The organism is Cryomorphaceae bacterium 1068 (assembly GCA_027214385.1).
Classification (GTDB): domain Bacteria; phylum Bacteroidota; class Bacteroidia; order Flavobacteriales_D; family Cryomorphaceae; genus JAKVAV01.
Genome location: JAPVXR010000001.1, coordinates 115,343 through 230,685, shown reverse-complemented (window position 1 = coordinate 230,685; position 115,343 = coordinate 115,343). Strand labels below are relative to the sequence as shown.

General features: G+C 43.2%; 104 protein-coding genes (2 of these 104 running past the window's edge). 39 read left to right on the top strand and 65 right to left on the bottom strand.

The window, feature by feature from the left end:
* Positions 1-23 carry the 5' end (the start) of a Nif3-like dinuclear metal center hexameric protein gene (locus O3Q51_00935; protein ID MCZ4407355.1) on the bottom strand. Its footprint begins 1,075 nt before the window's first position, so only the first 23 of its 1,098 coding nucleotides appear in the window; it begins with the start codon at positions 21-23; its stop codon lies beyond the left edge, outside the window.
* Positions 24-55: 32 nt separating this feature from the next.
* Between O3Q51_00935 and lpxK the strand changes: the two genes are divergently transcribed.
* From lpxK to O3Q51_00910, 5 genes are read left to right on the top strand one after another with little or no spacing between them, the layout of a single operon-like run.
* On the top strand, positions 56-1,081 hold the full coding sequence (gene lpxK / locus O3Q51_00930; GenBank protein ID MCZ4407354.1) for a tetraacyldisaccharide 4'-kinase: 1,026 nt from the start codon (positions 56-58) through the stop codon (positions 1,079-1,081).
* The gene (locus tag O3Q51_00925) at positions 1,078-1,896 is read left to right on the top strand and encodes a purine-nucleoside phosphorylase (protein MCZ4407353.1); all 819 of its coding nucleotides are present in this window, start codon (positions 1,078-1,080) and stop codon (positions 1,894-1,896) included. Before lpxK ends, O3Q51_00925 begins: the two co-directional genes overlap by 4 nt.
* On the top strand, positions 1,893-3,359 hold the full coding sequence (gene gatB / locus O3Q51_00920) for an Asp-tRNA(Asn)/Glu-tRNA(Gln) amidotransferase subunit GatB (protein ID MCZ4407352.1): 1,467 nt from the start codon (positions 1,893-1,895) through the stop codon (positions 3,357-3,359). Before O3Q51_00925 ends, gatB begins: the two co-directional genes overlap by 4 nt.
* Positions 3,356-4,486, top strand: coding sequence for a TlpA disulfide reductase family protein (locus tag O3Q51_00915; protein ID MCZ4407351.1), 1,131 nt, complete (start codon positions 3,356-3,358; stop codon positions 4,484-4,486). Before gatB ends, O3Q51_00915 begins: the two co-directional genes overlap by 4 nt.
* A gap of 3 nt (positions 4,487-4,489) precedes the next feature.
* On the top strand, positions 4,490-5,257 hold the full coding sequence (locus O3Q51_00910) for a UDP-2,3-diacylglucosamine diphosphatase (GenBank protein ID MCZ4407350.1): 768 nt from the start codon (positions 4,490-4,492) through the stop codon (positions 5,255-5,257).
* On the opposite strand, the gene gap is transcribed toward O3Q51_00910, so the two are convergent.
* The 5 genes from gap to ytxJ form a co-directional block, all read right to left on the bottom strand.
* Positions 5,232-6,236, bottom strand: a complete 1,005-nt coding sequence (gap, locus tag O3Q51_00905; GenBank protein ID MCZ4407349.1) for a type I glyceraldehyde-3-phosphate dehydrogenase — start codon at positions 6,234-6,236, stop codon at positions 5,232-5,234. The genes O3Q51_00910 and gap overlap by 26 nt on opposite strands.
* A 63-nt stretch (positions 6,237-6,299) precedes the next feature.
* Positions 6,300-9,317 (bottom strand): T9SS type A sorting domain-containing protein, encoded by a 3,018-nt coding sequence (locus O3Q51_00900; GenBank protein ID MCZ4407348.1) that lies wholly within the window; start codon positions 9,315-9,317, stop codon positions 6,300-6,302.
* A 109-nt stretch (positions 9,318-9,426) separates the two neighbouring features.
* Positions 9,427-10,296: a lipoyl synthase gene (gene lipA, locus O3Q51_00895; protein MCZ4407347.1), complete on the bottom strand. Its 870-nt coding sequence runs from the start codon at positions 10,294-10,296 to the stop codon at positions 9,427-9,429.
* A complete protein-coding gene (locus O3Q51_00890; GenBank protein ID MCZ4407346.1) occupies positions 10,296-11,072 on the bottom strand; it encodes a hypothetical protein in 777 nt (258 codons plus the stop codon). The genes lipA and O3Q51_00890 overlap by 1 nt, the downstream gene beginning before the upstream one ends.
* A 140-nt stretch (positions 11,073-11,212) precedes the next feature.
* Entirely contained in the window at positions 11,213-11,557 is a 345-nt protein-coding gene (ytxJ, locus tag O3Q51_00885; protein MCZ4407345.1) for a bacillithiol system redox-active protein YtxJ, read from the bottom strand.
* Between the two features lie 234 nt (positions 11,558-11,791).
* Between ytxJ and O3Q51_00880 the strand changes: the two genes are divergently transcribed.
* The 8 genes from O3Q51_00880 (at position 11,792) to O3Q51_00845 (ending at position 29,127) form a co-directional block, all read left to right on the top strand.
* Positions 11,792-13,501 (top strand): BamA/TamA family outer membrane protein, encoded by a 1,710-nt coding sequence (locus O3Q51_00880; GenBank protein MCZ4407344.1) that lies wholly within the window; start codon positions 11,792-11,794, stop codon positions 13,499-13,501.
* Positions 13,502-14,116 carry a L,D-transpeptidase gene (locus tag O3Q51_00875; GenBank protein MCZ4407343.1) on the top strand — a complete coding sequence of 205 codons (615 nt, stop codon included), beginning with the start codon at positions 13,502-13,504 and terminating at the stop codon, positions 14,114-14,116.
* A gap of 15 nt (positions 14,117-14,131) precedes the next feature.
* Positions 14,132-15,472, top strand: a complete 1,341-nt coding sequence (gene rmuC / locus O3Q51_00870) for a DNA recombination protein RmuC (GenBank protein MCZ4407342.1) — start codon at positions 14,132-14,134, stop codon at positions 15,470-15,472.
* A complete protein-coding gene (locus O3Q51_00865; GenBank protein ID MCZ4407341.1) occupies positions 15,456-16,727 on the top strand; it encodes a GWxTD domain-containing protein in 1,272 nt (423 codons plus the stop codon). The genes rmuC and O3Q51_00865 overlap by 17 nt, the downstream gene beginning before the upstream one ends.
* A gap of 6 nt (positions 16,728-16,733) precedes the next feature.
* Positions 16,734-17,477, top strand: coding sequence for a 23S rRNA (guanosine(2251)-2'-O)-methyltransferase RlmB (gene rlmB, locus O3Q51_00860; protein ID MCZ4407340.1), 744 nt, complete (start codon positions 16,734-16,736; stop codon positions 17,475-17,477).
* A 488-nt stretch (positions 17,478-17,965) separates the two neighbouring features.
* A complete protein-coding gene (locus O3Q51_00855; GenBank protein MCZ4407339.1) occupies positions 17,966-26,224 on the top strand; it encodes a choice-of-anchor L domain-containing protein in 8,259 nt (2,752 codons plus the stop codon).
* Between the two features lie 11 nt (positions 26,225-26,235).
* The gene (locus tag O3Q51_00850) at positions 26,236-27,165 is read left to right on the top strand and encodes a type IX secretion system membrane protein PorP/SprF (protein MCZ4407338.1); all 930 of its coding nucleotides are present in this window, start codon (positions 26,236-26,238) and stop codon (positions 27,163-27,165) included.
* Positions 27,166-27,168: 3 nt separating this feature from the next.
* Complete coding sequence (locus O3Q51_00845; protein MCZ4407337.1) at positions 27,169-29,127, top strand: OmpA family protein; 1,959 nt, start codon at positions 27,169-27,171, stop codon at positions 29,125-29,127.
* A gap of 62 nt (positions 29,128-29,189) precedes the next feature.
* Here the strand turns inward: O3Q51_00845 and O3Q51_00840 are convergent, their stop codons facing one another.
* From O3Q51_00840 to rpsL, 35 genes are all read right to left on the bottom strand, one after another.
* A complete protein-coding gene (locus tag O3Q51_00840) occupies positions 29,190-30,737 on the bottom strand; it encodes a hypothetical protein (GenBank protein MCZ4407336.1) in 1,548 nt (515 codons plus the stop codon).
* Between the two features lie 164 nt (positions 30,738-30,901).
* Positions 30,902-32,188 carry a phosphopyruvate hydratase gene (eno, locus tag O3Q51_00835; protein ID MCZ4407335.1) on the bottom strand — a complete coding sequence of 429 codons (1,287 nt, stop codon included), beginning with the start codon at positions 32,186-32,188 and terminating at the stop codon, positions 30,902-30,904.
* A gap of 10 nt (positions 32,189-32,198) precedes the next feature.
* Entirely contained in the window at positions 32,199-33,320 is a 1,122-nt protein-coding gene (gene carA / locus O3Q51_00830) for a glutamine-hydrolyzing carbamoyl-phosphate synthase small subunit (protein MCZ4407334.1), read from the bottom strand.
* Between the two features lie 75 nt (positions 33,321-33,395).
* On the bottom strand, positions 33,396-34,007 hold the full coding sequence (gene rplQ / locus O3Q51_00825) for a 50S ribosomal protein L17 (GenBank protein ID MCZ4407333.1): 612 nt from the start codon (positions 34,005-34,007) through the stop codon (positions 33,396-33,398).
* 49 nt (positions 34,008-34,056) lie between these two features.
* A complete protein-coding gene (locus O3Q51_00820; protein MCZ4407332.1) occupies positions 34,057-35,049 on the bottom strand; it encodes a DNA-directed RNA polymerase subunit alpha in 993 nt (330 codons plus the stop codon).
* Between the two features lie 25 nt (positions 35,050-35,074).
* Positions 35,075-35,683, bottom strand: a complete 609-nt coding sequence (gene rpsD, locus O3Q51_00815) for a 30S ribosomal protein S4 (GenBank protein ID MCZ4407331.1) — start codon at positions 35,681-35,683, stop codon at positions 35,075-35,077.
* Between the two features lie 41 nt (positions 35,684-35,724).
* Positions 35,725-36,111: a 30S ribosomal protein S11 gene (gene rpsK, locus O3Q51_00810; protein ID MCZ4407330.1), complete on the bottom strand. Its 387-nt coding sequence runs from the start codon at positions 36,109-36,111 to the stop codon at positions 35,725-35,727.
* A gap of 25 nt (positions 36,112-36,136) precedes the next feature.
* Positions 36,137-36,514: a 30S ribosomal protein S13 gene (gene rpsM, locus O3Q51_00805; GenBank protein ID MCZ4407329.1), complete on the bottom strand. Its 378-nt coding sequence runs from the start codon at positions 36,512-36,514 to the stop codon at positions 36,137-36,139.
* 10 nt (positions 36,515-36,524) lie between these two features.
* Positions 36,525-36,641: a type B 50S ribosomal protein L36 gene (gene ykgO, locus O3Q51_00800; protein MCZ4407328.1), complete on the bottom strand. Its 117-nt coding sequence runs from the start codon at positions 36,639-36,641 to the stop codon at positions 36,525-36,527.
* 7 nt (positions 36,642-36,648) lie between these two features.
* A complete protein-coding gene (gene infA / locus O3Q51_00795) occupies positions 36,649-36,867 on the bottom strand; it encodes a translation initiation factor IF-1 (GenBank protein ID MCZ4407327.1) in 219 nt (72 codons plus the stop codon).
* Positions 36,868-36,884: 17 nt separating this feature from the next.
* A complete protein-coding gene (gene secY, locus O3Q51_00790; GenBank protein MCZ4407326.1) occupies positions 36,885-38,213 on the bottom strand; it encodes a preprotein translocase subunit SecY in 1,329 nt (442 codons plus the stop codon).
* Between the two features lie 22 nt (positions 38,214-38,235).
* Positions 38,236-38,682 carry a 50S ribosomal protein L15 gene (gene rplO / locus O3Q51_00785; protein ID MCZ4407325.1) on the bottom strand — a complete coding sequence of 149 codons (447 nt, stop codon included), beginning with the start codon at positions 38,680-38,682 and terminating at the stop codon, positions 38,236-38,238.
* A 21-nt stretch (positions 38,683-38,703) separates the two neighbouring features.
* Positions 38,704-38,886 carry a 50S ribosomal protein L30 gene (rpmD, locus tag O3Q51_00780; GenBank protein MCZ4407324.1) on the bottom strand — a complete coding sequence of 61 codons (183 nt, stop codon included), beginning with the start codon at positions 38,884-38,886 and terminating at the stop codon, positions 38,704-38,706.
* A gap of 11 nt (positions 38,887-38,897) precedes the next feature.
* Positions 38,898-39,416, bottom strand: coding sequence for a 30S ribosomal protein S5 (gene rpsE / locus O3Q51_00775; protein ID MCZ4407323.1), 519 nt, complete (start codon positions 39,414-39,416; stop codon positions 38,898-38,900).
* 7 nt (positions 39,417-39,423) lie between these two features.
* Positions 39,424-39,777 carry a 50S ribosomal protein L18 gene (gene rplR, locus O3Q51_00770; GenBank protein MCZ4407322.1) on the bottom strand — a complete coding sequence of 118 codons (354 nt, stop codon included), beginning with the start codon at positions 39,775-39,777 and terminating at the stop codon, positions 39,424-39,426.
* A 12-nt stretch (positions 39,778-39,789) separates the two neighbouring features.
* Positions 39,790-40,341 (bottom strand): 50S ribosomal protein L6, encoded by a 552-nt coding sequence (gene rplF, locus O3Q51_00765; protein ID MCZ4407321.1) that lies wholly within the window; start codon positions 40,339-40,341, stop codon positions 39,790-39,792.
* 18 nt (positions 40,342-40,359) lie between these two features.
* Positions 40,360-40,758 (bottom strand): 30S ribosomal protein S8, encoded by a 399-nt coding sequence (rpsH, locus tag O3Q51_00760; protein MCZ4407320.1) that lies wholly within the window; start codon positions 40,756-40,758, stop codon positions 40,360-40,362.
* 18 nt (positions 40,759-40,776) lie between these two features.
* Complete coding sequence (rpsN, locus tag O3Q51_00755) at positions 40,777-41,046, bottom strand: 30S ribosomal protein S14 (GenBank protein MCZ4407319.1); 270 nt, start codon at positions 41,044-41,046, stop codon at positions 40,777-40,779.
* 9 nt (positions 41,047-41,055) lie between these two features.
* The gene (rplE, locus tag O3Q51_00750; protein ID MCZ4407318.1) at positions 41,056-41,604 is read right to left on the bottom strand and encodes a 50S ribosomal protein L5; all 549 of its coding nucleotides are present in this window, start codon (positions 41,602-41,604) and stop codon (positions 41,056-41,058) included.
* A 2-nt stretch (positions 41,605-41,606) separates the two neighbouring features.
* On the bottom strand, positions 41,607-41,921 hold the full coding sequence (rplX, locus tag O3Q51_00745; GenBank protein ID MCZ4407317.1) for a 50S ribosomal protein L24: 315 nt from the start codon (positions 41,919-41,921) through the stop codon (positions 41,607-41,609).
* Positions 41,922-41,939: 18 nt separating this feature from the next.
* Positions 41,940-42,308, bottom strand: a complete 369-nt coding sequence (gene rplN, locus O3Q51_00740) for a 50S ribosomal protein L14 (protein ID MCZ4407316.1) — start codon at positions 42,306-42,308, stop codon at positions 41,940-41,942.
* A gap of 9 nt (positions 42,309-42,317) precedes the next feature.
* Positions 42,318-42,575, bottom strand: coding sequence for a 30S ribosomal protein S17 (rpsQ, locus tag O3Q51_00735; protein ID MCZ4407315.1), 258 nt, complete (start codon positions 42,573-42,575; stop codon positions 42,318-42,320).
* 14 nt (positions 42,576-42,589) lie between these two features.
* Positions 42,590-42,790: a 50S ribosomal protein L29 gene (rpmC, locus tag O3Q51_00730; GenBank protein ID MCZ4407314.1), complete on the bottom strand. Its 201-nt coding sequence runs from the start codon at positions 42,788-42,790 to the stop codon at positions 42,590-42,592.
* Positions 42,791-42,796: 6 nt separating this feature from the next.
* Entirely contained in the window at positions 42,797-43,222 is a 426-nt protein-coding gene (gene rplP / locus O3Q51_00725) for a 50S ribosomal protein L16 (GenBank protein MCZ4407313.1), read from the bottom strand.
* A 28-nt stretch (positions 43,223-43,250) separates the two neighbouring features.
* Entirely contained in the window at positions 43,251-43,976 is a 726-nt protein-coding gene (gene rpsC, locus O3Q51_00720) for a 30S ribosomal protein S3 (protein ID MCZ4407312.1), read from the bottom strand.
* A gap of 1 nt (position 43,977) precedes the next feature.
* Positions 43,978-44,373, bottom strand: a complete 396-nt coding sequence (gene rplV, locus O3Q51_00715) for a 50S ribosomal protein L22 (protein ID MCZ4407311.1) — start codon at positions 44,371-44,373, stop codon at positions 43,978-43,980.
* A 23-nt stretch (positions 44,374-44,396) separates the two neighbouring features.
* Positions 44,397-44,675, bottom strand: a complete 279-nt coding sequence (rpsS, locus tag O3Q51_00710; protein MCZ4407310.1) for a 30S ribosomal protein S19 — start codon at positions 44,673-44,675, stop codon at positions 44,397-44,399.
* 7 nt (positions 44,676-44,682) lie between these two features.
* Positions 44,683-45,507: a 50S ribosomal protein L2 gene (gene rplB / locus O3Q51_00705; protein ID MCZ4407309.1), complete on the bottom strand. Its 825-nt coding sequence runs from the start codon at positions 45,505-45,507 to the stop codon at positions 44,683-44,685.
* Positions 45,508-45,518: 11 nt separating this feature from the next.
* Positions 45,519-45,812, bottom strand: coding sequence for a 50S ribosomal protein L23 (gene rplW / locus O3Q51_00700; GenBank protein MCZ4407308.1), 294 nt, complete (start codon positions 45,810-45,812; stop codon positions 45,519-45,521).
* Positions 45,812-46,447, bottom strand: coding sequence for a 50S ribosomal protein L4 (rplD, locus tag O3Q51_00695; protein ID MCZ4407307.1), 636 nt, complete (start codon positions 46,445-46,447; stop codon positions 45,812-45,814). The genes rplW and rplD overlap by 1 nt, the downstream gene beginning before the upstream one ends.
* Entirely contained in the window at positions 46,447-47,070 is a 624-nt protein-coding gene (gene rplC / locus O3Q51_00690; protein MCZ4407306.1) for a 50S ribosomal protein L3, read from the bottom strand. Before rplC ends, rplD begins: the two co-directional genes overlap by 1 nt.
* 16 nt (positions 47,071-47,086) lie before the next feature.
* The gene (gene rpsJ / locus O3Q51_00685; GenBank protein MCZ4407305.1) at positions 47,087-47,392 is read right to left on the bottom strand and encodes a 30S ribosomal protein S10; all 306 of its coding nucleotides are present in this window, start codon (positions 47,390-47,392) and stop codon (positions 47,087-47,089) included.
* Positions 47,393-47,414: 22 nt separating this feature from the next.
* On the bottom strand, positions 47,415-49,529 hold the full coding sequence (gene fusA, locus O3Q51_00680) for an elongation factor G (GenBank protein MCZ4407304.1): 2,115 nt from the start codon (positions 49,527-49,529) through the stop codon (positions 47,415-47,417).
* A gap of 31 nt (positions 49,530-49,560) precedes the next feature.
* The gene (rpsG, locus tag O3Q51_00675; GenBank protein MCZ4407303.1) at positions 49,561-50,031 is read right to left on the bottom strand and encodes a 30S ribosomal protein S7; all 471 of its coding nucleotides are present in this window, start codon (positions 50,029-50,031) and stop codon (positions 49,561-49,563) included.
* Between the two features lie 13 nt (positions 50,032-50,044).
* The gene (rpsL, locus tag O3Q51_00670) at positions 50,045-50,419 is read right to left on the bottom strand and encodes a 30S ribosomal protein S12 (protein ID MCZ4407302.1); all 375 of its coding nucleotides are present in this window, start codon (positions 50,417-50,419) and stop codon (positions 50,045-50,047) included.
* Between the two features lie 245 nt (positions 50,420-50,664).
* Between rpsL and O3Q51_00665 the strand changes: the two genes are divergently transcribed.
* The 4 genes from O3Q51_00665 to O3Q51_00650 all read left to right on the top strand — a co-directional run bounded on the left by O3Q51_00665 (position 50,665) and on the right by O3Q51_00650 (position 55,633).
* Positions 50,665-52,989: a UvrD-helicase domain-containing protein gene (locus tag O3Q51_00665; GenBank protein ID MCZ4407301.1), complete on the top strand. Its 2,325-nt coding sequence runs from the start codon at positions 50,665-50,667 to the stop codon at positions 52,987-52,989.
* A 90-nt stretch (positions 52,990-53,079) separates the two neighbouring features.
* Positions 53,080-53,718, top strand: coding sequence for a DUF4290 domain-containing protein (locus tag O3Q51_00660; protein MCZ4407300.1), 639 nt, complete (start codon positions 53,080-53,082; stop codon positions 53,716-53,718).
* Positions 53,719-53,721: 3 nt separating this feature from the next.
* A complete protein-coding gene (gene murA / locus O3Q51_00655; GenBank protein ID MCZ4407299.1) occupies positions 53,722-55,029 on the top strand; it encodes a UDP-N-acetylglucosamine 1-carboxyvinyltransferase in 1,308 nt (435 codons plus the stop codon).
* Positions 55,030-55,069: 40 nt separating this feature from the next.
* Positions 55,070-55,633, top strand: coding sequence for a TlpA disulfide reductase family protein (locus O3Q51_00650; GenBank protein MCZ4407298.1), 564 nt, complete (start codon positions 55,070-55,072; stop codon positions 55,631-55,633).
* A gap of 85 nt (positions 55,634-55,718) precedes the next feature.
* Here the strand turns inward: O3Q51_00650 and O3Q51_00645 are convergent, their stop codons facing one another.
* Both O3Q51_00645 and O3Q51_00640 read right to left on the bottom strand, forming a co-directional pair.
* Positions 55,719-57,608 (bottom strand): hypothetical protein, encoded by a 1,890-nt coding sequence (locus O3Q51_00645; protein MCZ4407297.1) that lies wholly within the window; start codon positions 57,606-57,608, stop codon positions 55,719-55,721.
* Positions 57,609-57,844: 236 nt separating this feature from the next.
* Positions 57,845-59,740: a carboxypeptidase-like regulatory domain-containing protein gene (locus O3Q51_00640; protein ID MCZ4407296.1), complete on the bottom strand. Its 1,896-nt coding sequence runs from the start codon at positions 59,738-59,740 to the stop codon at positions 57,845-57,847.
* 169 nt (positions 59,741-59,909) lie between these two features.
* Between O3Q51_00640 and O3Q51_00635 the strand changes: the two genes are divergently transcribed.
* The 10 genes from O3Q51_00635 to O3Q51_00590 all read left to right on the top strand — a co-directional run bounded on the left by O3Q51_00635 (position 59,910) and on the right by O3Q51_00590 (position 69,548).
* Entirely contained in the window at positions 59,910-60,752 is an 843-nt protein-coding gene (locus O3Q51_00635; GenBank protein MCZ4407295.1) for an ABC transporter permease, read from the top strand.
* Position 60,753: 1 nt separating this feature from the next.
* Positions 60,754-61,977, top strand: coding sequence for an ABC transporter ATP-binding protein (locus O3Q51_00630; protein ID MCZ4407294.1), 1,224 nt, complete (start codon positions 60,754-60,756; stop codon positions 61,975-61,977).
* 139 nt (positions 61,978-62,116) lie between these two features.
* Positions 62,117-62,470 carry a four helix bundle protein gene (locus O3Q51_00625; GenBank protein ID MCZ4407293.1) on the top strand — a complete coding sequence of 118 codons (354 nt, stop codon included), beginning with the start codon at positions 62,117-62,119 and terminating at the stop codon, positions 62,468-62,470.
* A gap of 125 nt (positions 62,471-62,595) precedes the next feature.
* Positions 62,596-63,654 carry an N-acetylneuraminate synthase family protein gene (locus tag O3Q51_00620; GenBank protein MCZ4407292.1) on the top strand — a complete coding sequence of 353 codons (1,059 nt, stop codon included), beginning with the start codon at positions 62,596-62,598 and terminating at the stop codon, positions 63,652-63,654.
* Complete coding sequence (locus O3Q51_00615; protein ID MCZ4407291.1) at positions 63,651-64,394, top strand: crotonobetainyl-CoA--carnitine CoA-transferase; 744 nt, start codon at positions 63,651-63,653, stop codon at positions 64,392-64,394. The genes O3Q51_00620 and O3Q51_00615 overlap by 4 nt, the downstream gene beginning before the upstream one ends.
* Positions 64,391-64,924, top strand: a complete 534-nt coding sequence (locus O3Q51_00610) for an HAD-IIIA family hydrolase (GenBank protein MCZ4407290.1) — start codon at positions 64,391-64,393, stop codon at positions 64,922-64,924. The genes O3Q51_00615 and O3Q51_00610 overlap by 4 nt, the downstream gene beginning before the upstream one ends.
* On the top strand, positions 64,921-66,582 hold the full coding sequence (locus O3Q51_00605; GenBank protein ID MCZ4407289.1) for an N-acetylneuraminate synthase family protein: 1,662 nt from the start codon (positions 64,921-64,923) through the stop codon (positions 66,580-66,582). The genes O3Q51_00610 and O3Q51_00605 overlap by 4 nt, the downstream gene beginning before the upstream one ends.
* 9 nt (positions 66,583-66,591) lie before the next feature.
* Positions 66,592-67,848 carry a hypothetical protein gene (locus O3Q51_00600; GenBank protein ID MCZ4407288.1) on the top strand — a complete coding sequence of 419 codons (1,257 nt, stop codon included), beginning with the start codon at positions 66,592-66,594 and terminating at the stop codon, positions 67,846-67,848.
* A 10-nt stretch (positions 67,849-67,858) separates the two neighbouring features.
* Positions 67,859-68,788, top strand: a complete 930-nt coding sequence (locus tag O3Q51_00595; GenBank protein ID MCZ4407287.1) for a hypothetical protein — start codon at positions 67,859-67,861, stop codon at positions 68,786-68,788.
* Between the two features lie 145 nt (positions 68,789-68,933).
* Positions 68,934-69,548, top strand: coding sequence for a T9SS type A sorting domain-containing protein (locus O3Q51_00590; protein MCZ4407286.1), 615 nt, complete (start codon positions 68,934-68,936; stop codon positions 69,546-69,548).
* A gap of 25 nt (positions 69,549-69,573) precedes the next feature.
* Here the strand turns inward: O3Q51_00590 and O3Q51_00585 are convergent, their stop codons facing one another.
* Complete coding sequence (locus O3Q51_00585) at positions 69,574-70,359, bottom strand: phosphatase PAP2 family protein (protein ID MCZ4407285.1); 786 nt, start codon at positions 70,357-70,359, stop codon at positions 69,574-69,576.
* A gap of 203 nt (positions 70,360-70,562) precedes the next feature.
* Here O3Q51_00585 and O3Q51_00580 point away from each other — a divergent pair, with 203 nt between their 5' ends.
* On the top strand, positions 70,563-71,420 hold the full coding sequence (locus tag O3Q51_00580) for an SdiA-regulated domain-containing protein (GenBank protein ID MCZ4407284.1): 858 nt from the start codon (positions 70,563-70,565) through the stop codon (positions 71,418-71,420).
* Positions 71,417-75,166 (top strand): BamA/TamA family outer membrane protein, encoded by a 3,750-nt coding sequence (locus O3Q51_00575; GenBank protein MCZ4407283.1) that lies wholly within the window; start codon positions 71,417-71,419, stop codon positions 75,164-75,166. Before O3Q51_00580 ends, O3Q51_00575 begins: the two co-directional genes overlap by 4 nt.
* A 149-nt stretch (positions 75,167-75,315) precedes the next feature.
* Here the strand turns inward: O3Q51_00575 and O3Q51_00570 are convergent, their stop codons facing one another.
* On the bottom strand, positions 75,316-76,485 hold the full coding sequence (locus tag O3Q51_00570; protein ID MCZ4407282.1) for a DUF5706 domain-containing protein: 1,170 nt from the start codon (positions 76,483-76,485) through the stop codon (positions 75,316-75,318).
* Positions 76,486-76,634: 149 nt separating this feature from the next.
* Here O3Q51_00570 and O3Q51_00565 point away from each other — a divergent pair, with 149 nt between their 5' ends.
* Positions 76,635-79,031 carry a GAF domain-containing protein gene (locus O3Q51_00565; GenBank protein MCZ4407281.1) on the top strand — a complete coding sequence of 799 codons (2,397 nt, stop codon included), beginning with the start codon at positions 76,635-76,637 and terminating at the stop codon, positions 79,029-79,031.
* On the opposite strand, the gene O3Q51_00560 is transcribed toward O3Q51_00565, so the two are convergent.
* Positions 79,032-80,273 (bottom strand): T9SS type A sorting domain-containing protein, encoded by a 1,242-nt coding sequence (locus O3Q51_00560; GenBank protein ID MCZ4407280.1) that lies wholly within the window; start codon positions 80,271-80,273, stop codon positions 79,032-79,034.
* Positions 80,274-80,571: 298 nt separating this feature from the next.
* Positions 80,572-81,069, bottom strand: coding sequence for a cupin domain-containing protein (locus tag O3Q51_00555; protein ID MCZ4407279.1), 498 nt, complete (start codon positions 81,067-81,069; stop codon positions 80,572-80,574).
* 146 nt (positions 81,070-81,215) lie between these two features.
* Between O3Q51_00555 and O3Q51_00550 the strand changes: the two genes are divergently transcribed.
* Together O3Q51_00550 and O3Q51_00545 are read left to right on the top strand one after the other, a co-directional pair.
* Positions 81,216-81,824 (top strand): hypothetical protein, encoded by a 609-nt coding sequence (locus O3Q51_00550; protein MCZ4407278.1) that lies wholly within the window; start codon positions 81,216-81,218, stop codon positions 81,822-81,824.
* 8 nt (positions 81,825-81,832) lie between these two features.
* Positions 81,833-83,425: a hypothetical protein gene (locus O3Q51_00545; protein ID MCZ4407277.1), complete on the top strand. Its 1,593-nt coding sequence runs from the start codon at positions 81,833-81,835 to the stop codon at positions 83,423-83,425.
* Positions 83,426-83,495: 70 nt separating this feature from the next.
* Here the strand turns inward: O3Q51_00545 and O3Q51_00540 are convergent, their stop codons facing one another.
* Both O3Q51_00540 and O3Q51_00535 read right to left on the bottom strand, forming a co-directional pair.
* Positions 83,496-84,992 carry a trypsin-like peptidase domain-containing protein gene (locus O3Q51_00540; GenBank protein MCZ4407276.1) on the bottom strand — a complete coding sequence of 499 codons (1,497 nt, stop codon included), beginning with the start codon at positions 84,990-84,992 and terminating at the stop codon, positions 83,496-83,498.
* A gap of 1 nt (position 84,993) precedes the next feature.
* Complete coding sequence (locus O3Q51_00535; GenBank protein ID MCZ4407275.1) at positions 84,994-85,758, bottom strand: hypothetical protein; 765 nt, start codon at positions 85,756-85,758, stop codon at positions 84,994-84,996.
* 637 nt (positions 85,759-86,395) lie between these two features.
* On the opposite strand from O3Q51_00535, the gene O3Q51_00530 reads away from it, so the two are divergent.
* Positions 86,396-87,157 (top strand): LuxR C-terminal-related transcriptional regulator, encoded by a 762-nt coding sequence (locus O3Q51_00530; protein MCZ4407274.1) that lies wholly within the window; start codon positions 86,396-86,398, stop codon positions 87,155-87,157.
* Between the two features lie 20 nt (positions 87,158-87,177).
* On the top strand, positions 87,178-87,942 hold the full coding sequence (locus O3Q51_00525; protein ID MCZ4407273.1) for a helix-turn-helix transcriptional regulator: 765 nt from the start codon (positions 87,178-87,180) through the stop codon (positions 87,940-87,942).
* Positions 87,943-88,410: 468 nt separating this feature from the next.
* On the opposite strand, the gene O3Q51_00520 is transcribed toward O3Q51_00525, so the two are convergent.
* The 5 genes from O3Q51_00520 to O3Q51_00500 all read right to left on the bottom strand — a co-directional run bounded on the left by O3Q51_00520 (position 88,411) and on the right by O3Q51_00500 (position 97,256).
* Positions 88,411-92,259, bottom strand: coding sequence for a T9SS type A sorting domain-containing protein (locus O3Q51_00520; GenBank protein MCZ4407272.1), 3,849 nt, complete (start codon positions 92,257-92,259; stop codon positions 88,411-88,413).
* Positions 92,260-92,866: 607 nt separating this feature from the next.
* Positions 92,867-94,471, bottom strand: coding sequence for an FISUMP domain-containing protein (locus tag O3Q51_00515; GenBank protein MCZ4407271.1), 1,605 nt, complete (start codon positions 94,469-94,471; stop codon positions 92,867-92,869).
* A 1,409-nt stretch (positions 94,472-95,880) separates the two neighbouring features.
* Positions 95,881-96,105 (bottom strand): hypothetical protein, encoded by a 225-nt coding sequence (locus tag O3Q51_00510; GenBank protein MCZ4407270.1) that lies wholly within the window; start codon positions 96,103-96,105, stop codon positions 95,881-95,883.
* Complete coding sequence (locus O3Q51_00505; protein ID MCZ4407269.1) at positions 96,102-96,497, bottom strand: DUF5675 family protein; 396 nt, start codon at positions 96,495-96,497, stop codon at positions 96,102-96,104. The genes O3Q51_00510 and O3Q51_00505 overlap by 4 nt, the downstream gene beginning before the upstream one ends.
* 3 nt (positions 96,498-96,500) lie before the next feature.
* Complete coding sequence (locus O3Q51_00500) at positions 96,501-97,256, bottom strand: hypothetical protein (GenBank protein ID MCZ4407268.1); 756 nt, start codon at positions 97,254-97,256, stop codon at positions 96,501-96,503.
* An 893-nt stretch (positions 97,257-98,149) separates the two neighbouring features.
* Between O3Q51_00500 and O3Q51_00495 the strand changes: the two genes are divergently transcribed.
* The 4 genes from O3Q51_00495 (at position 98,150) to O3Q51_00480 (ending at position 102,234) form a co-directional block, all read left to right on the top strand.
* A complete protein-coding gene (locus O3Q51_00495) occupies positions 98,150-98,389 on the top strand; it encodes a hypothetical protein (protein ID MCZ4407267.1) in 240 nt (79 codons plus the stop codon).
* Positions 98,328-98,858: a hypothetical protein gene (locus O3Q51_00490; GenBank protein ID MCZ4407266.1), complete on the top strand. Its 531-nt coding sequence runs from the start codon at positions 98,328-98,330 to the stop codon at positions 98,856-98,858. Before O3Q51_00495 ends, O3Q51_00490 begins: the two co-directional genes overlap by 62 nt.
* Before the next feature lie 809 nt (positions 98,859-99,667).
* A complete protein-coding gene (locus O3Q51_00485) occupies positions 99,668-101,068 on the top strand; it encodes a hypothetical protein (protein MCZ4407265.1) in 1,401 nt (466 codons plus the stop codon).
* Positions 101,068-102,234 (top strand): glycosyltransferase, encoded by a 1,167-nt coding sequence (locus O3Q51_00480; GenBank protein ID MCZ4407264.1) that lies wholly within the window; start codon positions 101,068-101,070, stop codon positions 102,232-102,234. The genes O3Q51_00485 and O3Q51_00480 overlap by 1 nt, the downstream gene beginning before the upstream one ends.
* A 55-nt stretch (positions 102,235-102,289) precedes the next feature.
* On the opposite strand, the gene O3Q51_00475 is transcribed toward O3Q51_00480, so the two are convergent.
* From O3Q51_00475 to O3Q51_00465, 3 genes are read right to left on the bottom strand one after another with little or no spacing between them, the layout of a single operon-like run.
* A complete protein-coding gene (locus tag O3Q51_00475; GenBank protein MCZ4407263.1) occupies positions 102,290-103,567 on the bottom strand; it encodes a glycosyltransferase in 1,278 nt (425 codons plus the stop codon).
* A 3-nt stretch (positions 103,568-103,570) separates the two neighbouring features.
* Positions 103,571-105,337, bottom strand: coding sequence for an asparagine synthase (glutamine-hydrolyzing) (gene asnB, locus O3Q51_00470; GenBank protein MCZ4407262.1), 1,767 nt, complete (start codon positions 105,335-105,337; stop codon positions 103,571-103,573).
* Entirely contained in the window at positions 105,322-106,506 is a 1,185-nt protein-coding gene (locus O3Q51_00465) for a glycosyltransferase (protein MCZ4407261.1), read from the bottom strand. The genes asnB and O3Q51_00465 overlap by 16 nt, the downstream gene beginning before the upstream one ends.
* A gap of 124 nt (positions 106,507-106,630) precedes the next feature.
* On the opposite strand from O3Q51_00465, the gene O3Q51_00460 reads away from it, so the two are divergent.
* Positions 106,631-107,764, top strand: coding sequence for a glycosyltransferase (locus O3Q51_00460; protein MCZ4407260.1), 1,134 nt, complete (start codon positions 106,631-106,633; stop codon positions 107,762-107,764).
* Here the strand turns inward: O3Q51_00460 and O3Q51_00455 are convergent.
* The 8 genes from O3Q51_00455 to O3Q51_00420 form a co-directional block, all read right to left on the bottom strand.
* On the bottom strand, positions 107,740-108,726 hold the full coding sequence (locus O3Q51_00455) for a D-glucuronyl C5-epimerase family protein (GenBank protein MCZ4407259.1): 987 nt from the start codon (positions 108,724-108,726) through the stop codon (positions 107,740-107,742). The genes O3Q51_00460 and O3Q51_00455 overlap by 25 nt on opposite strands.
* Positions 108,686-109,873: a glycosyltransferase gene (locus tag O3Q51_00450; GenBank protein ID MCZ4407258.1), complete on the bottom strand. Its 1,188-nt coding sequence runs from the start codon at positions 109,871-109,873 to the stop codon at positions 108,686-108,688. Before O3Q51_00450 ends, O3Q51_00455 begins: the two co-directional genes overlap by 41 nt.
* Entirely contained in the window at positions 109,870-110,799 is a 930-nt protein-coding gene (locus tag O3Q51_00445) for a hypothetical protein (GenBank protein MCZ4407257.1), read from the bottom strand. The genes O3Q51_00450 and O3Q51_00445 overlap by 4 nt, the downstream gene beginning before the upstream one ends.
* Positions 110,796-111,809: a UDP-glucose 4-epimerase GalE gene (gene galE, locus O3Q51_00440; protein MCZ4407256.1), complete on the bottom strand. Its 1,014-nt coding sequence runs from the start codon at positions 111,807-111,809 to the stop codon at positions 110,796-110,798. Before galE ends, O3Q51_00445 begins: the two co-directional genes overlap by 4 nt.
* Before the next feature lie 74 nt (positions 111,810-111,883).
* Complete coding sequence (locus tag O3Q51_00435) at positions 111,884-112,711, bottom strand: FkbM family methyltransferase (GenBank protein MCZ4407255.1); 828 nt, start codon at positions 112,709-112,711, stop codon at positions 111,884-111,886.
* 332 nt (positions 112,712-113,043) lie between these two features.
* Positions 113,044-114,057 (bottom strand): polysialyltransferase family glycosyltransferase, encoded by a 1,014-nt coding sequence (locus O3Q51_00430; GenBank protein ID MCZ4407254.1) that lies wholly within the window; start codon positions 114,055-114,057, stop codon positions 113,044-113,046.
* The gene (locus tag O3Q51_00425) at positions 114,054-114,752 is read right to left on the bottom strand and encodes an acylneuraminate cytidylyltransferase family protein (protein MCZ4407253.1); all 699 of its coding nucleotides are present in this window, start codon (positions 114,750-114,752) and stop codon (positions 114,054-114,056) included. The genes O3Q51_00430 and O3Q51_00425 overlap by 4 nt, the downstream gene beginning before the upstream one ends.
* A protein-coding gene (locus tag O3Q51_00420; GenBank protein MCZ4407252.1) for a nucleotidyltransferase family protein crosses the window boundary here: on the bottom strand, positions 114,749-115,343 show its 3' portion. Its footprint extends 452 nt past the window's final position; only the last 595 of its 1,047 coding nucleotides appear in the window; its start codon lies beyond the right edge, outside the window — the gene reads right to left on this strand; it ends in the stop codon at positions 114,749-114,751. Before O3Q51_00420 ends, O3Q51_00425 begins: the two co-directional genes overlap by 4 nt.

The following is a 115,343-nucleotide window of genomic DNA, read 5'->3' as shown; positions in this document are numbered from 1 at the left end:
CATATATCTTTAATTTGTGGCATATTTGATCCTTTCTTTCGAACAAAGCTAAGGAATGCAGGAATTACGAAAGCTCTTATTACCGTTCGCTTGGGTTTATGGCTTTATATTGAGCTTGCGTCATCTATTGTATGACACGGGAATTCTAAAGTCTTATAAGCCTTCCCAGAAGACAATCGTGGTGGGAAACCTTAGCCTTGGAGGCACTGGCAAAACTCCGATGGCAGATTATATCGTATCGCTTTTAGGGACCGATAAAGTTGCAATACTGAGCCGAGGTTATGGCCGAGAAACCAAAGGAACATTGGTCGTTGACGACTCAATGCAAGCCAATCAGTGCGGCGACGAACCGTTGCTTCTCAAGAATAATCATCCACATCTCTTCGTGTTGGTGGATGAAGACCGAGCCAGAGGATTGGAATATTTAAGAACCAATCATCCCGACATAGAAACGGTCATTCTGGATGATGCCATGCAACACAGAAAAGTAAAAGCAGACTTCTACCTTCTTTTGACCACCTGGGATAGACCTTTCACGTCAGATTATCTTTTACCTGCGGGAAATCTTCGAGACATCAAAAAACGCAGTAAAAGCGCGCAGGCCATAGTGGTGACAAAAACACCATTAGACACGAATCAAAAAGAAAAAAACCAATTGGTAGCCAAGCTAAGGGCGAATAATCAAAGCATCTTTTTCTCAGCAATCTCATACGGTCAAATATTTGACCTGAAATCTGATAGGGTCGATTCGTCTGATCTTTCAAATGTGGTTCTGTTATCAGCTATCGCAAATCCGCTGCCTTTCGAACAAGAAGCTCAAAAACAGTTCAATATTATCAGGCACTTCGAATTTCAAGACCATCACGAGTTTAGCTCTGAAGAACTGTTTAAGCTCCGCGATTTTATTGATACTTTTGGGCCTGAAAAACCAACGCTACTCACTACCGAAAAAGATGCGCAACGACTTAAAACTCACGTGTATTTTTTCAATGAAAATCATATTCGAGTATTGTATTGGAAAATTAAAACAGACTTTGGCAGTGATTCAGAAAGATTCAACGCCATGATTCGATCGATATGAACGAGACTCAACTGAATAATTCACTCAATTTTCTAAAGGAACACTTTGGAGAACTTAAGCCTCAAGTAGGTATAATCTTAGGTTCAGGCTTGGATGCCGTAGCCGAGAAAATATCAGTGAAAAAAAGAATTAGCTACAGTGAGATCCCTGACTTTCCTCAATCTACTGTAGTCGGTCACAAGGGGGAATTTATCCTTGGCGATTTCGGCGGTAAAACTGTACTGGCGATGAGAGGAAGGTTTCATTTCTACGAAGGATATTCCATGGACAAAGTAGTAGCTCCTGTAAGAATTATGGTTTTAATGGGAATTGATCTCCTTATGGTCTCGAATGCTTGTGGGGGAGTGAATCCGAATTTCGAAATTGGGGATGTGATGATTATCAGTGATCACATCAACCTTTTCCCCACTAACCCACTAATGGGGCCTAACAATGATAAGTGGGGGCCTCGGTTTCCCGATATGAGTCAGGCATATGACCATGAACTTATTCAGGTAGCAGAGGGTGTGGCAGAAGCAAAGAGTATATCAGTTCAAAAAGGAGTTTACGCGGGCTTGTCCGGACCTTGTCTCGAAACACCGGCAGAATACAAATACGTGCGCATTATAGGAGCTGATGCAGTTGGGATGAGCACAGTCCCTGAAGTAATCGCCGCTCGGCATATGGGTGTTAGATGTTTTGGAATCAGTGTAATAACGGATTTAGGAGTAGAAGGTAGAATTGTCGAAACGACTCATGCTGACGTAGTTCGAGCTGCAAATGCATCATCTTCCAAAATGGTACAAATTTTCGAAGGTGTGATTGAAAAGCTATGATCGAAGAAAGAATAGAAATTTTAGAAAAATACCAGTTGGTAGTAGGACTTGAAGTTCACGCCCAGCTATTGACCAAATCAAAGGCTTATGCGGGAGATTTAAACTCTTACGGCAGTCTCCCAAATTCAAATACCTCCCCTCTTACTTTAGGACACCCTGGGACTTTGCCAAGGGTGAACAAGAAAGTGATTGAATATGCCATTAAACTGGGCCTTGCGACCAATTGCTCCATCACCAGAGCCATGCATTTCGCTAGAAAAAACTATTTCTATGCGGATTTGCCGAAAGGCTATCAAATCACTCAGGACACCACACCGATTTGCACAGACGGTTTCTTAGATGTGAAGGATGCTAACAACGATATCAAACGAATTGGGATTACCAGAATTCACATAGAGGAAGATGCCGGTAAGAGCATTCACGACCAAGATCCATTCAACACACTGGTTGATTTAAATCGAGCAGGAGTACCTCTTTTGGAAATAGTTTCGGAACCCGACATTCGCTCAATAGAAGAGGCGTACAATTATTTGGCTGAGATTCGACGCTTGGTGAGGTATCTTGAAGTCTGTGATGGAAACATGGAAGAGGGTAGTATGCGCTGTGATGCTAACGTCTCCGTTATGCTAAGGGGTTCTAAGAAGTTCGGAAATCGCTGCGAGGTAAAAAATATGAACTCCCTTCGAAATGTGCAGCGAGCCATCGAATTTGAGATGAAGCGCCAGATTGAAATTTTGGAAAACGGTGGAGAAATCATTCAGCAGACCCGAAGCTTCGATGCGGTGCAAGGAACTACTTTTGCCCTTAGAGGAAAAGAAGATGCGCATGATTACCGGTACTTCCCCGAACCAGATATCCAACCACTCACGCTTGAGCAGTCAGATATTGATAAAGTGAAAGAACACATGCCTCCCCTACCCAACGAGCTCTTTAGGAAGTACATTAATGAGCTTCAGCTATCAGAGTACGATGCGGGAATCTTGATCGAGTCAAAGCCGATAGCCCTTTATTTTAATGACTTGATCGGGCATACAAAAAACTACAAAGCTGCTGCCAATTGGGTGATCGGAGAAATAAAGTCTCATTTAAATCAATCGGCAACTGCCATTGAAGAGTTTCCGTTAAAACCCGCTCAAATTGCTGAGATTATTGCTTTAATCGATTCAGACAAGATCAGTAATTCCGCCGCTTCCCAACAATTATTCCCGAAATTTATTGAGCAATCGAATAAAACCGCTGCTGAAATTGCAGAAAGCGAAAACTTACTGCAAGAAAGTGATGACGACTCACTAGAAGTACTAGCCAAACAGGCTATAGCCGCTTTTCCTGATAAAGCTGCAGCCTACAAAAATGGAAACAAAGGACTTCTAGGCCTATTCATGGGAGAAGTGATGAAACTATCAAATAGAAAGGCCAACCCTAAAATGGCCAGTGAAATTCTGAGAAAACTACTTGAAAAATGAGAATTAGATTGATCCTACTCGTTTTGATTACAGCTGGCTTATTTGGTTGTGAAAATCAACCAAAGGTGAATACTATTTCAGGGAACATATCTGATGCCAATGGGCAATCTGTTTCTTTGATTGGCTATACCAACGGAATACCTGATACCCTCAGAAATGTTGCTTTAGATCCAAATGGAAACTTTGAACTTGAGTTTAAAGCGGGCAGACCTGATTTCTACACGCTCGCTTTGAGTGAGGATAATTCGATGATTTTGATTTTAGACAGTACAAATTCGAATGTCCAAATAGATGGAAGCGCAGAAAAACTTCGAGAGACCTACTCTATTTCGGGAAGCGAAGAAAGTGAGCGCTTGCGAGATCTTCTGGTAATTACGACAGCCTTCGAAAAAGAACTGGACTCTTTGATGACTGCCTTGCGTTCTTCTGCTACTACCGGGGAGAGTGAGAAAAGAGTTGAGTTAGGAAACTCATACAATCAAGCAAGACAAGAATACAGAGACTACTTGATTGATTTTATAAATAGTGATCCTGAAAAACTTGCAAACTTCACGGCTTTGCAACGACTAAACATGAAGGAAGACCTTGAACACTTTAAAACGGTAAGAGATGCTCTTTCGACGAAGCTGCAAGGGAACTATTTTTTTGATAATCTGAGTGATCAAATCGCAAGCATGGAGAACCAATTGCGACTTGAAAACCTGCTAGAACCAGGGACAATAGCACCGGAAATCGCATTACCGAATCCGGCAGGGGACATAATCAAACTTACAGACCTTCGGGGAAATTATGTTTTGATAGATTTTTGGGCTTCTTGGTGTAAGCCATGCCGTATGGAGAATCCGAATGTCGTTCGGATGTACAAGAAATATGAGAATGAAAATTTCGAAATCTTCGGCGTTTCGCTCGACAGAAATAAAGAAAAATGGATCGAAGCCATCGCGAAGGATAAACTGGAGTGGCCTCACGTGAGTGATTTGAGATATTGGCAATCAGCGGCGGCCGATCTTTATAATGTAAAAAGCATCCCTTTCACGGTCTTGATAGACCCTGAAGGAAAAGTGATTGCAACCAAACTTCGAGGAGCTGCATTGGAGCAAAAACTCGATGAGATATTCAACACATAATTAATGAAGAAATACTTCTTCGCTTCAGATTTTCATTTGGGTGCTCCCTCACCTGAAGAAAGCCTTTTGAGAGAAAAAAAGGTGGTTCAGTGGCTTGAAGAAGTTCGACACGAGGCTGAGGAGATTTTTATTCTTGGCGATGTATTCGATTTTTGGTTTGAATACAAAACGGTCGTCCCTAGAGGACATGTGCGTATCCTCGGGAAGCTCGCCGAGATTGTAGATTCCGGAACAAAAGTTCATTGGTTTATCGGAAATCACGATATGTGGATTTTCGATTATATCCCGAATGAAATTGGGGTGGAGATTCACCGAGAGCCCATTCAAAGAACCTTGAACGGCAAAAAATTCTACATCGGCCACGGTGATGGTTTAGGTCCTGGTGACCACGGTTATAAGTTCATTAAGAAGGTGTTTCGGTCGGGTCTGTGCCAGTGGCTCTTCGCCCGACTACACCCTAATTTCGGGATTGGACTAGCCAATTCCTTCTCTAGAATGAGCAGAAAAAAAGGAGTAGAAAGTGATAAAGTATTCTTGGGTGCTGAAGAAGAATGGCTCGCGATTTATTCAAATGAAATCGCAGAAAAAGAACATATTGATTATTTCATTTTTGGCCACCGCCATTTGCCGATGGTGATTGAGCTGAGCAATGGTGGTGAATACATAAATCTTGGCGACTGGATTAACAATTATACCTATGCGGTATACCAAGAAAAGGTAGAGTTGAAAAGCTACGGAACCAATCCTACAATTTATTCCAATAAACGATAAGGTCACAGAGCCTCGATGCGTATCCCATTTCATTATCGTACCATCCGACCACTTTTATCAGATTACCCACAACAGAGGTCAACTGACTATCAAAAATGCACGAATGTGTATTCCCAATAATATCTGAACTGACTAAGGGTTTGTCCGTGTATTCCAGATAGTTCTTCCATGCTGATTTACTCGCGTTTAGGAATAGCTCATTAATCTCTTCAGCTGTTGCTTTCTTCTTAACAGAGTATGTCACATCTGTTAGAGAGGCATTGGGCACAGGGACTCTAATCCCTGCTCCACCCAGGTGTCCTTCGAGATGGGGAAAAATCTTTGTTATCGCTTTTGCAGCGCCCGTTGTGGTAGGGATAATTGACAAAGCCGCCGCCCTTGCTCGCCTGAGATCATTATGCATCGTATCATGCAAAGCCTGATCACCTGTATAACTATGCACCGTGGTGATATAGCCGCTCTCTATACCGAGCACTTTGTCTATAATGTCCACCAACGGTGCCGCACAATTTGTGGTACATGAAGCATTGGATATTAGTCGGTCCGACGGTCTTAAGATGTCTTCGTTAGCTCCTAGCACAATCGTCTTAACTTCTTCGTCTACAGACACCGAGCTGATCAGACACTTATCGGCATTCCCTAAATGAACGGATGCCTCTGAAACTGTCTTGAATTTACCGGTACTCTCTAAAATAAGATCCGGTTCGAGGTTCTTCCATGGAATGGCACCAGGTGATCGCTCATGGAAAACAGGTACCGCTATATCATCCACCAAGAGGGAATCAAGATGATATTCCACTCCATGGGACCAGGTACCCTGAACGCTGTCATATTTCAAAAGATGACTGATGGCTTCTATCGATCCGGGATCGTTTATCGCTACAATCTCAATTTGGTCAAAATAAGCTTCAAAGACGCGTCTGGTAAAACATCGCCCGATTCTACCGAAACCATTTACCGCAACCTTTATTTTTTTCATAGAAATAAAAAAGGGTGGATCAGAAAACTCTGAGCCACCCCTAAAATTGATAATTATATCGGTCTAGCGCGTCACTACAAATTTTGCACTATTCCATGTCTCTCCAACTCTAAGTTGTAAGATATATTGACCTCGTGAATAATCAGAAGCATCGAATTGAATTTGTCGATTAACTCCTGCTCCTACACGTTGCTCTTGGAATGCTTCAATGAGTCTTCCATCAATACTGTAGATGTAAACTTCAATATCAGCGGAAGTACCAAGATCAAACGATACACTTGCTTGGGATGTAACGGGATTAGGGAATACTTTCAACTCATTGAGAACTGGTGCGTCATCAACAATATCTTCTACACTCGTTGGTGTGAGCAGGTAGCTTGACTTGAATACGCCGCGTCCGTGAGTACCAGCATAAACTACCCCGCTATTAGCAACATTCCATGCTTCTCGCTTTTGTTGACGCAAGTCGTAAACAGGAACTCGAGGCATCTCTCCATTATTAGCTTCGCTCCAAGTTTCACCGCTGTCACCACTATACCAAACTCCATATTCTGTTCCAGCTAGAAGAATTTCAGGATCTTCTACGTCCATCATAACTGTATATGCGGGCATTCCTGTGAATTCACTTGGAACATTCCATACATTATCGAATGTTCCTATTCCAACAACGGAAGCTGCTTGATCAGAAACTCTGATCTTTCCTGAGCCTCCATATCCACCGACGGAAATAGCCACTCTTTCACTAGCGTCTGCGCCGCGTCCTTCAGAATAATCAACTTCAATGTCAGTAATAGCACCAGAACCTGAATGAATAATGGTTCTTTCAATTACGGATTCTTCACTATCGAATTCCAACTGGTCTTCTGTCCAAGCGCTATTGAAGTTACTCAAGCGAATCAACGTTCCCCCCGAATAACCAACGTATAGATGGTCTCCATCAGGTGACCACTCCACACTTGTAGGGGAACCAGGCACGATATCATCTACTTGGTAAAACCGGGGTACACCGTTCGTTTTATACGGTTGGCGTGTAACATAAACTCCATTTGACAAAGCTGCAGCTAACAAGAATTGAGGCTTTTCTTGAACCAATACTGTATCAGCAATGTCATGAAATTCAAGAACTTCACCATCTTCGTCGAATCTCTGGTAATAAGAGTAAAAATTCACATCCTCAGTAGTCGTGTAGTTTAGTAGATAATCATTGTTATCTGCCTCTACGAGCACCTCTGTATTGGCAGGAATCCTAGCTATTATTGTATCTCCAGCGTCAGTAACTACTGGTTCGCTTAGCATCTCTAGATAAGGAGAATCTATAGCAGGGATATACTCTACAAATATTTCAGAATTCTCATTATTTGGATTCTCATGCAATGCAATATCTGTATTGAAGTCATTTCCACCCCCACCTGATTCAGCAGCCAGATCTTCCATCGGGAAAACACTCTGTCCGCGATCAGTAGACCTGAAGACAACTCCATTGTAAAGAGTCGAAAACATGTAATCAGGGAGAAATTGTGAAATTTCACATGAAAAACCATCTCCTCCAGAAAACTGCCGAGCAAATTTTGGATTCACACCTTCTAGACTTAGCCAAAGAGATCCATTGTCCTGCAAGCCACCCAAAACTTGTCCAAAAGGATTAAAGGCAATAGAATAAAATTGAGTCGTCGTATAATTTTGATTCAAAGCAGCCCATGTCTGACCATTGTTGTCTGAACGGAAAACTCCACCATCGCAAGCAATGTACAGTCTGCCTTGAGAATCCCAAGCGTCACTGTGAATATCTGAATGCACGTAAATAGGACTAGGAGGACCTCCCGGGAACGAAGCAAAGTTGGCGTTTACTTCCTCCCATGCGGTAATACCAGGTGTCGTTCCTGCCAATTCCCATCTCCACATGCGAATTCCACCCATAAGCACTTGCTCAACATCATCGCTTGGAACGCTGGTAAGCATGTTGTCATACCATCCTTGAGCAGAAAGACCATTATAGAAAGGGGTGAACTGTGAAAGCACACCACCCGAAAGACCGGGAGGGGCAATTGTATTCCAGATGGTCCCGCCATTAACGGATGCGAAAATCCCCAGCAAAAATCCGTTAGGCTGAGCCAAGGAGACATACATATAATCGGGATTGTTTTGTGAAATTGCTATTTCAGCCGTTCCAAAACCTCCTTCAGGGAACCCTGAGAAACAACTGTTGCAGTTAGCTTGAGTAAAAGTCTCTCCACCGTCATTTGATACGTAGAGTCTGTTTGACATTATTGTAACGATGGTTTGGCCATCTGCAGATATGTCTAAGTCCTTGACATTTGATCCATTAATAATTCCTTCGGGAGTGTCCCCTAATGTCATATCACCGTGAGTATAAGGATACAACCCGAAATTATTACCAATCCATAATCTGTCAGGATTGGCAGGGTCTGCTTTTATAACGTCAATATTGGCCCAATTGGAACTAGTATTGTAAGGAGATGGTTCGAAATCAGAAACAACTTCCCAAGTAGTACCATTGTCATTCGAAACGAACAATCCTCTTCCAATAAAACCAGAACCTCCGCTTCCATTTGCTTGCTCTCGACTGTGACCCGTTGCTACGTATAATGCACCATTACCCAATTGGGCCATAGACGACACTATTAAATATGGATCAAAACTTTCGATTAGGCTCCAGTTCAAACCTGCGTCATCTGTTCTGAACACACCTCCTGAAACTCCACCAGCCAACAAAGAATTGGCGTTTTCGTTTAACGGCAAAATGGCACGAGTCCTACCTCCTACATTATTGGGACCCATAGACTCCCATTCGATTTCATCGTTCTTCGCTCTGGGCATATTCATCTTTTCCAATGCTTTTTGCATTTTTAAGATGTCCTCACTCTCAATTTCGCCTGTGTAAATATTGGCTTTGATGGATCGATAATACTCAAAAGCCCCTTCTGCACCAGCAGCTACTGTATTGTAGTCGCTACGCGGGATGTATGCGGGAGCTTCCTGCCCATCTTCATTCACAACATACCAGCCAATACCGGCAATTGAAGCTAACCCTAGGGTAATGAGTAAATTTTTAATTTTCATACTCTTTGATTTTAATACAGTTTTTCGCAAGCTTAAAGTGGGGTAAATTTAACAAAAAAGCTATACCGTGTTAATTTAGAATTTCAACTATTCTTGATTTCTTTACGAATCAAAACAAGTGCTTTTCGGCATGATAAGAGGATCTTACTAAAGGACCACTCTCAACAAATTTATAACCCATTTCTAGACCTAATTGTTTGTACTCCGCAAATTTTTCAGGGGTTATAAATTCGGCAACGGGTAAGTGTTTTCTAGTGGGCTGCAGATACTGCCCTAGTGTCAAAATATCTGTTCCAACGCTTCGTAAATCCTCCATTGTTTCGATCACCTCCGTCTCAGTTTCACCAAGACCTAACATGACACCTGATTTGGTTTTCATCCCACCGCGCTTAAGTCTCCTCAACACCTCCAAACTTCGATCATACTTTGCCTGAATACGGACCTGCTTCGTAAGTCTGCGGACGGTTTCCAAATTGTGAGAAACGATTTCGGGAGCAACGTCTATAATGTTTTGTAAATTCTCCCATTTCCCCATGAAATCAGGGATCAACGTTTCTAATGTCGTCTCAGGAGATTGATTTCTAATGGCTCTTACGGTTTGGGCCCATATGAGGCTTCCTCCATCAGGAAGATCATCACGATCTACCGAAGTGATTACACAGTGCTTCACCCCCATCAGTTTCACAGAGCGCGCAACTCTTCCGGGCTCGAAGGTATCCACAGCCTCAGGTCTTCCCGTATCAACTGCACAAAAGCCACAAGAGCGCGTGCAGACATTTCCGAGAATCATAAATGTAGCTGTACCGGCACCCCAGCATTCTCCCATATTGGGACAATTTCCGCTTTCGCAAATGGTGTGTAGCTTATGCTCTTCGACAATCTCGCGTACTTGCTTATATTCTGCTCCTGTGGGCAACTTTACCCTGAGCCATTTAGGCTTCTTTACCCTTTCTCTTTTTTCCTCTGCTAAAGCCTCCATTACTTATTAAATTTTGCACCAAATTGCAATGCCACGTAAAAGTTAAAAAACAGCGCTTTGTTATCAGCAAATGCCATAATATCTATTTCCTCAAGTGGATAAAAATCAATTGTAGCACCTACCTCAATTCCTTTGATTCCCTCTCTTTCGGGATCATATTCAAAGTTGAGACCGAAAGCACCATGCACACCGGGATTTAGCCGTAGTTCACTAAACCCTCTTAAACCGCTGGCTCTTCCAAAAATATCTTCAGGCTTATGCTTTTCCGGGTCGTATTTTTCTACAATTACGTCTACGTAATTAAATTGCCCTCCTTCGCCCGGAATTCCAATCTCCAAATAAACTGGTTTGGTAAACCCTAAAGAAGGTCCTACTCGCCAATTGTATCCAATAGCCACTCCCGATTTTCGGATCTTGTCAAACTTCAGGTATTTCTTGCCTATAGTAGGCCTGAGGATAAAAAAATTATTCAGCTTGCCATAGATGTAACTGCGACTGTCGTCATAATAAGGATTAAAGCTTTTCACTTCTTTCGGGTGCTTCATGCCCACTACATCAAATTGTAAAAGACGTGATTTAAAGGCACCCTTATTCTTAGTAAAAGTTATGTGAGCACCCCATCCGTTGGTATGAAGTATCGCACCTCCATACACCGATCTATCGTACAATACAACTGCTTCATCAAATATGGTTGCCTCACCCGTCTGAGCAAACGAATAGTTAAACCCAGGCACAACCAAAATGAGAAACGATATTTTCTTAAGAAAGGATTGCATCAATTGTAAAAGTAACAATACTAAAAGTGATTCTGTTCTGTTTGAGGTCTGTGATTGGTGGACATTGAAATTTTAAATTGCTTTTGCAGCATGTATTAAATACAAAGTGAGTTGGTACTTCCCTAAAAATAAGACCTTAATCACTGACCTGCAAAGGAATCAAGTAGCACACTGAATCCATGTGGCTTAATAGCCAAATGAGATTTAACCTCAATGAGCTTGGAATCTTTGACCAGAAATGCCTGAGGTGATTCATGGCTGACAGAGAACAGGTCAGATAGGCGATTGCTAATTTCGCGATCTTTCACTACATCTATTAGATGGTATTCAAGTCTAGAATCTTCATTCTTCTCGATTCGACTCTTAGCCATTGAGCTGAGAGCACACCTATAGCTGTGCTTTAGAATTAACACAGGCTTAACAACGGAAGATTCTAACAATTCATGCAATGAATCTTCACTTTCAACTAGACTCCAAAAAGCCATTAACCAGGCGTATCTTGAGACTGTTTTGGTTGCTCTACTTTACTGTAAGCTGCACACGCTTGCTTTTGCGTACGACAAGAGCTTAACACAATTGCCATGACAAAAAGGACGGATAGTACTATACTTGCTTTCTTCATTCTAGAGATCTCGTTGGTACAAATATAATTAAACGTACAAAAACCGTTTAAATTTGAATAAGTCATCAATGGAAGGAAGCAAATTCAATACCTGAACTTGAACTATACCATAAAAATTTGTGCGGCAGTATTGGCTTTAGTAGCGTCGGCGACAGGAGTTCGCGGCCAGAAAGTTCTGGCTCTGAATTACGATACAATAGTCGAAGCATTTGAACCCCCTCTTTACTTAAATGACGTCACTGATTCACTAACAGCACTGATTCAACTAAAATCAGTGACGGATAAATTCCAAGCAGCAGGATTCCTAACAGCAGGAATAGATAGCATTGCGCCCTTTCGTTCAGATACCGTAGAAGTTCAAATTTACACAGGACCAAAATTCAAATGGGCCTTATTAAACAGTGGGAATATTCCTGAGGAAACACTCTCGATAATTGGATTTCGTGAAGAACTCTACTTCCAAGAATCGCTCAACACAAAACAGATCCAGCGACTATTCAAAAAGCTTTTAGACCAGGCCGAAAACAGCGGCTATCCATTCGCTCAAGTTTATCTTGACAGCGTTCAAATTGATAAAGATCAAATTAAAGCCACCTTGAATTATCAGAAAGGAGATTTTGTAGAAATTGACAGTCTGATCATTAAAGGTGAATTGAGCACGAATAGAAGATACATTGAAAACTTCATCGGGTTTAAAAAGGGCCGGCCTTATAACCAAAGTGATCTCCGAAATATTCCAACTCGCTTAAAAGAGATTCAGTTTATACAAACCATCAAACCCTATGAGGTAGGAATGAGACCAGGAGTAGCAGACATTTACCTCTATCTCAAACCCCGTAAGGCAAGTAACTTTGACGGGATCCTGGGGGTCTTACCCGATCCTGTAACAGGAGACATTCTATTTACGGGAGATGTGAAGCTCAACTTAATGAATGCCTTAAAGAGGGGCGAAACCATAAAATTGCAATGGCAACGACTACAAACACAAACGAGTCAACTTGACATTCAATTCAAGTACCCCTTTCTATTCAACACTCCACTTGGTATAGATTTCAAATTCAATCTTTATAGGCGCGATACGACCTTTAGTCAAAACAGATTGAATGTCGGGTTAGAATATTACTTCCCGGGTGATAAGAGGGTTAAGGTGTTTTATGAAAACCAAGGAGCCAATGTCATTGGCAACAGTGATTTTGTATCTCCTGACCTTGCGGATTCTCAAACAAATCTATTCGGAATAGGTGCCTATGTCTCAGATCTGGATTATCGATTCAACCCTAGGAACGGATACTACTTAGAAACCACCGCGGCAACCGGTCAGAAAGAGATAACATCACAAGTGGAAGGAGAAGCAAATCAAAAAAGTGACATCTATAACTTCAACCTGGACGCCGGCTATTTTTTACCTCTGTTTAAACGAAGTGCCCTTCACTTCCGTATGCAAGGTGGAATGTTCCTGAATGAGAATATGTTTAGAAATGAAATCTATAGAATTGGTGGATTGAAGACTCTTCGAGGATTCGATGAACAAGCCATTTTTGCTTCATCTTTTGCCATAGGAACGATTGAGTATCGATTCATCCTTGAACAGAATTCAAACCTTTTCGTATTTTTCGATCAGGCTTACTATGAAGATGAATCAACGGAAGAAAAATTATCAGATACTCCGTTTGGCTTTGGCGCAGGTGTGAATTTTGAGACCAATGCAGGAGTATTCTCATTGACCTATGCTTTAGGAAGACAATTTGATAACGACGTTTCTTTCAGAGGTGGAAAAATTCACTTTGGTTTTATCAGCTTCTTCTAAATGAAAAGACCTTTTGCCATATTGCTCATACTCTCCGTGCTTTCGCTAAACTTTAATGCGGAAGCAACAAGTAATAGCATGCTGAATTTTTTAATGGAATATCTTTCCATCAAGTATTCTGACAAGGAGTTTGATTCGTTTATTTACGTGGCGGTCAAAAAGCAAAAATTATTTCTGGTAGAAAACAATGAGATCGTAGCTGAGTATAAAGTTTCAACTGCAAAGAAAGGATTGGGCAACGAAATGGGTAGTTTCAAAACACCGCAAGGCTTGCACCAAGTTGTAGAAAAAGTCGGAGAAGAAGTAGAACCTTTTGGCATTATTAAACAAAAAGTTCCCACGGGCGAAAAAGCCGAGCCGGTTTTGCAAGCCAAGTCCACTAACCTAGACCTTATCACCTCAAGAGTCTTGCACTTAAGCGGGCAAGAAGAAGGGATAAATCGTGGTGGAGATGTAGATTCATACAGTAGAGGAATATTCATTCACGGCACTCACGAGGAAGGACTCATCGGAAAGCCTGCCAGCAAGGGGTGCATCAGAATGAAGAATGCTGATGTTATTGATCTATTCGAACGAATAGAAGTTGGTACCTTTGTGGTAATCTTGAACAACTAAAAAACAACTGAGTGAATGGGTGCAGAAACCCTTCTATTGATATCAACATTGGTCGTTTTCGCCTTGGCTATAGGAGTTTTTACCGGGCTTCATCTCGCAAAAAGAAAAGATAACTCTCCACAAATTCTCAAGGAACTTGAAGAGCACAAGGCCAGATTATTGGCCGAAACGGAAAAAAACGAAGAGTTGAAACAGTCGAGCAGAGAAGTCGGCATGTCTTTAGAGCGACTTAGAGATGAAAAAGAAAGAGCACTGGTTCTGATCTCCAGATTGGAGAGTGAAAAATCGAATGTCGAAAAGCAAATTGATGAGCAAAGAGCCGACATTCAAACAATGCAGGAAAAATTCACAAAGGATTTTAAGCTTATTGCAAATCAGATTTTCGAAGAAAAAACAGAAAGTTTTTCCAGAAAGAGTAAGGAGTCTATTGATCAATTGCTTAGCCCACTCAAAGAAAGACTCGTCTCATTTGAGAAAAAAGTAGATGAAACCCACAAGGACAGCATAAAAGAAACATCGGGACTCAAAACCGAACTTAGAACTTTGCGAGAGATGAGCGCCAAAATGACCGAAGAGGCTGAGAACCTTACAAAGGCTCTGCGCAATGACACCAAGGTACAGGGTAACTGGGGGGAAATGATTCTTGAAAGTATTTTGGAAGGCTCAGGCCTCAGAAAAGACGAGGAATACTTCCTTCAAAAAAGTTTCTCCTCTGATGAGGGAAGGCGCTTTCAACCCGACGTAATGATCAAATTACCAGATGACAAATGGGTGATAGTCGATAGTAAAGTATCATTGAAGGCCTACGAAGATTTTGTCACTGAAGAGGATCCTAAAGTCAAAGAAAGGCACTTGAAAAATCATCTGATTTCTCTAAAAAATCACATCAAGGGACTATCTGAAAAGAAATACCAAGAGTTTGCATCGGGCAAAAATCTAGACTTTATTTTGATGTTTGTCCCTATTGAGCCTGCTTACTTAACTGCTCTACAGGCAGACCACAGTCTCTTCAACGAAGCCTATGATCGAGGCATAGTGATGGTAAGCCCAACGACTTTAATTGCATCGCTCAAGATCATATCAACGACTTGGAAGCACGAGTACCAAAACAGAAATGCCCTGGAAATTGCAGAACGCGGAAAACTTTTATTTGAGAAGTTTGTGGGCTTCGCAGAAGATTTTGAAAAAATCGGACTGCAAATCGATCGTACATCGGCGACATATAATGACGCCATGAAAAAACTTCGAGACGGCCGAGGATCCTTAGTGAGTCAGGCTAAACAATTGGAAGAGCTCGGAGTGCGAGCAAACAAAAAATTGAGTAGTAATCTAATCGCTGATGGTGAGGACGCATAGACTATTAGGAATTCTAGGTATCGTGCTGATTGGCTCTCTATTTCACGCATGCTCATCGACAAATGAAGTGTCTTCAGAAGAAGTACCCACCTCTTACGGCGAAGCCAAATTGAAAATCCAACCCGAGGTTAAACTTTTTCATAAAAGCTCAGATTCCACTACCGTATTCATCAAATTTGACACGGAAAACATGCTTTATGTGAGATCAGATGAAGAATATGAAGCATCAGTAATTGTGGAAATTGAACCGATTCCAGGTAAAGCAGAAACAACCCTCCGGCCACAGAAAAAGACCGTTTCTGTTCCTCCAATACCAAAGCAGAAAAAAGGAGAAACGGCTTTGATCAGCACAACCATTTACTTACCCGAAGGCAATAACTACAGCTTAAGCGTGACCATGCGGGATGAATCAAGTAACAAAAGCTCAGAAGAGCTAATTCTTACCGAAAAGTATGGACCGAACAACCGCGAAAACTTCCTTTTATTTGAAAAAGGATTATCCACTCCGATCTTTACAGATAGGATAAAGAACAAAACCAACTACATACTAGACTACGAAATACTGGATACCGAGGTCATCTATGTCAACTATTACAATCGATCGTTTCCACTGCCACCACCTCCTTTTGCTTACTATGACCCAAAGCCATTCGATTACAATCCCGATGATCAATTTGTATTGACTGCGGATTCAGGTCAATTCAATTTTATTTCAGATCAGGAAGGATTCTATCATTTCCGTTTGGATACCACGGTAAAAGAAGGTTTTACACTTTTCGTTTCTTCAGAAGAGTTTCCCGAAGTCCAGAAAGTCCAAAATATGGTTGAGCCTTTTCGCTATTTAGTGAGTGGAAAAGAATACAAAAGCCTTTTGGAGGCTCCCGCCCTAAAGGTTGAAATGGAAAAGTATTGGGTCGATTGGGCAGGAGATCGGAATCGCGCAAGAAAGAATATCAAAACCTACTACGGGAGAGTGGAGATTGCTAATAAGTTTTTCTCCTCGCATCTCGAGGGTTGGATGTCAGATCGGGGATTAGTCTACATAATTTATGGAGAGCCAAACAAAATATACAAAACAGGTCAATTGGAAACCTGGATTTACGGTGAGGAACGAAATCCTCTCTCCATTACTTTTCGATTTATTAAAGTTGACAATCCCTTTACTGAAAACGATTATCGGCTCAGCAGAGAAGATTATTACAAACCATCTTGGTACAGATCCATCGAATCTTGGCGCAATGGTCAGGTATACTAGATCACTATGAAAAACAAGGAATTTATTGCTTACGGTATTCATCCCATTTCTGAAGCTTTGAATGAGGGGAAACCCATTGAAAAAGTTCTTGTTCAAAAAGGGCTTAAAGGAGATGCCGGATATGATGTAGTGAACGGTCTGCGAAAAGCAGAAGTCCCCATTCAGTATGTACCAAAAGCGAAACTGGACCGGATAACTGGAAAGAACCACCAGGGAATGATCGCATTCATCTCTCCGATCGAATACCAGAACATTGAATGGTTGCTTCCTGATCTTTACGAAAAAGGTGAAACACCACTTATACTTGTATTGGACGGAGTTACTGATGTCAGGAATTTCGGAGCTATCTGCCGAACCGCCGAATGCGCAGGGGTTCATGCCGTCGTTGTTCCAACAAAAGGCTCCGCACAAATCGGACCTGATGCCATAAAGACCTCAGCGGGAGCGCTTCTTCAAATCCCCATTTGCAGATCAATGAATCTTACCGAAACGCTCAATTTCTTAAAATCCAGCGGTCTCCGAATTATTGCTTGTCACGAAAAAGCAGAACTCACCTATACTGACGCTGATCTTACTACACCATCAGCTTTGGTAATGGGATCTGAGGAAAGTGGAATCCAAATCGAGAATTTGGCAACCTCTACGGATCAAATCCGTATTGCACTTAAAGGGCGTACTTCTTCATTGAATGTTTCGACTGCTACTGGTATCATTTTATTCGAAACCTTGCGTCAGAGATCAATGAGTTGAGCGAGGTTATTGAACTGTGATTCTTTATAACTTCCATGAGTGCGCCCAAATAAGCTTACATGGAATTCTAATTTTATCAAGTAATCACACACCTTGACTATGTTCTCTCCCCTGAAAACTTGCAAGTCGACCGTTTTTCTTTTACTCGGCTTTTTTATCCTTTCGTCTTTTTCATACGCTCAAGAAGCAACAACCTACTACAGGTACTTTGAGGTTACGTTTGAGCAATCCATTGATTCAGAAAGAGATGTGGATTCAGGGATCTTTAGTGAATCCCCTTTTCAACTCCGCTCTGCTTGCAGTTCCAGAAACTCAGTCATCGTAGCGGTTTCTGCAGATTACCCTAAAAGAGTGCACCAAATCGAAGATGAGTTAAAAACATCCTTACAGAGCTCATTCTCTTCCGATAAGATTGAATCTATTCATACCATTAAAGCAATAGAACTAGAATCTTTTTGTCAATGAAAGCCGCATTCAAAATCACCCAAATGAAGCTTCTATCAGCAGCCTTTCTTGCTCTTGCCATACTTCTCATCCCTACCCAATCGATTGCTCAAATTGATCTGGAATACAATGTTCCTGCTTCGGAATTGAGTCAGGCGATAGCGGGAAACGGAGTTCAAATACTGAACCCTCAGCTGGTATGTGCAGACAGCGCATCAGGAACGTATTCAATTACAGGCATTCCCGATTTCCCCGAAGGAGAGGGAATAATCCTTACTACAGGAAGTATCGAAAATCTCTTAGGTCCGAATAATACGGAAGCTTCTACTACGATAAACGGAACTCCGGGAGATCCTTTGATCACGACAATCACAGGAAACAGTAGCTTCGATGCCTGTATTCTTGAATTTGATGTAGTTCCTGTCGGTGATAGCCTTCGCTTCAACTTTACCTTTGCCAGTGAAGAGTATGATGAGTACGTAGGAACTCCTTTCAACGATTTCTTCGGATTTTTTATCAGCGGCCCCGGTATCATTGGCGATCCCGGATTAGGCGGATTAGAAAACATCGCAGTACTTCCCGGAACAAGCACTTCCGTAGGAATAAACACCATCAACAATGGAAACCCTGACATAGGAGTGCCACCTTCTAATCCTGAATTCTATGTACCTAACCCTTTAGGACTTACCGCACCGCTTCAATACGATGCTTGGACTACGGGACTTTCAGCAGTCAGACAGGTAACACCCTGTGATACTTTTTCCATCAAATTAGTTATTGCCGATGTCGCGGATCCCGAATGGGATTCAGCTGTTTTGATCGAGGCGATCGAAAGCAACAGTATTGCTCTCAGCCAAAGCAATGAAGGCAATTTGGAATCGACCATTGAAGGTTGCAATAACGGTACGGTTACATTCACTCGAACACCTGTAACGGATCAAGATGAAGTGGTGACTTTCTTCGTGGACGGAACAGCAACCAACGGGATGGACTATGAGCAAATTGGAGATGATCCTGATCCGGCCGTCCCCAAAACCATCACTATTCCCGCAAATCAGGCATCCGTATCGATCGATATCATTCCTTTTGATGACGGAATCATAGAGGGAGAGGAATTTATAGACATATTCGTTGGAAACCCTAATTGTGCAGGCACTGTCCAAGATAGTATCCGCGTATTTATCAACGACTCGATAAATGTCTCTATAGATCCTCCCTTGGCATTTGTTTGCCTAGGAAACTCGTTGACCTTTTCAGTTGATGCAGATGACAATGCCAATTTTAACTGGAGTCCGACAGATTATTTGGATGACCCCAGCATCAAGGAACCTACCACTAGCCCACTTCTCGACATTGATTATCTCCTAACCGTTACAGCAGCGGCATGCCAATCTACGGCTTTGGCTGAAATACGAGTAAGCGACGTTCAGCTTTCGGCAACATCCATCAATATTGATTGTACGGGAGATGATAACGGGAGTATTGATTTGTCCATTTCAGGAGGAGAAAGCCCTTATGAAATTGAATGGGTAGGACCGAATGGATTTTCATCAAATGATGAAGATCTTTCTGACCTTGCCCCGGGCGTTTATGCCGTATTAGTGACCGACCGTGACGGGTGCACCGGAGACCTATCTGTAGAAATAACAGAAGTACCTGCAATAGAGTTGGAGCTTACCAGCTCAGTATTCCAAGGTGGTTTCAATGTATCTTGCTTTGAAGCAAATGACGGCCAAGCCACGGTAATACCATCGGGTGGTACTCCGCCGTATAGCTATTTATGGAATGACGGAGCGGCCCAAACATCACAGACAGCTGTCAATTTGGTATCTGGCACTTATGAAGTCACCGTTACAGACGACAACGACTGTACCCAAACAGGAACCATAACCTTGTTAGCTCCTGACCCGATAACGGCCGGACTTGAAGACAGAACAGATGTATTGTGTACTGGCGAAGCTACAGGAGAGGTAACAATTTCCCCTATAGGTGGAGTCGGACCTTACACGATAGTCTGGAACACCGTACCACCTCAATTTGGAGCAACTGCTGTAAATTTAACTGCCGGATTCTACACCGCATCGATTACTGATATTAATGGATGCCAAGGAACTACAGAAATTGAGATTACAGAACCCGTAACAGCACTCGAGGGTAGCATCGCTGCAACAAATGCATCCTGCAATGGATTTTCAGATGGATCAGCCACAGCAACTATTAGTGGCGGAACGCCTCCCTACATTTACGAGTGGAGCGCTCAACCAGGGGATGACGAACCATCCATCTCTGATTTAGGAGTAGGAAGTTACACCCTTGTAGTAACGGACGATAACGGATGTACACTTGAACTTCCATTTAATATTTTGGAACCAGCTGTGTTGGAAATCGATCTTCTCTTATTGGTTAATCCAACGTGTAATGGATTTGATAATGGGAGTATTTCAGTAAATGCTACAGGAGGAACAGCACCTTACACTTACTCATGGAATACTGACCCCGTTCAATCAGGCTCGAGTATAAACAACCTTTCACCCGGAAGCTACACAGTGACTGTGACTGACGATTTCGGTTGCACGACCGATGCGACTTATGAACTAACTGAACCTTCAGCGCTCGAAATCAATTTAGTTGAACTCATCTCTCCGTCTTGTTCAGGTTTTGCGGATGGAAGCATAGAAGTTGAAGCCATCGGTAGCACCGCTCCTTACTCATTCCAATGGAATACGGTTCCACCATCTACTGGTCCGCTAATTGAAAATCTCGAAGAAGGATCTTATACCGTAACAGTTACAGATTTCCAGGGATGTACAATCGCTGAGACTTTTGAACTGATAGAACCTACGCCGCTTCAAGTTGAGCTAGTTTCTGTCCAGAATGTACTCTGCAACGGAGATGCAACAGGCGCAGTTACTATCAATATCTCAGGAGGAACAGCAGATTACGTCATCACTTGGGACGATCCGGCAAACCAAACAGGACCAACCGTCATTAATTTATTGGCTGGCACCTACACGGCTTCGATAGAAGATGCTAACGGTTGTATAATAGATTTTGAAATCACAATTACAGAACCTGATCAGCCACTCGATGCCGAAATCACTTCGCAAACTGATGTACTTTGCTTTGGTGACGGCTCAGGAGCAGCTACAGTTACCGCCACAGGTGGTAGCGGCTCTTACAGCTACCAATGGGATGACCCCGCATCACAACAGACTTCTACAGCCACAGGCTTGGTGGCAGGAACATACTCGGTAACGGTTACGGATGACAATGGGTGTGCTACTCCGGTAGTTGTTCCCGTGACAATCGGCGGTCCTACTGAGGGATTAGCTTTAGATCTAACACCTTCGGTATTCGGCGGTGGATTTAATGTCGCTTGCGCTGATGACAGCACCGCGACCATTGACTTAACTCTTACCGGTGGGTCGCCACCATACGATGTTCTTTGGAACTTGCCGGGGCTTGAGACATCAACTGATGAAGACCTTACTGATCTCGGACCAGGAACATATTCTGTTACCGTAACAGATGCAAACGGATGTGAAGCCACAGATGAAATTACCCTAACAGCTCCAACACCTATCAGCATAGAATCAACTTCAACCCCAAGTCTTTGCTTTGGTATTCCTACAGGTACCCTTGACATCACCATATCAGGAGGTGTTCCTGCTTATACTGCTGATTGGACAGGACCAGGTGGATTTACAGGAACGGGCACTAGTTTTACCGACTTGGAAGGTGGTGTCTACTTAGTCACCATAGCAGATGCCAATGGATGTATTTATCTCGATGCCGTTACGGTAATTCAGCCTGACGACCTCGTGATTACAGTTGACTCCCTGTCGGATTACAATGGATTCAACACGACTTGTTTCAACAGTCTTGATGGCGAAATTTATACCACTCCTTCAGGAGGAACAGAACCTTACAGCTATCAGTGGAATACTGCGGGTGACCCTAATTTTTCTAACCAAGAAGATGTCATCAATCTCGGTCCCGGTATATATGAGGCTGTGTTAATTGATGACAATGGCTGTGTACAAAATGAGTTTATTGAGATTGTAGCTCCCGATACACTAATGGTTGATTTCGTATTGAGCGAATACCTGAATGAATTTAACATCAGCTGCTTTGATGCGGAAGATGGATCAGCAGAAGCCATCCCTGTAAATGGGGTTGCTCCATTCTCATTTGTTTGGATCGGACCAAACGGATATGGGCCTGTCTTCGACAATCCTATTGAGGATCTCGAAGCGGGAGAGTACAGCGTTTTCGTCGAAGATGACGACGGCTGTACTACCGTTGAGACGGTTTTGCTCGTGCAGCCACCTGAACTGGAAATAGCTCTGATCGCTGAAACAATCAATGGAAATAATATTTCCTGCCAAGGCGGATCCGATGGATCAATTAACTTGATATTTGAAGGAGGAACCACTCCCATAACAATAAGCTGGACAGGACCTAACGGATTTACATCTTCTGATGAAGATCTCTTCAATCTTGTCGCTGGCGAATATTGTGTGACAGTAACCGACGACAACAATTGCAGCCAAAGCGAATGCATCATACTTACGGAGCCCGATGCAATTTCAATTGCACTTGACGCTTTTGAGTATGCAAATGGATTGAATTTGTCGTGTGCAGGTGCAGAAGATGGGTCGATTGACGCGACTGTATCAGGAGGCACTGCGCCTCTGAGCCTTCTTTGGCTGGGCCCAAATGGGTTTACATCTACTGATGAGGATATTGCGCTACTCACAGAAGGAGAATACTGCCTTACAGTAACTGATGCAAACGGTTGTAACGAAACGGAATGTATAGAATTGATAGCTCCCGATGGAGTACAAATCGACTTGGATGAAACTACTGGTGTAGATTGCTTTGGAGGCAACAATGGCTCTATCAGCATCAATATCATTACCGGAAGTGCTCCATTCGATATTACTTGGACAGGACCCAATGGATATACTTCTATCGATGAAGACATCACTGATCTGGAGCCCGGGACCTATTGCGTGCAAGTGATTGATGCGAATGGTTGCGAAGGTGATGCGTGTTTCGGTGTATCTGAACCGGAAGAGATAGGAGTCACATTCACTACCTCTTCTTTCGAAGGTGGATTTGAAATAGCTTGTGCAGGTGATGCTAATGGAGTTATCTCTACAAATATTTTCGGGGGCACAGCTCCATACGCCTTAAGTTGGACAGGCCCTGATGGATTCACATCATCAGCGGAAGAGATTACCAATTTAGGACCGGGAACTTATTGCTTGGATTTAATCGATGACAACGGTTGTCTTTTTAACGGCTGTGTTGATATCGAAGAGCCAACGCCTTTGGCAATAGATCCCATTATTAATCTGCCCGATTGTGGAGATGGAACATTGGCCGAAGTAGACCTCCAGATTTCAGGTAGTGTACCTCCATATACTATCAATTGGAGCAATGGTGGAGACACAGAGGTCATCTCGTTAGACAATGGTGAATATGATGTAATCATCACCGATGCCAATAATTGCTTGATTGAAGAAACCATCGTTATCACCCTACCGGAATCTTTACTGATCGGGTTCGATACTCCCATCCTTCCCGGGGGTGTAAATATTGCATGTAATGGAGAAAGTACGGGGTCCATCGATTTAACCCTTTTCAATGCAAATGGAATTGTCACAATAAACTGGACTGGTCCGAATGGTTTTGTCTCTACTGACGAAGATTTATCGAATCTCGAGGCTGGCGAATACTGCGTTTCTGTAGTTGATGAACTTGGCTGTGAAGCCAATGACTGCATAACGCTGACTGAGGCTACTGCTATTGACGCGACTTTTGAATCAACCGATGTTTTGTGTGATGCCGGAACTGAAGGTGAAGTGACGATAACTGTTTCAGGAGGTGTTCCTGTATATGAGATTGAATGGACAGGGCCTGCAGGCTTCACAGCAATGGGGGCAACCATAAGTGGATTGGCTGCGGGCACGTATTGCGCAACAATAACCGATGCAAATGGGTGTACGGATATCTTTTGTGTCGACATTTTCCAACCACTCATAATTTCTATAGGTCTCACAAGTCCTGAAACGGATGGATTCAACATTGGCTGTTTCGGGGATAACACAGGAGAAATAACCAGCACAATTTCCGGTGGAACCGCTGAGTATGACTATAGCTGGACGGGGCCTAACGGCTACGCATCTAGTGACGAAAATCCAATTAATCTATTTGCAGGAGAATACTGCTTAACGATAACCGATGTGAATGGATGCGCCGAAACCGAATGCATTACCCTAACGGAAGCGCCTGGTATTGAATATACCTTCGACGTATTTGAGTATCCAAATGGTTTCAATACTTCATGTGGTGATATCTGCGATGGAAGCATCGACTTAAGTATTACAGGTGGAACAGCGCCCATTACTATTGCTTGGACAGGACCTCCCGGATTTAGTGCCGATACTGAAGATCTCACCGACCTGTGCGCAGGAACGTACACAGTGACTACCACAGACGCCAATGGATGTGTACAATCAGCTTCGGTAACCTTGACGCAACCAACCCCAATTGCAATTGACTTAGAATCACCTGTTTTTGGCGGAGGATTTGAGGTGAGCTGTTCTGGTGCCAACACCGGATCAATCACTGCCACTATCGTAGGAGGTGAAAATGGTCTAACCTTTAGTTGGAGTGGCCCGAACGCGTTCACATCGGAAGATCAAGACCTTCAAGACCTATTTGCCGGTACTTATGATTTAATCGTTACAGACGGAAACGGATGCTTCGCAGAGGCGAGCATAACTTTGACAGAGCCCGCAGAGCCACTACAAGGAACTATTACGGCATCATCTTTCCCTTCAGGTGACAATATTAGTTGCACAGGATTAGATGACGGAAGCATTTCGACTGTGGTTACCGGTGGCACGGAACCCTATGAATTCAACTGGAATGGGCCTGATGGTTTTGTTTCCTCTGATCAAAACATTGAAAATCTAATGGCAGGTGATTACACCTTGGTAATCCTTGACGCAAATAGTTGCGTACAAACCATCAACATTTCATTAACGGAACCAGCTGAATCACTTACTGCTGAGCTGGAAGTTATTTCAGAAGTACTTTGTGCAGATAGTTTGAACGGAAGTCTCTCGGTATCTTTCTCAGGTGGAAGTCCGAATATTAATATCCAATGGATAGGACCAAATGATTTCACATCATCTGAGTTCACCATTTCTGACTTACCTGCAGGGACTTATACTTTTGCTTTGACGGATGCTAACGGATGCTCAGTAAGTGGAGCTCAAAATCTGGCCAATCTATCACCAATAGTAATTACTGCAGACCTCACCAGTCCTATTTGTGAAACACTAACTGGAATCATCGATGTTTCCGTTTCAGGCGGTACTCCTGCTTATGAGTATCTCTGGAACACGGGTGATACTAGCCAGGATTTAGTGGCAATTGGCCCGGGAGTTTACGATCTTCTAGTTACCGATGGTAATGGATGTGAATCGACAGCTTCCTTTGACTTAACCGTTACAAACAATTTGGAAGTTTCTGCTTCTCTGACTTCACCAGCTTGTTTTGGCGATTCGAATGGAGCAATCGAGATTTCGGTTATCTCGGGAGAAGAGCCTATTGATTTTGCATGGACAGGGCCTGATGACTTCACGGAAGTTGGCGATTTCATCATGAATATTGTCGAAGGTACTTACACCTTAACTGCTGTTGACGCGAATGGGTGCTCCGTGACTGAAAGTTATGTTCTCACAGAACCGGATCTTTTAGAAATTGAAGAACTTGAAGCCGTAGTTTATTCGAATGGTTTCAATCTTACAGGTTTTGAGTCCGGTGATGGAATCATAAGAGAGCCTGATATCATAGGAGGTTCGTCACCTTATTTGATCGATTATGTTGGACCGAATGGTTATACCTCTTCAGGTCTTGGAGATCAAGGTGGATTAGAAGCGGGATGGTACTTTGTTACCATTACAGATGCCAACCAATGCACAGCGGTAGATTCCATAGAGTTGATCCAACCTGTCCCAATAGAATTACCAAATGGTATTTCACCAAATGGTGATGGTTTTAATGATGGTTTAGTAGTGCGAGGTCTTGAAGACTTTCCCGAAAATAAGCTGATCGTTTTCAACCGATGGGGAAACATTGTATACGAAGAAGACAACTATCAAAATGTGGCTCCTTGGGTCGGAACCAACGAGAGTGGTGAAGAACTTCCGGAGGGAACATATTTCGTGATCGTTGAGCTAAGTGGAATAGATAATTTGAAAGGCTACCTTGAACTAAGGCGATAAAAATTTCAGTAATGAAGAAGATATTATTCATCGCAGTATTTCTGTTTTCGGGCATCTACTCGTATGCTCAGCAGGAACTATTGATAAGCCAATACATGTTTAATGGCTTATTCATCAACCCTGCATATAGCGGATCACACCCCTACGCGGAGGCCACTGCTCTCTATCGGGCGCAATGGGCAGGTTTGGATGGAGCACCTACGACCCAAACTTTTGGTATCGACGGTCCAATTGCCGATGAAACCATGGGCCTCGGACTAACCTTTATCAACGATCAAATCGGTGATACCAGACAAACAGAAGTATTTGCTAACTGGAGCTATCACTTGTGGTTGGATGCCGAAGGTAAAAACAAACTGAGCTTCGGAATTAGAGCAGGTTTTTCGGACTATTCCTCTAGGTTGTCTGAAACTTATGTTTTCGAAGATGGAGACCCCGTTTTCAACGAAAATGTGAGTAATGCTTTCGTTCCGAAATTCGGTGCAGGAGTATACTACTACAGCAAATATTGGTACGCAGGATTGAGTGTTCCCACTATATACGCTGCTGATGATAACGTTCGGTTTAACATCAATGATCAAGGCGACAGGTATTTTGACCCACACACATACCTCACTGCCGGGTATGTTTGGAATGTCAATGCTGATTTTGCCGTGAAACCGTCATTTCTACTTCGCTACTTAAATGGATCACCTGTTCAAGCAGATATAAATTGTAACCTATTGATCAGAAATACGTTTTGGATTGGAGCATCATACCGTACGGGAGATGCTGTAATTGGATTATTGGAATATAACATCGGAAACGATTTGAGAATCGGTTACGCATATGACTTTACCACTACCGCTATAGGCGACTATAGTTCAGGTTCCCATGAGTTCATGTTAAGTTACAAATTTGGCCGAGACCCTATTAAAACAAAATCTCCTCGATACTTTTAAAAGATGAAAAATTCTCTCTCCCTTAAAAATGTTGCTGTGGCTATCGCTGTTGTAGCACTTCTATCTGCTTGTTCTAATGCCCTCATTAAATCGGGGGATAAAGCCGTTGACAACCTCAGTTATTCTCGAGCAGTCGAGAAATATGAAAAAGCTTTGAATGGACAACCGGAGAACACAGACTTAAAGTTGAAGCTTGCTAATGCACATCGACTTCAGAATAATTCGATAGCAGCTGAGAAGTATTATCAAGAGGTGGCTGATTCAGTTGGCTTACCTGTTGATGAGCAACTTCACTTTGCTCAAACTCTAATGAAAAACACGAAGTACGAAGAGGCTAAGAGCTACTTACAAAGCTATTTAAAAGAGAATCCAACAGACGTACTCGCAACCGATCTTCTGGCCTCTATTGATGGTATTAATAAGCTGAAAGAAGATACTTCGGCATATATTTTAACAGATTTACCTTTGGACTTCTTGGTATCGATGTATGGTCCCACGAAATACGGAAATGGAATTATTTTCTCGGGAGAAACGGAAATAATCAGCGCTAAATCTGCTAACCCATGGACAGGATATTCATTCCTCGACATTTTCTATGTAGAGAAAGATGCTGATGGAAATTGGGAAATCCCTGAAGCATTCGGAAATAACCTGAATGGTCCATTTCATGATGGCTCTGCTACTTTTAATAAGGAGCAAGATATGATCATCTACACCAGAAGTGCGATGAGAAACGAGAAAAAAAGGCTATTGAATGAAAATAACGAAAACCAATTCTTTCTTTATATGAGTAAAAAAGAAGATGGTGAATGGACAGAGCCTACCAAACTTCCATTTAACAATGTGGATTACAGCATAGGTCATCCTTCCCTTTCATCGGACGGAAGCACACTATATTTCTCAAGTGATATGCCTGGTGGCTATGGAGGATCTGATTTGTACAAATCCTCTTATGACGGAAGCTCTTGGTCACAACCCGTAAATCTGGGTTCTTCAATTAATACTCCAGGAAATGAAGTGTTTCCATACAGCGATAAAGCTGGTAAACTTTACTTTTCAAGTGAAGGACACAGAACACTTGGAGGTTTGGATGTTTTCATTTCCGAGCAAATAGCAGGTGTGTGGTCTAGCCCTATCAATTTGGCTTATCCACTAAACTCAAGTAGAGATGACTTCGCGATTTTGGTTAACGAAGACGACACAACGGGTTACGTATCTTCAAATCGTTCTGGCATAGATATGATCTACGAATATGTAAGAATACCGGCCATCTTCGTCTTAAAGGGAATTGCAAAGAAAAAGGCTGATAACCTTCCAATCGATGAAGTAACAATTACTCTCGTAAATCTTACTGACGGAGATACAGCCATATACACAACAGACAAAACAGGAAACTTCAGATTTAGCTTGCTTCCTGAGAAGAAATATAAGGTAGTTGGTGAAAAACCAGGATATTTCACGCTTTCTGAAGAGTTTGAAACTGATAGAAGCAGAATCGAAAAAGACATTACACTATCATTCGAAATTGATGAAATAGTAGCTAGTGAACAAGGAACAGGGAGCGGTAATCCAAAGGATGGGTCAGCAACTGCCGCTAAGGTTTATGAAATCGGAGAAATCTACTACGATTACGACAAGTCCGATATCAGTGCCAGCGCTCAACCTTCTTTGGATAAATTGGCAAAGCTCCTGAAGGACAACCCGACGGTAAAAATTGAGATTCAATCTCATGCAGACGCAAGAGGTGGAGACTCTTACAATATGAATCTATCAAACAGACGCGCCCAATCAGTAGTCAACTACCTGGTTAAAAAAGGTGTTTCAAAAGCGAACTTAAGTAGCAAAGGGTTTGGTGAAAGCCAACCCGTGAATAAATGCATTGACGGTGTGGAATGCTCTGAGGCAGAACATCAAGAGAATCGACGCAGTGAATTCATTGTGTTGGAGAAAAAAGAAAGTTAAAACTCAGTTTACTGTTAAAATTCAGTTTACTAAAAAAAAGGTCGCTCTTTGAGCGACCTTTTTTATGCTTGTACTAAGCTCCGTTCATATTGTTCCTTAGTAGCTTGATGAAAAGGAATTCCCTTTATCTTGCTATCTATCCAAATGATAAAATTGAAATAATCCAAAATGATCTCATCATTTTGACGACTAAGTTGCTCGGATAGCTCTTCCTTGAATTCAACAAAGATATCTCGTAGATCAGCATTCTGAGTACCTCGAATCAACCGTTTCATGTAATTCAGAATGACCACCTCCAGTTCGTGATCCCGCTGTCGTTTACTAAGGTATCGAGTGGTGGATTTGATAATGTACTCGAGCAAATCGTAATTTCCAAGCTCAAAATGAACTACCAAATTGAAGAGCCGAGCATAACTGTAAATATCTTGTCTCAAATTTGGTTCGTTATCATTCAAGACACGATTTAACCACTGCAAAGATTCCTTGTATCGACCTGCTCCGAAATAGACAGTAGAAATAGTATTTAAGAACAGAAGCTCCTGTTCCTTATTCATTCTACCTTCACTCTGATCCAGCCCTTGCACTATAGTGTCAATGTTGTTGACGCCGTTCTCATATTCTCCTTTTTTCTCATAAATGCGCATCTCAGCCAGATAGGTAGATTTAAAAACTCGTAAAGCAATATCTTCTGAAGAGAAGGCTGACTTTTTTGAAATTTTGCGCATCATTTGGATCATATCCAGAGCTTCATCAATCCTACCTGTATCGATTTGAATCCTCAGCAGATTACTCAATGTAAGAATGTATCTCTTGGGCAGATCGTCTCGGACGAGGGGCTTACTATCTAAAATCTCTTTCACCCGCATAAATTTGACGTAAGCTGACTCTTTATCAACGTTTGCGGTAGCACAGAAACCTTGAATGTAATAGCAAATAGTAGCTGCTCTGTAGCTCAATGCAGTATTACGACCGATGATTAGAGGGTGGTGAGAAATCTCCTCTACCAGCGCTCTGTCTTTATCATTACGGACATAGCCCCCACTTCTGAAGACATAGTTAATCTTACTGTATAAAACATGGTAGGCTGCCAAGTTCCTTAGCTTCTCGATTACTTCCTGCTCTTCCTTTATCAAAGCATCCAGGTCTGTTGTAAACTCACCGGCTTCATATGCTTCTTCTAGAAGAAGCTTCTCCCAACTTAAAAGTTCAAACCAGTAATAGAACTTCTCCCTTTCGATAGCGATCTTTTTAGCTCTGGCCAAAAACTTATTGCACTCTTTAAAAAGTGCCTTGCGATACAATATCTCAATGTTCTTTATTTCTTGCTTCAGAATACTACTAACGGAATTATCAGAATGATAAGATCTCAAGCTCTTTAAAATCAACTTATAGAGATGATTTTTTTCGGATGGAAAGTGCTTGATGAATGTCTCCTCTTTAAATTGCTCTTTAATGGCATCTTCGTCGTAAGATTTCTGACGATCGATAACGTCGAAGATTTTCAGGTAATTTTTCTCTCCCGATTGTAGGGAAGATGAAAGCTTAAAAAATCTCTTTTCTGATTTGGTAAGCGATTTTACGAGGTCAAAAAGTTCTGTAGAAGGTTTCATGGGAATTCAATGTTTTTCGCATTCAATCTCTGCAATCGCAAATAATACAAAACAATTGGAAATCTCCCTACCAAAAATAGAGTTTAAGAATCCAATAAAGGGACATGAATGAACAAAGCCCGCTAAATAGCGGGCTTTGAGCAATTATTGAAATCCTAAAAATCCTATTTCAGGAATTTGAACTCTTTCCCTGGGAAATAAGCCATTTTACCCAACTCCTCCTCAATACGTAAGAGTTGATTATACTTTGCAATACGATCACTTCTAGATGCACTTCCCGTCTTAATTTGACCTGTGTTCAGTGCTACTGCCAAATCAGCTATAGTGGTATCTTCCGTTTCTCCTGAGCGATGGCTCATCACCGATGTATAGCTATTTACTTTGGCTAAATTCACCGCATCAATAGTTTCAGTCAAGCTACCAATTTGATTTACCTTGATCAAAATTGAGTTTGCTATTCCTTCATTGATTCCACGTTGAAGTCTAGTTGTATTCGTCACAAAAAGATCATCGCCGACAAGTTGAACCTTGTGTCCAAGTTTGTCAGTCATTTCTTTCCAACCTGTCCAATCATCCTCATCTAGTCCATCTTCGATGCTCACAATAGGGTACTTTTCGCACCATTCTGCCAACATAGCAGTCATATCTGATGAAGTCAACTTTTCACCCGAGGAAGCCAAGTTATACGTTTTGGTCTCCTTGTCGTAAAACTCTGACGAAGCGACATCCAAAGCGATATAAACATCTTTTCCCGGTACGTATCCGGCTTTTTCAATTGCCTTCATAATTACCTGAAGAGCCTCTTCATTGCTTTTAAGATTCGGTGCAAAACCACCCTCATCTCCAACATTGGTAGACATTCCCATTTCTTTCAAAACTGACTTGAGATGATGGAACACTTCCACCCCCATTCTCAACGCTTCTGAAAATGTAGCTCCTCCAAATGGCATAACCATGAATTCCTGAACATCTACGTTATTATCGGCATGAGAACCTCCATTCACAATGTTCATCATGGGCACGGGAAGCGTATTGGCGTTCACACCCCCGATATATCGGAATAAAGACTGATTTGATTCTTGAGCTGCTGCTTTGGCTACAGCCAATGAAACTCCTAAAATGGCATTTGCACCTAAAATAGATTTATTGTCGGTTCCATCGATGCTAATCATAGCGCGATCGATCAAGTTCTGCTCAAAAATGTAAGCTCCGTTCAGCTCTTCATTCAGCAAATTGTTGATGTTATGAACTGCTCTGGTAACACCTTTACCCAGATACCTGTTTTTGTCATCATCGCGAAGTTCTACTGCTTCGTGAACTCCCGTGGATGCACCTGATGGCACCGCCGCTCTTCCCATGACTCCGTTGTCTGTGATTACATCAACTTCTACCGTGGGGTTACCTCTTGAATCAAGGATTTCTCGTGCTACTAATTTTGCAATGTAAGTCATTGTGATTGGTTTATGTGGTAAGGGTTTTCTTAGATTCTTTAATTCTTCCTACGAAATCTTTGAAGAGATAACGCGAATCATGAGGTCCTGGTGAAGCTTCAGGGTGGTATTGTACACTGAAAACAGGTTTGGATTTCAAGGCGAGACCGGCTATTGTATTGTCATTCAAGTGTACATGAGTCACATCGATATCATTCATTGATTCAATTGACTCCCGATTTACCACAAAGCCGTGATTCTGAGAAGTAATTTCTGATTTTCCTGTAATTAGGTTTTTAACGGGATGGTTTATTCCACGATGGCCATTAAACATCTTCTCAGTCTTTACTCCTTGACTCAAAGCGATTACTTGATGTCCGAGGCAAATACCAAAAACAGGTTTACCTAAGTCAATGATTGATCCCACCAAATCTATGGAGTCTTTCATAGCAGCCGGATCACCCGGGCCATTAGAAATCATGTATGCATCAGGAGCCCAAGCTTCCATTTCAGAAAGAGTAGTTTCCATAGGGAAAACCCTGAGGTTGCACCCCTCATCTATCAAACATCTAAGAATATTCTTCTTGGTACCTAAATCCAACACGGCAACCTTGTGAACTCCTTCAGAACTTCCAAGTTCAAAAGCCTCTTTGCAAGAAACTTTGGAGCTCAACTCTAAGCCCTCCATAGTAGGAACCTCTGAAAGAAGTTTTTCCAGTTTACTTATATCCGTCTCCTCAGAGGATATGATGGCATTCATTGCTCCTTTATTGCGGATATGTCTTATGAGTGCTCTTGTATCAACGTCTCTGATTCCTACTTTTCCATCACGCTCAAAGTAATCTTGAAGTGACATATCTGCTCCAACTCTACTGAAATTGGCTGAGAAACGCTTGGTTACCAGTCCTGCTATTTTAATGCCGTCTGACTCTACCTCTTCCGCAGTGGTGCCATAGTTACCTATATGAGCTGTAGCCATCACAATAATCTGACCATAGTAGGAAGGATCTGTAAAGATCTCTTGATAACCTGTCATACCTGTATTAAAGGCAATTTCTCCTGTAGTAGTGCCAATTTTTCCTGCGGCCAAACCGTGGAAAACCGTACCGTCTTGGAGAAGAAGGACGGCTGGATGTTCTGGTAGTGTCTTCATTTAAATTCAGATAATAAAAAAGGGATAATGCAAAGTTACATTATCCCTTTTATCGTAATAGTATATATCAAAGAATCAGTCTTTCTTATCTTCTTCTTCGTTCTCATCTTTCTTTGGCTCATCAGCTTTCTCAGCTTTAGGCTCTTCTTTTGCTTCCTGAGCGGGAGCAGATTCTTCCTTCACTTCAGCAGCAGGTGCGGCTTCAGCTTTTGGTTCTTCAACTTTAGCAGTCTCTTCCGAAGTAGAAGCAGTGGAAGCTTCAGTATCCTTCTTCTTACCTCCACGACGGCTTCTACGCGTCTTCGTCTTAGACTCTTTTAGCATCAACTCGTTAAAGTCTACTAGCTCAATCATTGCCATTTCAGCTGAATCTCCCAATCGGGTACCTAATTTAATGATTCGGGTGTAACCACCTTCTCGCTGAGCTACTTTAGGCGCTACTTCCCGAAAAAGTTCAGTAACCGCATTCTTGCTTTGAAGATTCTTGAATGCTTCGCGACGATTGTGAGTAGAATCCGCTTTAGAGCGTGTGATGATTGGCTCAACAAACTTTCGCAATTCTTTGGCCTTAGCTACAGTTGTAGTAATACGCTTGTGCTCTATTAAAGAGCAAGCCATATTTTCCAACATTGACTTTCTATGGGCGGTCTTGCGGCCTAGTGCGTTATTTCTTTTGCCGTGTCTCATTATTGTTCATATTGTCAGCTAAAGACAAGCCTTAACTGGACGTTAATTTTTACTCTTTATCTAATTTGTACTTCGAAACATTCATTCCGAAAGAAAGACCTTTAGACTCAATTAAATCTTCCAGCTCCGTCAAAGACTTCTTACCGAAGTTTCTGAATTTCAACAAATCATTTTTGTTAAATGAAACCAAATCACCAAGACTTTCTATATCAGCAGCCTTCAAACAGTTCAATGCTCTGACAGAAAGATCCATGTCTACCAACTTCGTTTTTAGGAGTTGACGCATGTGAAGTGAAGTTTCATCAAACTCTTCAGTCTCTGATTTTTGCTCACTATCCAATGTAATCTTCTCATCAGAGAACAACATGAAGTGATGAATCAAAATTTTCGCAGCTTCTTGAAGAGCATCCTTTGGAGTTATCGAACCATCGGTGATTACATCCATGATCAATTTCTCATAATCCGTTTTCTGCTCCACACGATAGTTCTCTATTGTGTAGTTCACTTTGCGAATAGGAGTAAAAATAGAGTCAATGAAAATCGTCCCGATAGGTGCATTGCTCACCTTATTTTCCTCAGACGGACGGTATCCTCTACCTTTTCCGATACTGATTTCCATATCGAGCTTTACAGACTTTTCTTTAGTGCAGATCACTAAATCAGGGTTCAATACTTGAAATCCAGTCGTGAACTTTCCGATATCACCTGCAGTAAATGCATCGCTACCACCTATAGAAACAGTGACTTTCTCAGAATCTGTTCCATCTATCTGGCGCTTGAAGCGCACTTGCTTAAGGTTTAGTACGATTTCAGTAACATCTTCAACAACTCCCGTGATGGTCGAAAATTCATGTTCAACCCCTTCGATTTTGATTGCAGTGATTGCAAATCCTTCTAAAGATGAAAGTAAAATACGACGAAGTGCATTACCTATTGTAATCCCATAACCAGGTTCCAACGGACGGAATTCGAATTTTCCATCGTTGTTATCTGATTCGATCATGATGACCTTATCGGGTTTCTGAAAATCTAAAATGGCCATGAAGGTTTTTCCTTAGTTAAGGTTATTATTTTGAATAAAGCTCGACGATAAGCTGTTCCTTGATGTTTTCTGGAATCTGCTCTCTTGTCGGATGTTGCACATAAGTTCCCTCAAGTGCATTTTTGTCAAAGTCAATCCAGTCGTACTTTTGACGACCTGAAGCAGCAAGTGAATTACTAACCACTTCAAGAGACTTCGAACGTTCTCTTACTCCTACTTTATCACCTGGACGAAGAGAGTATGAGGGGATATTAACAACGTTTCCGTTTACGGTAATATGACGGTGGCTCACCAATTGTCTAGCTCCGCTTCTGGTTGGAGAAACTCCCATTCTGTAGACTACATTGTCTAATCTAGCTTCACAGAACTGTAGCAAAAGCTCACCAGTAATACCAACTTTTCTTTGAGCTTTGTCAAAGAGGTTGGCAAATTGACGCTCAAGAATACCATAAGTATATTTCGCTTTTTGCTTCTCGAGTAGCTGAACTGCATACTCCGATTGCTTCGAACGACGCTTGTTCGGTCCGTGGAAACCAGGAGGGTAGTTCTTACGCTCTAAAGCTTTATCAGGACCGAAAATCGGTTCTTTAAAACGACGAGCAATTTTTGACTTGGGGCCTGTATATCGTGCCATATCTTAATCTGTATATTCTACTTTGATCGTATTAACGAAAATTATACTCTTCTGCGCTTTGGTGGGCGACAACCGTTGTGTGGTAGTGGAGTAACATCAACTATTTCCGTTACCTCTACACCCGTATTGTGAATAGATCTGATAGCAGATTCTCGTCCTGATCCGGGTCCTTTCACATATACTTTCACTTTGCGAAGACCAAGATCGAATGCCACTTTAGCACATTCCTCAGCTGCAACCTGCGCTGCATAGGGAGTATTTTTCTTAGATCCTCTAAATCCTTGCTTTCCTGCAGAAGACCAGCTAATAACCTGTCCTGAAGCATTACACATGGATATGATAATATTGTTGAATGAAGCTTGGATGTGAGCCTCGCCCACTGCATCCACCTTTACATTCAATTTTTTCTTTACGTTAGACTTTGCCATCGTTGTTGATTTATCTACCGATTAATTATTTGGTAGCCTTTTTCTTATTGGCTACTGTCTTTCTCTTTCCTTTTCTCGTACGAGAGTTGTTCTTGGTTCTCTGACCTCTCAATGGAAGCCCCGTCCTGTGTCGAATACCTCTGTAACATCCAATGTCCATCAATCGCTTGATGTTCGTTTGGATTTCAGATCGAAGCGAACCTTCAACGATATATTCATCACTGATCAGCTGTCGGATCGTAGCCGTTTGCTCATCAGTCCAGTCATCAACCTTAGTGCTTTGATCAACACCTGAGCGCGACAATATTTCGGCAGCCTTGGTTGGGCCTATTCCGTAAATGTAAGTGAGGGATATTACACCTCTTTTGTTCTTTGGTAAATCTACACCAGCTATCCTAGCCATAATAATTCTTTTATCCTTGTCGTTGCTTGAACTTTGGGTTCTTCTTGTTGATCACATACAACCGACCTTTACGGCGTACGATCTTGCAATCTGCTGAACGCTTTTTAACACTCGCTCTTGTTTTCATCGATCCTTTATTTGTATCTGAAGGTAATTCTACCTTTACTTAAATCATATGGAGACATTTCAACTTTCACCTTATCGCCGGGCAAGATTTTGATGTAATGCATTCTCATCTTACCGGAAATGTGTGCCACTATTACATGGCCATTCTCAAGTTCGACTTTGAACATAGCATTAGACAAAGCTTCTACTATTGTTCCGTCTTGCTCGATAGATGATTGTTTCGCCATACTTTAATTCTCTCTTATTATCCTGCCATTCCGAAGGTCGATGCTCTACCGGCAAGTTTCCCGGTTTTCATCAATCCATCGTAATGACGCATTAGTAAATAACTCTCAATTTGCTGTAATGTATCCAGTATCACCCCTACCATAATCAAAAGAGAAGTACCTCCAAAGAATATAGAGAACGCTTGCTTCACTCCTGCTTGCAATGCAAATACAGGAAGGATGGCAATCAATCCCAGGAAAATAGCTCCCGGTAAAGTAATTCTGGAAAGAACGTTATCCAAAAAGTCCGATGTAGACTTTCCCGGTTTTACTCCCGGCACAAACCCTCCGTTTCTCTTCAAGTCATCCGCCATTTGATTCGGATTAACAGTGATAGCTGTGTAGAAATAAGTGAACGCTACTACCATTATGAAAAAGATCAAGTTGTACCAAAAGCCGGCAAAGTTAGCCAATTCTACGATAAAACCAGATTGTGAATCAGAATATTGGGCGATGTACAGTGGAACGAACATTATCGCCTGAGCAAAGATGATCGGCATTACCCCTGCACTGTTCACTTTTAATGGAATATATTGACGAGCACCTTGACTGTATTCACGTCCACCCAATTGCTGTTTGGCAAATTGTATGGGCACTCTGCGAACCGCTTGAACGAGTGCAACAGTGGCTCCGATTACAACGAGTAGCGCTACAATTTCGATAAGCAATACAACCAAACCATTTCCTTCGGGACCAGTGGCGGCTACAATTTCTTGGAAAAACGCACTCGGAAGACCTGCAATAATTCCGATCATAATCAAAAGTGATATCCCATTACCCACTCCTCTGTCTGTAATTCTTTCACCCAACCACATCACGAAAAGTGTACCAGTAGTTAAGATTACGATGGCAGTTGCCCACCAGAATGGAGTGTCATACAATCTAGCTTCAGCTGGAACTGATGCTGCGATGTAACCGGGAGCTTGAAAGCAAGTGATTACGATTGTCAGGAAGCGCGTGTATTGGTTTATTTTCTTCCGGCCGCTCTCTCCTTCCTTTTGCATCTTTTGGATCGTTGGAACTGCGATTCCCATCAACTGCATGATAATCGAAGCAGAAATGTAAGGCATGATTCCAAGACTGAAGATAGATGCTCTATTAAAAGCACCTCCTGTAAATAAGTTAAGCAAGTCGGCAAGACCTCCACCACCTTCATTGGCTGCAGCTAAACGAGCTGCATCGATGCCAGGAAGTACGATGTAGGAACCGATACGGAAAACTAGAAGTAATGCGAGCGTTGTTAAGATACGTTGACGCAGTTCTTCTATACTCCAAATATTCTTAAGTGTCTGAATAAAATTCTTCATAACCAGTCGGTTCCTCTAATCATTAAAGTGTTTTGGCCTCTCCACCTTTTCCTTCGATAGCTTCTTTAGCAGAAGCTGAAAAAGCATGGGCCGTTACAGTTACTTTGGCGTTCAGTTCTCCTCGCCCCAAAATTTTAACAAGGTCTTTCTTTGCGCAAAGACCATTGTCTACAAAAGTCTCAGGAGTAAAAGTCTCTATTTTCTTTTCAGCAAATAGCATTTCTATTACGTCCAAATTTATCCCCTTGTACTCTACTCTGTTGGGATTGGTAAAACCGAATTTAGGCACACGACGTTGTAACGGCATTTGACCACCTTCGAATCCACGCTTTCGGCTATATCCACTTCTGGATTTGGCACCCTTGTGTCCTCGGCCAGCAGTATCGCCATAACCTGTTCCTTCACCTCTTCCAAGGCGCTTCTTATTTCGGTTTGACCCTTTTGCCGGTCTAAGATTACTTAAGTTCATCACTCAATACTTTTAGTTGTATTACTTCTCTTGTACAGTTACCAGGTGACCTACTTTAGCAATCATACCCATAATCTGAGGTGTAACTTGCTTGGTAACCGGACGATGCAATTTTTTTAATCCAAGTGCTTCCAAAGTTCTCTTTTGGTTCTTTGGTCTTCTGATCGCACTTTTTACTTGGGTTACTATTACTTCCTTTGCCATTTTCTTATCGCTTAGCCGTTAAATACACGTGCCATTGAAATACCACGTTGGTTCGCTACCGCTCTTGCATCTCGCATATTAGTCAATGCATCCAAAGTAGCTTTAACCACGTTGTGTGGATTTGAAGATCCTTGAGACTTGGCTAATACATCCTTGATCCCAACACTCTCCAATACAGCACGCATTGCACCTCCAGCAATTACTCCCGTTCCGTTTGAAGCAGGCTTCAAAAGAACACGGGCTCCAGCATACTTCCCGTATTGGCTGTGAGGAACCGTATCGTTCACGATTGGAACTTTAATAAGATTCTTTTTAGCATCATCTATGCCTTTTGCGATGGCAGTTGTTACTTCCTTGGCTTTACCAAGACCATGACCAACTACACCGTTTTCGTTTCCAACTACAACGATCGCTGAAAAACTAAATGTTCGTCCACCTTTCGTCACTTTAGTAACACGATTGATCGCTACGAGCTTGTCTTTTAGTTCGAGATCACTCGATTTAACGCGTTTTATACTTGCTTTTGCCATGCTCTTATTAAAATTTTAGACCGGCCTCGCGGGCTGCATCTGCCAATGATTTAACTCTTCCGTGATAGAGGTATCCGTTTCTGTCAAAAACCACTTCAGTGATTCCTGCAGCAGAAGCCTTCTCAGCCACATCTTTTCCAACAATTGCAGCCTGGTCCTTTTTTGGAACCTTCTGAGCCGCCTCATTTTTTAAAGAATCCGCAGCAACCAAGGTTTTTCCCTGAGAATCATCTATGATTTGAGCATAGATTTGAGTGTTGCTTCTGTACACTGAGAGTCTTGGACGTTCTGTAGTACCCGTAACATTCTTACGAATGCTTCGCTTGATTCTTTTTCGACGTAATAGCTTTGTCTTTGCCATAACCTAATGCAATTATTTACCAGCAGATTTACCTGCTTTTCTTCTAATGTGTTCACCAACAAACCGCACACCTTTTCCTTTGTATGGCTCCGGTTTCCTTAATGAGCGAATCTTCGCAGCAACTTGTCCGATCAACTGTTTGTCGTGAGACTCAAGTGTAATGATAGGATTCTGTCCTTTCGCTTGGTCAGCTGCTACCTTAACTTCAGATGGGAGTTCAAACACGATTGGGTGAGAAAATCCAAGAGCAACTTCCAATCGCTGGCCTTGTACCTTAGCACGGTAACCAACCCCAACCAATTCTTGTTTTATAGTGTAACCTTGGCTAACGCCTTCGACCATATTATTAACAAGTGATCGGTACAATCCGTGAAGTGCTTTGGTTTGCTTCTCTTCGTTAGCTCTTTCCAAAGAGATAACGCCGCCCTCAACCTTACATACTATTGAAGGGTTTAACTTTTGCGTTAATTCACCTTTTTTTCCTTTTACCGTAACCACGCTGTCTTTAACCTCTACGGTTACGCCATCGGGAACGGATATTGGAGCTTTTCCTATTCGAGACATTGCTGTTCTTTTTTCTTTTTAGTAAACGTAGCAAACTACTTCGCCACCTACTTTTTGGACTCTCGCTTCCTTGTCGGTCATAATCCCTTTTGAGGTTGACACGATGGAAACTCCCAATCCATTCAAAACACGAGGCAATTCATCAGAACCTGCGTATTGTCTAAGACCAGGACGCGAAGCGCGCTGAAGCTTTTTGATAGCTGGTACCTTACTTACCGGATGATATTTCAAAGCAATCTTGATTGAACCTTGAGGAGAATCATCTAAAATTTTATAATTAAGGATATAACCTTTTTCCATTAGGATTTTGGTAATCTCCTTTTTCATATTTGATGCAGGAATGACTACAACTCGCTTCTTAGCGGTCATTGCGTTTCTAATACGCGTTAGGTAGTCTGCAATTGGATCTGAGTACATAATCTCTTCTTCTTTGTATTACCAGCTGGCCTTTTTTACACCGGGAATCTTCCCCTCTAATGCCATCTCGCGAAAAGTCACGCGGGACAGACCAAATTGACGCATGTATCCTCTTGGGCGCCCTGTTAGTTTACAACGGTTGTGCATTCTAACTTTTGATGAATTCTTAGGGAGCTTTTGAAGCGCATCCCAGTCACCAGCTTCTTTCAAAGCCTCACGCTTTGCAGCGTATTTGGCAACCATTCTTTCGCGCTTGCGCTCTCTGGCTTTCATTGATTCCTTTGCCATGCCTGCTCTTTATTTCTTTGTGAATGGAAATCCGAATGAGCCCAATAGAGCTTTTGCTTCTTCGTCGCTATTTGCATTGGTGACGAAGGTGATATCCATACCGTTTATTTTATTAACTTTTTCAATGTTGATCTCGGGGAAGATGATCTGCTCTGTGATTCCCATGTTGAAGTTTCCTCTACCGTCAAAACCAGTAGCTTTTACTCCGCGAAAGTCACGTGTTCTCGGCAGGGCTACAGAAATCAATCTGTCTAAAAATTCATACATCTTATCACCTCGAAGTGTCACCTTTGCTCCTATCGGCATACCCTTACGCAGCTTGAAGTTTGAGATGTCCTTCTTCGAATAAGTAGGAATAGCCTTTTGGCCTGTTATTGCAGTCATTTCCTGAACAGAAGTTTCTACGATCTTCTTATCAGCAACTGCTTCGCCCAAACCTTGACTCAAGACAATTTTCTCGAGACGAGGTATCTCCATTGAGGACTTGTAACCAAACTCTTTCTTCAGAGCCGGGATCACCTCTTCGGCGTATTTTGTTTTTAATCTCGGGGTGTACATGATTATACCTGTTCTCCTGATTTCTTAAAATATCTTACCGAATTTCCATCGGCATCTTTCTTATATCCAATTCTATCTCCTTTCTTCGTTGTAGGGTCTACAACTAATAAGTTTGAAATATGGATAGGCGCTTCCATTTTGGTGATTCCACCTTGAGGATTAGCAGCGCTAGGCTTAGTATGACGAGACACTATGTTTACGCCTTCTACGATAGCGCGATACTTATCACGCTGAACGCTTACAACACGACCTGTAGATCCTTTGGACTCTCCTGTCGTTACTTGTACGGTATCTCCTTTCTTGATGTGAATTTTCATCTCTTCGGGTTTGCGTGGTTAAATTACCTCTGGTGCTAGTGATACTATTCTCATAAACTGCTTTTCGCGAAGCTCACGAGCGACAGGACCGAAAATTCGAGTTCCCCTCATCTCTCCAGCGTTGTTCAAAAGAACCACTGCGTTATCATCAAAGCGGATATACGAACCATCAAGTCGACGCACTTCTTTGCGCACTCGAACTACTACGGCTCTGGAAACCATACCTTTCTTTACGTTTCCTGAAGGCATCGCATCTTTAACCGTGATCACTATTTGATCGCCAATAGATGCGTACCGACGCTTAGTGCCTCCGAGTACTCGGATACAAGCCACTTCTTTGGCACCACTATTATCGGCAACTCTTAGCCTACTTTCCTGCTGTATCATTTCAAAAAATTATTTAGCTCTTTCCAATACTTCGACCAAACGCCAATTCTTGCGCTTACTTAATGGTCGTGTTTCCATGATTTTAACCGTGTCACCAGGGTTGCAGTCATTCGTTTCGTCGTGTGCGACAAATTTCGTGGTCTTCTTTACGAACTTTCCGTAAAGACCATGCTTTACTTTTCGCTCTACCACTACTGTGATGCTCTTGTCCATCTTGTTAGATGAAACCACACCAATACGTTGTTTTCTAAGATTTCTCTCTGACATGATTCAGATGGTCTTTATTTCTTCTCGCTAAGTTGACGTTCACGCACTGCAGTTTTCAATCTGGCAACAGTTCTTCGTTGCGCTCTCAACTGCATCGGGTTCTCTAAGGCAGCAACAGCGTGGTTCAGCCTTAATTTCCCAAAATTTTCTTCTTCGATCTCTAATTTTTCGATGAGTTCATCGGTCGTAAGATCCCTAATGTCTTTTGCTTTCATAATCCCTTATGCTTGAACACTGTAGTCGCGTCGAACCACAAATTTTGTTTTTACCGGCAGCTTTTGTGATGCAAGTCGCAAAGCTTCTTGAGCTACCTCCAAAGGAACAGAGTCCACTTCAAAAAGAATTCGACCTGGTCGCACTACCGCTACCCAGTGACTAGGGGCTCCTTTACCCTTACCCATTCGTACCTCTGCAGGCTTAGAAGTGATCGGCTTGTCTGGAAAAATTCTAATCCAAACTTTACCTTCACGCTTCATGTATCTGTTTAGTGCGATACGAGCGGCTTCGATTTGACGAGAGGTAATAAAACCCTCATCCATCGTTTTGATTGCGAAGGATCCGAATGCAATGGTAGTACCACGGGAAGCAATTCCCTTGATGCGACCTTTCTGCATTTTTCTAAACTTCGTTCTCTTCGGTTGTAACATTGCTGTTCGTCTTAATCCTTATTAATTCTTACTTACGTCTTGCTCTCGGCTTGCGGTTTCCACCGCCTCCGCCTGGGCGAGGTCCTCCCGGAGAATTACTCTTCTCAAAAGAAGGCGAAAGATCTCTCTTGCCATATACTTCACCTTTGCAAATCCAAACTTTCACCCCTAAGCGTCCCATTTTTGTGTGGGCCTCCGCTTGATAATAGTCTATATCTGCACGGAAAGTATGCAACGGCGTTCTACCTTCCTTGTAAGATTCAGTTCTTGCCATTTCAGCACCGTTCAGTCGACCTGAAACAGTAACTTTTATTCCTTCAGCACCCATTCTCATAGTAGCTGCAATGGACATCTTAACTGCGCGTCTGAAAGAAATTCTTCCTTCGATTTGTCGTGCAATACTCTCCGCAACTAATCTCGCGTCAAGTTCAGGTCTCTTTACTTCGAAGATGTTGATTTGAACCTCCTTGTTAGTCAGTTTCTTTAACTCTTCCTTTAGCTTATCTACTTCAGACCCACCTCTTCCGATAATTACTCCGGGACGTGCTGTCTTAATTGTAATTGTAACCAATTTCAGCGTACGTTCGATAATCACTGCGGCGACGCTAGCCTTCGCTAAACGGACATCTAAGTACTTACGAATCTTGTCATCTTCGACAATCTTATCGCTGTAATCACGACCTCCATACCAGTTTGAATCCCATCCGCGGATGAATCCCAGTCTGTTTCCTATTGGGTTGGTTTTCTGTCCCATATTATTTCGCGCTATCTAAAATGATGGTTACGTGATTTGATCTTTTTCTTATTCGGTGAGCCCTTCCCTGCGGAGCAGGTCTCAACCTTTTTAGCATCCGACCACTGTCAACTGAAATCTCTTTGATAATCAAGTTTTCTTCGTCAGTACTTTTATCTTCATTCTTTGCCTGCCAGTTCGCTATGGCTGAAAGAACCAGTTTCTCTAAACGTCGAGCTGCATCTTGGGGCATGAACTTCAACATGTTCAATGCTTGCAATACGTTTTCACCTCGGATTACGTCTGCTACCTTTCGCATTTTTCGTGGAGAAGTCGGAACATTGTTCAACTTGGCGATGGCCAAAGTCTTTCTTTCCTCTTTCCTTTTCTCAGCTGCGATATGTTTTCTTGATCCCATTACTAATTCAGTTTAAGTCGGTTCTACCGCTTCTTGTCTTTTCGATTTCCAGCATGACCACGGTAAGTACGTGTCGGGGCAAATTCACCAAACTTGTGTCCTACCATGTTCTCCGTTACATACACAGGAATAAACTTGTTTCCGTTGTGCACTGCTATAGTCATACCTACAAACTCCGGAGTAATCGTACTGGCTCTTGACCAAGTCTTGATTACTGATTTCTTTCCACTAGACTGGGCAGCTTCCACGCGGCTCAATAATTTGTAGTGTACGAAAGGCGGTTTTTTGAGTGATCTACTCATATCTCAATTATTTCTTTCTTCTTTCGATAATGTACTTATTCGAAGCTTTCTTTTTGTTACGCGTCTTGTATCCTTTTGCAGGAATTCCATTACGCGAACGAGGATGACCTCCTGAGTTACGGCCTTCACCACCACCCATTGGGTGATCAACAGGGTTCATAACTACTCCACGAACTCTTGGTCGACGACCTAACCAGCGGCTACGTCCTGCTTTTCCCGAACGAACTAAGAAGTGATCTCCGTTGGAAACAGATCCTATAGTCGCCAAGCAAGTAACTAGTACCATTCTCGTTTCGCCTGAAGGCATCTTAAGAATAGCATATTTACCATCTCGAGCGTTCAATTGTGCATATGTTCCGGCACCTCTTGCTAATACACCTCCCTGACCAGGACGCATCTCAATGTTGTGAACAACTGTTCCCAAAGGAATTTCACTTAGGTAAAGTGCGTTCCCAACATCTGGTGAAACTCCTTCACCACTCTTGATCGTCTGCCCAACTTGGATTCCTTCAGGAGCTATGATATAACGCTTCTCACCGTCAGTATATTCAACCAATGAAATGCGTGCAGTTCTGTTCGGATCGTATTCTACCGTTTTTACTTCGGCCTCCATTCCATGCTTATCTCGCTTGAAATCGATGATACGATAACGACGCTTGTGTCCTCCACCAATGTAGCGCATTGTCATACGACCATTGTTGTTACGTCCTCCTGACTTACTCATCGGAGCCAAAAGTGACTTCTCTGGCTTAGACTCCGTAATCTCAGTGAAAGCACTAAGTATCTTATGTCGTTGCCCTGGTGTTGTAGGCTTTAATTTTCTAACCGGCATCTCTCAGTCTTTTAAATATTGCTGTATATGTCGATGGTTTCTCCTTCAGCAACCGTAACAACCGCTTTTTTATAAGCAGCGCTCTTTCCGGTCACCATTCCCGTCTTCGTGTAGCGAGACTTCGATTTACCTGCGTAACGGATCGTCCATACTTTATCAACGTTCACGTCATATAGCTTTTCGATGGCCTCTTTGATCTCGATCTTATTCGCCTCTTTGCTCACGTAAAATCCGTAGCGATTCAGTTTCTCTGAAATCGCAGTCATCTTTTCTGTGACAATTGGCTTTAAAACAATACGACTCATCACTTAGCAGTTCTTTTTAATGTGTTCTCTATCACTTCGATAGCGCTTTCAGCAATTACCAGTCGGTTGCAGTTCATAATGTCATAAGTACTTAACTCGTTGACACTCACAACTTTATGCTTCTGAACGTTACGGGACGACAAAGATAGTGTTTTATCTGTACCATTGGTAATCAAAAGGGGTTTTTGATCTGCCAATTTCAAAGCGGTCATCATTGCCAAGTATGCGCTGGTCTTCGGAGCATCCATTTTAACATCTTCAATGATGGTTATCTGGTTCTCTTTTGCTCTGTAGCTCAATGCTGACTTTCGTGCAAGTTGCTTCAATTTCTTGTTCAACTTGAAGCTGTAGTCTTTTGGTCTGGGACCAAAAACACGACCTCCACCTCTAAACAAAGGGTTCTTTATATCACCCGCACGGGCAGTACCTGTTCCTTTTTGCTTTTTGATCTTGCGTCCGCTTCCTTTTACGTCAGCGCGCTCTTTCGCTTTATGAGTACCTTGTCGGTTGTTGGCTCCAAACTGTTTCACATCCATATAAATGGCGTGATCGTTCGGTTCAATTCCGAATACGGAATCGTCCAATTTAACCTTTTTGGTCTCCTTTCCTTCGATATTGTAGACTGAAAGTTCCATTAGTTTTTCTCCAAGATTAGAAATGAACCTTTTGCTCCGGGTACGGAACCTTTCACAATTAGCAAGGATTCTTCGGGCATAATCTTAAGCACTTGGATATTCTCCAAAGTAACTTTTGCATCACCCATTTGACCAGCCATTTTCATTCCCTTGAATACTCTCGCGGGATCAGAAGCAGCTCCAATAGAACCTGGAGCACGCAATCTGTTGTGCTGGCCGTGTGTTGCATCTCCAACTCCACGGAAGTTGTGACGTTTTACCACACCCTGAAAACCTTTTCCTTTAGATTTTCCACTCACGTCGATAAACTCACCTTCAGCGAATATTTCGACAGTCACTTCATCACCGAGCTTATACTCGCCTGCGAAGTGAGCAAACTCAGCCAATCTCTTCTTTGGAGAAGTCTTGGCTTTTTTGAAATGCCCTTTGAGTGGAGCGGGAGTATTTTTCTCCTTCCGTTCGCCGAATCCTAACTGAATGGCTTTGTAACCATCGTTCTCTTCGGTCTTCACTTGCGTTACAACGCAAGGACCAGCTTGTATGATCGTACATGCGACGTTTCTACCGTCTTCACCTACGAACGTACTGGTCATTCCTACTTTTTTACCAATTAAACCAGGCATCTTCTTATTGTAATTATTAGACTTTAATCTCTACTTCAACCCCACTGGGTAATTCCAAGCGCATCAACGCATCGACAGTCTTCGAAGAAGAACTGTAGATGTCTAACAGTCGCTTGTAGGAGCAGAGTTCAAATTGCTCTCTAGATTTTTTATTTACGTGAGGTGAACGCAAAACTGTGTAGATGCGCTTGTGTGTAGGTAGTGGAATTGGCCCACTAATTACGGCACCTGTTGACTTTACGGTCTTCACGATTTTCTCTGCCGATTTGTCGACCAAATTGTGATCGTACGACTTTAGCTTAATGCGGATTTTTTGACTCATCGTTATGAATGCTACTGTATAATTAAGCTTCTACTGATTTACCTTTTACTTTGGCTATTACTTCTTCAGCTACGTTTTTAGGTGCTTCCTCGAAGTGAGAGAATTCCATTGTAGACGTAGCACGTCCTGAGGAAATCGTTCTCAATTGAGTCACATATCCAAACATTTCTGAAAGTGGAACTTTTGCTTTTACAACTTTTGCTCCAGCTCTGTCTCCCATTCCTTCCATGATTCCTCGTCGACGGTTCAAGTCACCTACAACGTCTCCCATGTTTTCTTCAGGAGTCAACACCTCTAGCTTCATGATTGGCTCAAGAAGAATTGGTTTTGCCTTTGGAACAGCCGTACGGAATGCCAGTTTTGCTGCCAGCTCGAATGAAAGTTGGTCAGAATCCACTGCGTGGAAAGATCCATCCTTCAATGTCACCTTTAATGAATCTACCGGAAAGCCTGCAAGAACACCATTGGCCATTGCTTCTTTAAAACCTTTCTCAATAGATGGAATAAATTCTTTTGGTACGTTACCACCTTTGATTTCATTAACGAAAATCAATCCAGGATTTTCATTGTCACCAGGCTCAATCGTAACTACGATATCTGCGAATTTTCCGCGACCACCTGTTTGTTTCTTATAAGTCTCACGGTGATCAATCGTTCCGTTTATGGCTTCCTTGTAAGAAACCTGAGGTGCACCTTGATTCACTTCTACCTTAAATTCACGACGAAGACGGTCCATGATGATATCCAAGTGAAGCTCACCCATACCACTAATGACTGTTTGTCCTGAATCCTCATCAGTCTTCACTGTAAATGTTGGATCCTCTTCAGTAAGCTTACCTAGGGCTACACCCAACTTGTCAACGTCAGATTGCGTCTTAGGCTCGATCGCCAATCCAATAACCGGATCCGGGAAATCCATAGATTCCAACACGATCGGATGCTTTTCATTGCAGAGTGTATCTCCCGTTTTAATATCCTTAAAACCTACCAAAGCTCCAATGTCTCCTGCTCCAAGAGAATCGATTTGGTTCTGCTTGTTTGAGTGCATTTGGAATATTCTCGAGATACGCTCTTTCTTACCTGTTCTCGTGTTCAACACGTATGAACCTGAAGGAAGAACACCCGAATAAGCTCTGGTAAAGCACAAACGACCTACGAATGGGTCAGTAGCAATTTTAAATGCTAATGCTGCAAAAGGCTCATCATAAGATGGCTTTCTGAGTTCAGGCTCACCTGAATCAGGGTTTGTACCTTCTATACCTTCAATGTCAGTTGGCGCAGGAAGAATTTCCATAACCATATCCAACATTGCTTGAACTCCTTTATTCTTGAAAGCTGAACCACACATCATCGGAACAACTTTCCCAGCGATGGTCGCTTCACGCAAACAATCCAAGATTTCTCTTTCAGTGATAGAAGCAGGATCCTCGAAGAATTTCTCCATCAAAGATTCCGTTTCATCGAATTCAGCTACCGCCTCCAACAATTCCTCTCTCAACTGAGTTGCCTCATCCAAAATCTCGGCAGGGATTTCCACTTCCTTGAAAGTCATTCCCATGTCATCTTCGTTCCAGACAATTCCTTTGAAATTGATCAAGTCAACCACTCCTTTGAAATCATCTTCAGCTCCGATGTTGATTTGCAATGGTAACGCGTGGCTACCCAGCATCTCTTTTACCTGAGCGCAAACATTTAAAAAGTCTGCACCTTGGCGGTCCATCTTGTTTACGAATCCTATACGCGGAACGTTGTAGTTGTTGGCCAAACGCCAGTTCGTTTCCGACTGAGGTTCAACACCGTCAACAGCACTAAACAAGAAAACCAACCCATCAAGAACACGTAAAGACCTATTTACCTCTACAGTAAAGTCAACGTGACCAGGGGTGTCAATAATGTTTACGTGGTATTTGTCTCCACGGTAATTCCAATTCAATGTTGTAGCCGCAGAAGTAATCGTGATACCACGCTCCTGCTCCTGCTCCATCCAGTCCATTGTAGCGGCACCATCATGCACCTCTCCAATCTTGTGACTTACACCACCGTAGTATAAGATACGCTCGGTCGTCGTCGTCTTACCCGCGTCAATATGGGCAGCGATTCCGATGTTTCTGGTGTAGGATAAATCTCTTTTAGCCATTATTTGCTGTATTATCTAACTTGACTATGTTCTAGAACCTAAAATGAGAGAAAGCACGGTTTGCCTCTGCCATTCTGTGGGTATCTTCTTTTTTCTTGTAAGCTGCTCCTTCTTCTTTAGCAGCAGCGATAATTTCATAAGCCATTCTCTCGCTCATGGTCTTTTCATTTCTCTTTCGAGAATAGCTGATCAACCATTTCATAGCCATTGAAAGTTTACGGCTATCGCGAATAGGCTGTGGAATCTGAAAAGTAGCTCCACCTACACGGCGGCTTTTCACTTCAACGGCAGGAGTAACGTTTGTAAGAGCTTTCTTCCATACGTCCAAACCTTGTTCTTCCCCACTTTTCTCATCAACGATGGCAATCGCGTCGTAAAAGATTGAGTAAGCAGTATTCTTCTTGCCCGCGTACATCATGTTGTTCACGAACTTGGTCACCAACACCTCGTTAAACTTCGGGTCGGGGAGAGTGATGCGTTTCTTTGCTGTCTTTCTTCTCATGACTCAGATTCCCTTATTTCTTAGGTCTTTTTGTTCCGTATTTAGAGCGACGTTGTGTACGACCGTCAACACCGGCAGTATCAAGCGCGCCACGCACAATGTGGTAACGCACACCCGGAAGATCCTTTACTCTTCCTCCACGCACCAACACAATACTGTGTTCTTGCAGGTTGTGACCTTCACCCCCGATGTAGGCGTTCACCTCTCTTCCGTTGGTCAAACGCACACGCGCTACTTTTCTCATTGCCGAATTCGGCTTCTTTGGTGTGGTAGTGTATACACGCACACAAACTCCTCGGCGTTGAGGGCATGATGCTAAAGCGGCTGACTTACTTGTCTTTGCTTTTGTTACTCTTCCTTTTCGTATAAGCTGCTGTATCGTTGGCATATCTTAAACTTGCTCTTAATCAGTGTTTTTCGGCGCAATGCGCTTAACCCCTAGCATAATTGGGGCTGCAAATGTACAAGAATAAATCAATTATACAACAGAGGATTTGAGAGTTTTTTAAGAGTTTGTAAGAAATTGCTTTTCACCCCTACTACACTCAGCTTTCGGATACTTATTTCGTCTTTGTTTACAAGGATTTTCAATACGAAGATCGGTATCAAAATCGAAACTGTATTTTTGCATCAATGGAATATTTGGATTCTCTAAATACTGCCCAAAAAGAGGCAGTCATCAATACAGAAGGACCTACAATGGTCATCGCGGGCGCCGGATCAGGAAAGACACGAGTCCTTACATACAGAATCGCTTACCTTATTAATAAAGGAGTAGACCCGTTTCAAATCTTAGCCTTAACCTTCACAAATAAGGCAGCCAAAGAGATGAAAGAAAGGATTGCTTCCATCATAGGTTCGAGCGAAGCGCGAAATATCTGGATGGGAACCTTTCACAGTATTTTCGCAAGAATACTCAGAGTAGAATCTGAAAAGCTCAACTACCCTTCCAATTTCTCTATTTACGATACTCAAGATAGCCGTAATCTTTTGAAGAGTATTGTCAAAGAAATGGGGCTAGACGACAAACTTTACAAAGCGAGTTTTGTCCAGAACCGGATTTCGGCGGCGAAGAACAACCTCATCTCACCGAAAGCATACAGAGAGCACGCGGAAATCATGAGTGATGACGAGATGGGTGGCCGACCTAAACTGGTTGAAATCTATTTCGAATACAATAAGCGCTTGTTCAAGTCTTCAGCGATGGACTTTGATGATCTATTGTATAAAACGAATGTCTTGCTAAGGGATTTCCCTGACGTTTTGTATAAATACCAACACAAGTTCAGATACCTCCTGGTTGACGAGTACCAGGATACCAACTTCAGCCAATACCTTATAGTAAAGAAACTCGCTGCTCTCAATGAAAACCTTTGCGTGGTTGGGGACGACGCCCAGAGCATCTATGGATTTAGAGGGGCCAATATTCAGAATATTCTCAATTTTAAAAAGGACTACCCCGATTATGGTCTTTACAAACTCGAACAGAACTACCGCTCTACAAAGCGTATTGTAGGTGCCGCAAACAGCGTTATTGATAAAAACCGCGACCGCATAAAGAAAGATGTATGGACTTCCAATGATGAAGGAGAAATCATTCGTGTGGTTCGCAACCTATCTGACAATGAAGAAGGGCTATTCGTGGCCAATGACATCTTTCAAGAAAAGAATAACGCTAGGCTAGACAATAAAAGCTTCTCTATACTATACAGAACAAACTCCCAAAGTCGTTCGATGGAGGAGGCCCTGAGGAAACTTAATATTCCTTACCGCATATATGGAGGTCAATCTTTCTACCAAAGGAAGGAGATCAAAGACTTACTGGCTTATTATCGACTTACTGCCAATCCGAACGACGAGGAATCGCTGAAGCGAGTGATAAACTATCCCACTCGTGGAATTGGAAAAACGACCTTGGAGAAAATTACAATCAAAGCCAACGAGCTGGACAAAAGCATGTGGGAGATCATGACGACCTCTCGAGATGAGCTTGATGTAAATTCAGGTACGAAAGCAAAGCTGGCCAACTTCACAACGATGATGAAGAGCTTTTCTGCCCAATTGCAGACGGAGGAAGCCTTTTCCTTGGCCGAACATGTTGCGAAAAGCACGGGCCTCCTGCGCGAGCTCTATGCGGATAAAACGCCGGAGGGTTTGAGTCGTTTTGAAAACATCCAAGAACTCTTAAACGGGATAAAGGAGTTCACTGAAAGTGAGCGACCTGAATTTGATGGGAAAAAGCCAACACTCAGCGACTTCTTGTTAGATGTTGCTCTTTTGACCGATGCCGATCAGAACGATGACGATGATAACAAGGTAAGTCTCATGACTATCCATGCATCAAAAGGTCTTGAGTTTCCCTATGTCTACATCGTCGGGCTGGAAGAAAATCTATTTCCTTCTCAACTCTCGCTGAATGAAAGAAGCGAATTGGAAGAGGAGCGCCGACTATTTTATGTGGCATTGACGAGGGCTGAGAAAAAAGTCACCCTTACTTATGCGATGAGTAGATACAAGTACGGCAGCTTAAATTATTGTGAGCCCAGCCGATTCATCGATGAGATAGACACGCAATATGTAGATTTACCTGAGACTGAAGAGAGAAATGCACCTTCGTCCTTTGACGAGACCCCTTGGGGCGGATTCGGATCTTCAGGAGGCAACTCATTTGCCAAAAGGCAGAACTTCAAGAGAAAGTCTGAAACCAAACCACAAACACCTCAACCATCTGTACCGAAAAATCTCAAAAAAGTGAGTCAGACAAGTGCAGCGGTAGGAAGCACGCTACCTCCCGGATCTGTCGTAGTCGGAACGAAAGTGGCGCATGCTAAATTTGGCAAGGGAAAAGTGGTTAATCTTGAAGGAGAATCGCCAAATGAAAAAGCAACGGTCTTTTTCCCTACGGTTGGACAAAAACAGCTCCTTCTAAAATTTGCCAAGCTAGAAATCGTTGAATAGGTCGAAAACTTGGTTAAATCCTTTTTAAAGAATTAATTCATCTTTACTTTGCACAGCATTAGCCGTCTTATCTGACGAGAAAATCACCATATGAAATTAACTTACAATAGTACGCGGCCCGATTTAAAAATATCGGAATATGGCCGTAGTATCCATACAATGGTCGCACATTGTGTCACCATAGAAGATAGAGATGAACGCAATAGATGTGCGCGTTCCATTATTAAAACCATGGGAAACCTTTTCCCACAACTTCGTGACGTAGAAGACTTTAATCACAAATTGTGGGATCACCTACACGTGATGTCCGATTTTAAATTGGACGTGGAATCACCTTATCCCAAGCCTACTCCGGAGTCATTCGAATCAAAACCGAAGAAAGTAGGTTACCCCAAAAACGATATTCGTTTAGGTCACTATGGTAAGACTATCGAAAAGCTTCTCGAACAAGTCCTCTTGATCGAAGATGACGAAGAGCGTCAAAAAGCTACCATCAGCATGGGCAATGTAATGAAGCGTGCTTATGTGGTTTGGAACCAAAACAGTGTAAGAGATGAAGTGATAGCTTCAGACTTGCAGAAATTATCAAACGGCAAGTTGAAGCTGGAAAACCCCGAACAAGACCTGGAATCTACCCAAAAGGTGATACAGCAAATGGGAGTCAACAAGCCACCCCAAAGACAGAACCAGAGAAAAGGCCAAAAGAAACGACGCAAAAAAAGAAATTAAAGGATGGGTGCATTTGAAATTATCGGGGGACAAAAATTAAAAGGTGAGATTATTCCCCAAGGTGCAAAAAACGAGGTTCTTCAAATCCTTTGCGCTGTGCTGCTAACTCCTGAAAGGGTTGAAATAGAAAACGTTCCCGATATCATTGATGTCAATAAACTGATCGATCTCCTGCGCGATTTGGGAGTAAAGGTGGAGAAGCTGGGAAAAGAGCACTATGCCTTCACTGCTGAAAACGTAGACATAGAATACCTCCATACCGAGACATTCAAAAAGAAAGGCAGCGGTCTTCGCGGTTCAATTATGATCGTCGGTCCTCTACTCGCTCGATTTGGAAAAGGATATATCCCAAAGCCCGGTGGAGACAAAATAGGTCGAAGAAGACTGGATACTCACTTCATCGGGTTTGAGAAACTCGGTGCCAAATTCAATTACAATCCCGGAGAGCAATTTTACCAAGTAGAAGCTGATAACCTCAAGGGCACTTTCCATCACATGGATGAGCCTTCCGTAACCGGTACTGCCAATGTTATTATGGCGGCTTCCATGGCCAAAGGCACTACCACTCTTTACAATGCGGCCTGCGAACCATACATTCAGCAACTTTGCAAAATGCTGAATGCAATGGGAGCTAAGATCGAAGGTGCGGGTTCCAATCGCATTACCATTGAAGGTGTTGAATACCTCGGGGGAACTAAGCATAGGGTGCTTCCCGACATGATCGAAATCGGCAGTTTCATTGGATTGGCAGCAATGACCGGTTCCGAAATTACTATCAAAGATGTCAACTATCCGATGCTTGGGATTATCCCTGACACCTTCAGAAGGTTGGGAATCAAGATGGATTTGAGGGGAGATGATCTCCACATTCCGGCGCAAGATCATTACGCTATCGATACTTATATTGATGGTTCTATCATGACCGTATCAGACCATCCGTGGCCTGGATTTACACCTGACTTATTGAGCATTGTTTTGGTTGTTGCCACACAGGCAAAAGGATCGGTATTGATCCATCAAAAAATGTTTGAAAGCCGTCTTTTCTTTGTGGATAAACTGATCGATATGGGAGCACAGATTATCCTTTGTGATCCGCACAGAGCCACGGTAATTGGATTGGACAAACAGGTAAACCTCAAAGGAATATCGATGACCTCACCTGATATTCGTGCGGGAGTTTCACTTTTGATTGCAGCACTTAGCGCGGACGGTAAGAGCACCATTCACAACATTGAACAAATTGATAGAGGATACCAAAATATAGACACCAGACTACAGGCCTTGGGTGCAAATATCAAGCGCATTTCGTAATTTGGTACGTCTTTTGACTAAACAGGCAAAAAAAATCATCATGAAAATATTGACAACAAGCATAGCAATTATAGGGTTGGCGGTACTTACAGCATTCAGCGTAAGCTCCAATAACGTAGATAAGAACACCCCAGTAGAGCAATCAGGCGAAGTAGGGCTTAACATCGGCGACATCGCTCCTGAATTATCCTTTGAGAGTCCTGATGGAAAAATGTTGAGCCTTTCTGACCTCAAGGGAAATGTCGTTTTAATCGACTTTTGGGCCTCGTGGTGCGGACCGTGCAGAAGAGAAAATCCAAATGTGGTGAACGCCTACAACAAATACAAGAAGGCTAAATTCAAGAATGCCAAAGGTTTTGAGATTTACAGCGTAAGCCTTGACAAGGCCAAAGACAAGTGGGTGGCAGCTATTGCCCAAGACAAGTTGGCTTGGAAATACCACGTAAGTGATCTAGGAGGATGGAGTTCTAAGCCTGCTCAGATTTACAATGTGCGCAGTATTCCTCAAAGCATTTTGATTGATGAGAATGGTGTAATTCTAGCCAAAAACTTAAGAGGCCAGTATCTCGATATGGCTTTGGATGAATTGGTAGAGAGTTTCTAAAGCATCTTAAAATACTTCAATTAATAGCGCCGACTCAGTTTTGAGCCGGCGCTTTTTTATAATCGAACGGATCCCTTTGATCTATTTATTCGTTTTCGGTAACAAGCATATTGATTACTGCTTCATCCGGGGCGTATGTACTTGTAGGCGTAGTGCTCAAATGAGATTCATAAACTTCAACTTGAATGCTGAATCCACCAACATTGGAGAGACTGCTGAGCTCTCCTTGAAATAAGTAAAATGAATCTGAATTGATGTACTGAATTTCAGAGGCATTAAATAAGGCACTTGAAATGGTGACGATAAGGTATTCGCCATCCGCACTGTAGCCACGTAAATCAATATCAACTGTACCACAAACTGTCCAGGAAGTATCGGATAATGTTCCGAAACTTAAGCCAAAGAAATCTTCCGCAAAAAGGTACTCGGTAGATTCATTCCCACCATTAAAAGCATAAAGAACACCACAATTCCCAATATTTGCTTGAACCACATCAAATTCCAGTTCATTCTCCCCGTCGGAATAGATGAGGTACTCGATAACCTCTTCGGCATCACAGAAGTCAATCTCTCCAGCTTCTACCAGTGGGCTTTGTTCAATATTGTATGGAAGAATCAGTTCTTCCGCCTCCGTAAGCTCTGAAATATCAAATGCGTTGATGAAAACCTGGCCTTGATCCAGACATGGTATAGCCAAGTCCCATTCACCATTTTGATTTGTAGTTGTGTAGTAGCCGAAGTTACTGCCTGGCAGATTAACTATTACCAAAATGCCTAAAAGTGGGTCAGAATCGCAACCCACTACAGTTCCTTGGAATTCAACGATCCCAAAATCATATGTGGAAAGCTCTAAAGGTACCTCTCCCATGTCGACATCATCGGTAAAAGGACCTATTTCGGTTGAATACAAAATTTGATTGCAATCACCTGATTCTACGATAAAAGTGAGCAATTCATTTCCTGGTACTATTCCACTAAAGTATCCGTCTTGATCGACCTGAGTCGAGGCAAAACCACCGTCCTGCCTCTCAATCTTGACCCGAGTGTCAAAGAGTGGTATGCCTTCGGGTTGTAGATATAAATGTCCTTCCAAAAAGACTGAGTTCACGGAAACATCACAATTCCAAAAACTAAAGTGACCTACTTGTCCAACATAAGAATTCCCACTTCGAGTCGCTACTCCTTCCTCTTGCCATATGCCTGCCGTCTGGTCGAAGTACCACAAAGGAATACTCTGAGGTGCATGTGAAGCATGTGTTTCGGGTAGCGGTAATGTTATCGTTGCTTTTCTTCCACCGGCCAATTGCAATTTCTGTCCGTTGGAAGCGGCCGAGAGCTCTACACCCACCATTCCGTATGTGATCATCCCAACCGCTTCGCCTTCATCATCAATAGCAGCTAGCGAACCCGGCATGTATGACATCAATGAAGGATCAGACGGATCAAGGTAGGTCGATGCCACCAAGACTTCTCCCGAGTATGGCTGACCTCCGCTCGTAACCAATTCCCCCGCGGGGAAGGAAACGGTTGGTCCTCCGGGAACATTGATTACTCCTCCCGATGCAGTAGAGAAAAAACCATTTACTATCTTTTGAATTAGGGCAATGTCCACGTAGTTCGTTTGGTCTGCTCTGGGTTTTAATGCTCGAAACTGATCGAACATACCGTTGTACTCCACTTTAACCAGAGCATAGTTGTCATCTACTGCCGCGTCTTCTATTTGGTAAAAACCCTGTGCGTTGGAAATGGTTATCGAACCACCTGCACTTACTGTAGCGCCCGCTATTGGTGCTCCTTGTTGATTCGTTATTCTACCTCTGAAATCTACACTGACTGTCTGACCCGAAGTGTGAGAGTTTTCTACGATTCCAACAGGGTTGCCTGACGCGGACATCGTGTCCATGTCGTCTTTGTCATCCTTGCATGAGAACAGCACAAGGGCCGCCAGGAATAAGATCCGATTGTATTTTTTCATGGTCGTGTTTGGTTAGTGTGGTTAAACTTATGTTTAACAATATAAAAAGCCCATTTCAATCAATACCAACAATTACCCGTCAATCTTACACTCCTAAATGAAATCCTCACAAATTTTTACCCGATCAGGTCAACTGTTATCTGAGTATGAGATAGAGTGTCGGACATTAATGATAGACAGAATAAAAAAGCCATCTGTTTCCAGATGGCTTAATAATTCATTACCCTGCGTCGTTTCTACTCTTCATACACGACAAGAAAGTCAATATTGACCTCATCCGGCTCGTAGGTACTGAGCGGAGTTGTACTCATATCGTCTTCATAAATATTGACTTCAGTCACTCCCGAAAAGGCTTCTCCATATGTCATAGTCGCTTCCAATAGAGTAGTCGTTCCATCTTCTATTTGTTGGATGATATCAAATATGGTCTGTCCTGCGGGAACGCTCGCCACTAAGTAGTTTCCATTGGAGAGATAACCTCTGATTTCTATCTCTAAGGAACAAGCTCCCCAAAAATCTAGCGAGTCACTAATATCGAAGTTGAGTAATCCTATTCCATCGGTATAATCCGTAGACCCACTCCCTTGCAAAAACGCAGCCAGTTCTCCACACTCCTCGTCGTCTGATGGTATGAATTCCACCTCATCAAAAGACAGCTCATTGGTCCCGTCGGAATAATTTAAGTATTCAAAAATCACTTCTCCGTCACAAAGAGCAACTTGCCCCAGATCATATTGCTCTGACTCGCTCAGTTCGTAGTCTAAACTAAAGATTTCTCCTTGAATCAATTCAGACAAACTGAAAGGCTCAAAAACGATTGTTCCTTCTTCCAAACAAGGAATAGAGGCTGAGTAGAATCCGAACTCATCCGTAACAAAGTAGCCGTTCACATTACTTCCTATCTCTTCGTATGTAATAAAAACATTCTCCATTGGTTCACCATCGCAGTCCACAATCGATCCCGAAAGACTAATAATACCTAAGTCGATACTTGAAATTTCTAATTCGATTTCTCCAAGGTCAGTATCCTCCGAGAATGGTCCGATTTCATCTTCATACAAAACTTCATCGCACTCACTGGCTATTACTTCAAACTGCAAAATTTCGTCAGAAGGAATTATCCCACTGAAATAACCCTCAGCACCGACTTGAGCCCAAGCCGACGATCCATTGGGACGAGTGAGTTTGACTAGAAGAGAACTGATGGGAAAATCACTTGAAGATAAAACCAAATTACCTTCCAATACGGCCGTATTTACTGACACATCACAATTCCAAAAAGAGAAATGACTCACTTGTCCTACGTAAGAGCTTCCCTGTTTGGAAGCCTCGCCTTCTTCTTGCCAAATACCGGCAGTCTCATCAAAGTACCAAAGTGAAATACTCTCAGGTGCGTGTGAAGTATGTGTTTCGGGTAGCGGTAAAGTCAGTGTAGCTTTTCGATTACCTGCCAATTGTAATTGTTGTCCATTGGTGGCACCCAAAAGTTCAACCCCTACCATTCCGTACGTGATCATTCCCACAGGCTCACCATCTTCACTCACTGCTGCTAATGAGCCGGGCATATAAGACATGAGCTCAGGATCAGACGGGTCCAGGTAGGTGGTAGACACGACCACTTCGCCTGAGTAAGGTTGACCACCTGTAGTGACCAATTCTCCTGCAGGAAAAGAAACTGACGCGCCTCCCGGTATATCCACGACCCCACCGGAGGAAGTAGAGAAAAAACCATTGGCTACCTTATCAATCATGGTAATGTCGACCAAATTGGTCCCACTTTGCTTTGGCTTCAAAGCTCGAAACTGATCAAACTTTCCACCGAATTCTACTTTGACCAAGGCGTATTGATTGTCGACAATGGCATCAATAATTTGGTAAAACCCTTGTGCATTGGTAATGGTTACCGAACCACCTGCACTTACTGTAGCGCCCGCTATTGGTTCTCCTTGTTGATTCGTTATTCTACCTCTGAAATCTACACTGACCGTCTGACCGGAAGTGTGAGAGTTTTCTACGATTCCAACAGGGTTACCTGACGCGGACATCGTGTCCATGTCGTCTTTGTCATCTTTGCATGAGAACAGCACAAGGGCTGCCAGGAAATAAATAATGGATAGTTTCTTGGTCTTCATAATAGGTTAATTGTTGATTAGATAAGGTATTGGAATGACGAAAACTAACGGAACAAGTTGTATTCAATTCTTAAAGCCCTCCATTGGAAATTGAGAGATAGACTATTTAATGCAGGTTCAAGTGGAGACACCCTCTCAATCTTAGGGTAAAAACTATCTTTGCCATCGAATGGAAAGAAGAGTATACACGCCACATTCAAACATCCGTAAGCCGTGGGTGATGGTACGCGAAATGGCCATCGATATCCGGAAGGGAAACGACTTAGCAAAGCGGCTCACCATTCGCGATATTAAAGCACTTTATCGGCAGAGTTTTTTGGGTATTCTCTGGGCCTTCATTTTGCCGTTGGCCAATACATTGGTATGGATTTTCCTGAATAATAGCGGCATTGTTTCCATGGGCGAAACGGCTATTCCCTATCCTATTTACGTTTTTTCCGGCACCATGATTTGGGCCATATTCATGGAAAGCATGCAAGCCCCCATTGAAAAAACAACACAGAATAAAAGCATTCTTGCAAAAGTGAATTTCCCTCGTGAAGCACTCATCGTTGCCGGAATCTATCAAGGGCTTTTCAACGCGGGAGTAAAAGCAGTTATCCTCATTGTAGCACTTGCTATCATGGGCTATTTCAGCGGATGGTCGCTACTTCTTTTCCCAATCGGTGTCATATCACTGGTACTTGCAGGTACAGCCATCGGACTTATGCTGACACCGCTGGGGATGCTCTACACAGATATTAGTAAAGCAATCCCGCTGGTGATGCAATTTTTGATGTTTTTCACTCCTGTGGTTTACGCCATTCCGGAGGAAGGTCTTTCTGGTGAAATCTTGCGTAACAATCCTGTTACACCCCTCATAATGACTACCCGAGATTGGTTGACAGGAATGGAACCCGAATTTCTGAATAGCTTCATCTGGATTAACTTAATAGTATTGGTCCTATTGGCACTTGTCATGATAGCATACAGATTGGCTATGCCTATCTTGATCGAACGAATGAACGCATAGTATGTCAAAAGAAGTTCTGGTAAGGGTTGAAAATGTCTCGAAGAAGTTTTGCCGCGATTTGAAGACAAGCTTGTGGTATGGTGTCAAGGATCTCACAGGAGAATTAATGGGCGGTCGCAAGGGACAATCGGAGCTAAGGCCAAAAGAGTTTTGGGCGGTGCAAAATGTGAGTTTTGAACTCAGAAGAGGCGAGTGTCTAGGTCTGATCGGAAGAAATGGCGCGGGAAAAAGTACGTTGCTTAAAATGCTCAACGGATTGATCAAACCCGATATGGGTACCATCACGATGGATGGTCGCGTAGGTGCTCTGATCGAGCTCGGTTCGGGCTTCAACCCTATCCTTACGGGAAGAGAAAACATTTACAACAATGGTTCAGTCTTGGGCATTTCCAAAAAGGAGATCGACAAAGTAATCGATGAAATTATCGCCTTCTCTGAAATTGAGAAGTTCATCGACAGTCCTGTGGCGTACTACAGTTCTGGAATGAAGGTGAGACTGGGATTCTCAGTCGCTGTCCATATGAAACCCGATGTGCTTATCCTCGACGAAGTACTCGCCGTCGGTGACTCTGGATTCAAGATCAAATCCTTCAATAAGATCAACGAAATGATGAAGGATGCTGCGGTAATCTTCGTCAGTCATTCCATGCCAAACGTCGCCATTATCTCCAACAAAATTTTGCTGATGGAGTACGGCCAGATGGAGTTTGAAGGGGAAGATGTTTCCACTGGAATCGACAAGTACTTTGAGCATTTCGGTGGCAATGATCCGAAGGTAGAGTACGACGAGTTCGCCCAAGTCGAAGAAGTGACGGTGGCCTCTTCAGAGAAATACCTCGACTTGGAAGGAATGCCTGCCGTAGACTACCAAGACGACTTGAAAGTAGGAATTCGTGTAAAGGTTGATCCTTCGATCGATTGGTTTCATGTAAAAGTTCAAATCACAGATAAGGACTTAAAAATCGTGGGAATCTATGACAGCTTCCAATTTCAAGAGCCCATCCAAAACGATAAGAAAACACACAATTTGGAAGCAGTAATCCCGAATTGTATTTTCATAAACGGCGAATACAGCGTGACCATATTTATTCAACAGCGAGACATGGTTCTGAAAAAATGGAATCTTCTCGGGCTTTACCGCTATTGGACGAAGTTTAGGGTAAAGGCGAGTGACGCGTTGGGGTATGTTCCTGCGGTGGTTTACCTTCCGGGGCGAATTCATTAGGTCAGTTTTCAGTGAGCAGTTTTCAGTGTACAGTGGGAAGTAAGCAGTTTTCAGTGGGCAACGAAAAAAAAGGTTGAAATCCGCGAATTTGTATCTTGAGGGCAATTCAAATAAACCCATACTAATTCCATGTGTCACGATGAAAACAGGAACACTCAAAGCTAAGAGCTATGCATTTGCTGTTAAAGTTGTCAAGGTCGGTTATCAACTAATCGAGAAGAAAGAATTCATTCTTTCCAAACAGCTCATTCGGAGCGCTACATCCATAGGGGCAAATGCCGAAGAAGCAAACGGTGCCTATTCAAAAAAAGACTTCCATCATAAAATCAGCATATCCTACAAAGAGGGTCGAGAAGCTAGGTACTGGATAATGCTATTACGACACACCGATTGGCTTGACAAAGAGAAAGCTCAAGAATTACTGAATGATCTGGAAGAATTACTTAGAATGATGGGTGCATCTCTTCGCACAATGCGAAATCAAACTAAATAATTGACGTCTGTGACAAAGTATTAGTAAAATGAATCAGTCTCTTTTGAGGTAATCTTGCTGAAAAACTGCTCACTGTACACTGCTCACTGAAAACTCTTCACAGAACATTAATACATTTGTGCCCCATGGTAAAAAACACCAATAACCAAACCTATCTCATAGGTGAAATCGGTCAAAACCACAATGGCTCAGTTGATATTGCCAAGCTGATTGTCGACGCGGCAGCCAGAGAAGTGGAAGAGCAGCTCTTTGGTCTTACCCTAAAAGGAATGGACGCCGTGAAGCTCACGAAGCGGGACTTGAAGTATGAGCTAAGCGACTCCCAGATGAGGAGACCTTACAATACGCCAAATTCGTTCGGAAAGACTTACGGTGAGCACCGCGAAGTTCTCGAGCTTTCAGATGAAGAGCACTTCGAAGTTTACAAATACGCCAAGGCCTTAGGTCTCGATTTTGTAGAAACACTTTGCGCCCCTTCTTGCACAAGCATTCTCCGGCATTTTTCACCTGACTACCTCAAAGTGGCTTCCCGCGATTTGACCAACCTTCCACTGTTAGAAGTATTGGCAGAGACCAAACTACCCATCATTGTTTCTACAGGAATGGCGGGTGAGAAAGAACTCGACCAAGCGGTTGAGGTGATAACCAAGCACCACGACAAACTATCAATTCTGCATTGTGTATCGGAATACCCGACGCACCCGCAAAATGTAAATTTGAAGACGATCACCTATCTCCAAAAGAAGTATCCCAACTATGGAGTTGGCTATAGCGATCACACTGTTGGAATATCGGTGCCAGTTGCCGCAGTTGCGATGGGAGCTACAATTATCGAAAAACACATTACGCTAGACCGCCGAATGAAGGGAACCGATCAACGTGGCTCACTCGGTCCCGATGGACTCAACCGGATGGTACGCGACATTCGCCTGCTGGAAATGGAGCTAGGCGAGGAAAAAATCTTTATCGCCGATGGCGTCCAAGTAGCCAAAGAAAAACTGGAACGCTCGGTAGCCACGAATAGAATTATTGCTTCAGGCGAAACCATTACCGCCCAAGATATTCATTTACTAAGCCCTGGAGACGGGTACAAATGGAGCGAAAAAGCCAACGTCATTGGCAAAAAAACAACGAAAGAAATTCCAGCAAACGAAGTAATTTACCCCAAAGACTTGCAATCATGAAATTGAGAACCCTCGCCTCTGACAAGGAAAAGAACAATAGAGAGCACCATAATGAACTCTACTTGAACTCGCCCATTCCCGCTGAGGAAAAGGTGGCACAAGTAGGACTTTATCAGCGTCGACAAGAACTCTCGAAGGTTCTTTTTATGAACGAGATCTATCAAAAGATCGTCGGTACCCACGGGGTGATCATGGAATTTGGAACTCGCTGGGGACAGAACTTGGCGACGCTTAGCAATATGCGCGGCATCTACGAGCCTTTCAATTACAACCGCCGAATAATAGGGTTCGACACTTTTGAAGGTTTTCTAGGCGGTCACGAAAAAGATGGCAACGACGAGTCTATCGAAAAGGGTGCTTTTGGAGTAACCGAAAACTACGCCGACTACCTGAAGGAAGTGCTCGATTGCAATCAGAACGAAAGTCCGCTCAACCACATCGATAAAATTGAGGTTTGCAAAGGAGATGCCCCAAGAGAGTTGAGCGCTTACTTGAAGCGAAATCCGCAGACCATCATCGCATTTGCCTATTTCGATTTTGACCTATACGCTCCAACGCTAGAATGCTTGAAGCTCATCAAGCCACATTTGGTAAAAGGATCGGTGATTGGGTTCGACGAATTAAACGATCCAGGTTTCCCTGGAGAAACCGCTGCACTTCACGAAGCATTTGGCTTAAACAATGTTCGCTTGGAGCGAAACAAGTTTTCGGCGATGCAGTCTTATTTTGTATTCGAATGATGTCTGATTTGAAAGAGTGTAAATACAAACTCGTGCTGACCGACATCGACGGTGTTTGGACAGACGGCGGCATGTACTACGACCAAACGGGTAACGAATTCAAGAAATTCAATACCTACGATAGCGCAGGTGTGCTATGGTGCCGTGCCGCGGGAATCAAGGTGGGAATCCTTACGGGTGAAGTTACCGATATGGTAAAACGTCGAGCGGACAAGCTCAAGGTTGATTACCTCTTTCAAGGAACGAAGAACAAGCTGGAGCTGGTGAATGAGCTTTGCCAAGAAAACGAAATAAGCCTCGAGGAAGTGGCCTACTGCGGCGACGACCTGAACGACATGCAAGTGCTCGAAGCAGTCGGATTATCTGCTTGTCCGTCTTCGGCTCCCAAATACGTTCAAAAAATCGTAGACCAAGTCTTAACTAAAAAAGGCGGAGAGGGAGCTTTCCGCGAATTTGTAGAAGAACACGTTTTAGCCGAAAGGCTGGAAGAACTGGTGGCTCAAGTAGCCGGCAAAAAACAGAATCAATGAGGATTATCGCAGAGAGTGCCTACAACCATATGGGCCAATTGAATCAAGTCATCGATTTGTTGAGGGCGGCAAAAGAATCAGGAGCGGATTATTTTACCGTCCAGATTATGGATCCGATTTCCTTTTCGGATGTGAACTACTCCAAGCACCAACTCTACATCGACCACAATATTTCTTTTGACGATTGGGCAAAAGTGATTTCCACTGGTAATGAAATCGGCATACCGGTCATTCCTTGTCCACTTGACGAAAAGTCGCTGGCATTTGTGTTCTCTCACAACATTGACCTCATCAAAGTACACGCGACCGATCTCACAAACCCGCCGTTTCTGGAAAAAATCAAGGAGCGGCCACAAACCAAAGTTATCTTAGAAACGCAGGCGGCTACCAATTTTGAGATCCGCTATGCGCTATCGATCATCGGCGACCAAGTGGAAGCTCTGCTGACCGGTTACAGCAATTACCCCACCGAGTACGAAGATTTGAACCTCGACTCGCTGGATGCGCTGAAGAGTGAATACGGCTACCCCGTTGGTTTGGCCGACCACTCGCCTACCATTACGGAGATACCGCTGATGGCTTTGGCCAAAGGTTGTGCTTACCTCGAGAAGCACATCACGATTACACGCAACAACCGCAACTTCGATTGGCAGGTGAGTATCTACCCCGAGGAGTTTCGAATCCTCACGGAAAAGGTGAAGCTCTTTACCAAAGCCCTCGGAAATGGGGTGAAGCACCCGGTAGAAAACGAACGACCTCATCGGGATATCCTCTACAAAAAGGTACTGCCTGATGGCAGCATCAAACGCGCAGATGACGCACCGAGCTTTATCGCACATACCATCAATGGGTTTTCGATGGATCGGGTTTCGATTGCCATTATCGCTCGTCTTAAATCACAGCGCCTGCCCAAGAAAGTATTGGCTCCACTTGGCGAAGAAAAACTCATCGAGGCCTTGTATAACAACATTTCTAAAGCACACCGCCCAAACGATATTCGATTGACCACCTCAACCTTGGCCGACGATGATGCGCTGGCAGATCACTGCGCCGACTTAAATATCCCCGTTTTCCGAGGCCATCCCGAATCGGTGATAGACCGCATGCTCGATTTGGCTTGGGAATCACGATCAGGAATCATTTTGAGGGTTACGGGAGATAATCCATTTACCAGTCCTGAATTGACTGATGCCATCATCGAATTGGTGAGAAACGAAAATGTGGATTATGCCAGAGTGAATAACGTCCCTTTTGGGATGTCGGCTGAGGCTTTTTCGACGAAATATCTCTGGGATCTTTATCTCCGAATGGAAAATCCAATGGTATCGGAATACCTGACGTGGTTTGTTCTTCTCGATGAAACGTGTAAAAAAGGCTGCATCGATTTGGAATGGAAAGGAAAAGATTTGAGCCTAAAAAACCTGTCAGTAGATTATCCTCAAGACTTAGAAGGCTGTCAGCTAGTGCTCAAATGTGCGGGAAAGTCGAAGGTTTCTGATGTCAGTCTGGGCGAAGCTTTTCGTTGTTGCAATGAACTCCTTACTGACAAAGAAGATGCATATATGAAGTTACCGGGAGGAACTACGATGTTGATTTCGGAATACATCGAGCACTGGAAAAAAACGGATTATGCGATTCGAAAGTCGTACACTGTATAGATCAACCGCGTGAAAGTTAAAGATCAAAATCTCCTTAAAAACCTCGATCTCATTAACTTCTGGGAACCCTTTGATCGGGAAATCCCAACTATGAGAGTGGGTGCACGTGAGATTTTGGTCGACCTGAAAAAGAAACAAGGTGAGGTCAAAATCAATAGTGACATCGTAAAGGGTGTCGCGCCAAAGGAGTTCACCAAACCCTTTGTTTTCTCTTTCAATACCACCAATCAGCGCGAGGCTCTCCTTCCACTTTTTGAGGCTATGAGAGATATGGCTGAATTGATTTCAGAAAACAGTGACTTCACGGATGAACTTCTCCCCGACGCCTATTTAAAGTCTGAGTATTTGAAATACTCTTCCAAGATGATGGGGTGGTTATACTCTTTCAAAGGCAGGGACCGCGAAGTGTTTAGATCGAGATACTACAACTTTTATCGTCGGTTGGGGCAGTACAATTATTACCACAATGCCTTTCAACGATCTATGAGAACAGTGAAAGCCTACATCGCCTCAAATGATCACTCAGGGCTGAGTCAAGTAGGTTTTGTTGCTGCACGAAGAGCGGGTATTCCGACCATCTATATTCAACATGCGTCGGTAAGCGAGAACTTCCCGCCGCTTTCTGCTGATATCGCTTTTCTGGATGGAGAAGACGCCAAAGAGAAGTACCTCGCTGCCGGTGCTACCAAAACCAAAATACACTTGGTCGGCTCCCTGAAATACGACCCCTATTTGAAGCGACGCGAGATCGACGAAACCAAAGAATTGGTCGGTGTTTGCATCGGCATGGTTTACCACGAAGTGGACGAGAACTTCAAGCTCTGCGAAGCTTTGGAAAAAGCGGGAACGCCTTTCTGTCTGCGCTTTCACCCTTTGATGGACGAAGCTGTTCAAAAGAGCTTTACCGATCGCGGCTGGGAGATTTCCGATAAGGAAGAGAAAGCACCTGACTTCATCCTTCGCTGCGGAAGCATCGTTTCAGGCGATAGCAATATCTTGCTGGAGGCCATCATTTTGAAGCGGCAACCAATCTACTTTGCTTCCACAGGTGTCTCGATAGACTACTATGGTTTCGTAGAACAAGAGATTTGCAAAAGAGCATGTTTGACTTTTGGCGAAGTCATTTCTCAATTGAGTGAAGAGTTCGATTTGACCTACCACCGACAGAAGGCAAAGCGATACAATGATACGCTGGGAACCGAGAATGAAGGGAAGTCGACGGAGCTCGTTTTAGGTATTTTGCGCACTGCAATTCCGCAAATATAGGAAGACGAATATGCTCCGATTCCTATTAAAAACATTGGCTTTTACAGGTATCGTTCTGATTACTCTTAGAATCATCGGGACAGCCGATAATACGCACGCAGCCGTATCAGCCAATCAAAACATCAAGCGACTGCAGCTGGCGGCCCAATTTGATAGCCTAGATATTCTCTTTGTTGGAAACTCATACGCTTACTCTTCCATTATTCCAGCTTCATTCGACCATGAAGGATTTCACACCTTCAATCTCGGAACGGCTTCGGCAGGACCTTTCTTTTATGAGATTATCACCCATGATTATCTGGAAACCTGCAGTCAAAAACCAAAAACAATTGCCCTCACCATTTCTCCGATAACGTTTTCCATTTTGAGCGATAATTTCGAAACTTACCCGATTCATCGCTACTTGCATAAACCGATTCAGAATGAAGCCATCGCTATTGAAGAAGGTTCACCCATACTCTACTTTCAACTTCTTGGGAAATCGGCCGAAAAAGCCGCACAAAATCTCAGAGATGGAGATGCTACAGGCAGCTCGAAAGAAGTCATTTCTCCAAGAGGGTTCTACTCAAGTGATGAGTTATATAACGATAGCATTTATGCTTTTACCCATCATTTTTATTTGCCATTGAAGGAAGACTTTTTTGACAATAACAAGGCAGAGCGTTTAAAATCCTTCATTGGTTCGCTAAATGAAAAAGGAATCAAGGTGGTATTGATAGAAATGCCAACCAACCGATTGAGAGATTTTATCTCGGCTGAATTCATGACCGATTACGCTCAGTTTAAAAAGACCTTGGCGGCTCAATACCCCATAATTAACTTTTCGGGAGAATTGACGGAACATGACTACCGAAACATCGATCACATGAATGTGAATGGTGCTAAAAAATTCTCCCAATTTTTGCTAACTCAAGAGGTACTATTCACTCGGATTAAATAGTCCGTTTTACGGTTAATCCTTTTAAACCGACAAGCACCTGCACACTAAAAAATTGAAGAGGGGGCAACTGACGTTTTGCTGACAAAAACTGAGATTCGATTGTCACAGAATAATAACAGGGTCGATTCAACGTACTTCTGGGTGAATGAGAACTTTTCTATCATACTCCATGACTCTGATCTCCATTTTAGTGCTTTCTCCCGAAGGACTAGCCCAAGACGGAATCGTACAGTTGCAATTCTCGGCAACCCAAGTCAGCGGAAAGGTCTTTCTGGACTGGACTATGAACTTTGGCCAAACCTGCAATGGAATCGATATCACCCGCTCGACCGACAACATCAACTTTTCGCCGGTTGGCAATATTCAAGGCATTTGCGGGAGCCCTACCGATACAGTGAGCTATTCCTTTATCGATGAATCTCCCATTCTGAATCAAGTTAATTATTACCGACTATTGATGGGCAATTTAGGCCCGTCGCAAACCATATCGGTTGAAATCATCAACCTTCAAGGCACGGGCTACCAAGTACGCCCAAACCCTATTGTTGAGGAAGGCAGAATTTATTTTGACAATGACCGAAGCGAGGAACACCGACTTACCTTGATTTCAACCGATGGGTCTATGCTAAGACAGTTGACCACGAGAAATGATTTTTTCGTTTTGAATACGATCGACCTCTCCGCAGGTATTTACATTTTCAGAATTGAAACGGCCGATGGATCCATTAAAGTGGCCAATAAGCTTGTGGTCGCAAAATGAGAAATATCCGATCAATCGGTATTTGCTAGAACCTCAGACCTGCAAAAACACCGACAGTACCTTCATTATAAGTGGGCATAATGGTAAGTCCTTCGATCCTTTTGGTGCGTTTGTATCCATGAGTTAGGTAAGCCAGGTTAGTTGCCAAGAGGCCTATTCCTGCACCAAAGAGCACGTCGCTGAGGTAATGCTTGTTATTGAGAATCCTCAGCACTCCCACCGAACCCGCTACGGCATAGCCTCCTATCGAATACCAAGGACTCAAATGTCCGTATTCCCTATGAAGGAAAGTGGCAGAAATAAAAGCTTGGGCGGTATGCCCCGAGGGAAATGACTCATCGTTATCTCCATTTGGCCTTACCCGATTGGTCCCCAACTTTAACGGAGTCACGATTGCAACGGCAATCAATTCAGCTTTGAACAATATTGCCGAGCGATCTCTAAGGCTATGAGCTCCCTTAACTCCTGCCAGTTCCAATCCATATGCCGCAACGATAGGCGCAAATGCCAAATAATCATCAGCCGTAGTTCTAAAGTCGGGGAAGTTTCTGTTCCGAGCATCCTCCCAAGCGTCGTCACTCCAGATAGGGTTGTCGGTAAATGCAATACCACCTGCTACAAAAAAAGCGGCCGGAGCAATCAGCGATCTTCGAAATTCAGCACGTCGTTCATCTACCGATGGAATTTCATAAGCGTATTGCCGTGTTGAATCCTCAACTGCCGACTGAGCCCACATCAGTTGGCTGCAGGAACAAAGAAGAAAAGCGGTTACGAAAGCTTGGCGCTTCGCTTTTGATAAAAGGTTTTTCAATCTGATACTTATCGCAATGGCGGTGAATGTCCGAAAACAAACGATTGGAAGAAAGAAAAAGTATTAATTACCCTCGGCTAATGATTGTGTTATAAACCCAACTCGCCTTCTCAGCATCCTAGAAATTCATTAAGTCGAGTTCAAGTCACCGCGATTTCCCGAAACAAGTAACTTTACTTTTTTACTAATCCCAAATACGGCCCATGCCGAAGCATTTTCCTACCGTAGTATTTGTTCTTGCCCACATTTTGCTTCAGTGCCAGTCGCCTCAGTCGGAGGTGAAAGATGCTTTGCCCTATCGTTTCGCAAAGCCCGAATATACTTTCGAGCTGGACAAAGACCTGCGGGAGATTTCAGGATTGGCTTGGTGGAATGAAGACACGCTGGTGTCTATTGAGGACGAAAGCGCAACGATCTATTTCCTTTCGGCGAAAGACGGCAGCATCATCAAAAAAACCGACTTTGGTGATAAGGGTGATTACGAAGGCATAGCGGTGGTTGAAAGAGAGATTTACGTCTTGCGCAGCGACGGAGATCTTTTCAAAGTGAAACATCCCTTGCGGGAAAAAACAAAAGCAGACAAGAACGAAACTGATCTTTCCCAAAAAGATGATGCGGAAGGCTTGTGTTTTGAGACAAAAAGCAAGTCGTTCTTGATTGCCGCAAAAGAAGAAGGAGAAACCAAAGGGAATCGAGTCATCTATCAGATGGGAATCGGAGAGAAGGATATTGACAAAAAGCCATATCTCCTAATCGACGAGGAAGCGCTATTGAAAGCGCTGCATACCAAGTACGGCAACCGTTTCGGGAGTAGTTTCAAGCCTTCGGGTATCGCTTTTCACCCATTGACCGACGACCTGTATATCGTATCTGCCGCCAATCATTTGCTAGCGGCCTTCGATGATAATAAAGAATTAATTGATGTCGTCAAATTGCCAAAGACTTATGCCAAGCAAGTCGAAGGCATTTGTTTCGCTCCGGACGGCCGTCTATTCATTTCTACGGAAGGTGGAGATGAGAAAGGAAATATTGTAGTCTTGAAAATGATGAAGTGGAAATGACGAAGAGATCGATGTTTCTGTTTTTGGTAATTATCTTGACTGGCGCTGCTTGCGACACCACCAAGGAGCTGGTTCACAAGAACTATCCATCTCAAGAGCTCTCAACCGATGGAGTACCCGAACAAACAATATTCCTAATCGGAGATGCAGGGACACCCGACTCGTTTCCACTCGAGCCCTCCTTGGCCCTTCTCCAAAAGAAAATGGCCGAAGTCAATCAGGAGAAGTCATCAGTCGTTTTTCTGGGCGATAATATTTATCCTTCAGGGCTTCACAAAAAGAAGCATTCGAAGCGCGCTGGAGATGAGCGGGCGATCAATACCCAGATGGATATCCTCAAAGAATTTGAGGGAAGAGTCGTATTCCTTCCGGGAAATCACGACTGGAAAGAAGGCAAAGGCGAAGGAGATAAGTTCGTTCAACGCCAAGAGCGGTACGTGGAGAAATACCTACATCGGGGCAATGTTTTTCTTCCCGACGGTGGATGCCCAGGCCCAATTGAAATCAGACTGGCCGAGCGACTTACCTGGATCATCATCGATACCCAATGGTGGCTCCACGAAAATGACAAACCACATGGCGATCAGGACGATTGCGACGTATATAACGAAGAAGAGTTTCTCCAGCAGGTGGAAGATGTCCTCAAGAAAAACCGAAACAATCAGGTTATCATTTCAGGACACCATCCGCTATACAGCAATGGAAACCACGGAGGATATTTCCCGGTAAAGGATCACCTTTTTCCGCTTACCAAGCTCAACAAGAACCTCTACTTGCCCTTACCGATCGTGGGAAGTATCTATCCCCTTTACCGAAGCCTGATTGGCGACATTCAAGACATTCCACATTACAAATACACGGCGCTGGTCAATGAGCTGAGCACACTTTTCGACGGGTACGATGACATTGTTTATACCTCAGGACACGAGCATAATCTTCAGTATCAACAGCACGGTACTGCACATTTTGTAGTGAGCGGTGCAGGCTCCAAGCGGGGTTATCTGCGCAAGAACAACGATCTGACTTACGGAAAAGCAGACAAAGGATTTGCCAAGCTCTCTTACTTCCCAAACGGAGATTTATGGCTGGAGTTCTACTCGCCCAATTCAGAGAGTCCCGAACAGCCCACCTATCGGGCTCAACTGCGCGACGGACATCGACTACTTGAAATAAAAGATGATGCGAAGCTGACCGTAACTGAAGGTGACAGTTTGGTAACCGTAATCCCCGGAGGTTCCTATTACGACCGAAGTGGATTTAAGGACGTGGTAATGGGTGAACTCTACCGTGATGTTTGGCGAGCACCCATCGAAGTTCCCGTTATCAATCTCGCTGAGGAGCATGGAGGGCTGACTCCCATTAAACGAGGCGGGGGAATGCAGTCCAAGTCGCTTCGATTGGAAGCTCCCGATGGGAAGCAATATGTACTCCGTTCGATTCAGAAGTTTCCGGCAACCATATTGCCCACCGAGCTGCAACAAACGTTTGTGACAGATATCATCCAAGATGTCATCGCTGCCTCACATCCATATGCTTCCGTTACCGTGGCGCCGATGGCCGATGCGGCGGGCGTTTACCACACCAATCCAAAATTGGTTTACGTGCCTGACGATCCCGCTCTCGGCCCGTTTCGGAATGAGTTTGCCAATCTGCTCTGCCTCTACGAAGAGCGTCCTGATGACGATCAGCGAGATGAAGCCTCTTTCGGGTATTCCAAAAAAGTGGAAAGCTCTTCGAAAGTGATCGAGAAAATCAGGGAAGACTACGATCACAAAGTTGATGCTCAGGCTTTCCTTCGAGCAAGACTTTTTGATTTGGTGATCGGAGATTGGGATCGACATGACGATCAGTGGCGATGGGCGAGTTTCAAGGAAGAAGGGAAAACCATATATCGGCCCATTCCGCGCGATCGTGATCAGGTCTTTTACAAAGTTGACGGGCTTTTGCCCAATCTCATCAATAGCAAGTGGATTGACCGAAGGTTTCAACCTTTCGAGGAGGAAATCACCGATATGCCGGGAATGAATTTCAACGGGAAGTATGTGGATCGAGCCTATCTTGACGAGTTGGAGTGGAGTGATTGGCTAGCCATGTGCGATACACTGCAGGCCGCTTTAACCGACTCGGTTTTCCGTGAAGCCTTAGCTCAATTTCCTGATACGGCCTACGCTTTGGATGGAGAGCGCATATTCAAAACGCTGCAGGTTCACCGCGACAAGCTGAAAGAGTTTGCACGTGAGTATTACGAGGTTCTGGCCGAAGAAGTCGATGTTGTCGGCACTTATGAAGAAGAGTATTTCGAAGTGATTCGTCAGAACAACGATTCAACAAGGGTGCGGATCTACGAGAAAAAGAAAAGTAAGGACAAAAAGAAGAAAAACGATATCATTTACGAGCGCACCTTCCTAACAGATGAAACCAAAGAGATCAGGCTTTACGGATTGGACAATGACGATGTCTATGTTCTGAAAGGAGAGGTAAAGCGAGGTCCGCTCATCCGAATTATCGGTGGGCCGGATGAAGATCGGTATATTAATGAATCAAACGTTAAGGGACTCCGTCGCAAAGTGGAAGTACACGATACGCGTGAAAAGAAAAAGAAGAACCGAAACGACTTTGATTTAGGAAAGGACAGCAAACTCTACCTGGTCCATAATGACGATGCAGTAGACTACGATCGAAAAGCATTTCTCTATGACATCATGATGCCGCTCATATCTGTGGGATACAATCCAGACGACGGAGTTTTCTTAGGCGGTGGATTTCAATTCACCAAGTTTGGATTCAACCGTGACCCTTATCGGTACCGTCATCGACTTACGGGACAATATGCTATCGCCACGGGAGCGTTTAACTTCGATTACCGATTTGATTACCGTTCTGTTTTCCACTCCAAGTGGGACTTGAGCGGTCAATTAGAAGTCAAAGCACCCGACTACCTTTTCAACTATTTCGGTTTGGGAAACGATACCGAATGGATCAGTGATGATTTTCGGGACAACCGAATTCGGTTGAACTTCATTGAGTTCAATCCCGCTTTTGCCAGAACATCGGAACGAGATGTACACCGACTGGAAATAGGGCCGACTTACCTCTTGGCAAACCCACCCGATGAAGTGGATGAACGCCTAGTAGAAAATGTGGGTGACTTGGTCGAGAATCTCGAATTTCAAAATCAATCTTACTTGGGAGCTCGAGTGAGCTACGCCTTAAACAATGTAGACAATAAGGTCAATCCCCATCGCGGTATTCGGTTTATGACCGAGCTTTCGTACACTAGTGGATTGGATGACTCCAAAACCGATTTCTTCAATTTAAAATCAGAATTGGCCTTTTACATTCCTTTTTCTGTACTCCCCAATCGAGCGACCTTGGCCTTGAGAACGGGAACTGCCGCCAACTTCGGAGACTACCCGTTCTTCTTGGCCAATTTCATCGACGGGTACGAGCAGATGCGCGGCTACCGCAGAAATCGCTACGCGGGAGATGTGACCTTCTACAACAATGCAGAGCTACGTGTGAAAATATTTGACTCTAAGAACTACATCTTGCCCTTTGGAATGGGCGCCATGGGATTTTTCGACGTCGGTCGCGTTTGGCTGGAAGGAGAAAACTCCAAAACCTGGCACCCGTCTTATGGCGGTGGGTTGTACTTTAACATCATCGACTTTGCGGTGCTCACGGCGAGTTATGCGGTTTCGAATGATGATGAAGTGGTCCAGGTTGGTTTGGGGTTTTTCTTTTAGGCAGAGTCTGTCTATAAAGCCCGCTATCTGCGTTCCACTTGTTTTAAAAACAGTCATTGACATTTGTCAACTCCTTGGTTTTTAAAACTACGTGCGCCTTGATATCGGACTTTCTAATTCAGACTATTGACTTGGTATACAGAAGCTACCTACGCCGGTGGTTGAAACATAAAATACAACGAAAGCATGTAAGCCAATACCGATAGCACAATTCCCACCACAAAAACGGTATAGCAAAGTCTCAGGTAGCGGTACTTCTTGTTCAGTACTTTACCCAAGTAGTACAAGTCTTTCATTAAAGTCTCGTAGAGGTAATCATCATCTTCCATCAAGTCTTTCATTCCATCAATGTACACGTCGAGGTCGAGTCCCTGAAAGTTTCCGAAGAAGAGCAAATTGGTCTTTCGGCTTTTGACCATTTCAGGAGTGGCTCCGTTGCGCGTTACCTTGGGGATAGTAGAAATGGTAGCAAAAATGACTGCCACAATACAGACTGTCAGCAACAATACGGAAGGCCAGAGCAAGTAAGCGTTGTTATCTAGTTTTGGCAAAAGGGAACTCAACACCACCGATATAATAATGGCGTTGATACTGAGCATAATATTGGCCTTATTGTCGGCAATTTGGCTCAGAGCCGTGTGATTTTTCAGGGTAACCCGAAACATGGTTTCCACTCCCCTGCCCTTACTTTGGGTCTTCTTGGCGTCTTTCTTTTTTGGTCCCTTTTTCTTTTTCACCTGTGCCTTCAATGTATCCAGATAAGCTTGCTTCTTTCCGCCGTATTTCTTTTTAGCCGAGTCGGTATAGTAGCCATACTTCTCTAAAAACTCAATGTTCATTTTGGCCCAATCAGATTTCTTGATCGGTATACCTTGAAGTATCTCCTTCTCCTCTCGAAGCAAGTCGGATCGTTCGGCGGCCACATCCATTCCCAGATGGGCCAAATCGGCATCGCGAATGATCTCCTCCAATTTGTCAGTAGGTTCAAAATCCATTTCGGTCGCTAAAATCAGGCGGCAGATGAGTTGATGCTCTTCTTCGCTGACTTCGTACTCTTTGAGAAATTCCTCCACAATTTCGGAGCTGAGCACTTCGTGTCCCTCTACCTTCTTGAGATAGCCCAGGTCATGAAACCATGCGGCCACTTGCATCGTGTTGATTGTATTCGAATCAACCCCTTCTTTCTCGGCCAAATCTTTTACTTCGGCAACTACCATACAGGTATGTTGCAAATCGTGGTATTTGACGTAAGCAGGGAGGTCTGCACTTAGTCTTTCCGTGGCGTGAGCTTCTGCCGCCTTAACGATACTTTGATCCATTTAGAGAATTATAACAGCCTAAATATAGAACTAATGCAAAGGAGGCGATAACTTCGCGAAAGATTCCCGACAGGGGAAATCGTACATTTGGTTAACATTGATTTCAGAAGAAGGTGAGAATCCTGATTCTCGACTACACCCGCCAGGCAATGAACAAGCACGAACTATTTCAAAAAGAATTTCCTTTCAAGAGTGAATTGAACTTTGAGAAAATCTTTGACTTTTGGGAAGATCAAGCAAATTCATCCGCTCCAACTGTCGCACAAAATGCGAAAGCAATTTTGGAAGCAGTCAAAAGCGAGCCCGAACTCATGGAGCCCATTGATGATCACGCAATCATTGTAAAGCATATGGATAAGGTAGAGTTGCTGATGTCGGATATTTTCAGCAAGGCTACTTGGGAAAGAGAGATGAAGGGAGTGGTGGCAGCCTTCGATGTAGACTGTTTTTACGAAACACCGCAATTCAATCGCGTTGTCAATGTTTTTAGAAATCAGAAGTCATTCATTCCGGAAGAGCAATATGCAGAGAACATGTACTTCCAAATCATCGGGGCGTATGTTGCCATCTTGGAAAATTACTACGACTTCCCTGTAGAGCGGCGCCCATACAGAGTAATCAGTTTCATCGATCCCGACACGGGATTGGAACGTTTTTTCCACGGTCAGATGAACATGGAGTTCGTCGACCTTATCTTGGAGGGTGACCTTCCCGAGCTTTGCGAAGATGAACTCGTAGAACTCATCAACAACTACATGAATATTCCACTTTGGATAAAGAAACTACCGCCTTCACTCTTCAAGTTCTCTGGTGTAAGCATTGTAGACCTTACCGAAGTCACCGAGCAACAATTGCTCTCGAGACTTAAAGCGGACTTGCTCAAGCCGGGAGCGCTCAATTCTATGGAAAGCATAGAATCCATAGAACAATGCTTCAAAAGTTTGATGGGCCGCAAGGAGCTTAAAATCGGAATTGCCTTCTACCAAAGACTGCGAGATGCCATAATTTTTATGGGAGCGAAGATGGAGGAGGACAATGACGATGCCTACAATGAATTTAAGTGTGGGATGAACGATGTCGACTCCAAAGAAATGATGGCACCCCTTTTTGAAAGTAAAGAACCCATTGTTCTGACCAATGTCAACAAAGCCAATATCGACGAGAAAATACGGGCCGGCTTGCTGGATTTCGGGTTGCAAAGTGTCATCGTGGTACCGCTCGTTCTTGACGATGAGGTAGTCGGTCTGTTCCAAATGGTTTCAGAAGAAGAGAACGCTTTCAGCTCGTTGGATTTACTTCGATTTAATGAGCTCATTCCACTACTAGCCATGTCTGTGGAACGTGTGCGCGATACTGAAGAAAACAATGTTGTGGGTATTATCAAAGATAAGTTCACGTCTCTACACTCGGCCGTAGAATGGAAGTTTCAAGAGGTGGCTTTAAATTATTTGGATGCCAAATCCAGTGGAGAAGATAAACCACTGGAGGAAGTCGTATTCAATAATGTGCATCCGCTCTATGGGTCCTCCGATGTGCGAAATTCTTCCATTATCAGAAACAGTTGCATCCAAATCGACTTGGCCACACAGCTCGATATGATCTTGGATGTATTCAAAGAAATCATCAAGAAACATCCATACCCCATTTACAAAGGACTTGAGTTTGAGGTTCAAAATTACCGCACTCAAATTAGCGATCACTTGCTTTCGGATGAAGAGGTCGTGATCGTTGAATTCATTCGAACCGAAATCGAACCGTTGTTTCAGCATTTACGCAAGGACAATTCCGATTTGCATACATGCATTGACGACTACTTTGACGCACTGGATGATGATCACGGTATCATCTATCGAAAGAGAAAAGACTTTGAGGATTCCATAGAACTCATCAATGGAATGTCTTATGCCTTAATCGAAAAAGAAGAGGAGAAAACGCAACAGATGTTTCCCTACTACTTCGAAAATTACAAAACCGACGGGGTGGAGTACAATATCTACATCGGTCAGTCGATTGCGAAGCGCAAAGTGTACAACCCGATTTACCTGCAAAACCTGCGCTTGTGGCAGCTGATGCTGATGTGCAAGGTGACCCGCGAAACGCACAAGATTCTTCCCAAGCTACCCATCGCATTGGAAACGGCGCAGCTTATTTTGGTGCAAAGCGCTCCACTTTCTATTCGCTTCCGAACGGATGAGAAAAAGTTTGACGTGGACGGCGCCTACAATATTCGCTACGAAATTATGAAGAAGCGAATCGACAAAGCCACTATTTTAGGAACGGGCGAGCGACTCACTCAACCGCATACCGTTTCGGTCATCTTCTCTCAATCCAAGGAAGAAGCCGAGTACATGACTTACATCAAGTACTTGACTCATTTGGATTTCATCGAAGATAAGATCGAGCGCTTCGACTTGGAGCATATGCAGGGTGTGAGCGGACTCAAGGCCATTCGTGTGAGGGTTAACCTCAGTGAAAATAACACCATAGAAAAAGCCTTTGAAAAGGAAATGCAGGAGGTTGTTGGGGTGGTGACGGAGGAGGTTTGACTATTTAGATAGGATTATCTTCTCAGTAATAACTTCTGAGGGTGTCGTAACCTTGAAGACATAAACTCCGGGCGGTAATCCATTTAGATCAACCTGAAACTGATAGTCAAGATCAACTTCAGGAATTCCTAGAAAAATATCTTTAACCACTCTGCCCGTATTGTCAAATAGCCTTAAGCTCGTCATCTCTTGATCAACGAATTGCATCGAAACGGTCATATGTTCCTTCGCAGGATTGGGGAAAGTTGCCATACTTATACCCGGACAATTGATGATTACAAGATTTAAAACATTCGAAGGATCAAAGCAATCGGGAAAATTTGTGGGAGTCACTTGCCCCAAGGGCACATCATCCTCATACGCTACATGAACGATTTTATAAGTTCCCGAAGGAGTGTTATTCGGTAAGTTAAAAATGCCGGTTGTATTGGTGGCCAACAGATTTTGAAGCGATTGATCAAATACGGCCCAAACTAGATTTTGGCCCTGGGCTCCCGTGACACTGAACGAAACTTGATCCTCATCAGAGCAAACGGGGTTCGGTTGATTACGCGTGATGGTACCCCCTGAAACCACACAAGAACTCGATTCTAACACATCAATATAAATGGTGTCTTGTGAAAAACCGCAAGCAGGATCATTTGAGTAGTAAACCACATACCCGTCTACCATTGGATTACCTTCAAAATAGTCGGCGGGATTGAGCGTCCAAGTAGTAGCACCTCCTATTCCTGAAAAAAGCAAAAGGTTATCCCAGCTATCAAAATAAATCCAAGATCCACCCAGTGAGGCCGGCTCACCCAGTAAAGAGTCGAAAGGTGCAAATGGGGGATCCGAAAGGCTGACTTCAATATCATTGGAAGGGAAAAGCTCTGCAGGCCCTGTACTAATACTTAACCACATGGAAATAGTCACGGGGCAACCTTCAGCATTTATGTAGTTGTAGGTGTAAATTCCGGAAGGACTTGTACCATGGCTCACCACACCACCGGGAACAATTGATCCGTTTGGTAAAGTCCATACGCCGTCTGGTGGAAGAAGTACGGAAGGATTGAGCCATAAATCATTCAGCAGAGCAGTACCATCGCACAAGCTATTGGTTGACTGTACACCCAAATCAATTGGGTCGGAACAGGTCCCCAGTTGTTCATTGGGACCGTGAGAATTATAGTGTTCTTCTGGTGCAGAACAGATAGTGCAAAGACAAAAAAGAAGAGAAAAGATCGTAAGAAAAACTTTCATCGGCTTGGTTTAAAATCGGCTAACTTCAAATATAATGGTCTAAATGCCCATCTCCTAATCTGGTATTTAAGATAATCGAGATACTACTTGCACTATACATTCTCTCGAGTCAATCGCATAATCTCCTTGTGATGCCGAGGAAAAAGCTTGATTAACTCTTGCCGTGAGGGCAATTCAAAATCGGCGAAATCAAATCCGGGTGCTAGGGTGCGTCCCGCGCCCGATCCCTGAAGGGCCCCACCACACCTAATTCCTCTTGAATCACATTTTGCTAAAGGATAACAGCCTATTGCCCCTTCTATTCCCTTGTTAATCGTTCAATCTCAGAGCAGTGCTGAGGAAATAAATCCAGCAATTCTTCTTGAGGGGGCAACTCAAAATCGGCAAAGTCGAAGCCCGGAGCGACTGTGCATCCTGCCAAAGAATACTCACCCAAAGACTCTGACGCAAACCAAGTCCCTCCTTTTACCAAGTGCTGGGGGAGCTCACCCTTTGCCAAGTCCTTTCCCAAAAGCAACTTTTGATACTCCCCTTCCGGTGAAATGGTATGCACCGCGATGGCATCTCCCATGTAATGGTGCCAAAGTTCATCTTGCTTGATGCGGTGAAAGGCTGAGAAATTACCACCAGTCAAGAGGAAGTAAATAGCGGTAGAGATGTTTCGCTCCTCCTCTATTCCAAGAGCATTTGGTGGCAAATGCGAGAGATCACTTCGGTAGGTTTCGCGGTAGTAGCCACCCTCGGGGTGTGGAAGGAGGTGGAGCTGATTTACCAAGTCTTGTATCGATTGAGGCATATGCCGAAGATAAGCGCAGTAGAGTCTTCTTGACAAATTAAGAATAGTAAAGCCTGAAAAATCATACACCGCTCTTGTCAGAATTAGCTTTTCTAGGGTCAATTATTATCTTGCCCCCGATTTAAGCATTACATTCTGATACGGAGATGAGACTTCCAGCACTACTGATAGCTTTTTTAGCCCCATTTCTCGCATTTACTCAAAGTGATGTATCGAAATACTTTGATGACGGGGGAATGAGCAATCTGAAAAACGCCTATAAAATTGACCTCATGCAGTCAGTAGGGGGTGACTTAACGTTCGCTTATGAGCGATTTATATGGGATGTTTTCAGTATAGAGGTGGGCGCAGCCGTTCTTTTGAAAAGCTCTGTGGTTCCTTTTAATGCGCTCCTCGATGGCAGCGACTTCACTGAGAAGAGAGACGGTGGATATAAATTTATCATTACTCCCATGCTTCACCCCTATGAGGACCCCATGAACAGCCTGGTTTATGGAATGCAGTTTTTTGTTCGTCAGGGTCGGGGAATAGAATCGGGGAACCCTGAATTAGGAAAATACGATCGGCGCGACACGTACATTGCCTACTACCAAGGATATCGTTTGGAACTGGCGGATCGATTCAGTGGGGAACTCGCCTTTACGCTCGGTGCATTATTCGCTGAGACTCCTGATCTGAATGTTCCTGTTTCTTCCTTTCTAGATAAGGCCACATTTAATATGACCGTTTCACTAAAATTATCATTTCACTCATAATTAGCTCAATGAAAAAAATAGTCCAATTGCTTCTCTTGTCTGTGTTTCTCTACACGGGAGCCCAATCGCAGACAGCCGACTTCAACCCTACGGATATTGTATCAATAGAGGAAGGTCCTGAATACAAGTCAAAGAACATGCTTAACGATATCGTTGCAGTTAAAGATGGTCACTACTATGCCGTACTGAAGAAACACAATGTAGTCCAGACGCAGTTTGCCAAAAACAAGTACTTCCTTGCCAAGTTTACAATCGATATGTCTCCCGTTACCGAAGCAGAGCTCGATCCTCAATTTGAAGGAAAAGACCTCGATGTCGAACAAATTCTCATGCAGGGAGATCAACTGATTATGTTCAACTCCTTTTTAAATAAAGCGAAGAAAAAAGTATTTCTCTTCTACCAAACGGTAGATAAAGAAACGCTTTTGCCGAATAACGATTTGGTTAAAGTTGCTGAAATTCCGGGTGATAAAAACAAAGACATCAAGAATTTGGGCTTTTCGATCCTTCGATCAGAAGACAAAAGCAAGCTCCTTGTTTATTACGACATGCCTTTTGGCGAAGATGATAACGAACGCTATGGTGTAAATCTTTACGACCAAGACATGAAGCTCCTATGGAAAAAGGAAGTTGAGCTTCCCTATTCAGATGAATTGTTTGTGGTAGAATCTAAAGAATTGGCAGATAACGGAGACGTCTTTGTAATGGGTAGGCTCTGGAAAGACAAAGCTGATCGGGAGAAAAAAGAGGTCAACTACGGCTACAAGATATTGGCTTTGACCAATGATGGGGCTGACCTGAATGATTACGATGTGACGTTGGACGGCCGTTTTGTGAGTAACCTCTACGTTGGATTAAACGACCAAAAGGAACTGATTTTGGGTGGTTTTTATAGAAATCAAGGAACTACGGGTGCCGATGGTAGCTTCTTCGTGAAGGTAAATCGAACGACCAAGGAGATTACGCAGAAGAGTTTCAATGAATTCGACGAGACTTTTATCATGGAGGACATGCGTAAAAAAGAGAAGAAGAAGACCGAGAAGAGAGCAGATAAGGGAAAAGAGATCGGCATCAGCCATTTGAAGATTGATGAATTTATTCGCAAAGAGGATGGCGGTGCAGTGCTGGTAGGAGAGCGTCAATGGATAGAAAGACGGACGAGGACATCCAATGGACGCACAACGACTTATTACGTATATCATCACCACGATATTATCTTGGTGAGTATCGGCCCTGATGGAAACATCGAGTGGAATGCACGCGTTCCTAAGGAGCAGATGACGACCAATAGTAACTACGGTTCCTCCTATCTTTCAGCCATTGTAGAGTCGAGTATTTACTTCATCTTCAATGATCATCCTGACAATATGTTGTATGCCGGTGATGGAAAGCTAAAAAACATGAGTTTCAAAGAAAATTATGTGGCCATGGTAGAAGTAGACAGTGATGGCCGCGTATTTAGAAGAACACTACTCAATGAGGGAAAAGGAAAAAATCTAATTGTAATGCCTTTGTCTTCAGAACAAATTTCAGATAGGGATATCTTGTTATTCTCTCAAAGAGGAAAGCGAAAGCAGTTCATGACGATGCGTTTTAAATAAGTCACATTGCGGTAGAAAATAAGCCTGGAATTCTCGAGCCTCACTTCCTTTTTGGCAAGTGAGGCTTTTTTTATTCCCCTACGCTGATTCGCAGCTTTTTAAGAGCCGTCTCAATTGGCACGGCAAAACCAATACCCTCTACTCCCTCATCCACGATTTTACTCTTCACAATACCCAATATTCTTCCATGACTGTCCAGTAGTGGACCTCCGCTATTGCCCGGGCTTACTGCCATATCTATTTGGATGTACTCCAATTCTTCATCCATCCGACGTCCGCTTACAATTCCCCTGGCTATACTCTGCCCCAGATCGGGACTGGAAGGAGTGCCAATGGTGATGACTTCCATACCAAGAATGGTCGAGGCTTCAGGTGCAGGAGATAAGTATGCGAATTCTTTACCCTTGACCCTCATCAAAACCACATCGCTGGAATCGTCATAAACGATGACATCGGCCCCTAGCGTCAACCCATTGTTAAACTTCACATCCACTTGATTGGCATCCTCAATCACATGGTATGAGGTCAGAATCAATCCCGATGGGTCTATCACTACACCACTTCCATGCCCCATTTCGGTTATTACGGTAACGCAGGCAGGGCTTGTACTCTGAACCATTGAACTAAGGCTGGCAAATGTCTCTTTGGCTTTTGAACCAATCAAAATCTCTTCATGGTTGTCACTTCCTGCAGATATAAACTGATCTGTCTTTGATCTGCTTTCGCCGACGAGTTCATTCAATCTGCTATTCTTCAAAAAATCAGCAGCCGAGTTATTGATTGCGCCGACCAATGAAAAGTCGTAAGTCCTGCGATAGTTCCTGCTATTGAACGTACCTATGTTTTCATACTCCTCCACTATTTTGTTCTCAACTTTGTCAAAGACTTGCCACTTGGCCCTGAGCCGTGTTTTCACACGAACCTCGTACCCTCTGGACAGGTTGCCAAATTGAGATTCCTCCTGCATCACATTGACATCGCTGATTTCAACACCTACAATAAATCGCGGTCGACGTGGCAATGTTTTTATTTGAGCTTGAAACAGTGTTTCTTTCTTGATTTCTGAGCGAGAAGTTGGAAAGCCCGAACGATCAGCCATCTCATAGAAAGCACTGATCGATTTATTAAAATCACTTTTAAAGTAGGCATGCCATTCTATTTCTTCCTCCACCTGGTTCCCTTCGCGAATCTCCCCTATTACTTGGTCTTCTTCCAATCCGACGGTTAGAATTTTTTCGAAAGTAATCGGGGCCACCTCGCTGTCAAAATCAAACTTGGTGACCTCAGGCTTAAGCCTCGCACGGAAAGAATGGTCAAACTTTTTTGGCTTTTCAAACAGGGAATCGCTCCAAGTCGTATAGCCTTCTGCTTTCACGGTGAAAACCACCTTCCCGACATCTTTTGAAGCAGCACGCCAATACACCCTCGAAACACAGGGTGTAGTGCAATCTTCCTCCCCATTCACATAAACGGTAGCAGAGTCAGGCTCAGATGTAAAGGTGTATTTCAACTGTCCGAAAGAAGTGACGGGGAGCAGAAAAATCAAGAGAAAAATAATGCGCTTCATATCAAAAGTAATAGCCGGTCCCGATGTCGAGCACCCATAGGGTAGACGAATTATCAATTAAACTTCTTGGTGTAGCGATATTCACTTCACCATCATCATCCGTACCGTATATAAAGGCCTCGTCTATTTCGTGGTCTTCATAATTCATGATGTCGAATCCACCGCGAATTCTAAAAAACCACCCCGTATCGTAAGTATTCTGATAACCCATTGCGAGTCCTATCGCGGTAAAACTCACGTTCTGACTAAAATCGATATCCACTTCGGGATATTCGGTGCCATCGGGATATTCTATCTTATCGCGCTGCATGGTGAGCTCCTCCTTTACCGACGAAAATCCAAATCGGCCTTCAAAGTAAAAATCAGAATAACCATCGCCAAGATATACCCGCATCAACACCCGAGGTATAGGCCGCTGCCTCACCGTGTACTCTAGCTCATCCATATCGAATTCGCTACCCCAATAGTAGGAAGAATACACGGATTGAGTCGATGTTTCAATTTCTACTTGGTCGTAAACGGCACTTCCGCCTTGCACCAGTGGCAACCCTAGTTCCAACCCAAAACCAATCGGACGCGCCACCCTTCTTACCGCCGATAAATTGAGTGAAAAGGCCCGCGAACTAACACTGTTCGAAAAGTCGCTGCTGTACTTAGTGGCAGAAATTCCAAATGATCCCTCGAAATAGGTGAATTGCCCTTTGGCTTGAATAAGCGCCAGTAGTGGCAGCAACGTCAATAACAGGTGGAGAAAAAATCGCTTCATCTCTTGATTTAAAGGACAAATAAACGAAAATACGCTCGATGAATCCATAGGGATTGTTCTACAGATTACAAGGCCACCTCATCCACTCCATTCCCCTGCATCGGCTATACAACCTACGCTATCGGAAAAAAGCCATGAAAAATGATCTTCGATTGGGCAGCTTATACCAAAAAAGCACCTGTCTTTTGGGGACAAGTGCTTTCGGCGAAGTTGGTTAAGCGCTATTACCACTGAACGAAGTGCAGCGGTTTCGCTCTAACCTGATTCATAGACCTTCGATATGCTTGGATTAATTTTTTTGCCCTCTTCTCTTTATTAAAAGCCGATCGTCTCGAGCATATCAGAGAATATTCCTTAAATATTCTCCCATTTTAACCATGCGCAAGGTTGTGATTCTTGCGCCCGCGGTCAATAGCTATTTTTGGTCAATCTTCATTTGCGATTTCAAGATGAAAGTTGAAATTATCCGAAGGGAGGATTGAAATATTTGATCAGATTTTTTGTCGAGGAATAGAGAAAGTAATATCTTTCTATCCATAGAGGCTTACCAAAATAATATGGGTAAAATTCAATATAGCTTCTAGCGTTAAGCTTGGATACTGAGTAATTATTTACGACTTCTGCTTTCAAAGGCGAGATGGAAAAATTAAAATTCAACTTGAGTAGGAATGAGTGGATGGTTCTACAATCGGACCAATCCATCTATCCGGAAAAAATCAAAGAGCACCAAGCTTGGCTCGAACGGTTTCAAACGGGTGACTTCTTCTACTTGATTGTCCTTTCCGAATCTACCCGTGCTACCGTTTGCAGTGAAGGTGTGACGAAGGTTTTGGGCTACGATGCCCAAGACATCCACTTTGATTTTCTTCTTGATTTGATTCATCCTGACGATGTAGCGGTAATGGAAGAATTTGAAGCTGAGGCCGAGCGATTTTATTTATCCATTCCTGAAGAAGAAAGATGGAACTACAAAACGCAGTACAATCTGAGGTTGAAGTCAAAAACGGGTAAGTTCAAGCAACTCATGTTTCAATCACAGCCGCTCAGATTGACAGATACTCAGCAGGTTGAATACCTCTATGTTTTCACGGATATTAGCTCGATTAAAACGAATTCCGATCAGTATTTATCGCTGATAAATCTTCGCGGAGGTGAGTCAAAGAAGCTTTACCGCCAAAAGAAGAAAATCGAAAAGTTGCCTGATTTCACGATGAGAGAACTGGAAATATTGGAAGCGGCAATGCGGGAGAAGGACTTACCGTTTACGGCTCAAAAATTGCACATCAGCTTAGAAACATTGAATAATCACTTAAAGCGGATCCGCAGAAAAGCAGGGGCAAAATCGACGGTTCACCTATTGGCTATGACCAATGAAAACAAATGGTTGAAAAAAGAATGAAAGAATGAAAGAATGAAAGAATGAAAGAAGATATTTTAAATCAAGCGAGAGAGTTATACAGAAGCGGCTCTAAAAACCGAGAGGCAAAGAAATTTGACGGTGAGGTGGAATTGAGCGAGTTTCTGATGAACACCTTCCACATCGGAGATTACTTTTTCTTGATCTATTCTTTCCCTAATCAGGAAATGGAGTATTGCAGCGCAGGAACCAAAGATGTTCTATCCATTGATCCGAAAGCATTCAGTCTTACTTATATAATTGAAAACATGCACCCGGATGACCTGAAAAACTTTATGCGTTTTGAGGGTACTCTACTTACTTTCCTTCCTACCATACCTCCTGAGAAACTAGTTAAATACAAAGTTTCTTACGATTACCGCATCAAGGATGGTAAAGGCAATTACAAGCGACTTTTGCACCAAGTCATGACTCTTCAAAACGAAGATGACGGTGCTCTGATCCGAACCTTCGCCGTCTTGACGGATATCACCCACCTGAAAACGGATACCCATATGCAGCTGAATCTAATCGGCCTTGATGGTGAGCCTTCTTTCTACAACGTTAAAGAGGACAATTCTTACACTTCGGGAGAATCGCCTCTGAGCGAACGCGAAAGAGAGGTATTAGCTGCCATGGCCGACGGATTAAACTCGGTAGAAATAGCTGAGAAATTGGAGATCTCGAAGCATACGGTCAACATCCACCGCAAGAACATCTTGGAAAAAACGAATGCGAAGAGCTCTTTGGAGGCGCTTAAGGTGGCTTTGACGGGGCATTGGATTTGAGAGTTGGTGGTCGATAGTCAATTTAGTAAGAGAAGCGTTGTCACTTCGAGTGTTTTGCGACGAAGGAGCAAAATGTATCGAGAAGGTGGTGGTGGTAGTCTATGGTAGATAGTCGATAGTCGGTGGTCGTAATTCTTAGGGTGTAGGGTGCAGGGCGTGATTGGGAGGTTAAATACTTCCTCCCTCGTCAATTGACGTTTACACGGAAATTGCCACTCTACTTAGACATGCTCAGCACATCGCCTCCAAAGGGAGACAGAGACCGCCGTCAGATTGAGTGCTTTTCTGAAAATCCACCTCCGCCAGCGGAGTAGAAGTGTACCTGCCTATTGATGGCATGGGTTAATGGGTGATCTGTACTTCATTCAAAAGTTGAATCCAAGAGCGTGCTTAGTCACCAAACAAAAAAAGCTTCAAATCGGGTATTCCGACTTGAAGCTTGCTTATTCATGTGCACTTATGGGCTTTTTACATTTTCACAAATTTGGTGGTGTATGCACCGCTCTTCGAACGGAAGTTTACCACATAAACCCCCTCAACAAAGCCCGACAAATCCAACTCAATGCGTTGAACTCCGGATGGTACAGTCTCCGTGTGAACGACTATTCCCGAAAGATTGGCAATGGTCAACGTTCCTGAATTGTACACGCTGCGTTCCATGGTGAAATTGACCGTAGAAGTAGCAGGCGACGGATAGGCCATCATTTGAGCATCACTTGTCAAGAGTTCGTCGAGCTCGCTGCTCTGCGTTATGACCTGTGTACACGACACGGCATTTCCGCAAAGATCGGTGGCTGTCCATGTTCGGAAGATCACGAGGCAATCGCCAGTTCCTGTGGTCTCGGGGCAATTCAATGTTCCGCTGCTTCCGTTTCCATCCACATAACTTTCATTGATGGCTGTGAGAGTCGTATTCAGTTCCGATCCCGAGTAGGCGCTTTCGCATCCTCCGATAAAAGCATTGGCTTCGGCGATGACCTCAGAAACGGACAAACCAACCATCGGTCCCGAAGAAAGGGTATAATCGCCCAGATTCGCTACCGATTCAGAAAAGTCCTCATCGTTGGCGTCAAATCCCACGCTAAGAGTAGCTGCTACCAATTGACCGGCGAGCACAGTGCGGAAGTCAGTTGGATCAACCAGATCTTCCGTCAATACCGTTACCGGACCGCCGTTGGGAAGAAAAGCCTCCACTGCGGCAGAACTTGTAAGTGTGAGAGTATACTCACATCCTATGACCAATCCTTCCGGAAATGCAGCTTCAAAATTTGCATCTCTATAGGTACCGGGATTATTTCCATTGGCACGCGATCCCCATCCACCTTGAGTCTGGGTGCGTAACTGTCCGCAGTCACCGCCCGATGTTTCATCGGCAGGTAGAATGCTATCGACGTATGTCAAAGCCACATCCGCACAATTGGCAATCACCGTAGCCGTTCCCGTACTTACTGGATCAGTATCGGCATCACAGGCAATGGTCACGTCATCGGGACAGGTTATATCAACAACTCCCCCACCGATGATTTCAATCACCTGCACGCAGCTATGCGTATTTCCACAGACATCAACAGCCGTCCAGGTTCTCAGAATTGATGGTGTACATGAGTCAAAGTTTTCTTCATCCGCATAGGTCACCTCCACCGCCGAGCAGTAGTCCACTGCCGTAGCTTCGCCCAACACCGATGGATCGGTATTGCCACCGCACTCAACGGTGGCCGTCGGCGGACAGGTGATAAAAGGATTCATCTGATCGACCACAATGATCAATTGATCGCAAGAAGAAGTATTTCCACAAACGTCAGTAGCTATCCAGGTACGGGTAAATTGCTTTTCGCAATCGCCGATTAAGTCCGTATCCGTATAGGTCAGTGTTACATCGAGGCACTGATCCGTCACGGTAGCCATCCCCGTATTATAAGGCTCAAAGCTGGCTCCGCAAGAAACCGTAGCCTCAGGTGGGCATACCAATGTGGGTGCCTCTTCACTGATCACCGTGATCACTTGGTAGCAATACGATGCATTTCCACAGGCATCGGAAGCCTCCCATGTTCTAACGAACGAGGCAGGACAACTCCCGTCAAAAGGACCGTCGGCATAGGTCACCGTCACTTCACTGCAGGCATCTTCAGCTGCAGGAGTTCCCGTAAACTCAGGATCGGTGGTCGCTTCCGAACAATTGATGGTTATATCATCCAAGCAATCGATGGAAGGTGCTTCCTGATCGTCGAAAAGAATGAGTTGCACGCAGTTGCTCGCATTTCCACAAGTGTCTACTGCAGTCCATGTCCGTATAATTCTCGGCGGACAAGTATTGGCTTGGTATTCACTGTCGTCAAAAGTAATGGTCACAAAGTTTTCGCTGCAGGCGTCCAGGGCCTCAGCCTGTCCCGTTTCCGCAGGATCAATGTTCCCGTCGCCACAAGTTAAGAGCACATCTTCGGGACAAGTCAATTGTGGTCCCTGCGTATCTTCAATGGTGATGGTGTAGCTGATGCTATTGCTATTGTCACAATTGTCGGTGGCCGTAAATGTTCGCTGTATGGTTTTGCGGCATCCCTCGTCGGCAATGGTTTCCTCCATTTCGACATCCACGGTATCGCCGCTACAGAAGTCTACGGCATAGACTTCGGGAACCTCAGGGATTTCCTCACACTGAAAAAATTGATTGCCGGGCACACCGTAAAGGACGGGGGCACTCAAGTCGGTTTCGGTAATCTGCTGTTCGGCCGTCGATGTGTTTCCACAAGCATCGGTAGCCGTCCATATGCGGGTTATGGTCGTGCTGCACTCCTCCACTACGGGCTCACTGTCCGTGTAGAAAAATTCAAATTCAGAACAGGCGTCGGAGATAAAAGGACCTCCTACAAAAAACGGATCCAAATTGGTACCGCAATCGACAATCACATCCGTCAACCCCGCAATTTGGGGCCCGGTCGTGTCATCCACGTATACATTTTGGTAGCAGTAAGCGCTGTTTCCACAATCGTCGGTGGCTATCCAGGTTCGAATGAACAAGCCACATCCGGAGCTCGGTCCGTTTTGGTAGGTAATGGTTACCTCATCGTCGCAATTGTCCGTAGCCGTGGCATACTGGTCAGGCTCGATAAATGCACTGCAAGTAGCATTTTGATCGGGAGGACAAGTGATTACCGGCACCTCATCGTCAATCACCATAAAGGTTTGTGTACACGATTGCATGTCCGTCCCATTGGTAACGGTATAGGTACGGGTCAGCACCAAAGGGTTGCTCTGGCACCCGTTACCTTGGGTGGTTTCCGATACCTGAATACTCACTTCTCCGCACCCCTCTGAAGTGTAGGGAATATTGGTATCAGCATCGGGAATATCGCTAATGCACGAATAAATGATCTGATCAGCGTCGTCGCACTCGATGGTAAGGGTGCAGCATTCCGGGGCAACCCCTGAGATATTGTCGAGTTGACAATCCACATTGGCCGACGCATCGCAATCGGGGTTCTCGGCAGAAACCACACTAAAGTTGTAATCAGCGCCCAGCGGAAATTCCAACGAAACGTTGATCACATTCTCCGACGGGTTATCGCTTATCTCGGAAAAGCAGAGAAAAGCGGGCTCGATGGAAAGTGCATCATTCGATACCACCTGAAAGGAGCCATTGGCGCCCGTGATATTGACCGTCAGAAAGTACGTATTGTTTTGCGTACACTCAGTAGACATCCCCGAAAGGTCGAGGGCACAGGAAAGTTCTTCCTCGGGACAATCGAGAACACCACTGTTGGACGATCCGTCCACGTAGTTTTCGTTGATAGAGCTGAGGACCGAATTGATCTGGGAAGCGGAAAAATCCGTTTCACATCCACCGAGGATTTGATTTCCGAATTCGAGGATTTCCGAAACGCTGTACCCTTCGAAGGTACCTGAGTTTACAATCAGGTCGCCCAAGAGTATGCTCGAGGTAGAGAAGTCGGCGTCATTAGCATCAAATCCCACGCTGAGGGTAAGTGCGAGCAGTTGTCCCGCGAGAACGTTTCCGTAGTCGGTGGGATTTAAAAGATCAGACTCGAGTGATCTTGCCGTTCCGCCGGAAGGCAAAAAAGCCTCCACATTGGCAGAGGTTTCAAACTCCGCGACATAATCGCAACCAAGGGTGATTCCATCGGGAAATGCATCGTCAAAGTGAGCGTCACGATAAGCCCCGGGATTATTCCCATTGGCCGATGATCCCCAACCACCTTGGGTTTGGGTTCTGAAACCTTCGCAGCCGCTGTTTTGGGCCGAAAGGGAAAAGGTTGTACTTAGGATAAGGGGAGTTAGAATGAACTGTAGATTTCTTACCATAAAATGGGTTTTTAGTTCTAACTCAAAAAGGAAGGCAATAGAGGCGCAACGTTTTGCGCGAAGGAGATTATACGCGGAGAAAACAGTGGGGTTTCGAATGTTTGGAAGTGTTTTTAGTGGAGGTTTGGTAAGTGGCTGGGAGGAATGGAGTTGGGGAGTTGTCGATGGTCGATGGTCGGTAGTCGGTAGTCGGTAGTCGGTAGTCGGTAGAGAAAAGCGAAAAGTGTTTTGGCTTCCCGCGGTCGGCTTCCGGCTATCTGCGAATCACGGTTTTAAAGGTGATTAGAGTTGAGGTTTGATTTGGGAAGTGGGCAGTTATGGATGGACGGTAGTCGGTAGCCGGTAGTTAGCAGTGAGCAGGGCGTATTTTGTGTTTTGTATTGGCAGTATGTTCGGTAGTAACCTTTCCTGCATCCGACTTAGTCCTTAGCTGGGAGGGATACACTGAGCCTGGCTAGACTCGCTAGAGCTCGTTAAAGTTTATCCACGGATAGACACGAATGAACACGAATGGGGGAAAGGACGTGTAGGACGTGGGTATCAGGCACCCCTTTCCGCGAAAGCGGGAACGCCTGAAAATTAATAAAGCGGATGTGGGATGAAAACCCTAGTCCTGAACACAACGGATGCTCATGCCTTCTCCCAATTGTGCCGAGATCTTGGAGATACCCATAGATAAGTATGAGAAACCGCGGTAGTGAAGCTCGGGATCCGAACCGAGGTCATTGGGGACATGAAAGCGCGCAGTAGTTTGTAATCCCACAAAATCGATAAATACGAAAAAGCGGTAGCCGAGAGGCAAAGCTCCGAATCCATAGGTGTCAGCTCCTCCTATATTGAATGGGGACCAGAATTGATCGGCCTTTAATTGACCTCCTATGTTTCGGCCTCTTCCGCGTTCAGGACCGTCGGTGGTCAATTCCTGAGTGGGCATACCCATGACCTCTTCCATTGTAAGCCAGTCGGATTCAGCTGAAACATGCCAACCTGCGGGGCATACATTTCGCTCATCCAAGACCACATAGCCATTGTAGTGTCTTCCGGTGGAATCTCCAAGGGCCTGGTCATTGTTGAAGTTGCAATAAGCCACTTCGGTGGTCGAGAGCCACTCACTTGCCGGTTCGAGATTCGGAATTTCATCGCCATTGTTAAACTGCGTTACCTTGAGGTTTTCACCAGTCCAGCAGGCGTTTCCTATTTGCACTACCGTGTATTGATTTCCATCAAGATCGGTGACCGACTGAGGACAAACAGGGTCGAATACTTGAATAAATTCTTCAATCGAGCTGGTGTTCTCGCCAAACTCATTCGCTACGGTAAGCGATACATTGTAGGCTCCGGGAGAGGCGTATGTATGCGCAGGGTCCGCTTCCGTAGATGTGGTGCCGTCGCCAAAATCCCACAACCAGGATGTAGGTTCAAACGGGGACACGTCCTTAAACTGAACCTCAGCACCCGTAAGAGGTGCCTGAGGGGTGGCTTTAAACTTCGGTTTTGGCATGAAACCCGCTAAGTCGCCTACCTCTCCGGTATTGAAAAAAGCAGGTAATGACCACGGCCCCTGCACCAAGGGATCGAAACTACATCCACAGCGTATCCGCCAGTTGTAATCAAAGTCTGCCAGCAATTGAGATCCGGGTATCACATACTCAGAGAGTTCCGTACCCAATACTTGCATTGCTTCCAATGGACCGTCGACCGGTTGAAATTCGATTCGGCACCCTTTTGATTTGGAGATGGGATTCCACATCAGGTGAATGCCGTCTGCCTCTTCGGTAGGAGAAGCGATCAAACCGGATACCACCGGATAAGGATCAGCACAAGGCACGATTTGACCGACTGTGCTCGTCCAGAATGCCACGGTGCTTGAGTAAGGACCAAAAACAGGAGGATCTCCCGGACAACCGCAGGACACACGGGCTTCATATTGAGTTTGAAAGAGCAGGACGTCGCCTGAGATGGAATACGTGCCTAAATCAGCTCCCTCTATTAAGGTATACTGTGATTCAGATGAGCCAAAGGGTCTAATTTGGATTCGGCATGCTTGCGAACCAATAATTGGTGCCCAATTGAGGACCAATGCTCCTTCTCCGAAAGCCACTGAGAGATTGGTAACTTGTGGATACGGCTCTTCGCAGGGAGTAAGCTCTTGGGCGAATAAGGAAAAATTGAAAAGTAGGAATAGCAGGGAAATAGCAGGTAAGCATTTCATGGGTTGGTTGTTAAGTGATTGGTTTCTAAAGGTAAGGAAAATTAGGTAGAGAGGTTCTTGGTCGGTGGTGCGTAATTCGTAGTGCGTAGTGCGTAGATCGTAGTGTGAGATTCGTAGGGGGTTGTCGGTAGTCGGTGGACGGCGGTTGGTGGGCAGTAGTCAGTGGGCAGTGGGCAGTGGGCTGTTAAGAATGAAAAGCGTTGTCACTTCGAGTGTTTTGCGACGAAGGGGCAAAATGTATCGAGAAGGTGGAGGTGGTAGTCGATGGTAGATAGTCGGTGGTAGTATTTCGTAGCTCGTAGTGCGTAGGGCGTTGTCGGTAGTCGGTGGTCGGTGGTTGGTGGTCAGTAGTCAGTGGGCAGTGGGCAGTGGGCAGTGGGCTGTTAAGAATGAAAAGCGTTGTCACTTCGAGTGTTTTGCGACGAAGGGGTAAAATGTATCGAGAAGGTGGAGGTGGTGGTCGATGGTAGATAGTCGGTGGTAGTATTTCGTAGCTCGTAGGGCGCAGTGCGTAGCTCGTAGTGCGTAGTGCGTAGATCGTAGGGCGTAGTCGGTAGAGATGAGCGAAAAGTGTTTTAGCTGTGGGCTGTCGGCTTTCAGCTACCAGCGAATCGCGGTTTTAAGGGTGATTATTGTTGAAGTTTGACTTGGGAAGTGGGCAGTTTTGAGTGAGAAGTGAAGAGTGAAAAACGAAAAGTGAGCAGCGTTGTCACATCGAGTGGCCAACGAAGGAGGTTGAACTTAGTGAGGCACGAGCGCTCTCACCGACCTTCGGGAGGTAATCGAGATGGTGCGTGGGGAGGCACTAGCCTTTAGCTACTAGGTGATTTTCTTATAGTGACAATTCGAATGAAAGTTGGTGATTTGGGCTTCGCGAGCTCATTTTTAAATCCATCTACGTCTTCAGCTCCGCAGGCTACAATGAAGCCACCTGAGCTACTTGCTACGCCGTGTGAGAACGTTTTATTCAATTCTCCAAAGGAAGATATAGATTCACTACTGTTTTAGCTGTGGGATGATTTTTTACTTTTCGTGAAAATCGTGACATAGCTAATCTCTTCCCCTTTTTCTTGATAAAAAGTGGAGTAAAAATCAAGGACGTCGAAAGGCAATTTTTGCGTGATCAAATCTTATCATATTGGGCAAAGCGAGTAGCGCAAAACCCCGGCTAAAAACGGACACGCGCACTTTTCGGGGCAACTCTTTTTGAAGAGGATTATTTCGTTGGTCGATTACAGCTGATGGTGGTACCCTTTTTACCGGTATTGCTGCACGACGTCCGATCCGTGGCGGCTGGGCTTATGGACTTTAGATGATTTAACTCTAAGCGTCTTTAAAGGGTCAAAAAGAACAATAAAAAGAAAAACCCCGAGCTTGCGCTCGGGGCTTGGATTAAGCGTGAGGGATGGTTATTCGCCATCTACAGTGGCTTGCGACACTGCTGTGAGGACGCCACCCGTTACCGCCACGTAACCTGCTGCCGTGGAGACCAAGGCAGGTAGGGATACGGGCGCCGTAAGGACCGCTCCACCGGCGGCTATTAAAGCCAGTCCGACATTGCGGATTATGCGGAAGAATTTGGGAGTTTTGCTAAAAAGCCTTTGGCCCAAATTCATTTTTTCGCTCTTTTTCATGTATGAATGTTTAAGATTAAACTATTCCCATTAGCCTTGAGGCGGTTGAACACCTCAAGGAATCGTTGCGTAGCTGCGCGGGAGCGAAGTCCGGTTCCTTGCCCTGTAAGCTCTGACACCGGTGCGATGCAACCGCGAAGTTCTCGCAGAGCATTATTTGCCGGATGAAGGAGGATATGGGATCGGTTGGGAACATTTACCACTTCCACGCAGTGTCCGAATCGCGGGCTGTAACGCGCCTTCAGGATGTACTGTCCTTCGGGAATGCAAGAGACATTGGGTTGGTTCATGCGCCAGGGCAGTTCGATGGTCTTGCAGACCAGTTTGCCTTCAGCGATGAGGTAGCCGTTTGTCCCTTGGTTACCGTATATTCGGATAAGGTTGAACCTCATGGCCTATGCGTTATCGATGCCCACGAGGGCCATGGCGTTTTTCACTCCATCATTGAGGATGTACAATTGTCCGTTTACCTCTTGGTAGAACCACACACCCAGTGCTACCGCCAGCGTATGCGTGCTTCCCGCAGGAAGAGTTAAGCTGAGGGTTTGCGGTGCTTCGGTTTGGTTGCCGTAGAGGATGTCGGTCGATTCGACGACATCGTTTGTGAACACGAGGTTTTCCCAATCGAGTTCAGCGGCAGCCGCGGCGAGGCGGATGTGGGTTGTTCCTTCAGGTGCAGCTACCCCGACTTCGGGCAGCATTTCGGGGAGGTCGATGTTGACGGTGCCGGCGGCAGGATCTATTGCGACATCCACGGGTACTTTGAGCACCCCTGACATGGTTTGACGTTGATTGAATTCATACCCCAAGAGGTAATTGAAGTCGCCTTGGGTTATGACTCGCTCTCCCCTTCCGTTGACGGGGTCGGATTTCACGACCTTCAAGGTTTGAGTTACGAGTCGCGGGTACCCACGACGATCTGAAATTTGACGCGTTTGAATGGCGAATGCCTGGCGGATGAGCTTTGCAGCTTTTCCGGCTCGGGCAAATTCGGCCCAATTTTCACGCGTTCTAATGAAACGGCGGTCTTTGCGCATTTTATCTCCGTTGAGGGAGGTACTGAGGCGCACTTCGTGTCCGTCTTCTGATTGTGTGAAGGTCAGGTTTCCGACTTTTCCTCGGATCCTGATCACTCCTGATTGACGTCCCATATATTTAGGTTTTAAATTGTCATTAATCAAGGTTGGCGCTTTGCCAACAAGACAAATATGGGGCGCTACACACATGCTAAACAAGCAGTTGCGGGAAAGTTGGGAAATGATCGTGAAAGGTGTCTAATTATTTGGAATCGCGGGAAATTTTGGGATGACCCGGGAAAAAACGGGATTGAAAATGGAAATGAATAGGAGTTGGATAGGGATAGGTATGGGATTGGTTAGGGATTGGTTAGGGATAGGTATAGGGGAAGAAAGGTGGTCAGAGGTCAGTGGTCAGTGGGCAGTGGGCAGTGGGCAGTGGGCAGTGGGCTGTTAAGAATGAAAAGCGTTGTCACTTCGAGTGTTTTGCGATGAAGGGGCAAAATGTATCGAGAAGGTGGAGGTGGTAGTCGATGGTCGATGGTTGGTGGTAGTATTTCGTAGCTCGTAGGACGTAGTGCGTAGCTCGTAGCTCGTAGGGCGAAGTCGGTAGTCGATGGTTGGTGGTCGGTGGGCAGTAGTCAGTGGTCAGTGGTCAGTGGGCAGTGGGCAGTGGGCAGTTAAGAATGAAAAGCGTTGTCACTTCGAGTGTTTTGCGACGAAGGGGCAAAATGTATCGAGAAGGTGGAGGTGGTAGTCGATGGTCGGTAGTCGATAGTCGGTGGTAGTATTTCGTAGCTCGCAGGGCGTAGTGCGTAGCTCGTAGTGTGTAGTACGTAGGGCATATTGTGTGGTGAGTATTTCGAAGTGCATGGGTGTCACTTTTTGACAGCTGGCATAAACACTCTATATATCACACAGTTAAGATTAATGAGATTGTTAAAACGCTTGACTTTTTTAGAAAAAATCACTAACTAGTAGTAGCTGAGGCCGACATAGCCAGTGTTTTATTAACCAAACTTATCCTTATGAAACACAAAAACTACAGGGCGGTGATCTACGCAAGTGACATTGCCATTTTACTTGGAAAGAGTGTAAAGACGGGATATCGACATATTTCCCAGATGCGCAAGTACTTCGGAAAAGGACGTGATATGTTTATCACCGTGAGTGAATTTTGTCATTACACCGGAATAAGTGAATCAGATGTTTACACTCATTTTGATGCGATCGGTGAGGGAAGAAGGGATAGCGAAAAAGAGGAGTAAGTTCCGAGGTATATGGATCGGCGATGGTTTGCCGGTTTGTTTGGATCGTTTTCTCGGTATCGGGAAGGCTCAGGTTTGCTTGCGCGAATGGCCCGTTGACACATGGGTATCTGCTTATTCGAGTGGCATTTTATCTGAATTTGATTTGGAGTATGGTTTTGGCCGTTATGGTCGGGATAATCCTGAAGGTTTTTTGGATGTGCTGGGTCGTTTTTGCGGAAAGCGGAAGCGACCGAAGGTATTGGTTTTTGTGACCGAGGTGGGAAGAAGTGAAGAGCTCGAAGCTGTTTGGGATTGGATCAACCGAAAATACGTGCGCCGGGGTGTTGTTTACGTGATGGAGAAAGAATTGGCCATGGCTGCGCAATTGACGGGTTTGAAAGAGCTGAAAGGCATGGATTTCTGCGTCGGCGGAAGCTTGACCGGATTGGATCGGACGACGTTTTGGATGGAGGTGGTTGAACCGTAATTTAAAATCTCAATGATCGTTAAATAATTAATAATTCTGATTTTCTATATCAGACACGAAAGGTCAGTTTCTTTTTTTTAAAAAAGTCAAATAAGTAGTAAGCAATTTTGAAAGCTGGAAAAAGAAATATCAGTGAGCATTTCAAGCAGAAGAGACCTGATCGAAATATTCGGTCCATAACTCTGATTGTCTAATCTAATAAGTTTGACGCTTGGTAATTAAACCCCAAAAAGTATCTAAGTCGAGTTTAAGCCCAAAATCTGATTGGCTTCATATTAAGTTTTGTTGCGGAGTTGGAAATGCGAATATAGTGGAATTGACGCCAGCTTAACCGAAGAGCTTATATTCGTATTAAATAAGTAGATTGAGCACGTGTCAATTGGGTTAGCTAAATACTATCAAATAGTTTTCCGCAGTGCTAAAAGTAAACATCATTATGTTTTACAACCCAAGTTTAGCTTTTGCACCAAATTGTTAGATTAAACAAATTATTCATTTAAGTTTGATTAAGATTATGGCTTTAAATTTATGAATAAGGCTTAAGCCTTGATGGAATTGAAGAGAACTTCACGAATAAGACCTATGCTAGGGCTTATCTCTTTTAGCGACAGGTTTGAACATTTAAACGATTGATCTATGCGTTTTCTAGCAACTTTAAACTGAATAAAAAAGGAGGGGGGGGGGTAATCATTATGGACATGAGCAAATTCGCTATTCAAGGCAACAACTTTCCTGTAACCCTCAGCTATTATGGAACACATCAATTCCACTGTACAGCTCAGAAAATACATGAAAAAGTTGTGGCCTAAATGAGTTTTCTTGACTTTTTGCTTATTCTTGTTTATCTCCCTCTTTGCTTGGGTGTTGGGAAATATTTCCAAAACAAACATCCTCACAATCCTATCTATCAAAAATGGTTCATGAAAGGATTGTTGTTCAAACTTTTGGCCTGTATCGCTTTTTGCCTAGTATACACCTTTTACTATGATTATGGCGGAGATACACGTGCCTATTTTCAAGAAGCGCTCATCCATATTAAAGCCTTGTCAAATGGACCTCAAGTCTTTTATGAGGTTATGACGAGACAATATGAAAATGTCAGCGCGACTACTCTGGATTTACTTTTTCAAACCTCTTTTCACTCTACAACTGAATATTACACAGTCAATTTAGGTACTCCATTTATTTTAATGGGGATGGGAAGCTATTTTTCAGGAAGCATGCTTATTGGGCTATTCAATTATTGGGGGCTCTGGCATTTTTTCTTGCTCTTTCAAAGAAAATTTCCCGCACTTGAGAAACAAATGGCGTTCTCAGTATTGTTTATTCCCTCGGTCTTATTTTGGGGTTCTGGCTTCAATAAAGACACATTTATATTGTGCTTTGTAGGTCTCTTCCTCTTTTATTCGGATAAACTATTTTCATGGAAGATTTTCAATATTAAAGCAATTTTGATCATACTTATTACAGGCTATTTGATCTTTTCCATCAAAGCATATGTATTGGTTAGCTTGATACCAGCGGTTCTTATTTGGCGGACACTCTACCTTAGAGATCGAATAAACGTTTGGTGGCTAAGATCAGCGGTATTACCAATAATCGGAGGCATTTCTATTTTGGCCGTAACTTACTCTCTTAACTTTTTGAGTCAGTATACGGAAAAATATTCTGTTGAAAATTTTGTTGACTCCGCTCAAAGTATGCAAGGCTGGCATTATGTTGAAGGACGCAATACCTCCGGTGATAATGGGAGGGGATCTAGCTATACTTTAGGAAGTTATGAAGAGACTACTACAGGCCTTCTAAAAGTCTTTCCAGCGGCTGTGAATGTCACCTTTTTTAGGCCCTATTTTTGGGAGGTTAAGAATACGGCTATGTTGGCTCAAGCGATCGAAAGTTTTCTCTTCCTTTTTTTTACTGTTGCTACAATTTTAAAAGTTGGAATCTTTCGCACTTACAGTTTTATAACCAATGATTCCTTCTTATTAATGTGTGTGATTTTTTCAATATTTTTTGGATTTGCGGTTGGTTTTTCTTCCTATAATTTTGGAGCCTTATCCAGATATAAAATACAATGTGTTCCTTTTTTCGTCGCTTCATTGTTTATATTGAGATATAAGCATAAAGAGCTGAAAAAAGGATTTGTGGAAAAAGAGATCGAGGCAAGAATTCGCCAAAACAATCAGCTTATTCCTGGATTTAACTATTAATGAAAGTATTAGTTCTAGGTCCTTATCCTTCTGGTCTTGCTCCATCCCAACGATTTAGATTTGAGCAATATCTTGATTTGGTGCAAAATGTGGATTTTAAGCAGATAGGATTTTGGAGAAAAGATGAATGGCCGAGAATTTACGAAGACGGCAGTATCAAGTACAAAGTATTAAGAACGATAGGAGGATTTTGGAGGCGACTCTTATTACTTGCTCAAGTGAGCAATTACAATAAAGTTTTTATTCATCGAGAGGCCACGCCCATTGGGCCGCCATGGTTTGAATGGGCTGTAGCCAAAGTATTCAGGAAACCAATAATTTTTGATTTTGACGACGCCATTTGGCTTCCGAATAGCTCAAAAGCAAACGAGAGAACTGCGGGTAAGCTGAAGTTTCATGGGAAAACAGCAAAGATTTGTTCGTGGGCCACTACCGTAGTAACCGGAAATAAATTCCTGTCGGAGTATGCGAGGCAGTATTGTGAGGATGTAAGGATTATTCCTACTACGATTGATACGAAGGGACATCATAATCCTGATTTGTATATTCGTAGGGGCTCAAAGTGGATTAAGAAGGGGGAAGCTGTCAATGGGCTGTCGGCTCCCAGCTATCAGCTGTCGGCTGATCGTCTTGAAAGTGACAAGCTCGTAACCATTGGTTGGACTGGTACTCATAGCACATTGAAACAGCTTACTCCCCTATTCCCTGTTTTGGAGGAGGTCTATCGGACCCATCCTTTTCGGTTCTTGTTGATCGCTGATGTACCACCTGAGTCGATGCCCGATTTTGTGGAGTTCCGTAAATGGAAAAAGAAAACTGAGATAGAGGATCTATTGGAAATCGATATCGGAGTGATGCCCCTCTATAATACGGAGTGGGAAAAGGGCAAATGCGGGTTCAAAGCACTTCAATACATGGCTTTAGGAATTCCTACAATTGTTTCGAAAGTTGGAGCCAATTTGGATATTATAGGTGAAAATGAATTTGGGTTGATCGCTGAAGAAATGCCGTTGAATAATTCGGTATTATGGCAAAAAAATATTTTCAATCTACTGGACGATCATTCACTGCGCAACGGATTGGGAATAAAAGGCAAGGAGCGCATTTTGGACAAATATTCAATTCTCTCTAACAAAAAAAGTTTTGTAAGCTTATTTTGGAGTTGAGTATTTGTACAGAATCTCTCGATCTGGTTAAATACACTTGTCCGTAGAGTAGTTCCTACTCTATTCTGCAATATATATCTCCATAGGCATTGATTCCTTTCTCTAAAGAAAAATAGTCTTTAGCTCCTATTCGAATTTGGATTTTGTCCAGTAACGTGATCTTATCCCAGTTCTCCGCTACCTCTATATAATATTCTTCTTCACAGTTCTTCACCACCCATCCCGAACCGAATTTCTCAACAATGTCCGCACTATCCCCTACTCCTGCATTGCAAATCACCGGAATTCCCATGGCCATCAGTTCCCCTTGCTTGGTGGGGCTGGAGGCTTTCTTGGAATAGGCTGGTAGGATAAAGAATACAGAAGCGGACATCAAACTCATCAAAGCCGGTACATCCTTTCGCTCGGCAGCGACATGCACGATATAGGATTGTGGAATACCTAAGGAACTTGCCCTTTGTCGAAGAGGAGCCAAATCATCGTGACTTAATATGAGAAAGCGAAGACTGGGCTTCTTTTGGAGTAGCACTTTGTACAAATCCAGCATCTCATTGGCCATATACCAGGTCCCGAGAGATCCTACGTAGCCGAGGTATTCTAAACTCGGGTCTATTCCGTAGACTGCTTGGAGCCACAACTTCTTGTTGTCCGTAATGCGGCGAAAATCAAAATGATCCAAATCAGAAGCGCAAGGAATAATTGTGATTTTGTCTTGAACTTTAAGGGCGCGGTCATAGTTGTACATAAACTCACCTCCCCCATAGAGTTCATTTTGCACGTACCAGTTTTCGATTTCACGCTTACCTTCGTAGGTGAGTGAAACAATGGCATCCGCCTGCTCCAAGAAGTCGCGTTCCTTTATCTTAAAGTAATCATAAATGCGTTTATAAAGTGGGTTAGTCAGGTTCCAAATTTTCCCATCGACCCGCTCATCGGCATAGAATCCGCGCATATCAAACAGGAACGGAATGCCTTTCTCACGCTTCAACTTGAGCGCTACCAATGAGGTCAGGTAAGAGCGACAATGGATCAGGTCAAATGGTTCTTGTCCGTGAAGGTCTCTTACCTCTGTTTCTAGCCGCTGTAAATCCTTTATAGTCGAGAGAATGGGTGGATTCTTGGTGTATTGCAGTGGTTTCCACTCCAGCCCTACCTTTTTACAGCGTCGTTGAATGGTGTTTTCCAAACGAGCAAAGGGCTTTGTCTTTTCAAAAGACAAGATGGTGATCCGATGGCCTCTCTCGCTAAGCCCCTCCAAATAGGGCAGAATTTGGCTTTGACCCAAGGGGTCGGTCAAGCCATCGTAAGTCAGGTATAGCACCCTTTTTTGCATGGCTCAAATATAACGGGATAAGACCTTTAAAGCATAAAGGCGATTGTAGAGATAGTCGTCACCGGATTGATAGTTTCGATTTATTTCATTGTAAGGCTTCTCATACACAGCCGACACCCTATATGGATGATACTCTTTCATCCATTTTTCGAGTGGTATCGAAAATCCCCATTTTTGACGGTAGATCAGCTCATTGGGGTAGTATCGTTCCATGATTTTTTTGATCAGATATTTTGACTCTCGGTTTTTGCGTTTCAGCTTGGGGTCAATATTCAGGGAAAGCTCTACCAGCCGGTGATCCAAAAATGGAACTCTGGCTTCCAAACTGTAGCGCATAGAAGCTCTATCTACCTTTACCAGCAGATCATCCTTGAGGTAATTGGTCAAATCAAAAAAGGCTTGTTCTTCAGCGGGGGAAAAGTCTCGGGCCTTTTTACTCGGGCTATATGGGTCAATAAACTCTTTGTTTGAGATCCGCTCAATTTCTTTTCGGGAAAAGAGGTTTTGTTCTTGAGAAAAAATGTGAGCAAATAACTCTGCCTTGGAAGGGGCATCAAAAACGTTTGCTGCTCTTTTGTTTCGAGTCTTTCCCGAGGCTCGAAGTGCCATAGTCAATACTTTACGATAAGGCCAGTACTTGGTCATTCTATCGGCCCAAGTATAGGCACCGTAGCCCATAAAGAGTTCATCTCCCCCATCCCCACTTAGCACCATCTTCACGTGTTGTGCGGCAAACTTAGAAACGGCCATCGTCGGAAACACCGAAGAATCGATAAATGGCTCTCCCAACAGATCAATCCCTTGCTCCAAATTATCCATGACTTCTTTACGGGTAACATGAATATGATGGTATTTCGCACCAAGGTGATCGGCCATGGCTTTGGCAAAAGGACTTTCATCAAAGGCAGCATCCTCAAAAGACACATTAAAGGTTAGGATAGGTTCTTTTAGCTGATCAGCTGCCATGGCAGTGATCAATCCCGAATCTGCTCCTCCGCTAAGAAATGTGCCAAAGGGTACATCAGACATCAGCCGCATTTGAACCGAATCACGAAGCAATTCTTCCACCTTCTGCAGGACCTGAGCTTCAGAATGAAGAACGGTTTCCGTAATATGGTCCTCAGGTCTCCAATATTTCTTAATGGTGAGTTTCCCGTTTTTGTAGAGCCCATATGCACCAGCAGGAAATTTATAGATGTTCTTGTAGAAAGTGTAGGGTTCGGGAATATATCCACGGTGGAGAAAAAGAGGTATGACGTCTTGATTGATCTCCACGTCACCAATTAGTTCTTTGAGTGCCGGTAGTTCACTGGCAAAGGCAAATCGGTTTCCGTCGTGGTAATAATAAAGGGGTTTGATGCCCAAACGGTCGCGGAAAAGGTGGATTTCATCGGTTTCCTTGTCGTAGATGGCCAAGGCAAACATGCCGTTGAGTTGGGTTATTTGGTCAAAGCCTTCCTGCACCAAGAACTCGAGAAGTGCTTCGGTATCGGATTGAGTCTTAAGGCGGAGGCTGTTTTTAGAAACCAAGTCGCGGTAGTTGTACACCTCGCCGTTGTAGACCATTACGTAACGACCGCTAATGCTAAAAAAAGGTTGATTTGCTGCCTCGGCCAGATCAATAATGGAAAGCCGACGGTGGCCAAAGACTGTTTTACCCTTGGAATCTTGCCAGAGATTTCCGGAATCAGGTCCACGATGAAAAAGGGTATCCACAATTGACTTATTGAGCAATGACCGCCCGCTAACTGAGCCTATGATTCCGCACATACCTCCTTAATCAGATTCAAAAGCTCTTCAGATGATTTATCTCTGGAATACTCTTGCCTCAGAACTGGAGTTGTAAAGTATTCATCTTGCCCAATATGTTCCCAAAATTCGTCTAGAATTCTAACCACATCTTCGACTGAATCGGCGATGTATCCGCAGCTTTGGTTAGTCAGGAGTTCATTAAAAACCGAATGATCATTAGGGCAAAGAAGAATAGGGCGTTTCAAGCCCAGATAATCAAACACTTTCCCATTGGTCAGCGGCAAATTTCGGTCGGAAAGCATTAGAAAAGCATTTGAATCGGAGGCAGCCGAAACTAAATCCATGTATGAAAGAGATTCAGTTATGACCACTTTATCTTCAACTCCATCAAATAGTTCCAATAAATAATCTGCTTGCTCCTTAAAATCCCCAAGACCATAAAAGTATATCTTCAAGTCGGAATCTGAATTTTCACTTATCCATTTTTTTACCCCCAATATGAACAATGAAGGATTACGATGTTTGTAAAGTCTACCAAAATAGGATATTTTGATCCTTGACTTTGAAACCAATGAACTTTTAAAGTTCGTGGGAATGGCATGACCATTTGGTATCAAGGCGATATCTTTTTGAGGGAAAATCTGTTGGATTCTTTGCGCTGTTGGGATACCGACAGTAGTTATATAAGAAGCTGTTGATACCATTCGCTTTTCAATAGCACTGAAATACTGGCGATATAACAAAGCATGCAAATAGGAATAATCCAGAGTGGGTTCATTGGACCAATTATCACGGTAATCTGCAATCCAAGGTATGTCAAATTTCTTGGATAAGGTATTTGCATATTTGAACAAAATAAAAGGTTCAGCTGTGGCAACTATTATGTCCGGAGAGTTCGTAGCACATACTTCAAATGCAGTTTTTAATAGTTGTCTTTTTTGATCATACACAGGTAAGAAGTATGCAAAATATAAACTTAAAGCCGAGCGAATTTTTCTCCGAATTACTTGTAATAATGATGGTGAATCGGCTTTCAATGTCTCCTGATGATCGTCAAAATCATTTCTTGAGACAACTGTTACCTCTATACCTTGGCTTTCAAAAAATAATTTCCAATGATTAGGTCTCTGTGCGCCTACTGTCTTGTAAGGAGGATAGTCAAAACAAAGTATGAGTATATGATTCAAATGGTAGTAAGTTTGTTGCAAATATGCAGATTTTCATCCCAAAGAGAAGGTAGCTGTGAATGAACAAAAAATTGACATTTTAATCCTTACGGCTCGTTTTCCATATGGGAAATCAGAGGTGTTTTTGAAAAATGAAATTGACGTTATAGCTCCCTTTTTTTCAACCATTTATATTCTCCCATCTAATACCGAGAGAAATATTGAATTCGAACTACCTCCAAATGTTAAGATTCTTACTGAACCTTTAAAAAGTATCGGGATTATCCGATTACTAATCAGCATATTAAGGAACAAGGAAATTCTATTGGAATTTATCTCAATAATGACTCAATTCAAAAAAGTAAAAACCCTCTTAAGTTTCCTTAAGAGGGGACTATGTATGCAAGAAAGATTGAATTGTGCGCTGAGAAAACTAAAAGTTCAGCCAAAAATATACTATTCTTATTGGAATGACGAAAATGCTTTAGGATTGGCTCTAGACGCATCAATTATATTCAAGACAAGCAGAATACACAGCTGGGACGTTTACGAAGAAAGACATTCCCCACCTTACTTGCCTCTGAGAAAATTTATTTGTCAAAAACTGGATGTCATTTATTCCATATCGGATCACGCACGAGTTTATGCGGAAAAGAAGTGGGGTGGGAACATTGAACTATCTCGAATAGGTGTTAAAAGTTCTGAGAGCACAAAATTCAGTGGAAGCTCAATTAAAACATTGGTGAGTATAAGTTTTCTATCTCCTGTAAAGAATATCGAATTTTTGATAGAAAACAGAGGTATCATTGAAAACCTCGGTTTTAAGTGGATTCACATTGGAGATGGTGAAAAGCTGCCTGATTATCAAAAAACATGCAGTCGTGAGACGTTTATAGGATATATGAAAAACAGTAATATTATAAATTTCCTTAGCACTCATCGTGAAGAAGTCTGTCTAATAAACGTTTCTCACTTTGAAGGAATTCCTGTTTCAATGATGGAGTCGATGAGCTTTGGTATTCCTTGTATCGGAACTGAAACAGGAGGTGTTAAAGAAATTATTGAACACGGAAAAAACGGTTATATTCTCCCTGCAAAGCCTGATAGTGCAAGCTTTGAATTTTGCCTTCAAAATATCAGCAAGTTAACCTCCGAGGAATTGTTGGAAATGCGCAAAAACTCCTTTGACACCTATTATAGAGAATACAGAGCCAAACAGAATTATACTCAGTTTGCAAAAGGGCTGCTCAGAAACTACCTCAAGAATAGACTCCGTTGATCTATTCGGGGCTTGATTCGGTACATCAACTCAACACGGATTAAATTCAGAGTACTGATTTGTCTCTTCCATTTTAAACCATAGTCTAAAAAAGACTGCTCTCCTGTCAGATTATATAGAGCCATCATTTGGGGTACATGCACATTTTTTTGATAGTACTTTTTAACGAGTTCTCTTTTTAAAACGTCATATACAGACCAGTATCCAATGTCGTATTCTCCTAAAGAATTTAGTAATGTATTTACTGTTAATTCAAACATTGATTTTGCCTCTTCGCTCGATGAGAACTTCCAGTAATCATAAATACCGAATATGCTATACACAAATCCATTTAACACAAAAGAAGGCTCATTTGTAGGGTATTCTTCGATCCAATAGAAGTTTTTTCCTTTAATTCTCGCAACACCACCTTTTTCAAAAGGTATTTTAAGAAAATCAAAACACCCTGAAGCTACATTCATTAAGGATTCATTGCCGAGGATCTTACTCATTCGGGAGTAAAATGAAATTGCCTCGCCAACAGCCATACCGGAATAATATGGTGCCTCTATACTATATTTTTCATTGTAACTATTGTAAGCCCAGTTTGGAAGTGAAAGATACTCAATGCGTTCAATTTCGAGACGGTCGAGAACATTGATGGCTCGATCCAAATACTCCGATCGATCATACCCAATATAGAGGTCAATGCAAATCAAACCGAATTGAAGTATTGTAACTGGATTATAGACCATTTGACCGTTGAAAAAAGAATAAGGAACTCCCTTTTCATCAAAATCTCCGTAAAGACCATTTTGATAGTCTATGATGGTCTCAGTAAGGTCTAGGTGGTATCTTATATTTTGACTAAAATCAATGTCTACACCGGGAACAACAACTGTATCAGAACAGTAGTCAGTTGCTCTTTCCCCTTTTGAAAAGCTAGTATTGGGAAGAGGAAGTAAGAGGAGTTTTTCTTTCACGAACATTTATGATTTCATGATAATAATCCAACACACGTTGTACATGGATGACCATGTCAAAACCGGCAGCATAGTTTATTGCATTCTGAGAAATCGTCTTATACAGTGCAGAACTCTCAGAAAGTTCTATAATCTGATTGGCGAAAAGTTTTGCATTTTCCTCATCAAACATATATCCATTTACACCATGTTCGATGATGTCCCTATTGCCCTTCCCATTGAGAGCAATTACAGGTAGACCTGTTGCCATAGCTTCAATTATAACCAAGCCAAACGGTTCATAGGTTGCAGGATGGATGTAAAAGTTCGCTTCTTTCAGACGCATCTCTACATCACTTACTAATCCTGAAAAAATTACTGAATCACTCAGACCTTTCTCCTCTGCCAGATGCCTGACATTATCTTCTTCAACTCCTGATCCCACAAATTCCAGTTTTACGGATTTATTTGTTCTGTTTTGAAGAGCTTCAAGAATATGAATTAAAAATCTATGATTTTTATAAGGGGCGAACCGAGCCACATAGATTAACTTAATTTCATCCAAGTCTTGGCTTCGGTCGTGTTGGTATACATTGAATTTTCTGAAGTCAATGGCATGATGGATCATGCGAATCCTGTTATTCAAATACGAGGGAAGAACTTTTTTGTAATACGCCTCTGTATGTCTAGAAATTGCAATGAAATGATTGTTACATGCTTTGTAGCGCTTTAGCATCCAATTCTTTTCATACAAATTGGTAAATTTTCTTTTACTAAATGCATCGCTGATTGAGAAGGTATCTAGTTCCTCCATATTGTTTTGACATGTCGAAATATAGACAGTATTTGGATGAATGTATTCCCTTGAAATCATTTCAGATTTGAAGAGATGACTATGAATAACGTCAGGATTAAATTTCTTTACCAATGTCCGATATTCGTCAATTTGAACTATGCTTTTACCTGAAATCGACGGCTGTACAACTGATTTGCAAATGCAAAAATCAATCTCACTCGTCAAATTTACATACTCATTTTCCTCAGAAAAACTAACTAGCTTTGTTTCATGGCCTGCTTCCGTCAACGCTTTTGTTAAATCCGCAGCGTATCTTTCAGCACCACCTTTGCTCATTGACTTTATGACTTGAAGAATCCTGAGCTTTCTCATACAATCGGATTTATCCCGTTTTTATCGATTTGAATGCCCGTTATCATATCCTTCACCTCAGCACACGCTATTTTATCCAGTTTCGCCCACGGAGCAGGAGTTCCATCATGACGCCATTTATTAGATTTAAAGTTCATCAAATGCAAATAAATAAAATTTCGATTGCCATCTCTGGAATTTGAAATTTGTCCATCCACGTAGTACCAGGTATCGGGTTGACTGGAGTTTATGGTGCCATCTAGCCATGGCCTTGGCAAGAAAGGGGTTGTAAATTGCTCCTTGAGATACATTTTCTTGGATTTAATCTGCTTAATCGCGTTCCGCAGTTTCTTAGGGGTACGCAATCCAAATTTATAATATGCCTTCTCCCAGAAAGAATACAAATAGGCGTTTGTAATGCCATGTTCATCAATTCCGACAAACTCCTGATTTTGAAGGGCCTCTTTCCATTGGTAAATTTTCAAATATTTTTCACGATGCTTTTTTATGTTTTTGAATAAAGCCATATGTCCCGAAATCCTATGAGCATGCGTTGAAAGGATTTCGTATCGGTTCAGAATATCTTCGGTGTAAAAACTCCTGATGTCTCCGAAAAGAATGTCCATGTCAGTCCACCCATAAAAGTCGTATTCCCTAATCGTTTCGAGGTGAATAACCCCGAAAAGCGGACGCAAATCGCATAATTTGTAAGCATTGGGAGGAGAAAAATCAAAGTCCACAAATTTGTTTGCATGTGCTATATAGTCACTAAAAGACATGTGATGCACGTATACATTAGGGGGTAAGTTGTAGCTAGGAGCTATATCGGTGAAAATATGAAAATCAATTGTAGAATTTCTTCGAACTGTTTCGAAAAATAAATGAGCCCATTCAGGGAAAACACCAAAATACGGAATGATTAACGCAATACTCTGAAGTCGATTCATGCCTTCACTCCACCTGTTTCACGAGTCCAAACGTGCTTTAATGCTTCATCAACAGAATATTGAGCTTCCCAGTCCAAAACGGTCGAAGCTTTGTTCACATTTGCATATATCTCAAGAATTTCAAGCTCTCTGGCTTTGGTTTTTCTCAGAGGTAAGGATTTTCCCGTGATGCTTTCAAACTTTTGTATCATTTCAAAAACAGAAGTTCCTCTTCCCGTCCCAATATTATACGTTTCATATCCAGAGACTGTGGAATGATGAAGTGCATGAACATGAGCACTAGCCACATCACAAACGTGTATAAAGTCTCTGACACATGATCCGTCGGGAGTATTTAAATCATAACCAAAGACTTCTAATTGAGTATTATTGCCCAGGGCTGTTTTAAGCATCATTGGCACCAAATTTAATGATTGAGCCGAAATCTCTTCACCAATCATAACCATAGGATGGCAACCAATGGGATTAAAGTATCTCAAAGAAATAGCGCTTAACCGCCTCCCTGATTTAGCTGCAAGCCTAAGGATTGTTTCACCTATTGACTTTGTCAGCGCATAGGGATTTAACAAGTCTGTACAGACTGTATTCTCGTTTACCTCCCCATTAATTGAAGACCCATATACAGCGCAAGAGGAAGAGAAAATAAAACGTTCTATCCCATAATCCATTGCAAAATCAATAATGGAGTTCAACGATCCTAAATTGTTTTCATAATACCGCGTTGGCTCAAGTTGTGATTCAGGAATTGATTTGAGTGCTGCAAGATGAATAATACCATCAATATGTTTCTCAATTGCCATCATGGCTTCCAATGCACCTCGATTTTGACAAGAACATTCGTAGAAAGAAATGTTGTCACCAAATTGATTCAAAAGAACTTGAATATTCTTTTTCGAACTACTCCTCAAATCATCAATTACTACAGGCTTAAAACCCTTGCTAAGTAGCTCTGCACATATATGTGAACCTATAAAACCTGCTCCACCCGTGACTATAATCTTACCTATCATCTGATTTTCCAACTATTGCCTCTTAAATATACCATGCTCTAAATCGAAATATTCTGTGCGTGGCGAAATACAGTCTATTTTAAGAATGCGACGTAGTTTGCTGTTTTAAAAATCTCAAGAGACTCATTATATGATTTTAAGGGTACTAATCCGTTTAATACTACCCTGAAAACTTCATAATTACTTAAAAGCTCGAAAAAGTCCCGCATATAAATTCTGGAATCAACATTAGCTTCACCAAATTCAAATTGAATAACCTTTATTCTTTTTTCAGACAACATTCTCGAGGCACCGTTTAGAACTTGGTATTCGTTGCCCTCAACATCTATTTTGAGAAAGAAAATAAATGATATTTCATGTCTGAAAGAGTATGCATCGATGGTGTCCAAAGAAATATCTTCAGTGCTCTCAACCTCATAGTTATGTGCTTTCAAATCTCGCTCATAAAGAGAAGCAAGAACTGAATTGCCTGCATAGGAATATAGCTTCGAAATAGTCGCTTTATCGCTGAACCCAAAATTATTAAGCACATATTCGCTTCCTTGTCCCAAATTCTTTTCTAAGGCCAAAAAAGTCCGACCAGCAGGTTCAAAGCAGTGAATCTTGTGCTCAAATCCTTCAAAGGAGTTATGTATTTCCAGGGCATATGAACCTACATTGGAGCCAACATCGAATATTACATTATCGTTTTGGGAAGAGAGCCTAGATCTCAATACTTTTAATAGCTCAAGCTCTCCACTTGTTCTATAATCTCCACTACCGAAATTCATCCCACGAATAGCGATATCAAACAACGTTTGGTAAAATGATTGATACCTCATCAGGCCCCTTGTCCTCGAAAGAAATCCTCTTAAAAATGGGCGCACAAACTTTTTTATCAAAATAATCATTGTCCTGAGCATCAACAGTGGCTAACCGAGATAATTCATCTTGATCAGAAACTTAATGCCAATAAAAGAAAAAACTTTAAGATGGGCCGAATCATGAGTGGAGGTATCTACATAAAGAAATCACAGTTGAAGATTGATCCAAAGAAACATTTCTCTTGACAAAACTGCCTATCAATATTAGAAGAAAGTACATCGATATTTTATCACTAACTCTGCTTATTCGATCTCTCTATAACAGGGCATAGTTGCTGCTTAGATGAAAGACTGAAAATAATTTGGACTTGAGTAGACATAGTAAAGCAATTTATCATCTTCTTAAAATATCGACAAAATAATTAGCATACCTAGAGTAGTTCTACACTGGTTCTCAGAAATATTTCCTTTGTTCTTCCGACTATTCTTTGGCTCTCAGGTGTTAAAAGCCCATATACTGAATTCATTGCTGAGAATGATTCTCCGCTACCCAATATTTGATTGTAGAACAGCAAAGAACTCACAAAGCCATAAACACTTATTCTTTTGGACATTAATTCATATTCCAGAACACAATCAGTTGGAATTTCCTGATATCGAATACCTTCCATTTTCATAAGGTACTTAATTTCTTTAATCTCCTCTTCCTCCTGATTTGGATGAAACTTAACATAGAATGATTTCTTCTTAAGAACTGAGAGAACGCATTGAAAATATTTATCACCCATACTCTTAGGTATCATCCCGTATCTCATCAAAGCTCCAAAAATGAACAAATTACCGGCCTCCAGTTGAACTTTATAATTCTCCGGAATTTCCACAGTGATAGGGCATACATTCATTTCATTAGGAAATGCCTCTTTCCCTAATGCATATGCTCCGGTATTACCTGGGAAGCGGTTATAGAGATATTGCCCTTTATACATTCCTCCTAGCGGAAGCAGATTTTTTGTGAAAACATTTTTGGGATGAAACACCTTTGGTTCACCAAAATTTGAACTGTCGTAGCAGGACAAGCCCTCCTCTATGTAATAATACTTAACGCAATAGGGTTGGAATATTAAATACCGAAACAGACTTATCTTATCTTGTGGCAAATACAGGGTATAATCTTCAACCGGAGTGATTTTTCTTGCTTGCCTGTCGAGATAAAAACTTTCTAAAAGTGGCCTGACCTTTCTTCCAATTCGAGCTGTCTTTGATTTCTTATGTACAAGTACCCCGCATATCTTCTTTACATACTTATCAAAAAAAGAAGGGAGCTGATTCGCATAATTTGACTGAAGGATCAATTGCACTTGTTGTTCGGACAGATTTAAATGATCTATGACACCTTGGCAAACAATTGCCGTTATATGGCTGTGCAAATAAAACACGTGCCTCATAAGTTTTGATCTATTTGAAGTTTCTTGACTAAGAACTCGGCATAATTCCAATCCACTTCATCATCAATATCAACAGAGTATATTTTTGGCATCTCCAATTTTTTGATTTTGTTGAATTGTGCCATTCCTTTTTCCCTCAAGCTTTTCACGTTGATAACGTATATCGATCCATTAAATTCATAAACCTTGGGGCAATCTTGGCGACGGGTGAATTTTCCCGTTTTGGATTTTTCAAGAAACCCCTCTTCGTTTTCTTCGAAGAGCACGTAGTAAGGATTGGATTTCGTTTCACAAACAGAAACCACCATATCCAAGCTATCATCAAATAATTCTATTGCTTTTTTAATGTCCTCAGTTCTTCGAAAAGGACTTGTTGGCTGAAGAAGGATGACTGTTTTAAACTCAGAGCCCTGGGATTGGAAGAAATCAATCGCATGAATGAGCACTTGTTCGGTAGATGCAGTATCTGTAGCTAAATCTTTTGGTCTAAAAAAAGGTGTCACGGCTCCGAAGATTCGGGCACAAGCGGCAATTTCCTCACTGTCAGTAGAAACACAAACCGATTCCTGAGGAAATACCTCAAGCGCTGCTTCAATGGTATAGGCGATCAATGACTTGCCGTTTAAGGGCTTTATATTCTTCCCAGGCAATCCTTTGGAGCCCGCTCTTGCGGGTATGATGACCAAGAACGTCATAGCTTTAATCTCTTAATGTCTTCTGAGGCTTTCAAATAGTCTTCATGCTTGCCGATATCAAGCCAATAACCTGCATGTGGGTAACTAACCACGGATTTACCTTCCCTTATTAGCTCTTCCATCAAATCCGTAGCATTTAATGCTTTGTTACGTGGTATGCCCTCTACTACTTCCTTGTTCAACAAATAAATTCCTGCATTGCTGAAATGGGTGTATGTGGGTTTTTCTTTAAACCCGGTTACTTTATTCCCATCCGTTTCCATCACTGCATAGGGTACGTTTACGTGGTATGGAATACAGGCAACGGCAAGATCAGCTTTGGTTTCTCGATAGAACAGGTAAAATGCTTCAAAATCAATATTGGTCAGCAAATCTGAGTTCATTAAAAGCACCGTGTCGTGCTCTACATTATCCATCAGTGCCAATGCACCAGCCGTTCCGAGTGCTTCTGTCTCTTCAGCGTATTGAATACTTAAAGAGCGTTCGGAACCATCGCCAAAATACGATTTGATCTGATCGCCTAAATAGCGCACGGAAATCCATATATCATCAATGCCATAATTTTTCAATCGATCAATATTGCGCTCAAGA

Excerpts from the sequence above, each read along its gene's own strand:
- O3Q51_00855 (MCZ4407339.1), top strand. The coding sequence starts at position 17,966 with ATGAAGCTTCTATCAGCAGCCTTTCTTGCTCTTGCCATACTTCTCATC.
- O3Q51_00430 (MCZ4407254.1), bottom strand. The coding sequence starts at position 114,057 with ATGAGGCACGTGTTTTATTTGCACAGCCATATAACGGCAATTGTTTGC.
- O3Q51_00630 (MCZ4407294.1), top strand. The coding sequence starts at position 60,754 with ATGTCAAAAGAAGTTCTGGTAAGGGTTGAAAATGTCTCGAAGAAGTTT.
- O3Q51_00570 (MCZ4407282.1), bottom strand. The coding sequence starts at position 76,485 with ATGGATCAAAGTATCGTTAAGGCGGCAGAAGCTCACGCCACGGAAAGA.
- O3Q51_00505 (MCZ4407269.1), bottom strand. The coding sequence starts at position 96,497 with ATGAGGTTCAACCTTATCCGAATATACGGTAACCAAGGGACAAACGGC.
- O3Q51_00485 (MCZ4407265.1), top strand. The coding sequence starts at position 99,668 with ATGAGTTTTCTTGACTTTTTGCTTATTCTTGTTTATCTCCCTCTTTGC.
- secY (MCZ4407326.1), bottom strand. The coding sequence starts at position 38,213 with ATGAAGAATTTTATTCAGACACTTAAGAATATTTGGAGTATAGAAGAA.
- O3Q51_00525 (MCZ4407273.1), top strand. The coding sequence starts at position 87,178 with ATGAAAGAAGATATTTTAAATCAAGCGAGAGAGTTATACAGAAGCGGC.
- fusA (MCZ4407304.1), bottom strand. The coding sequence starts at position 49,529 with ATGGCTAAAAGAGATTTATCCTACACCAGAAACATCGGAATCGCTGCC.
- rplD (MCZ4407307.1), bottom strand. The coding sequence starts at position 46,447 with ATGGAACTTTCAGTCTACAATATCGAAGGAAAGGAGACCAAAAAGGTT.
- O3Q51_00640 (MCZ4407296.1), bottom strand. The coding sequence starts at position 59,740 with ATGAAGACCAAGAAACTATCCATTATTTATTTCCTGGCAGCCCTTGTG.
- O3Q51_00495 (MCZ4407267.1), top strand. The coding sequence starts at position 98,150 with ATGAAACACAAAAACTACAGGGCGGTGATCTACGCAAGTGACATTGCC.
- O3Q51_00445 (MCZ4407257.1), bottom strand. The coding sequence starts at position 110,799 with ATGAATCGACTTCAGAGTATTGCGTTAATCATTCCGTATTTTGGTGTT.
- rpsC (MCZ4407312.1), bottom strand. The coding sequence starts at position 43,976 with ATGGGACAGAAAACCAACCCAATAGGAAACAGACTGGGATTCATCCGC.
- O3Q51_00850 (MCZ4407338.1), top strand. The coding sequence starts at position 26,236 with ATGAAGAAGATATTATTCATCGCAGTATTTCTGTTTTCGGGCATCTAC.
- rpsM (MCZ4407329.1), bottom strand. The coding sequence starts at position 36,514 with ATGGCTAGGATAGCTGGTGTAGATTTACCAAAGAACAAAAGAGGTGTA.
- ytxJ (MCZ4407345.1), bottom strand. The coding sequence starts at position 11,557 with ATGGCTTTTTGGAGTCTAGTTGAAAGTGAAGATTCATTGCATGAATTG.
- carA (MCZ4407334.1), bottom strand. The coding sequence starts at position 33,320 with ATGAAGACACTACCAGAACATCCAGCCGTCCTTCTTCTCCAAGACGGT.
- gap (MCZ4407349.1), bottom strand. The coding sequence starts at position 6,236 with ATGAAAAAAATAAAGGTTGCGGTAAATGGTTTCGGTAGAATCGGGCGA.
- eno (MCZ4407335.1), bottom strand. The coding sequence starts at position 32,188 with ATGACTTACATTGCAAAATTAGTAGCACGAGAAATCCTTGATTCAAGA.
- O3Q51_00840 (MCZ4407336.1), bottom strand. The coding sequence starts at position 30,737 with ATGAAACCTTCTACAGAACTTTTTGACCTCGTAAAATCGCTTACCAAA.
- O3Q51_00615 (MCZ4407291.1), top strand. The coding sequence starts at position 63,651 with ATGAAATTGAGAACCCTCGCCTCTGACAAGGAAAAGAACAATAGAGAG.
- asnB (MCZ4407262.1), bottom strand. The coding sequence starts at position 105,337 with ATGTGCGGAATCATAGGCTCAGTTAGCGGGCGGTCATTGCTCAATAAG.
- rplF (MCZ4407321.1), bottom strand. The coding sequence starts at position 40,341 with ATGTCTCGAATAGGAAAAGCTCCAATATCCGTTCCCGATGGCGTAACC.
- O3Q51_00535 (MCZ4407275.1), bottom strand. The coding sequence starts at position 85,758 with ATGAAGCGATTTTTTCTCCACCTGTTATTGACGTTGCTGCCACTACTG.
- O3Q51_00635 (MCZ4407295.1), top strand. The coding sequence starts at position 59,910 with ATGGAAAGAAGAGTATACACGCCACATTCAAACATCCGTAAGCCGTGG.
- rlmB (MCZ4407340.1), top strand. The coding sequence starts at position 16,734 with ATGAAAAACAAGGAATTTATTGCTTACGGTATTCATCCCATTTCTGAA.
- O3Q51_00865 (MCZ4407341.1), top strand. The coding sequence starts at position 15,456 with ATGGTGAGGACGCATAGACTATTAGGAATTCTAGGTATCGTGCTGATT.
- O3Q51_00450 (MCZ4407258.1), bottom strand. The coding sequence starts at position 109,873 with ATGAGAAAGCTCAGGATTCTTCAAGTCATAAAGTCAATGAGCAAAGGT.
- O3Q51_00875 (MCZ4407343.1), top strand. The coding sequence starts at position 13,502 with ATGAAAAGACCTTTTGCCATATTGCTCATACTCTCCGTGCTTTCGCTA.
- O3Q51_00555 (MCZ4407279.1), bottom strand. The coding sequence starts at position 81,069 with ATGCCTCAATCGATACAAGACTTGGTAAATCAGCTCCACCTCCTTCCA.
- rplE (MCZ4407318.1), bottom strand. The coding sequence starts at position 41,604 with ATGTACACCCCGAGATTAAAAACAAAATACGCCGAAGAGGTGATCCCG.
- rplQ (MCZ4407333.1), bottom strand. The coding sequence starts at position 34,007 with ATGAGACACGGCAAAAGAAATAACGCACTAGGCCGCAAGACCGCCCAT.
- rpsE (MCZ4407323.1), bottom strand. The coding sequence starts at position 39,416 with ATGGCAAAAGCAAGTATAAAACGCGTTAAATCGAGTGATCTCGAACTA.
- O3Q51_00650 (MCZ4407298.1), top strand. The coding sequence starts at position 55,070 with ATGAAAATATTGACAACAAGCATAGCAATTATAGGGTTGGCGGTACTT.
- rplR (MCZ4407322.1), bottom strand. The coding sequence starts at position 39,777 with ATGGCAAAGACAAAGCTATTACGTCGAAAAAGAATCAAGCGAAGCATT.
- O3Q51_00490 (MCZ4407266.1), top strand. The coding sequence starts at position 98,328 with ATGTTTACACTCATTTTGATGCGATCGGTGAGGGAAGAAGGGATAGCG.
- rplO (MCZ4407325.1), bottom strand. The coding sequence starts at position 38,682 with ATGAACTTAAGTAATCTTAGACCGGCAAAAGGGTCAAACCGAAATAAG.
- O3Q51_00845 (MCZ4407337.1), top strand. The coding sequence starts at position 27,169 with ATGAAAAATTCTCTCTCCCTTAAAAATGTTGCTGTGGCTATCGCTGTT.
- O3Q51_00925 (MCZ4407353.1), top strand. The coding sequence starts at position 1,078 with ATGAACGAGACTCAACTGAATAATTCACTCAATTTTCTAAAGGAACAC.
- O3Q51_00560 (MCZ4407280.1), bottom strand. The coding sequence starts at position 80,273 with ATGAAAGTTTTTCTTACGATCTTTTCTCTTCTTTTTTGTCTTTGCACT.
- O3Q51_00900 (MCZ4407348.1), bottom strand. The coding sequence starts at position 9,317 with ATGAAAATTAAAAATTTACTCATTACCCTAGGGTTAGCTTCAATTGCC.
- murA (MCZ4407299.1), top strand. The coding sequence starts at position 53,722 with ATGGGTGCATTTGAAATTATCGGGGGACAAAAATTAAAAGGTGAGATT.
- rpsS (MCZ4407310.1), bottom strand. The coding sequence starts at position 44,675 with ATGAGTAGATCACTCAAAAAACCGCCTTTCGTACACTACAAATTATTG.
- O3Q51_00550 (MCZ4407278.1), top strand. The coding sequence starts at position 81,216 with ATGAGACTTCCAGCACTACTGATAGCTTTTTTAGCCCCATTTCTCGCA.
- O3Q51_00565 (MCZ4407281.1), top strand. The coding sequence starts at position 76,635 with ATGAACAAGCACGAACTATTTCAAAAAGAATTTCCTTTCAAGAGTGAA.
- rplX (MCZ4407317.1), bottom strand. The coding sequence starts at position 41,921 with ATGAAAATTCACATCAAGAAAGGAGATACCGTACAAGTAACGACAGGA.
- lipA (MCZ4407347.1), bottom strand. The coding sequence starts at position 10,296 with ATGGAGGCTTTAGCAGAGGAAAAAAGAGAAAGGGTAAAGAAGCCTAAA.
- lpxK (MCZ4407354.1), top strand. The coding sequence starts at position 56 with ATGCAGGAATTACGAAAGCTCTTATTACCGTTCGCTTGGGTTTATGGC.
- gatB (MCZ4407352.1), top strand. The coding sequence starts at position 1,893 with ATGATCGAAGAAAGAATAGAAATTTTAGAAAAATACCAGTTGGTAGTA.
- O3Q51_00500 (MCZ4407268.1), bottom strand. The coding sequence starts at position 97,256 with ATGGGACGTCAATCAGGAGTGATCAGGATCCGAGGAAAAGTCGGAAAC.
- rplW (MCZ4407308.1), bottom strand. The coding sequence starts at position 45,812 with ATGAGTCGTATTGTTTTAAAGCCAATTGTCACAGAAAAGATGACTGCG.
- O3Q51_00595 (MCZ4407287.1), top strand. The coding sequence starts at position 67,859 with ATGCTCCGATTCCTATTAAAAACATTGGCTTTTACAGGTATCGTTCTG.
- rpsJ (MCZ4407305.1), bottom strand. The coding sequence starts at position 47,392 with ATGAGTCAAAAAATCCGCATTAAGCTAAAGTCGTACGATCACAATTTG.
- rplC (MCZ4407306.1), bottom strand. The coding sequence starts at position 47,070 with ATGCCTGGTTTAATTGGTAAAAAAGTAGGAATGACCAGTACGTTCGTA.
- rpmC (MCZ4407314.1), bottom strand. The coding sequence starts at position 42,790 with ATGAAAGCAAAAGACATTAGGGATCTTACGACCGATGAACTCATCGAA.
- O3Q51_00890 (MCZ4407346.1), bottom strand. The coding sequence starts at position 11,072 with ATGCAATCCTTTCTTAAGAAAATATCGTTTCTCATTTTGGTTGTGCCT.
- rpsL (MCZ4407302.1), bottom strand. The coding sequence starts at position 50,419 with ATGCCAACGATACAGCAGCTTATACGAAAAGGAAGAGTAACAAAAGCA.
- ykgO (MCZ4407328.1), bottom strand. The coding sequence starts at position 36,641 with ATGAAAACAAGAGCGAGTGTTAAAAAGCGTTCAGCAGATTGCAAGATC.
- O3Q51_00575 (MCZ4407283.1), top strand. The coding sequence starts at position 71,417 with ATGACGAAGAGATCGATGTTTCTGTTTTTGGTAATTATCTTGACTGGC.
- O3Q51_00425 (MCZ4407253.1), bottom strand. The coding sequence starts at position 114,752 with ATGACGTTCTTGGTCATCATACCCGCAAGAGCGGGCTCCAAAGGATTG.
- O3Q51_00910 (MCZ4407350.1), top strand. The coding sequence starts at position 4,490 with ATGAAGAAATACTTCTTCGCTTCAGATTTTCATTTGGGTGCTCCCTCA.
- galE (MCZ4407256.1), bottom strand. The coding sequence starts at position 111,809 with ATGATAGGTAAGATTATAGTCACGGGTGGAGCAGGTTTTATAGGTTCA.
- O3Q51_00520 (MCZ4407272.1), bottom strand. The coding sequence starts at position 92,259 with ATGGTAAGAAATCTACAGTTCATTCTAACTCCCCTTATCCTAAGTACA.
- O3Q51_00510 (MCZ4407270.1), bottom strand. The coding sequence starts at position 96,105 with ATGAAAAAGAGCGAAAAAATGAATTTGGGCCAAAGGCTTTTTAGCAAA.
- O3Q51_00625 (MCZ4407293.1), top strand. The coding sequence starts at position 62,117 with ATGAAAACAGGAACACTCAAAGCTAAGAGCTATGCATTTGCTGTTAAA.
- O3Q51_00545 (MCZ4407277.1), top strand. The coding sequence starts at position 81,833 with ATGAAAAAAATAGTCCAATTGCTTCTCTTGTCTGTGTTTCTCTACACG.
- O3Q51_00610 (MCZ4407290.1), top strand. The coding sequence starts at position 64,391 with ATGATGTCTGATTTGAAAGAGTGTAAATACAAACTCGTGCTGACCGAC.
- rplN (MCZ4407316.1), bottom strand. The coding sequence starts at position 42,308 with ATGATACAGCAGGAAAGTAGGCTAAGAGTTGCCGATAATAGTGGTGCC.
- O3Q51_00515 (MCZ4407271.1), bottom strand. The coding sequence starts at position 94,471 with ATGAAATGCTTACCTGCTATTTCCCTGCTATTCCTACTTTTCAATTTT.
- O3Q51_00580 (MCZ4407284.1), top strand. The coding sequence starts at position 70,563 with ATGCCGAAGCATTTTCCTACCGTAGTATTTGTTCTTGCCCACATTTTG.
- rpmD (MCZ4407324.1), bottom strand. The coding sequence starts at position 38,886 with ATGGCAAAGGAAGTAATAGTAACCCAAGTAAAAAGTGCGATCAGAAGA.
- rpsD (MCZ4407331.1), bottom strand. The coding sequence starts at position 35,683 with ATGGCACGATATACAGGCCCCAAGTCAAAAATTGCTCGTCGTTTTAAA.
- O3Q51_00480 (MCZ4407264.1), top strand. The coding sequence starts at position 101,068 with ATGAAAGTATTAGTTCTAGGTCCTTATCCTTCTGGTCTTGCTCCATCC.
- rpsN (MCZ4407319.1), bottom strand. The coding sequence starts at position 41,046 with ATGGCAAAGGAATCAATGAAAGCCAGAGAGCGCAAGCGCGAAAGAATG.
- O3Q51_00660 (MCZ4407300.1), top strand. The coding sequence starts at position 53,080 with ATGAAATTAACTTACAATAGTACGCGGCCCGATTTAAAAATATCGGAA.
- rplV (MCZ4407311.1), bottom strand. The coding sequence starts at position 44,373 with ATGGGATCAAGAAAACATATCGCAGCTGAGAAAAGGAAAGAGGAAAGA.
- O3Q51_00620 (MCZ4407292.1), top strand. The coding sequence starts at position 62,596 with ATGGTAAAAAACACCAATAACCAAACCTATCTCATAGGTGAAATCGGT.
- O3Q51_00915 (MCZ4407351.1), top strand. The coding sequence starts at position 3,356 with ATGAGAATTAGATTGATCCTACTCGTTTTGATTACAGCTGGCTTATTT.
- rplP (MCZ4407313.1), bottom strand. The coding sequence starts at position 43,222 with ATGTTACAACCGAAGAGAACGAAGTTTAGAAAAATGCAGAAAGGTCGC.
- O3Q51_00590 (MCZ4407286.1), top strand. The coding sequence starts at position 68,934 with ATGAGAACTTTTCTATCATACTCCATGACTCTGATCTCCATTTTAGTG.
- rmuC (MCZ4407342.1), top strand. The coding sequence starts at position 14,132 with ATGGGTGCAGAAACCCTTCTATTGATATCAACATTGGTCGTTTTCGCC.
- O3Q51_00530 (MCZ4407274.1), top strand. The coding sequence starts at position 86,396 with ATGGAAAAATTAAAATTCAACTTGAGTAGGAATGAGTGGATGGTTCTA.
- O3Q51_00435 (MCZ4407255.1), bottom strand. The coding sequence starts at position 112,711 with ATGCTCAGGACAATGATTATTTTGATAAAAAAGTTTGTGCGCCCATTT.
- rpsK (MCZ4407330.1), bottom strand. The coding sequence starts at position 36,111 with ATGGCAAAGTCTAACGTAAAGAAAAAATTGAATGTAAAGGTGGATGCA.
- O3Q51_00475 (MCZ4407263.1), bottom strand. The coding sequence starts at position 103,567 with ATGCAAAAAAGGGTGCTATACCTGACTTACGATGGCTTGACCGACCCC.
- O3Q51_00645 (MCZ4407297.1), bottom strand. The coding sequence starts at position 57,608 with ATGAAAAAATACAATCGGATCTTATTCCTGGCGGCCCTTGTGCTGTTC.
- O3Q51_00540 (MCZ4407276.1), bottom strand. The coding sequence starts at position 84,992 with ATGAAGCGCATTATTTTTCTCTTGATTTTTCTGCTCCCCGTCACTTCT.
- O3Q51_00605 (MCZ4407289.1), top strand. The coding sequence starts at position 64,921 with ATGAGGATTATCGCAGAGAGTGCCTACAACCATATGGGCCAATTGAAT.
- rpsG (MCZ4407303.1), bottom strand. The coding sequence starts at position 50,031 with ATGAGAAGAAAGACAGCAAAGAAACGCATCACTCTCCCCGACCCGAAG.
- infA (MCZ4407327.1), bottom strand. The coding sequence starts at position 36,867 with ATGGCGAAACAATCATCTATCGAGCAAGACGGAACAATAGTAGAAGCT.
- rpsQ (MCZ4407315.1), bottom strand. The coding sequence starts at position 42,575 with ATGTCAGAGAGAAATCTTAGAAAACAACGTATTGGTGTGGTTTCATCT.
- O3Q51_00665 (MCZ4407301.1), top strand. The coding sequence starts at position 50,665 with ATGGAATATTTGGATTCTCTAAATACTGCCCAAAAAGAGGCAGTCATC.
- rplB (MCZ4407309.1), bottom strand. The coding sequence starts at position 45,507 with ATGCCGGTTAGAAAATTAAAGCCTACAACACCAGGGCAACGACATAAG.
- rpsH (MCZ4407320.1), bottom strand. The coding sequence starts at position 40,758 with ATGTACTCAGATCCAATTGCAGACTACCTAACGCGTATTAGAAACGCA.
- O3Q51_00820 (MCZ4407332.1), bottom strand. The coding sequence starts at position 35,049 with ATGGCCATTTTAGATTTTCAGAAACCCGATAAGGTCATCATGATCGAA.